This is a genomic window from Pontibacter coccineus (assembly GCF_030546575.1).
Lineage (GTDB): Bacteria > Bacteroidota > Bacteroidia > Cytophagales > Hymenobacteraceae > Pontibacter > Pontibacter coccineus.
On the sequence record NZ_JAUOTN010000002.1, the window covers coordinates 114,807 to 227,953 of the forward strand.

General features: G+C 50.1%; 115 protein-coding genes, 4 tRNA genes and 1 riboswitch (2 of these 120 cut by a window edge). Of the genes, 93 read left to right on the forward strand and 26 right to left on the reverse strand.

Annotation, left to right across the window (positions count from 1 at the left end; all coding sequences use genetic code 11):
• On the forward strand, positions 1–811 hold the 3' portion of the coding sequence (gene metK, locus Q4E40_RS04340) for a methionine adenosyltransferase (protein ID WP_303410287.1). It extends 494 nt beyond the left edge of the window; 811 of the gene's 1,305 nt are visible here — the last part of the coding sequence; its start codon lies off the left edge, out of view; its stop codon occupies positions 809–811.
• Positions 812–907: 96 nt separating this feature from the next.
• Here metK and hpf read toward each other — a convergent pair whose 3' ends face one another.
• From hpf to Q4E40_RS04360, 4 genes are all read right to left on the reverse strand, one after another.
• Positions 908–1,207 (reverse strand): ribosome hibernation-promoting factor, HPF/YfiA family, encoded by a 300-nt coding sequence (gene hpf, locus Q4E40_RS04345; RefSeq protein WP_188501498.1) that lies wholly within the window; start codon positions 1,205–1,207, stop codon positions 908–910.
• 24 nt (positions 1,208–1,231) lie between these two features.
• Positions 1,232–2,110, reverse strand: a complete 879-nt coding sequence (locus Q4E40_RS04350) for a tyrosine-type recombinase/integrase (protein ID WP_303410289.1) — start codon at positions 2,108–2,110, stop codon at positions 1,232–1,234.
• Between the two features lie 74 nt (positions 2,111–2,184).
• Positions 2,185–2,379 (reverse strand): 30S ribosomal protein S21, encoded by a 195-nt coding sequence (rpsU, locus tag Q4E40_RS04355; RefSeq protein ID WP_007653500.1) that lies wholly within the window; start codon positions 2,377–2,379, stop codon positions 2,185–2,187.
• 161 nt (positions 2,380–2,540) lie between these two features.
• Entirely contained in the window at positions 2,541–3,680 is a 1,140-nt protein-coding gene (locus tag Q4E40_RS04360; protein WP_303410293.1) for an acyl-CoA dehydrogenase, read from the reverse strand.
• A gap of 326 nt (positions 3,681–4,006) precedes the next feature.
• Here Q4E40_RS04360 and Q4E40_RS04365 point away from each other — a divergent pair, with 326 nt between their 5' ends.
• The 15 genes from Q4E40_RS04365 (at position 4,007) to Q4E40_RS04435 (ending at position 19,940) form a co-directional block, all read left to right on the forward strand.
• The gene (locus tag Q4E40_RS04365) at positions 4,007–4,753 is read left to right on the forward strand and encodes a tyrosine-protein phosphatase (RefSeq protein WP_303410294.1); all 747 of its coding nucleotides are present in this window, start codon (positions 4,007–4,009) and stop codon (positions 4,751–4,753) included.
• Positions 4,754–4,775: 22 nt separating this feature from the next.
• Positions 4,776–5,786, forward strand: coding sequence for an NAD-dependent epimerase/dehydratase family protein (locus Q4E40_RS04370; RefSeq protein ID WP_303410296.1), 1,011 nt, complete (start codon positions 4,776–4,778; stop codon positions 5,784–5,786).
• Between the two features lie 68 nt (positions 5,787–5,854).
• On the forward strand, positions 5,855–7,252 hold the full coding sequence (locus Q4E40_RS04375) for a tetratricopeptide repeat protein (RefSeq protein ID WP_303410297.1): 1,398 nt from the start codon (positions 5,855–5,857) through the stop codon (positions 7,250–7,252).
• Positions 7,252–8,040: a phosphosulfolactate synthase gene (locus tag Q4E40_RS04380; RefSeq protein ID WP_303410298.1), complete on the forward strand. Its 789-nt coding sequence runs from the start codon at positions 7,252–7,254 to the stop codon at positions 8,038–8,040. Before Q4E40_RS04375 ends, Q4E40_RS04380 begins: the two co-directional genes overlap by 1 nt.
• Positions 8,041–8,128: 88 nt before the next feature.
• On the forward strand, positions 8,129–9,073 hold the full coding sequence (locus Q4E40_RS04385; RefSeq protein ID WP_303410299.1) for a polyprenyl-phosphate transporter: 945 nt from the start codon (positions 8,129–8,131) through the stop codon (positions 9,071–9,073).
• 22 nt (positions 9,074–9,095) lie between these two features.
• Positions 9,096–9,833, forward strand: a complete 738-nt coding sequence (locus tag Q4E40_RS04390) for a shikimate dehydrogenase family protein (protein ID WP_303410300.1) — start codon at positions 9,096–9,098, stop codon at positions 9,831–9,833.
• A gap of 97 nt (positions 9,834–9,930) precedes the next feature.
• Positions 9,931–10,332, forward strand: coding sequence for a YkvA family protein (locus Q4E40_RS04395; RefSeq protein WP_303410301.1), 402 nt, complete (start codon positions 9,931–9,933; stop codon positions 10,330–10,332).
• Positions 10,333–10,560: 228 nt separating this feature from the next.
• Positions 10,561–11,139, forward strand: coding sequence for an RNA polymerase sigma factor (locus Q4E40_RS04400; RefSeq protein WP_303410302.1), 579 nt, complete (start codon positions 10,561–10,563; stop codon positions 11,137–11,139).
• Positions 11,123–12,826, forward strand: coding sequence for an outer membrane beta-barrel protein (locus Q4E40_RS04405; protein ID WP_303410303.1), 1,704 nt, complete (start codon positions 11,123–11,125; stop codon positions 12,824–12,826). Before Q4E40_RS04400 ends, Q4E40_RS04405 begins: the two co-directional genes overlap by 17 nt.
• A gap of 96 nt (positions 12,827–12,922) precedes the next feature.
• Positions 12,923–13,090 carry a hypothetical protein gene (locus tag Q4E40_RS04410; RefSeq protein WP_303410304.1) on the forward strand — a complete coding sequence of 56 codons (168 nt, stop codon included), beginning with the start codon at positions 12,923–12,925 and terminating at the stop codon, positions 13,088–13,090.
• Positions 13,091–13,107: 17 nt separating this feature from the next.
• Entirely contained in the window at positions 13,108–13,566 is a 459-nt protein-coding gene (locus Q4E40_RS04415) for a hypothetical protein (RefSeq protein ID WP_303410305.1), read from the forward strand.
• A 123-nt stretch (positions 13,567–13,689) separates the two neighbouring features.
• On the forward strand, positions 13,690–14,058 hold the full coding sequence (locus Q4E40_RS04420) for a hypothetical protein (RefSeq protein WP_303410306.1): 369 nt from the start codon (positions 13,690–13,692) through the stop codon (positions 14,056–14,058).
• 191 nt (positions 14,059–14,249) lie between these two features.
• The gene (gene uvrB / locus Q4E40_RS04425) at positions 14,250–16,277 is read left to right on the forward strand and encodes an excinuclease ABC subunit UvrB (RefSeq protein WP_303410307.1); all 2,028 of its coding nucleotides are present in this window, start codon (positions 14,250–14,252) and stop codon (positions 16,275–16,277) included.
• 1,009 nt (positions 16,278–17,286) lie between these two features.
• Complete coding sequence (locus Q4E40_RS04430) at positions 17,287–18,960, forward strand: M28 family metallopeptidase (RefSeq protein WP_303410308.1); 1,674 nt, start codon at positions 17,287–17,289, stop codon at positions 18,958–18,960.
• An 83-nt stretch (positions 18,961–19,043) separates the two neighbouring features.
• On the forward strand, positions 19,044–19,940 hold the full coding sequence (locus Q4E40_RS04435; RefSeq protein WP_303410309.1) for a hypothetical protein: 897 nt from the start codon (positions 19,044–19,046) through the stop codon (positions 19,938–19,940).
• 21 nt (positions 19,941–19,961) lie between these two features.
• Here Q4E40_RS04435 and Q4E40_RS04440 read toward each other — a convergent pair whose 3' ends face one another.
• The 3 genes from Q4E40_RS04440 to Q4E40_RS04450 all read right to left on the reverse strand — a co-directional run bounded on the left by Q4E40_RS04440 (position 19,962) and on the right by Q4E40_RS04450 (position 23,037).
• Positions 19,962–22,166, reverse strand: coding sequence for a B12-binding domain-containing radical SAM protein (locus tag Q4E40_RS04440; RefSeq protein WP_303410310.1), 2,205 nt, complete (start codon positions 22,164–22,166; stop codon positions 19,962–19,964).
• Positions 22,167–22,575: 409 nt separating this feature from the next.
• A complete protein-coding gene (locus Q4E40_RS04445) occupies positions 22,576–22,809 on the reverse strand; it encodes a DUF2798 domain-containing protein (RefSeq protein ID WP_303410311.1) in 234 nt (77 codons plus the stop codon).
• A 51-nt stretch (positions 22,810–22,860) separates the two neighbouring features.
• A complete protein-coding gene (locus tag Q4E40_RS04450) occupies positions 22,861–23,037 on the reverse strand; it encodes a hypothetical protein (RefSeq protein WP_303410312.1) in 177 nt (58 codons plus the stop codon).
• A 144-nt stretch (positions 23,038–23,181) separates the two neighbouring features.
• On the opposite strand from Q4E40_RS04450, the gene Q4E40_RS04455 reads away from it, so the two are divergent.
• Entirely contained in the window at positions 23,182–23,466 is a 285-nt protein-coding gene (locus Q4E40_RS04455; RefSeq protein WP_303410313.1) for a hypothetical protein, read from the forward strand.
• A gap of 79 nt (positions 23,467–23,545) precedes the next feature.
• On the opposite strand, the gene Q4E40_RS04460 is transcribed toward Q4E40_RS04455, so the two are convergent.
• Complete coding sequence (locus tag Q4E40_RS04460) at positions 23,546–24,676, reverse strand: DUF5074 domain-containing protein (protein ID WP_303410315.1); 1,131 nt, start codon at positions 24,674–24,676, stop codon at positions 23,546–23,548.
• Positions 24,677–24,701: 25 nt separating this feature from the next.
• On the reverse strand, positions 24,702–26,618 hold the full coding sequence (locus tag Q4E40_RS04465; protein ID WP_303410316.1) for a TonB-dependent receptor plug domain-containing protein: 1,917 nt from the start codon (positions 26,616–26,618) through the stop codon (positions 24,702–24,704).
• A gap of 102 nt (positions 26,619–26,720) precedes the next feature.
• Positions 26,721–26,923: riboswitch (cobalamin riboswitch) on the reverse strand.
• A gap of 234 nt (positions 26,924–27,157) precedes the next feature.
• On the opposite strand from Q4E40_RS04465, the gene Q4E40_RS04470 reads away from it, so the two are divergent.
• Positions 27,158–27,757, forward strand: a complete 600-nt coding sequence (locus Q4E40_RS04470; protein WP_303410318.1) for a DNA-3-methyladenine glycosylase — start codon at positions 27,158–27,160, stop codon at positions 27,755–27,757.
• Between the two features lies 1 nt (position 27,758).
• On the opposite strand, the gene Q4E40_RS04475 is transcribed toward Q4E40_RS04470, so the two are convergent.
• The 4 genes from Q4E40_RS04475 to Q4E40_RS04490 form a co-directional block, all read right to left on the reverse strand.
• Positions 27,759–30,521 carry a TonB-dependent receptor plug domain-containing protein gene (locus Q4E40_RS04475; protein ID WP_303410319.1) on the reverse strand — a complete coding sequence of 921 codons (2,763 nt, stop codon included), beginning with the start codon at positions 30,519–30,521 and terminating at the stop codon, positions 27,759–27,761.
• Positions 30,522–30,735: 214 nt separating this feature from the next.
• Complete coding sequence (locus tag Q4E40_RS04480) at positions 30,736–30,912, reverse strand: hypothetical protein (RefSeq protein ID WP_303410321.1); 177 nt, start codon at positions 30,910–30,912, stop codon at positions 30,736–30,738.
• A gap of 136 nt (positions 30,913–31,048) precedes the next feature.
• The gene (locus Q4E40_RS04485) at positions 31,049–31,564 is read right to left on the reverse strand and encodes a hypothetical protein (RefSeq protein WP_303410323.1); all 516 of its coding nucleotides are present in this window, start codon (positions 31,562–31,564) and stop codon (positions 31,049–31,051) included.
• Positions 31,565–31,857: 293 nt separating this feature from the next.
• Positions 31,858–33,054, reverse strand: coding sequence for a THUMP-like domain-containing protein (locus tag Q4E40_RS04490; RefSeq protein WP_303410324.1), 1,197 nt, complete (start codon positions 33,052–33,054; stop codon positions 31,858–31,860).
• A gap of 135 nt (positions 33,055–33,189) precedes the next feature.
• Here Q4E40_RS04490 and Q4E40_RS04495 point away from each other — a divergent pair, with 135 nt between their 5' ends.
• Positions 33,190–33,879, forward strand: coding sequence for a DUF4397 domain-containing protein (locus tag Q4E40_RS04495; protein ID WP_303410325.1), 690 nt, complete (start codon positions 33,190–33,192; stop codon positions 33,877–33,879).
• A gap of 163 nt (positions 33,880–34,042) precedes the next feature.
• Positions 34,043–35,350: an adenosylhomocysteinase gene (ahcY, locus tag Q4E40_RS04500; protein ID WP_303410327.1), complete on the forward strand. Its 1,308-nt coding sequence runs from the start codon at positions 34,043–34,045 to the stop codon at positions 35,348–35,350.
• 54 nt (positions 35,351–35,404) lie between these two features.
• Here ahcY and Q4E40_RS04505 read toward each other — a convergent pair whose 3' ends face one another.
• The 4 genes from Q4E40_RS04505 to Q4E40_RS04520 all read right to left on the reverse strand — a co-directional run bounded on the left by Q4E40_RS04505 (position 35,405) and on the right by Q4E40_RS04520 (position 41,768).
• Positions 35,405–36,139 (reverse strand): glycosyltransferase, encoded by a 735-nt coding sequence (locus Q4E40_RS04505; protein ID WP_303410328.1) that lies wholly within the window; start codon positions 36,137–36,139, stop codon positions 35,405–35,407.
• 116 nt (positions 36,140–36,255) lie between these two features.
• Positions 36,256–36,996 carry a LytR/AlgR family response regulator transcription factor gene (locus Q4E40_RS04510; RefSeq protein WP_303410329.1) on the reverse strand — a complete coding sequence of 247 codons (741 nt, stop codon included), beginning with the start codon at positions 36,994–36,996 and terminating at the stop codon, positions 36,256–36,258.
• Positions 36,997–37,026: 30 nt separating this feature from the next.
• Positions 37,027–39,999 (reverse strand): two-component regulator propeller domain-containing protein, encoded by a 2,973-nt coding sequence (locus Q4E40_RS04515; RefSeq protein ID WP_303410331.1) that lies wholly within the window; start codon positions 39,997–39,999, stop codon positions 37,027–37,029.
• Positions 40,000–40,229: 230 nt separating this feature from the next.
• Complete coding sequence (locus Q4E40_RS04520) at positions 40,230–41,768, reverse strand: glycosyltransferase family 2 protein (RefSeq protein ID WP_303410333.1); 1,539 nt, start codon at positions 41,766–41,768, stop codon at positions 40,230–40,232.
• Positions 41,769–42,035: 267 nt separating this feature from the next.
• On the opposite strand from Q4E40_RS04520, the gene Q4E40_RS04525 reads away from it, so the two are divergent.
• The 4 genes from Q4E40_RS04525 to nadD are packed head-to-tail and all read left to right on the forward strand — an operon-like array spanning position 42,036 to position 44,096.
• On the forward strand, positions 42,036–42,629 hold the full coding sequence (locus Q4E40_RS04525; RefSeq protein ID WP_007653448.1) for a sigma-70 family RNA polymerase sigma factor: 594 nt from the start codon (positions 42,036–42,038) through the stop codon (positions 42,627–42,629).
• 25 nt (positions 42,630–42,654) lie between these two features.
• Positions 42,655–42,936: a zf-HC2 domain-containing protein gene (locus tag Q4E40_RS04530; RefSeq protein ID WP_253400908.1), complete on the forward strand. Its 282-nt coding sequence runs from the start codon at positions 42,655–42,657 to the stop codon at positions 42,934–42,936.
• Positions 42,937–42,942: 6 nt separating this feature from the next.
• Positions 42,943–43,527: a guanylate kinase gene (gmk, locus tag Q4E40_RS04535; protein ID WP_303410336.1), complete on the forward strand. Its 585-nt coding sequence runs from the start codon at positions 42,943–42,945 to the stop codon at positions 43,525–43,527.
• Positions 43,524–44,096 carry a nicotinate (nicotinamide) nucleotide adenylyltransferase gene (gene nadD, locus Q4E40_RS04540; protein ID WP_303410337.1) on the forward strand — a complete coding sequence of 191 codons (573 nt, stop codon included), beginning with the start codon at positions 43,524–43,526 and terminating at the stop codon, positions 44,094–44,096. The genes gmk and nadD overlap by 4 nt, the downstream gene beginning before the upstream one ends.
• An 80-nt stretch (positions 44,097–44,176) precedes the next feature.
• Here nadD and frr read toward each other — a convergent pair whose 3' ends face one another.
• The 3 genes from frr to Q4E40_RS04555 form a co-directional block, all read right to left on the reverse strand.
• Complete coding sequence (frr, locus tag Q4E40_RS04545) at positions 44,177–44,740, reverse strand: ribosome recycling factor (protein ID WP_303410339.1); 564 nt, start codon at positions 44,738–44,740, stop codon at positions 44,177–44,179.
• Between the two features lie 52 nt (positions 44,741–44,792).
• A complete protein-coding gene (gene pyrH, locus Q4E40_RS04550; RefSeq protein ID WP_303410341.1) occupies positions 44,793–45,575 on the reverse strand; it encodes a UMP kinase in 783 nt (260 codons plus the stop codon).
• 84 nt (positions 45,576–45,659) lie between these two features.
• The gene (locus Q4E40_RS04555) at positions 45,660–46,157 is read right to left on the reverse strand and encodes an acyl-CoA carboxylase biotin carboxyl carrier protein subunit (protein ID WP_303410342.1); all 498 of its coding nucleotides are present in this window, start codon (positions 46,155–46,157) and stop codon (positions 45,660–45,662) included.
• Between the two features lie 87 nt (positions 46,158–46,244).
• Between Q4E40_RS04555 and Q4E40_RS04560 the strand changes: the two genes are divergently transcribed.
• The 53 genes from Q4E40_RS04560 to hscA all read left to right on the forward strand — a co-directional run bounded on the left by Q4E40_RS04560 (position 46,245) and on the right by hscA (position 85,997).
• Positions 46,245–48,800, forward strand: coding sequence for a M1 family aminopeptidase (locus Q4E40_RS04560; RefSeq protein WP_303410343.1), 2,556 nt, complete (start codon positions 46,245–46,247; stop codon positions 48,798–48,800).
• Positions 48,801–48,955: 155 nt separating this feature from the next.
• Positions 48,956–49,038, forward strand: a tRNA-Tyr gene (locus Q4E40_RS04565).
• 40 nt (positions 49,039–49,078) lie between these two features.
• A tRNA-Gly gene (locus tag Q4E40_RS04570) sits at positions 49,079–49,151 on the forward strand.
• A 111-nt stretch (positions 49,152–49,262) separates the two neighbouring features.
• Positions 49,263–49,334: transfer RNA gene (locus Q4E40_RS04575), tRNA-Thr, on the forward strand.
• Between the two features lie 69 nt (positions 49,335–49,403).
• Entirely contained in the window at positions 49,404–50,591 is a 1,188-nt protein-coding gene (gene tuf / locus Q4E40_RS04580) for an elongation factor Tu (protein WP_303410344.1), read from the forward strand.
• Between the two features lie 107 nt (positions 50,592–50,698).
• A tRNA-Trp gene (locus tag Q4E40_RS04585) sits at positions 50,699–50,771 on the forward strand.
• A gap of 28 nt (positions 50,772–50,799) precedes the next feature.
• Positions 50,800–50,991 (forward strand): preprotein translocase subunit SecE, encoded by a 192-nt coding sequence (secE, locus tag Q4E40_RS04590; protein WP_303410345.1) that lies wholly within the window; start codon positions 50,800–50,802, stop codon positions 50,989–50,991.
• Between the two features lie 9 nt (positions 50,992–51,000).
• Positions 51,001–51,558, forward strand: a complete 558-nt coding sequence (gene nusG, locus Q4E40_RS04595; RefSeq protein WP_253400900.1) for a transcription termination/antitermination protein NusG — start codon at positions 51,001–51,003, stop codon at positions 51,556–51,558.
• A 12-nt stretch (positions 51,559–51,570) separates the two neighbouring features.
• Entirely contained in the window at positions 51,571–52,014 is a 444-nt protein-coding gene (gene rplK / locus Q4E40_RS04600) for a 50S ribosomal protein L11 (RefSeq protein ID WP_007654322.1), read from the forward strand.
• Between the two features lie 16 nt (positions 52,015–52,030).
• On the forward strand, positions 52,031–52,723 hold the full coding sequence (gene rplA, locus Q4E40_RS04605) for a 50S ribosomal protein L1 (protein WP_007654321.1): 693 nt from the start codon (positions 52,031–52,033) through the stop codon (positions 52,721–52,723).
• 4 nt (positions 52,724–52,727) lie between these two features.
• Complete coding sequence (rplJ, locus tag Q4E40_RS04610) at positions 52,728–53,252, forward strand: 50S ribosomal protein L10 (RefSeq protein WP_188501541.1); 525 nt, start codon at positions 52,728–52,730, stop codon at positions 53,250–53,252.
• 41 nt (positions 53,253–53,293) lie between these two features.
• Entirely contained in the window at positions 53,294–53,674 is a 381-nt protein-coding gene (gene rplL / locus Q4E40_RS04615) for a 50S ribosomal protein L7/L12 (protein WP_007654319.1), read from the forward strand.
• Positions 53,675–53,825: 151 nt separating this feature from the next.
• Complete coding sequence (gene rpoB, locus Q4E40_RS04620; RefSeq protein ID WP_303410349.1) at positions 53,826–57,704, forward strand: DNA-directed RNA polymerase subunit beta; 3,879 nt, start codon at positions 53,826–53,828, stop codon at positions 57,702–57,704.
• Positions 57,705–57,806: 102 nt separating this feature from the next.
• Positions 57,807–62,132, forward strand: a complete 4,326-nt coding sequence (gene rpoC / locus Q4E40_RS04625) for a DNA-directed RNA polymerase subunit beta' (protein ID WP_303410351.1) — start codon at positions 57,807–57,809, stop codon at positions 62,130–62,132.
• 6 nt (positions 62,133–62,138) lie between these two features.
• The gene (locus tag Q4E40_RS04630; protein ID WP_303410352.1) at positions 62,139–62,456 is read left to right on the forward strand and encodes a DUF3467 domain-containing protein; all 318 of its coding nucleotides are present in this window, start codon (positions 62,139–62,141) and stop codon (positions 62,454–62,456) included.
• Between the two features lie 106 nt (positions 62,457–62,562).
• Entirely contained in the window at positions 62,563–62,979 is a 417-nt protein-coding gene (rpsL, locus tag Q4E40_RS04635) for a 30S ribosomal protein S12 (RefSeq protein ID WP_250427896.1), read from the forward strand.
• Positions 62,980–62,998: 19 nt separating this feature from the next.
• A complete protein-coding gene (gene rpsG, locus Q4E40_RS04640) occupies positions 62,999–63,466 on the forward strand; it encodes a 30S ribosomal protein S7 (protein ID WP_076669252.1) in 468 nt (155 codons plus the stop codon).
• A gap of 3 nt (positions 63,467–63,469) precedes the next feature.
• Positions 63,470–65,572, forward strand: a complete 2,103-nt coding sequence (gene fusA / locus Q4E40_RS04645; protein ID WP_303410354.1) for an elongation factor G — start codon at positions 63,470–63,472, stop codon at positions 65,570–65,572.
• A 12-nt stretch (positions 65,573–65,584) separates the two neighbouring features.
• Entirely contained in the window at positions 65,585–65,890 is a 306-nt protein-coding gene (rpsJ, locus tag Q4E40_RS04650) for a 30S ribosomal protein S10 (protein WP_007654312.1), read from the forward strand.
• Between the two features lie 174 nt (positions 65,891–66,064).
• Complete coding sequence (gene rplC, locus Q4E40_RS04655; RefSeq protein ID WP_116541568.1) at positions 66,065–66,682, forward strand: 50S ribosomal protein L3; 618 nt, start codon at positions 66,065–66,067, stop codon at positions 66,680–66,682.
• 1 nt (position 66,683) lies between these two features.
• Positions 66,684–67,310, forward strand: coding sequence for a 50S ribosomal protein L4 (gene rplD / locus Q4E40_RS04660; protein WP_303410359.1), 627 nt, complete (start codon positions 66,684–66,686; stop codon positions 67,308–67,310).
• Between the two features lies 1 nt (position 67,311).
• Positions 67,312–67,599: a 50S ribosomal protein L23 gene (gene rplW / locus Q4E40_RS04665; RefSeq protein WP_040573765.1), complete on the forward strand. Its 288-nt coding sequence runs from the start codon at positions 67,312–67,314 to the stop codon at positions 67,597–67,599.
• A 10-nt stretch (positions 67,600–67,609) separates the two neighbouring features.
• Complete coding sequence (gene rplB / locus Q4E40_RS04670; protein ID WP_303410360.1) at positions 67,610–68,434, forward strand: 50S ribosomal protein L2; 825 nt, start codon at positions 67,610–67,612, stop codon at positions 68,432–68,434.
• Between the two features lie 3 nt (positions 68,435–68,437).
• Positions 68,438–68,716, forward strand: a complete 279-nt coding sequence (gene rpsS, locus Q4E40_RS04675; protein ID WP_303410361.1) for a 30S ribosomal protein S19 — start codon at positions 68,438–68,440, stop codon at positions 68,714–68,716.
• Positions 68,716–69,111: a 50S ribosomal protein L22 gene (gene rplV, locus Q4E40_RS04680; RefSeq protein WP_299705041.1), complete on the forward strand. Its 396-nt coding sequence runs from the start codon at positions 68,716–68,718 to the stop codon at positions 69,109–69,111. The genes rpsS and rplV overlap by 1 nt, the downstream gene beginning before the upstream one ends.
• 4 nt (positions 69,112–69,115) lie before the next feature.
• A complete protein-coding gene (gene rpsC / locus Q4E40_RS04685; protein ID WP_076669267.1) occupies positions 69,116–69,889 on the forward strand; it encodes a 30S ribosomal protein S3 in 774 nt (257 codons plus the stop codon).
• 30 nt (positions 69,890–69,919) lie between these two features.
• Positions 69,920–70,342: a 50S ribosomal protein L16 gene (gene rplP / locus Q4E40_RS04690; protein WP_116541563.1), complete on the forward strand. Its 423-nt coding sequence runs from the start codon at positions 69,920–69,922 to the stop codon at positions 70,340–70,342.
• A gap of 3 nt (positions 70,343–70,345) precedes the next feature.
• Positions 70,346–70,546, forward strand: coding sequence for a 50S ribosomal protein L29 (gene rpmC, locus Q4E40_RS04695; RefSeq protein WP_076669271.1), 201 nt, complete (start codon positions 70,346–70,348; stop codon positions 70,544–70,546).
• A gap of 15 nt (positions 70,547–70,561) precedes the next feature.
• Entirely contained in the window at positions 70,562–70,819 is a 258-nt protein-coding gene (gene rpsQ / locus Q4E40_RS04700) for a 30S ribosomal protein S17 (RefSeq protein WP_007654288.1), read from the forward strand.
• 1 nt (position 70,820) lies between these two features.
• Positions 70,821–71,189 (forward strand): 50S ribosomal protein L14, encoded by a 369-nt coding sequence (gene rplN / locus Q4E40_RS04705; RefSeq protein WP_076420876.1) that lies wholly within the window; start codon positions 70,821–70,823, stop codon positions 71,187–71,189.
• 20 nt (positions 71,190–71,209) lie between these two features.
• On the forward strand, positions 71,210–71,533 hold the full coding sequence (gene rplX, locus Q4E40_RS04710; RefSeq protein WP_303410364.1) for a 50S ribosomal protein L24: 324 nt from the start codon (positions 71,210–71,212) through the stop codon (positions 71,531–71,533).
• Position 71,534: 1 nt separating this feature from the next.
• The gene (gene rplE / locus Q4E40_RS04715) at positions 71,535–72,089 is read left to right on the forward strand and encodes a 50S ribosomal protein L5 (RefSeq protein WP_116541561.1); all 555 of its coding nucleotides are present in this window, start codon (positions 71,535–71,537) and stop codon (positions 72,087–72,089) included.
• A 5-nt stretch (positions 72,090–72,094) separates the two neighbouring features.
• A complete protein-coding gene (gene rpsN, locus Q4E40_RS04720; protein ID WP_188501552.1) occupies positions 72,095–72,364 on the forward strand; it encodes a 30S ribosomal protein S14 in 270 nt (89 codons plus the stop codon).
• A gap of 90 nt (positions 72,365–72,454) precedes the next feature.
• Positions 72,455–72,853, forward strand: coding sequence for a 30S ribosomal protein S8 (gene rpsH / locus Q4E40_RS04725; RefSeq protein ID WP_188501553.1), 399 nt, complete (start codon positions 72,455–72,457; stop codon positions 72,851–72,853).
• A gap of 14 nt (positions 72,854–72,867) precedes the next feature.
• Positions 72,868–73,422, forward strand: coding sequence for a 50S ribosomal protein L6 (gene rplF, locus Q4E40_RS04730; protein WP_303410369.1), 555 nt, complete (start codon positions 72,868–72,870; stop codon positions 73,420–73,422).
• 8 nt (positions 73,423–73,430) lie between these two features.
• Entirely contained in the window at positions 73,431–73,781 is a 351-nt protein-coding gene (gene rplR / locus Q4E40_RS04735) for a 50S ribosomal protein L18 (protein ID WP_188501555.1), read from the forward strand.
• Between the two features lie 5 nt (positions 73,782–73,786).
• Entirely contained in the window at positions 73,787–74,305 is a 519-nt protein-coding gene (gene rpsE, locus Q4E40_RS04740) for a 30S ribosomal protein S5 (protein WP_188501556.1), read from the forward strand.
• Between the two features lie 5 nt (positions 74,306–74,310).
• Entirely contained in the window at positions 74,311–74,490 is a 180-nt protein-coding gene (rpmD, locus tag Q4E40_RS04745; protein ID WP_191184373.1) for a 50S ribosomal protein L30, read from the forward strand.
• A gap of 1 nt (position 74,491) precedes the next feature.
• Positions 74,492–74,938: a 50S ribosomal protein L15 gene (gene rplO / locus Q4E40_RS04750; protein ID WP_116541558.1), complete on the forward strand. Its 447-nt coding sequence runs from the start codon at positions 74,492–74,494 to the stop codon at positions 74,936–74,938.
• Between the two features lie 5 nt (positions 74,939–74,943).
• Positions 74,944–76,260, forward strand: a complete 1,317-nt coding sequence (gene secY, locus Q4E40_RS04755) for a preprotein translocase subunit SecY (protein ID WP_303410373.1) — start codon at positions 74,944–74,946, stop codon at positions 76,258–76,260.
• 3 nt (positions 76,261–76,263) lie between these two features.
• Entirely contained in the window at positions 76,264–77,037 is a 774-nt protein-coding gene (gene map, locus Q4E40_RS04760; protein ID WP_303410374.1) for a type I methionyl aminopeptidase, read from the forward strand.
• Positions 77,038–77,256 carry a translation initiation factor IF-1 gene (infA, locus tag Q4E40_RS04765; protein WP_018476861.1) on the forward strand — a complete coding sequence of 73 codons (219 nt, stop codon included), beginning with the start codon at positions 77,038–77,040 and terminating at the stop codon, positions 77,254–77,256. It abuts the gene before it with no gap.
• A 5-nt stretch (positions 77,257–77,261) separates the two neighbouring features.
• A complete protein-coding gene (rpmJ, locus tag Q4E40_RS04770) occupies positions 77,262–77,378 on the forward strand; it encodes a 50S ribosomal protein L36 (RefSeq protein ID WP_045688470.1) in 117 nt (38 codons plus the stop codon).
• A 9-nt stretch (positions 77,379–77,387) separates the two neighbouring features.
• Positions 77,388–77,765 carry a 30S ribosomal protein S13 gene (gene rpsM / locus Q4E40_RS04775; RefSeq protein ID WP_076669293.1) on the forward strand — a complete coding sequence of 126 codons (378 nt, stop codon included), beginning with the start codon at positions 77,388–77,390 and terminating at the stop codon, positions 77,763–77,765.
• 9 nt (positions 77,766–77,774) lie between these two features.
• Entirely contained in the window at positions 77,775–78,167 is a 393-nt protein-coding gene (gene rpsK, locus Q4E40_RS04780) for a 30S ribosomal protein S11 (protein WP_116541555.1), read from the forward strand.
• Between the two features lie 22 nt (positions 78,168–78,189).
• A complete protein-coding gene (gene rpsD, locus Q4E40_RS04785; RefSeq protein WP_076669294.1) occupies positions 78,190–78,795 on the forward strand; it encodes a 30S ribosomal protein S4 in 606 nt (201 codons plus the stop codon).
• Positions 78,796–78,832: 37 nt separating this feature from the next.
• A complete protein-coding gene (locus Q4E40_RS04790; RefSeq protein ID WP_253400890.1) occupies positions 78,833–79,822 on the forward strand; it encodes a DNA-directed RNA polymerase subunit alpha in 990 nt (329 codons plus the stop codon).
• 70 nt (positions 79,823–79,892) lie between these two features.
• Positions 79,893–80,405 (forward strand): 50S ribosomal protein L17, encoded by a 513-nt coding sequence (rplQ, locus tag Q4E40_RS04795; protein WP_303410378.1) that lies wholly within the window; start codon positions 79,893–79,895, stop codon positions 80,403–80,405.
• 76 nt (positions 80,406–80,481) lie between these two features.
• A complete protein-coding gene (carA, locus tag Q4E40_RS04800; RefSeq protein WP_303410380.1) occupies positions 80,482–81,588 on the forward strand; it encodes a glutamine-hydrolyzing carbamoyl-phosphate synthase small subunit in 1,107 nt (368 codons plus the stop codon).
• Positions 81,589–81,608: 20 nt separating this feature from the next.
• Positions 81,609–82,886 carry a phosphopyruvate hydratase gene (eno, locus tag Q4E40_RS04805; RefSeq protein WP_303410381.1) on the forward strand — a complete coding sequence of 426 codons (1,278 nt, stop codon included), beginning with the start codon at positions 81,609–81,611 and terminating at the stop codon, positions 82,884–82,886.
• A 101-nt stretch (positions 82,887–82,987) separates the two neighbouring features.
• On the forward strand, positions 82,988–83,287 hold the full coding sequence (locus Q4E40_RS04810) for an FtsB family cell division protein (protein WP_303410382.1): 300 nt from the start codon (positions 82,988–82,990) through the stop codon (positions 83,285–83,287).
• A gap of 169 nt (positions 83,288–83,456) precedes the next feature.
• Complete coding sequence (locus tag Q4E40_RS04815; RefSeq protein ID WP_303410384.1) at positions 83,457–84,023, forward strand: helix-turn-helix domain-containing protein; 567 nt, start codon at positions 83,457–83,459, stop codon at positions 84,021–84,023.
• 111 nt (positions 84,024–84,134) lie between these two features.
• The gene (gene hscA / locus Q4E40_RS04820) at positions 84,135–85,997 is read left to right on the forward strand and encodes a Fe-S protein assembly chaperone HscA (RefSeq protein WP_303410385.1); all 1,863 of its coding nucleotides are present in this window, start codon (positions 84,135–84,137) and stop codon (positions 85,995–85,997) included.
• Positions 85,998–86,062: 65 nt separating this feature from the next.
• Here hscA and Q4E40_RS04825 read toward each other — a convergent pair whose 3' ends face one another.
• Positions 86,063–86,401, reverse strand: coding sequence for a hypothetical protein (locus tag Q4E40_RS04825; protein ID WP_303410386.1), 339 nt, complete (start codon positions 86,399–86,401; stop codon positions 86,063–86,065).
• 3 nt (positions 86,402–86,404) lie between these two features.
• Entirely contained in the window at positions 86,405–87,472 is a 1,068-nt protein-coding gene (locus Q4E40_RS04830) for an Ldh family oxidoreductase (RefSeq protein ID WP_303410387.1), read from the reverse strand.
• A 189-nt stretch (positions 87,473–87,661) separates the two neighbouring features.
• Here Q4E40_RS04830 and Q4E40_RS04835 point away from each other — a divergent pair, with 189 nt between their 5' ends.
• Positions 87,662–90,049, forward strand: a complete 2,388-nt coding sequence (locus Q4E40_RS04835) for a hypothetical protein (protein ID WP_303410388.1) — start codon at positions 87,662–87,664, stop codon at positions 90,047–90,049.
• Positions 90,050–90,160: 111 nt separating this feature from the next.
• On the opposite strand, the gene Q4E40_RS04840 is transcribed toward Q4E40_RS04835, so the two are convergent.
• From Q4E40_RS04840 to Q4E40_RS04855, 4 genes are all read right to left on the reverse strand, one after another.
• Positions 90,161–91,099: a Ppx/GppA phosphatase family protein gene (locus Q4E40_RS04840; RefSeq protein ID WP_303410389.1), complete on the reverse strand. Its 939-nt coding sequence runs from the start codon at positions 91,097–91,099 to the stop codon at positions 90,161–90,163.
• Between the two features lie 486 nt (positions 91,100–91,585).
• Complete coding sequence (locus tag Q4E40_RS04845) at positions 91,586–92,593, reverse strand: energy transducer TonB (protein ID WP_303410390.1); 1,008 nt, start codon at positions 92,591–92,593, stop codon at positions 91,586–91,588.
• A gap of 255 nt (positions 92,594–92,848) precedes the next feature.
• Positions 92,849–93,925, reverse strand: coding sequence for a calcium:cation antiporter (locus Q4E40_RS04850; RefSeq protein ID WP_303410391.1), 1,077 nt, complete (start codon positions 93,923–93,925; stop codon positions 92,849–92,851).
• Positions 93,926–94,067: 142 nt separating this feature from the next.
• Positions 94,068–94,961 carry a class I SAM-dependent methyltransferase gene (locus tag Q4E40_RS04855; protein WP_303410392.1) on the reverse strand — a complete coding sequence of 298 codons (894 nt, stop codon included), beginning with the start codon at positions 94,959–94,961 and terminating at the stop codon, positions 94,068–94,070.
• Between the two features lie 102 nt (positions 94,962–95,063).
• Between Q4E40_RS04855 and dapF the strand changes: the two genes are divergently transcribed.
• From dapF to Q4E40_RS04930, 15 genes are all read left to right on the forward strand, one after another.
• The gene (gene dapF / locus Q4E40_RS04860) at positions 95,064–95,849 is read left to right on the forward strand and encodes a diaminopimelate epimerase (RefSeq protein ID WP_303410393.1); all 786 of its coding nucleotides are present in this window, start codon (positions 95,064–95,066) and stop codon (positions 95,847–95,849) included.
• 3 nt (positions 95,850–95,852) lie between these two features.
• Entirely contained in the window at positions 95,853–96,374 is a 522-nt protein-coding gene (locus tag Q4E40_RS04865) for a GNAT family N-acetyltransferase (protein WP_303410394.1), read from the forward strand.
• Positions 96,375–97,331: 957 nt separating this feature from the next.
• Positions 97,332–100,697, forward strand: coding sequence for a preprotein translocase subunit SecA (gene secA / locus Q4E40_RS04870; protein ID WP_303410395.1), 3,366 nt, complete (start codon positions 97,332–97,334; stop codon positions 100,695–100,697).
• A 138-nt stretch (positions 100,698–100,835) separates the two neighbouring features.
• Complete coding sequence (deoC, locus tag Q4E40_RS04875; protein ID WP_303410396.1) at positions 100,836–101,507, forward strand: deoxyribose-phosphate aldolase; 672 nt, start codon at positions 100,836–100,838, stop codon at positions 101,505–101,507.
• Positions 101,491–101,997, forward strand: coding sequence for a sporulation protein (locus Q4E40_RS04880; protein ID WP_303410397.1), 507 nt, complete (start codon positions 101,491–101,493; stop codon positions 101,995–101,997). Before deoC ends, Q4E40_RS04880 begins: the two co-directional genes overlap by 17 nt.
• 121 nt (positions 101,998–102,118) lie before the next feature.
• Positions 102,119–103,321, forward strand: a complete 1,203-nt coding sequence (locus Q4E40_RS04885) for a M20 metallopeptidase family protein (protein WP_303410398.1) — start codon at positions 102,119–102,121, stop codon at positions 103,319–103,321.
• 6 nt (positions 103,322–103,327) lie between these two features.
• Positions 103,328–104,104: a DUF2490 domain-containing protein gene (locus Q4E40_RS04890; RefSeq protein ID WP_303410399.1), complete on the forward strand. Its 777-nt coding sequence runs from the start codon at positions 103,328–103,330 to the stop codon at positions 104,102–104,104.
• A gap of 145 nt (positions 104,105–104,249) precedes the next feature.
• Positions 104,250–104,744: an Hsp20/alpha crystallin family protein gene (locus Q4E40_RS04895; RefSeq protein WP_303410400.1), complete on the forward strand. Its 495-nt coding sequence runs from the start codon at positions 104,250–104,252 to the stop codon at positions 104,742–104,744.
• 184 nt (positions 104,745–104,928) lie between these two features.
• On the forward strand, positions 104,929–106,422 hold the full coding sequence (locus Q4E40_RS04900; protein ID WP_303410401.1) for a Do family serine endopeptidase: 1,494 nt from the start codon (positions 104,929–104,931) through the stop codon (positions 106,420–106,422).
• A gap of 166 nt (positions 106,423–106,588) precedes the next feature.
• Positions 106,589–108,163 carry an L-piperidine-6-carboxylate dehydrogenase gene (amaB, locus tag Q4E40_RS04905; RefSeq protein ID WP_303410402.1) on the forward strand — a complete coding sequence of 525 codons (1,575 nt, stop codon included), beginning with the start codon at positions 106,589–106,591 and terminating at the stop codon, positions 108,161–108,163.
• A 352-nt stretch (positions 108,164–108,515) separates the two neighbouring features.
• A complete protein-coding gene (locus Q4E40_RS04910) occupies positions 108,516–109,073 on the forward strand; it encodes an RNA polymerase sigma factor (RefSeq protein WP_303410403.1) in 558 nt (185 codons plus the stop codon).
• A 27-nt stretch (positions 109,074–109,100) separates the two neighbouring features.
• Positions 109,101–109,766 (forward strand): hypothetical protein, encoded by a 666-nt coding sequence (locus tag Q4E40_RS04915; protein WP_303410405.1) that lies wholly within the window; start codon positions 109,101–109,103, stop codon positions 109,764–109,766.
• Entirely contained in the window at positions 109,747–110,862 is a 1,116-nt protein-coding gene (locus Q4E40_RS04920) for a hypothetical protein (protein ID WP_303410407.1), read from the forward strand. Before Q4E40_RS04915 ends, Q4E40_RS04920 begins: the two co-directional genes overlap by 20 nt.
• A gap of 158 nt (positions 110,863–111,020) precedes the next feature.
• Positions 111,021–111,446 (forward strand): RidA family protein, encoded by a 426-nt coding sequence (locus Q4E40_RS04925; protein ID WP_076669329.1) that lies wholly within the window; start codon positions 111,021–111,023, stop codon positions 111,444–111,446.
• A 28-nt stretch (positions 111,447–111,474) separates the two neighbouring features.
• A protein-coding gene (locus Q4E40_RS04930) for a MutS-related protein (protein ID WP_303410408.1) crosses the window boundary here: on the forward strand, positions 111,475–113,147 show its 5' portion. Its footprint extends 148 nt past the window's final position; 1,673 of the gene's 1,821 nt are visible here — the first part of the coding sequence; the start codon lies at positions 111,475–111,477; the stop codon falls past the right edge of the window.

A 113,147-nucleotide genomic window follows, 5' to 3' on the forward strand; every position in this document is an offset into this window, starting at 1 on the left:
CAAGTCGCAGGTGACCATCCGCTACAGCGATAACCACGTACCGGAGGAGATCGATACGATCGTGATCTCGACCCAGCACGATGAGTTTGTGTTACCGGAAAACGACAGCAATGACGCGAAGCTAGCGGCAGAGAAGCAGATGGTGGCCAGGATCAAAGCTGATGTGGACAGCATCCTGATCCCACGCGTGCTCAAGCTATTGTCGGAGCGCATCCAGAAGCTGTTCAATAACAAGATTACCTACCACATCAACCCAACAGGCAAATTCGTGATCGGTGGCCCGCACGGCGATACTGGTCTGACCGGCCGCAAGATCATCGTAGATACGTACGGTGGCAAGGGTGCCCATGGTGGTGGCGCCTTCTCGGGTAAGGACTCCTCTAAGGTAGACCGCTCCGCAGCGTATGCCACGCGTCATATCGCCAAGAACCTGGTGGCTGCCGGCGTAGCCGATCAGGTACTGGTACAGGTGGCTTATGCTATTGGTGTGGCCAAGCCGGTTGGCCTGTATGTAACCACCTATGGCTCTACCAAAGTAAAGGATGCAAACGGCAACCTGATGAGTGACGGTGAGATTGCCGAGAAGGTAAACAAGCTGTTCGACATGCGCCCGTACGCGATCGTGCAACGCTTCGGACTGCAGAACCCGATCTTCTCTGAAACAGCGGCTTACGGCCACATGGGCAGAACGCCGGGCAAGAAGCAGGTAGAAGTTTCTGTAAACGGCACCAAAGAAGTAAAAGAGTTCGAGACCTTCACCTGGGAGAAACTCGACTACGTAGACAAGATCAAGGCAGAGTTCGGCTTGTAACCGGCTTTATACCTTGCGCCATAAAAAAGGCCTGCTGAGCAATCAGCAGGCCTTTTGTTTTATACCTGAGTCAGGTATGGCAATGTTCAAACGGGCTTAGTGCGCCATTTGCTTTTGCTTGAATCGTTTGAGCTGACGGCGCATGGCCTCTACTGCCGCGTCGGCGGCGGCTTCGAAAGAGGCTGCGTCTTCTTTGGAGAATAGGGTGGAGCCTGGCACGTATAGCTTTATCTCTACAGTCTTGTTATCTGTTCCGTCGTTGTTGTTATGTTTAAGAAACACCTCGCCCTCTACCACGCGGTCGTAGAATGTTTCCAGTTTGTCTACTTTCTGCTGGATGAAATCGGTCAGCTGTCTGTCAGCCTCGAAGTGGATTGAATGCATCTGTAGCTTCATAATCGTAACATTTTATGGTTAAACTTATGCTTTTGGATGAGCCTTCTCGAAAATCGATTTCAGCTTCTCTATTGAATTGTGCGTGTATACCTGTGTGGCAGCCAGGCTGGCGTGCCCCAGGAGGTCTTTGATAGCATTGAGATCAGCGCCGTTGTTCAGCAGGTGAGTAGCGAAGGAGTGTCGCAGCACATGTGGGCTGTTATGTTCAGAAGTGGTAACCAAGCTGATGTACTTTTTAGCGACACGGTAAACGAACTTCGGATAGAGAGGTCGTTCTTTATTAGTAACGAGCAGCCTTTCCGAATTGTTATTGCCAAACAGGCTTTTCTTGTGCTCCTGATAATGCTTGATAGATTGGACGAGCGTATCGTTCAGGGGGATGATGCGCACCTTGTTTCCCTTGCCCAGCACCCGCACGGTTTTGGCATGCAGGTCCACGTCTTCGTGCGCTATACCGATGAGTTCGGCCAGTCGCATACCGGTGCCATACAGGAACTCCAGGATCAGGCGGTCGCGCTGTCCCTCAAAGTTATCTTCGAAGGTAAAGGTATCCAGAAAGCTATTAAAAGGCTCTTCCGGCACAAAGGCAGGCAGCTTCTTCGACACTTTGGGTGCCTTGATGCGCAGCATGGGGTTGGCGCTGATGCGCTGCTGGCCCAACAGGAATTTATAGTAGGAGCGGAGGCAGGCGATCTTGCGGTTAACAGAGCGGGCCTCCAGGTTTTTGTGCACAAGGGTCAGGATCCACGACCGGATGATGGTATGGTCTGCCTCGACGGGATCGGTGATCTGATAGGTGTCCTGCAGGTACTGCGCGAACTGGCCCAGATCGGTGTGGTAAGAGGTAAGCGTATGCGGGCTATACCGCTTCTCGTATTCGAGATACTTAAAAAATAATTCCATACCTTGATGTAAAAGACAGGGGTGCCTGCCATTTATACCAAGATATGGAAAAATAAAATATCTTTAAAGAAAGACTAGTAGTTTTCGTTCGCGAAAAGCTGCTGCTTGTACTTCGCTCTTTCTTTTTGCTTTCTCTTAGAAACAGATGGTTTCTCGAAGAACGTTCTCGCTCTCAGCTCTTTCAGAACACCAGTTCTCTCAAATTTCTTCTTGAATCTCTTCAGGGCACGGTCTACAGACTCGTTATCTTTTACGTTTACAATAATCATGTTTTTCCTCGCTTCTTCTGATATTTAGGGATGCAAATTTAATTAATGTTTTACTTAAAAATCAATAGTTTGGCGAAAATAATTCCGCGGACCATGCAAAAGTGCTGCAGGCACAGCCAAAACCGGCTTGCGTGCAAGTTAAAACACTTTTGATTGACAACCTATTTCAGGATGGCTCTGGAGATAACCAGTTTCTGGATCTCGCTTGTCCCCTCGCCGATAGTGCACAGCTTGGCATCGCGGTAATACTTCTCGGCCGGGTAGTCTTTCGTGAAGCCGTAGCCGCCGAAAATCTGCACACCCTCGTTCGCCACTCTTACTGATACCTCGGAGGCATACAGTTTCGCCATGGCCGATTCCTTGTTCACGTTCAGGCCGCGGTTCTTCATGTCGGCTGCCTGGTAGGTGAGGAGAGAAGCTGCTTCGATCTCAGTTGCCATATCGGCCAGTTTGAAGGAAATGCCCTGGAAGCTGGAGATCGGCTTGTTGAACTGGCTGCGCTCCTGCGAGTAAGCCAGTGCCGCCTCGAAAGCGCCCTGTGCTATTCCTAGCGAAAGCGCCGCGATGGAGATACGTCCGCCGTCCAGTACTTTCATGGCCTGAATAAAGCCCTCGCCTACCTTGCCGAGCATCTGGTCCTTGTGCACACGGCAGTCTTCGAAGATCAATTCCGTCGTCTCAGAGGCACGCATGCCCAGTTTGTCTTCCTTGCGGCCCGCGCTGAAGCCCGGTGTGCCTTTTTCGATGATGAAAGCGGTCATGCCATGGGAGTCACCCACGTCGCCGGTACGCACGATGACCACGGCCACATTGCCGCTCTTGCCGTGCGTGATGAAGTTCTTGGCGCCGTTGATCACCCAGTAGTCGCCGTCCTGCACGGCCACAGTGCGCATGTTGCCCGCGTCAGAACCCGTGTTAGGCTCTGTCAGGCCCCAGGCACCGATCCACTCGGCCGTGGCCAGTTTAGGCAGGTATTGTTTTTTCTGCGCCTCGTTGCCGAATTGCAGGATATGGCCGGTGCAAAGGGAGTTGTGCGCCGCCATGGAAAGGCCGATAGAGCCGTCGATTTTGGAGAGTTCGGCGATAGCCGTTACGTATTCCAGGTAGCCGAAGCCAGAGCCGCCGTACTCAGTCGGTACCAGCACGCCCATCAGGCCCAGTTCGCCCAGCTTCTTGAACACTTCCACCGGAAACTCCTGACTCTCGTCCCACTCCATCATTTTCGGTTTGATGTGTTTGACTCCGAAGTCACGGATCATATCGGCAATCATGCGCTGGTTTTCTGTGTAGTTAAATTCCATTTAAGTTTAGATGTTATAAAGTCGCGTGTATTAAACTGATAAACGAATAAAGGGTTTACAAAGCTAACTAAATTAGCCTGATTGCCAAATTCGGAGTTTTAGTTTCATTTAGTTGATGTTTTAACGCCGGCCATGATTTTCCTTTCGCCTAATGGAGTATCGTATAAATTCAGTAAATTGATGGTTTCGCTCCCGGGTCTTATATTAAATCCAAACGGGCTGCGTTTATTTTGATAGCGTATAATATTTGCGTTATTTTGATGTTGCGTTGCCTTGTTTGGCAACGTTTGTGTTTTGTGCCGTGTACATACGGTTGAATAGAGCAAATGATAAAGTTTTTCCAGAATCTGTTTGGCAAGGAGGAGGTGCAGGTGGAGACGCTGGGTGTGCTCGGCGTGGACATGCACTCGCACATACTGCCAGGTATAGACGACGGCGCCGCCACCCTGGAGCAGTCGCTGGAACTCGTGCGCGGCATGAAGGAGATGGGTTATCGCAAGCTGATCATGACGCCGCACATCATGAGCGATTTCTACCGCAACACGCCCGAGATCATTCGCATGCAGTTGAAAGTGCTGCAGGATGCCGTGACGGCAGAAGGTATAGAAATGGAGCTGGCTTGCGCCGCTGAGCACTACCTGGACGAGGCGCTGCTGCAGAAGCTGGAGGACAACGAGGAACTGCTCACCTTTGGCGACAACTACCTGCTGTTCGAGACTTCTTTCCTGAACGAGCCGCTCAACCTGCGCGAAGCCATTTTCCGGATGCAGTCGCTGGGCTACAAGCCGGTGCTGGCGCACCCCGAGCGCTATACCTATTTCTATGGCAAGTTCGACGACCTGGTAAAGCTGCGCGAACAGGGCGTGCTGCTGCAGCCGAACCTGAACTCGCTTACGGGCTATTACTCGCCGGGTGCCAAAATGATTATCGAGAAACTTATTGACGCCGGCCTGGTTGATTTTCTGGGCTCCGATACACACAGCCTGAAGCACATTGCCAACCTGCAGAAAGTGCTTTGCTCGAAGTATCTGGTAAAGGCCCTACAACTTCCGCTACTCAACAGTAAACTATAATCCCTTAACTCATCCTATACCCATGTCGATGGTTTTCGTGACAGGCGGCAGCGGCCTGATTGGCAGCTATCTTATACCGGCACTCGTCGCGCAGGGTCACCGGGTGCGTGCGCTATACCGTGAGCAGGTGCCAGCGGTCGCGCAGGCTGACCAGGTAGACTGGGTGGAGGGCGATATACTGGATGTTGCCTTGCTGCGAAAAGCGCTGCAGGGCGTGGAGTACGTATTTCATAGTGCCGGTCTGGTGTCCTATGCGCCGCAGGATGCCGAGCTGCTGCAACAGGTGAATGTGGATGGCACCGCCAATATTGTGGATGCCTGCCTGGATGCGGAGGAGGAGGTTAAGCTGTGCCACGTCAGCTCGATTGCCGCCATTGGCCGCAACAAGGAAGCGACGCTGCTGAATGAAACCAGCAAGTGGGACGCCGGCGATAAGCAGTCAGTCTACGCCGAGTCGAAGCACTACGGTGAGCTGGAGGTATGGCGCGGTATAGCCGAAGGGCTGCAGGCCGTGATCGTGAATCCTTCTGTGGTGCTCGGGCCCGCCGACTGGAACCGCAGCAGCACCCGCCTGTTCAAGTATGTGTACCAGCAACGCCCTTTTTACACACCGGGCAGCGCCAATTTTGTGGATGTGCGCGATGTGGTGGAGGCCATGTTGCGTCTGACGTTCTCGGATGTTTCCGGCGAAAGGTTTATTCTGAATGCCGGGCAGCTTACCTATAAGAAGTTCTTTGCGGAAATTGCCCAGGGCTTCGGCAAAAAGGCACCTTCTTTCAGAGTTTCTCCGGCGCTGGCCGAGGTGGTGTGGCGACTGGAGCATGCCCGCGCCTGGCTCACGGGAGGGCGCCCGCTCATCACAAAAGACACCGCCCGCGTGACCGCCAAAAGTCATGTGTTTGACAATCAGAAAGTTCGTAAAACAACAGGTATGGAGTTCCGGCCGCTGAGCGAATCCATTGCCTGGACGTGCCGGGGTTTGCTGCAAATAGCACAGAATCAGAGAGGTCCGGAACTGACCCGCGCAAACTAAACTATTTGCAGTTTATAAATGTAGTTAAAAGACAAGAACTGCCTTTTGCAGTTTGTGGGATATAGGAGATGAAAGAGAATTTTGACGAGCACAGCGAGGATTCTGAACTGATCATCCGGTTCGAACAGATGCTGGGGACAAACGAGACCGTTTTTTTTGACCTGACTGATTTTGAATATATTATAGACCACTATACCGCCAGCTTTGATTATAAGAAGGCGCTGCTGGCCTGTGAGTCCGCTATAGCACAGTATCCTTTCTCGACAGGGCTCCAGATAGACAAGGCGCAGCTGCTGGCCATGTCCGGCAACTTTGAAGACGCCATGGTGCTCATCGACCAAGTAGCCGAGGTGGAGCCGCAGAACCCGGATGTGCTCCTGACCCGGGGCATCATCTTCACGCAGCGCGGCGAGTACCGCAATGCCGTAGACCACTTCAAGAAAGCGCTGGCCTTTGCCGAGGACCGCGACGATATCTATTTCAACATTGGCCTGACCTATCAGAGTTGGGGCAAGTTCAGCTCCGCTATCAAGTACTACAAAAAGTGCATCGAACTGAATGTGGAAAACGAGGCAGCCATGCAGGAGATCATCTACTGTATGGAGATCACGGGCTCTATGCGCGAGGAATTGCCTTTCTTTCAGGCCTTCATCGACAAGGATCCTTACTCGTATGTGGCCTGGTTTAACCTGGGCAACGTGTACAACAAGCTGGGCTCCTACGACAAGGCCATTGCCGCTTACGACTACTCCACCATCATCAAGCCTGATTTTATCACGGCCTACAACAACATGGCCAACGCCTATGTGTTTATCGGGGAGTATACCAAAGCCATCGAAGCCTTTAACGGCATGCTGGAGCACGGCTCGCCTTCGGCAGAAGTGTTCTGCAACATAGGCGAGTGCTACGAAAAGATGCAGCAGTGGGACCTGTCACGCCGCTATTACCAAAAGGCCATTGACCTGGACCCGGAGATGGACGAGGCCTGGTTTGGCATCGGCGTGGTGCTGGATGCGCAGGGCAAGTGGTATGAGTCGGTACACTTCTTTAAAAAGGCCGTCACGCTCTACGACGACAGCGTGGATTACTGGGTGGCGCTGGCTTCGGCCGAGTACCACGTGGGCCATGTGGTGTCGGCGCTGGAGAGCTACGCGCGGGCCGCTGAGATACAACCGGAAGACAAAGACATCTACCTCAACTGGTCGATCATCCTCTACGAGCAGGGCAATTTTGAGGAAGCGACTGAAATAATTCTGAATGCGATAGAACTGCAGCCTGACGAGGCAGAGCTGTATTACAGGGCGTGCGCCTATATGCTTTCGGCAGGAAAATACCGCGAAGCATACAATTATCTGGAAAATGCGTTAATTTTGGACTTCGAAAAACATAAGCTGTTGTTCGAGTTCTTCCCTGAGCTTGAGTCTCAGCGCGCATTATCCCGATTAATTGACCAATATCGCAAATAATGAACAGTAATTATATTCTAAATGGCCTGCCAGAGCGCGAGGCAAAGCCGCGTGAGCGTGGTTTTACCATGGCCATGGACAAAGGCCTGAGCATCCGTGAAGTAGAAGACTTTCTGGACGTGGCCGGTGAGTACGTAGACATCGTGAAACTGGGTTGGGGTACCTCGTATGTGGTGCCAAACCTGCAGCGCAAGCTGGATGCCTACCGCGCAGCCGGTATACCTGTCTATTTCGGAGGCACTTTGTTTGAGGCCTTTATCGCCCGCAACCAGTTCGAAGACTACCGCCGTGTGCTCGACAAGTATAATATGACGTTCGCAGAAGTATCGGACGGCTCTATCGAAATGAATCACGAGAAAAAGTGCGGTTACATCCAGACGCTGGCTGAGCAGGTGACGGTACTGTCCGAAGTTGGCTCAAAAGACGCTGAGAAGATCATCCCGCCCTACATGTGGATCAGGCTGATGCAGGCGGAGCTGGACGCAGGTGCCTGGAAAGTGATCGGGGAAGCCCGTGAGGGAGGTAACGTAGGTTTGTTCCGCTCTACCGGTGAGGTGCGTAGCGGTCTGGTAGAAGAGATCCTGACCAAAATTCCGTTTGAGAAGATCCTGTGGGAAGCCCCTCAGAAAGCGCAGCAGGTATGGTTTATCAAACTGCTGGGTGCCAATGTGAATTTGGGTAACATCGCGCCAAGTGAGGTGATTCCGCTCGAGACGATCCGGCTGGGCTTGCGTGGCGACACGTTCACGCACTTCATCAACAACGGGCAGCCTATCATAGACGCTTAATTGAAAAACAAATAATGAAAATTGCCCATCGGGTATCCGACGGGCAATTTTTTTATGTACAGCAGTCATCATTATCGGTTAAACAAGCATGAAACGACGCTCATTAAAAGAACACTTGCTCCTCTATTTCAAAGGTATGAGTATGGGAGCTGCAGACGTAGTGCCTGGCGTGTCAGGCGGGACCATCGCCTTTATATCAGGTATTTACGAAGAGCTGCTGGACGCCATCCGTTCCGTTAACGGCGAGGCTTTGCGGATGCTCGCAAAGTTCGATATCAAAGGCTTCTGGAAGCACATCAACGGGAATTTCCTGGTTGTGCTGCTGGCCGGTATTTTCACCTCCATCCTGTCGCTCTCCAACCTGGTGCTATACCTGCTGGCCAATTACCCCATCATGGTATGGGGCTTTTTCTTTGGTTTGATAGTGGCCTCGGTTGTGGTGGTGGCTAAAAAGATAACCCACTGGCGACCCGCTACGGTCCTGTTCGGACTTATCGGTGTATTTACAGCCTATTATATTACCGTGGCCGTGCCAATGCAGACGCCCGAGGCCCTTTGGTTTATTTTCGTGGCAGGTGCCATCGCCATCTGCGCCATGATCCTGCCGGGTATTTCTGGAAGTTTCCTTCTGCTGCTGATGGCTAAGTATGAGTTCATCATGAATGCGCTCAAAGAGCTCAAGTTTGACATCATTTTGGTGTTCGGTGTGGGCTGCGTGACCGGCCTGCTGGCTTTCTCGCATGTGCTGAACTGGATGCTGAAGAAATACCACAATGTAACCGTGGCGCTCCTGACAGGCTTTATGCTGGGTTCGCTGAACAAGGTATGGCCCTGGAAAAAAACGCTTGAAACATACACCGACCGTCATGGCGAAGTGAAGCCGCTCCTTCAGGAAAACATACTGCCGGGCCATTATACCCAACTGACAGGCGAGAGCTCATTTTTGCTTTACACGGTGCTGCTGGCCATTTTCGGTTTTTTGGTGGTGTACCTGCTCGACCGCATCGCCGAGCGCCCTGCCGGCAAGGTATAGCCATCCCTGAATCGAAAAAGACATGCGCAAATTCGGACTTATCGGCAAAAAACTCGGGCACTCCTTCTCGAAGCGCTACTTCTCAGAGAAGTTTGCCCGCGAAGGTATAGCCGATGCTGTTTACGAGCTTTACGAACTGCCCGAAATTACCGGATTCCCTGACCTGCTGGCGCACGAGCCTGAGTTGGTGGGGCTGAACGTGACGGTGCCTTACAAAGAAGCCGTGATCCCATACCTGCACGAGTTAGACGTAAGTGCCGCCCGTATAGGCGCTGTGAATACCGTTAGAATAGCGGATGGCAGAACTAAAGGCTACAACACCGACTATATTGGTTTCAGGGATACGCTGCAGCAGTTTTATCCGGCGGGTGAGGATGCCAAAGCGCTTGTGCTCGGAACGGGCGGCGCGGCCAAAGCCGTCTGGGCCGCCCTCGACGAACTGGCTATACCTTATACCTCCATCTCCCGAAACCCCGCTCAAAATCAGCTGCATTACGAGGCCGTAACACCGGAAGTACTGCAGGCTTATACCCTGATTATCAATACGACACCGCTAGGGATGGCTCCTGACACAGGAAGTGCTCCGGCTATACCTTACGATGCCCTCACACCGGGACATTATCTCTACGACTTAGTCTACAACCCCGAGGAAACCCTGTTCCTGCAAAAAGGCCGCCTGGCCGGGGCACATACCCTCAACGGCCTGCCGATGCTCCATGGACAGGCCGAAGCTGCCTGGAAAATCTGGACAAACGAATAGCCTGAATAAAATATTGCGTATATTTTATGTTATCATGAAACTTTCTGGTAGTGCTGCTGCGTAAGGAGAAATAAACCACCCTCTTACCCTTACACCCATGATGCAGCTGACCCACCTTCGCCAAAAAGCCCATGAGATGAATGCGGAGATTTACGCCCTATACCTGTCTGCCCGTCACCCGGAGGTAAGATGGTATGTGCCGCTTCTGCTGGCTGTGGTCATCGGTTACGCTATTTCCCCCATCGATCTGATTCCTGACCTGGTGCCGGTCTTCGGTTTCCTAGATGATGTGGTATTGGTGGTACTGGGAATACATACTGCTTATCAACTGGTATCTAAAAATATTTTGGGGCAAGCCCGGCTGCACGCCTACGAGGTGCTGAGCCATGATGGCGAGGGGGCCTCCGGCGCTTACCAGATCATCGGCTATACCTGGATTTTGATCGCTGCCCTTTTCTCGATCATGTTCTACAAACTTTTGTTCCTAACAGTCCTCTAGAACCTCTCACCTTAAATAAACCCGGCGAAGGCCTTTCCATTTTGGAGAGGCCTTTGCTGTTTATGCACAACTTTATCTTGTGGGAATATTTAATATTAATATATTTACTGTGCAATTGTTCTTGGTGCGCTTTTATGCCATCCACCAGAGGTGAAGAAATATTTTTTTGTGCTTGCAACCATTGCCTCGCTATGGGAATCATAGGAGTGGAGCTAAAAGGAAAGGCGTTTGAAGCTTTTTACAAAACCTAAGTCAGACGAGGAGAAACTCATAGAGGGGTGCATTGCCGGCAAGCGGGACATGCAGCGACTGCTCTATGACCTTTATTCGCGCAAGATGATGGCGGTTTGTATGCGCTACGCCCCCACCAGCTTCGAGGCAGAGGATATGATGCAGGAAGGGTTTGTGAAAGTGTTTGCCAACATTCAGAAATTCAAGCGGGATTGTCCGCTCGAGTTTTGGGTGCGCCGCATCATGATCAACACAGCCCTGAAGCAGCTGCGGCAGAAGTCGCTCATGACCGTTTCACATGAAACGGAGGAAGTGGGCAACATCGCGTCGGAGGGCGTCAACCTGACGGGCTACTCCATGGATGAGCTGCTCGGCATGATCCAAAGCCTGGCCCCACGCTACCGCATGGTGTTCAACCTGTACGCCATCGAGGGTTACAATCACAAAGAGATAGGGGAGATGCTCGGCATTTCCGAAGGTACATCAAAGTCACAGTATTCACGCGCCCGGGCCATCCTGCAAGGTATGCTCGAGCGCCAGGAGAAAATATATCAAGAGCATGTCATCAGCCAATAACCATAAGCGAAACTCACTGGAAGACGAATTCCAGCGCCGCCTGTTCGATGCTGAGGCCAGGCCTGCCCCGGACCTATGGGCCCGCATCGACCACGACCTGACCGTACAGGAAAACAAGGATTACAAGAAGCGGGCAGTGTTTTACCGGCAACTTGCCGCCGCCTGCTTTGTGCTGTTTGCCGTAACCGGCGCCCTGCTGGCCTACTACTACAGCGGCAGCCTGAACCAGCCCGGAACTCAGCCAGGTATAGCCGCCGTGCCGGCAACCAAACCCGCTACTACTCCGACTACCGTGGAGGAGGCCATGCAAGTCTACGCCACCCAGCAAGAGGAAGCTGCAGCCAAGGCCTATACCTATACTGAACAAACAGCCACTACCAAGCAAGCGGCAAAAGCTGTAGGTATACATCAAGGCGAGCAGCCTGTACCTGCTGAAGTGACCATACCTAACGACGGCCCACAGGCAGGCGATTACTTCAACGTGGCGCCGGGCTACAGTCCATACCTGGGCTACACGCCAATGCCGGGCCGTAGCAGAGGCTATGTGTCGGGCGGCTTCCCGGGCAATGCTGCTGGCGCTACGCAAGGCAATCTTTTTGCTCCCGGCAATCGCTATACCCAGATCATCACCTGGGAGAGCATAACCATCACTTTCGGCAACAACGCGCCAGCTACAGGACAGCAAATCCCATTAGAAGGCCAGTCGCTGGCAGCCAGGCCTAAGTCGTTTGTTGAGATGAATGAGGCACACCAGGCTAGCAGCCAGCAGGCAGCGGAAGTAGCGCAGAGTAAACTTGCTGCCCAACAACCGAAAAGCGTGGAAGCGGCAACCAGTGCAAACAGCCGCTGGAGCCTGAATCTGGCATACGTGCCATCTGTGTTCGAGCAGAACATCGGTTTGCCAGACCCACTTTCCATGCCACCACAGAACAGTGCAGATAGGTTCAGCCTGGCGGCGGCAGGGCCAAGCGTCAATGCCTCGAAAGAGTCTTTCCAGAATATATCGGCCGCCCGTGATGAGTATAAAGAAAGCACACAGCCGGCCTACTCCTATGCAGTAGAGGCGAAAGCCGGGTTTAAATTAAAGAAGAAGTTGAAGCTGCTGACAGGTATAGGCTACAGCGAGAGCAAGTCACGCTCCAGGTCTAACTTTATCGTGCGCCAGTTCTGGACGAAACCGCGCTCCAACGAGCGCTACGAACTCAGCCCGACCACCTACTTCACGTCGGCACTAAATGATGGCTTCTCGTCTGACTCGGTGAGTGTGGCCCGCACGGGCGACTCGTTTGATACCGAATACAAGTACCGCCACCTGACCATGCCCGTAGGCTTGCAGTACGAGCACGACATCAACAAAGACTGGTTTGTGTATGCCGCCGCGGGTGTGGCTGCCAACTTCCTGCTGGAATCCAGCGTTTCGGCGTCTAACCAGGAGGTGCAGTCAGTAAATTACACCGCCGATGACTACGACTCGCCTTTCCGCAACGTGCAGTTCTCCGGCAATGGCTCTGTGGGCGTTGGCAAACGCATTTCGCCTAACCTGACCCTGGCACTTGGCCCGGAGGTGCGCCATTACTTCAATACCCTGGTGGCAGACCCCGACAAAGCCGCCGCACCACAGGGAAAACCCTACGCCATCGGCATGAACATGAGCCTGAACTACCAGCTGGGCAACTCCCGAAAATAATTTTGCGATTTTTTTAAAGGCCTTGCAACCCTTCTGCGCCAATTGGAATCATAAGAGTATAGAGTGAGTGATTGGTTGATTTTAGATAAAAGCGCTATGCAAATGATGCTGTTCATGAGATCCGTTCTGCAGACCCTGGTTGCCCTGGTGGCTGCCGGCCGTGAAAATATATCAGGGTGGTATGTATTGCTGGCGCTTTTACTCTTCTCTGTGCTGCTCTCGGGCTGCGCGGTACAAGACAATTCCCTTTTAGGCGCTTTCTAAACGTCGCCTTCTGTACTATGAAAAAGATGTTGTGGTGTGCGGCTATGGCTATTGTGCTGTCGGGTATGGCGACAGGCTGCGCAAAATCAGATGAAGACATGCAACCGGTAGTAAATGAGAAAGGGCTGCGCGAGTCCGTTCAGGGCAAGTGGCGCATCGAGCGCGTGAACAACAAACTGTGCCGCAGTGGCAACTGCACCTCGGTGATGTACACCGGCACTGCAAGCGACTACTTCGAGTTTAAGGCAGACAGCGCCTTCCTGCAACGTGCAAGCCAGCAGAACGCCAAGAGTGTGTACCGCGACAGTTTTAAAGCCGACTACTCGCAGCCAAACGCGTTTGTGCTGAGCAATTTCGGATGGTCAGCTCGGTTCCATGTCCTGCACCACGACCAACGCATGCTGGTGCTGGAGGGAACCTATTACGGATCTGACCCAAGCGCCATCTTTACAGATACTTATTATTTATACAGATAAAAGGGCTCCTGACGCAACGCAAAGGTGCCGGCGGATGAAGAAGACTACACCTCAAACAGCCTGGCCACCAATGCCCGTGTTGGGTAGCCCTCCTCACCAGAGCCATTAGTACAACATAAAACTATGAAAAGTGTCCTGTCCCTTGTTGTGCTATACCTGCTGCTGGCGCTGCTGCTCGTGAGTTGCGCTGAACAGGAAGAGGCGGTTCCGGCCTGTCTGCAGGTAGAGGTGGTGGGGCCTGATTGCGCAGCCGGCTGGTACGTGCTTCAGATCATGGATGCCGATGGCACAGGCGAGCAGCGCAGCAATCAGTACATCGGGCAATTGCATAGCGGATTTGTTACCACCGACAACCTACCTGAGGACCTAAGGCACTCCGGTACGATAGCTTCCCTGTCGCTGGAGCGCAACTCCGAGTACGGGCCACTTTGTACCGCCATCTACATGAAATTTCCGCCGGTGCGGGTAAAGCAGGTTTGCTCAGATGAATAGAACAGTTTTTACAGAGTGCCTAATTTATTTTAATTGTTAGGAATAGTTAAACATGCAAAAGCCTGCTCATTAGAGCAGGTTTTTTGTTTCCGGGGGAATTCATGTCATGACTACTATTATGTTGACAAAAGCTAAACTAACAGCCCCTTTTTCATGTTATAGTATATCTTTACAAGTTGTAAAACCAACGAATGGATTTTAAGCTAACATCAGAATTTCAACCAACCGGCGACCAGCCAAAAGCAATAGCCCAACTGACCGATGGCGTGAACAAAGGCGAGCCTGTACAGGTGTTGCTGGGTGCCACAGGTACGGGTAAGACCTTTACAATGGCCAATGTGATCAAGAACACTGGCAAACCCACGCTGGTGCTCTGTCACAACAAGACCCTGGCCGCGCAGCTGTACGGTGAGTTCAAACAGTTTTTCCCTGACAATGCGGTCGAGTACTTCATTTCGTACTACGACTACTACCAGCCGGAAGCCTATATCGCCTCTTCGGATGTGTTCATCGAGAAGGACCTGCAAATCAATGAGGAGATTGAGAAGCTTCGTTTGCACACTACTTCGGCTTTGCTTTCGGGGCGCCGCGATGTGATCGTGGTGGCGTCGGTGTCGTGTATTTACGGTATCGGTAACCCGGAGGAGTTCGGCAAGAATGTAATCTACCTGGCGCCAGGCCAGAAATATAGCCGCAACAACCTGCTCTATACCTTTGTGCAGATCCTCTACAGCCGTACCGAGGCCGAGTTCACACGTGGAACATTCCGCGTGAAGGGTGATACCGTGGACATCTTCCCGGCTTATGCTGACTTTGCTTACCGACTCTACTTCTTTGGCGACGAGTTGGAGCAGATCCACCGCATCGACCCGGTGTCGGGCAAGAAGATAGCCGACGAAAAAGCGGTGACGCTATACCCGGCCAACCTCTTCGTGACGGGCAAGGACACGCTGCAACAGGCCATCCACGAGATACAGTACGACATGGTGGCGCAGCACGACTACTTCCTGAAAGAGGATAGACCGGTGGAGGCCAAGCGCATCAAGGAGCGGACCGAGTTTGACCTGGAGATGATTCGGGAACTGGGCTACTGCTCCGGTATAGAAAACTACTCCCGCTACTTCGACCGACGTGCCCCGGGTGCCCGTCCCTTCTGTCTGCTTGATTACTTCCCGGATGATTTCCTGATGGTAATCGACGAGAGCCACGTGACCGTGCCGCAGGTGCGCGCCATGTGGGGTGGTGACCGTTCCCGCAAGGTGGCGCTCGTGGAGTATGGCTTCCGTTTGCCGGCCGCCATGGACAACCGCCCGCTTACTTTCAATGAGTTTGAGAGCATGATGCACCAGGTGGTGTTTGTAAGCGCCACGCCAGGCGATTACGAGATTCAGAAATCCGAAGGCGTGATCGTCGAGCAGATCATCCGTCCGACCGGTCTGCTGGATCCGGAGATCGAAATCAGGCCGAGCGCCAACCAGGTCGATGACTTGCTGGATGAGGTGGATGAGCGCATCAAACGTAATGAGCGCGTGCTGGTAACAACCCTGACCAAGCGAATGTCCGAGGAGCTGACCAAGTACATGGACCGCCTCAATATCAAAGTAAAATACCTGCACTCCGAAGTGAAGACGCTGGACCGCGTGGAAATCCTGCGCGAGCTTCGTCTGGGTGAGATCGACGTGCTGGTGGGTGTAAACCTCCTGCGCGAGGGCCTTGACTTGCCGGAAGTAAGCCTGGTGGCCATCCTAGACGCTGACAAGGAAGGCTTCCTGCGCGACCAGCGCTCCCTGATCCAGACGATGGGCCGTGCCGCTCGTAACGAGCGCGGCCGTGTGATCATGTATGCCGACCGGATAACCGGATCCATGCAGCGGGCCATCGACGAAACCACTCGTCGCCGTGCGACGCAGATGGCGTATAACGAAGAGCATGGCATCACACCGCGCACGATTCTCAAAACGAAGGATGAGATCTTTGAGCAGACATCCGTAGCTGATTCAAAGAAAAAAGAAGTGAAGATGTACGCTGGTCCGGAGGAAGTATCGCTTGCGGCAGAACCGGTGATCCAAATGATGAAGCGCGACGAGCTCGAGAAGCTGATCAAGAAAACCGAGAAGCAGATGGAAGCCGCTGCCAAAGACCTCGACTTCCTGCAAGCCGCCAAGTACCGCGACGAACTAACTGAACTGCGGCAGTTGCTTAAGACGAAGCGAGACTGATAAGTTAGAAAGTTAGAGATTTAGAAAGTTAAAAAGTAAAGTATAGAAGCACTCACAGCGCTACGCTGTGGGTGCTTTCTGCTTTAAGGCCTGTACTCCAAGACCTCACGGGACCTGCGGAAATCACGAGTGTCTGTGCCCAAAGCAATTGCTATACCTGATCTGTGTCTCAGCAAGTACAGTAACAGCTGGCTACTCAGTAATAAGGTATAAGGAATAAGGTATAAGGTATAAGGTATAGCTTTTTGCCTTGTTCGCGTCCCGCGAGTCTGAGTCATTTAGTGGCGTCCCGCCACTTGTGCACGATTTACATCCCCCGCCCCCTTCAATGGGGGACTTTCATGTACGACTTGGTTAGGTGTGCTGGTTGGGGACTTGCATAGGTATACCATGGCGATATTGAGACAGGTAAATGGGTGCAGGCTCGCCGGTGCGCGATTCGGATATGTATACCGGTTCATGATTCGGACAGGTCGCGACCTGTCACTACAAACGAATATTTCTGTAAGGCTCTGCCACACGGCTCTTCGGGATTTATCAATCCCGAAGCAAACGGTCGGGGATTTCCTAATCCCCGTGTATAGGTTTTGCAGGTATATCGCGCCCTTTCGGACATCCGTGTCCGAAAGTAGTTCTGCTGGGGACATCCTTGTCCCCTATACCTAAGAACAAGAGCAGCATACGGGGATGTGGACATCCCCAACAGATGGCTTTCGGACACGGATGTCCAAAAGAGCATTTAGAAGAAATTGGAGAAGCGGCCAGAGTCCGCCGGATAGCTCACACCCGCGGGACGCGAGCGAGGGCATTACTGAGAATTGAGAGCAAAGAAGTCCTGCCCTCAAAGCGATAACTCTACAAATGAACCTGATCTTCCGAAAAGACCCGGAACAGGTATAAGGTATAGCCCTAGCCGAGCCGCTTTTTTTCTTGCACAGCTTTTTGTACTTTAACACCTCTGTCGCCACTATACCTTAGCCCCGACTATTTCCATCTACCTTATTGCACCATGATAAAAAGAATCAAACCACTTTTCCTGCCAATGCTACTGGCCGGAACGTTCACGGCCTGCCAGTCCCCCAACCACGAAACAGGCGAGGCCGGCGCTGAAACCGTAGCCGCCTTATCAACCGAAAGCTATGGCAACTACCTGAGCGCGCTGGCCGCCGACGGTATGGAGGGACGCAAGCCTTTTACTTCGGGTGAGCAGAAGACACTGGATTACCTGGAGCGGGAGTTCAAGGCGCTGGGCGTGGAGCCGGGCAATGGCGATAGCTATTTCCAGGAAGTGCCCATGGTGGAAGTGAACACCACCGCCAGCCCGACCATGACCATTAAAGGCAAGCAGCAGGAACTCAAACTCGAGGGCCGCAACGATTACGTGATTTGGACCCGCCGTACAGACGAGACCATCACCATCGATCCAACTGAGATGGTGTTCGCCGGTTTCGGTATTGTGGCACCCGAGTACAATTGGAACGACTATGCCGGTCTGGATGTGAAAGACAAGATCGTGGTGATCTTGGTAAATGACCCGGGCTTCTACGCCCAGGACAAAGCAGTGTTCAATGGCAAGGCTATGACCTACTACGGGCGCTGGACCTACAAATTTGAAGAGGCAGCCCGACAGGGAGCAAAAGGCGCGCTGATCATCCACGATACAGAGCCGGCCGGGTATGGCTTTCAAGTGGTGCAGAACAACTGGAACACTTCCAAAATGTACCTCGACAGCCGGGGCAAAGAAACCTACCGCTGCGCCATGGAAGGCTGGATCACCACACCAATTGCCGAGAAACTGTTTGCGGCCGCCGGTATGGACTATAAGTCCGTGCTGAGCAAAGCGCATCAGCCAGGAAATAAACCTTTCCCACTGAACCTGCAGGCCAGCACCTCGATGAAGGTCAAGACCCGCTATGACAAGACCTCCAACTTCATTGCCAAGATCACCGGCAGCAAACGTCCTGACGAAACCATCATCTACACAGGTCACTGGGACCACCTGGGCATCGGCAAACCCGACGCGACGGGCGACAGCATCTACAACGGCGCGGTAGACAATGCCAGCGGGGTAGCCGGTCTATTAGAGATCGCCAAAGCATTCAAAGCGCAGACTGCTCAGCCGGAGCGCACGGTGGTGTTCCTGGCGGTAACGGCGGAGGAGCAGGGCCTTTGGGGCTCGGCTTATTATGCCGAGAATCCGGTGTTCCCGAAAGAGAAGACGGTTGCCAACATCAACATGGACATGATGAACCCTTACGGCAAGACCAAAGATGTGGTGCTGTACGGTATAGGGCAGTCTGAACTGGAGGACTACATCAAAGCGGAGGCCGAGGCAGCAGGACGCTACATTGCGCCGGAAGCGAATCCGGAGGCAGGCCTGTATTACCGTTCTGACCACTTCAACTTCGCCAAAATAGGTATACCGGCTCTCTTTATTGGACCGGGCGTGGATCTGGTGGAAGGCGGCAAAGAAGCCGGCAAGCAGAAACTCGACGAGTACTACGCCAACTACTACCACAAAGCAGCCGACCAAATGCACCCTGGTTACAAAGTGGATGGCACGGTGGAGGACCTGAAGCTGCTTTACCAGGTGGGCAAGCGTTTGGCCGGCTCAACGGAGTGGCCGCAGTGGAAGGCTGGATCTGAGTTTAAGGCGGTTCGGGATGGCTATATGAAGAAATAAGTATAGTTTTGCCCCCATCTATCTTCTGCAGTATCTGCAAGAGATAGATGGGTAAACACCTTCCTCAATTATTAAGCTTTTACATGAAATTTAATTTGCTGCTCTTCGCGGCTCTCCTTCCGCTTTACTGCTTCGGGCAACATGCGTTGGTAGGCGATCCAACTTATAATAAAACGGTGCCTCGCCTGATCTTTATGAAACACAATGAGAGCAGCAGCCCTCTGTTGAATACAAAGATCAGCCCTGCCGAATTCGAAGGAAGGTTGTCAATCAAAGAGACAAATATTTCTGTGACCTACAAGCGAAACGAGAAGGTAGGATCTACTGTAGGGAATTACGCTCAACTCACAGTACCTCCCAGTAGACTAATGGACTTTCACTTGATATATGGCTATAACTATAAAGTATTCATTGATGAAGCTACAGCTGCCAAGGGACTACGCTTCAGTATTGTACTTACGCCAAACGATAAAGTAGAGAGCAAGAACCTTGGAAGCCATGTGTTGCAAAATGGCAAAGTTGTTACAAAAAAGATAAATCCGAAATCATTCGAAATAAGTCAGAATGATACCATCCTGACAATAGATATTGCCGCATCCAATCTGACCGCAGGCTCATACCTGACGTTCAATGCTCAGGTTAGTTCGGGCAATTTCGGAGAGATTGGGCCTTTCTGGATTGAGAATCCAGCCTACATCGATTATGTCAGTTTTAATATGCCGGAGATCTTTCTTTATGACCTCGTCGCTCAAGATGTAGCACTAGAGTTGGTTTCGCAGGAAAAGAGACCATATGAGCTGCTCCATTTTAAGAGGGACAAAGAAGGAACGATCGATAAATTTAAAATTGACAGCTACAATTACAAGTGGATGATAAACCCCAAAAGTAATGAGGGTGGCTTTAAATTTAAGTTAACAGAAGTGCTCTTCCCCGAGAAGAGAGACATAGGTATAACACCTCCTGAACTGCTGATGCTATAATCGCCATCTTTCTTTCAGATATTACAGCAACAGCAGTCCCTTTTCCCTTAGCTCAAACCAAACCGGCGAGGCCAGGAATTCTGTGAAGCTCAGGTGCGCGTCCAGCGGGTACGTTTCTTCCAGTTGCTTCAGCGTCATAGCCGGAGCATCTTCCGCGGTAAGCAGTGTGAGTTGTTCCAGTAGCCACTGCCCGATGTTGGCGGTGGTCTTGATCTGGAAATCCTCGGCCTTTTCGTAGAAGGTGAGCACGCAGCGCTCAATGGTCTGGCCTTTTTTGGCGTACATCATAAAGTCGATCTCGGGTACGTTGCCTAGCCAGAACACGCGGGCCAATTTGCGCTCGCTGTCCGGTTTGGCGAGTTCCTGTATAGCCTTGGCGATCAGGTTGCGGTCGGTGGTGACACGTGGTACTTTGAAATCGAACCAGAAAGAAAGCGGCTCCTCCAGCCCCACGCCGTGCATGAAGTTGTAGAGCGCCTTGGCCAATCCCGGACCGAACAGCTCATGATCGGTGCCTTGCGGGTCGTCGTGCCAGAGGTCGTTGTTGGCAAAGTCGCCTTCCGGCGGACCTATCTTCACCACACCAAACTTCTCCGGATGCTTGCCTACGGGGCTGTGCGCTGTCATGCTGAAGCGGTGCCAATACCCAGACTGGATCACACCGTTGAGGAAGAGTTGTCGCACCACCTCCAGCGAATCAATCGTTTCTTGTGCCGTTTGCGTCGGGAAACCATACATGAGGTAAGCGTGCACCATAATGCCGGCCTGTGTGAAGCCGTCGGTCACGCGAGCCACTTGCGCGATACTCACACCCTTCTTCATCAGGTCCAGCAGGCGGTCCGAGGCCACTTCCAGGCCACCTGACACCGCAATACAGCCCGAGGCGGCCAACAGGCGACACAGGTCAGGCGAAAAGGTCTTCTCGAAGCGGATGTTGCCCCACCAGGTAATTTTCACGCCGCGGCGGATCAGCTCAATGGCCAGGTCGCGCAGGGCGGCGGGCGGCGCAGCTTCGTCTACAAAGTGAAAGCCGGTTTGGCCGGTTTGGGCGATAAGCTGCTCGATGCGGTCGACCAGCAAAGTGGCAGGTGCTGTTTCGTAGCGGGAAATATAGTCGAGGGTGATGTCGCAGAAGGAGCAGCGCTTCCAGTAGCAGCCGTGGGCCACGGTGAGTTTGTTCCAGCGGCCATCGCTCCAAAGACGGTGCATCGGGTTGATCACGTCAATTACCGAGAGGTACTCCTGCAGCGGCAGGTCACTGTAATCCGGCGTGCCGACTTCGGTATGTGGAATATCCTTATCGAGGCAGCCGTTGATATAGTCGACCTGGCCATTTTGCAACATAAAGGTGCGCTGCAGCAAATCGACTTGACGTTCGCCCTGCAGGTATTCCAGCAGTTTCAACCAGGGACCTTCACCATCATCCAGCGTCACAAAATCAATGTATTTGAACAGGCGCGGCTCGCGGAGTGTACGCAGCTCGGTGTTCGGGTAGCCGCCGCCCATCAGGGTATGGATGTGCGGGTATTTCTGTTTGATGTACTGAGCCAGTCGCAGGCCGCCGTATAGGTTGCCCGGGAAAGGGATGGAGAAACCTACCACATCGGGCTGTACCTCCTGCAGGCGCTCTTCGAGCAATTCCAGCAGTAGCTGGTCCACCAGGTTTGGCTCCGACTGCAGTGACTCTTCTAACGGGTCAAACGACGTAGCCGACAGGGCCAATTTCTCGGCGTAGCGGCTGAAGGCGAAGTAAGGGCAGATCGTCTCCTTGATCAGATCACCCAAATCTTCCAGGTATAGCGTGGCCAGGTAGCGGGCGCGGTCCGTGATGCCCATGCTGCCAAAAGCCCAGTCGATGTCCTCTACCTGGTCGAAGCGGGAGGCCTCGGGCAGGTAGCGGCTGTAGCTGATCTGCTGTGCCAGGGTAGTGTCCTTGTTCTGCAAAAAGCGGATAACCGGCTCGATGGTGTTCAGGTACTCGCGCTTCAGACGTACGATGCGCCGGCTGTTGTCCGACAGCTCGAAATCACCTGCTTCCACAGCCGCGAAGATCCTTGCCAAACCGTTTCGGGTGAACATGCGCAACACCAACTCAATGCCAAAGTCAGCCTGCGTCACGGTATAGCCCTGGCCTGTCAGGAAGCCTTTGATGTAAGCGGTGGCAGGGTAGGGCGTGTTGAGCTGCGTGAGCGGCGGTGTGATGAGCAGTATGGTTGGCTTCTTCAAGTCTCGGGAATCTTAAAATAACAAACGCCCCACAGGGCGGCGGATTGCAAAACTACTGATAATGTAGCGCTTTCTAAACAGATGCTGTCAGGTTAACAGTTCTGCTGCAGCCAGGGTTCAGTACAGAGCCATTGGAAATGAGGAGGTTAGGGCGGAGCTAAAATAAAGCTGAAATATTTATGCACTAAGGCAGTATTAAATTATATAAATCTATCTTTATATGACTATATTTGCATTATTATCATCTATAGTTGAATGCTTCTGGGCGTTAAAGCCAGGGTTTTAAGCTGTGAAAACATAAAAACCTGGAGCAATGGCTTGTGATGGTGTAAGTGTTTCAATTGTTCCCTAAAACAAAAGGCCCGCGGTACTATCGCGGGCTTTTCGTTTTTAAGAGGTATAGCAGCGCTTAGCTGAGCAGCTGCGATGTTTTATTGACAAGGTAGTTCGCCCCGGGTACAATGGCCAGCACCGTGCCTGCCACCAGCACAAACAGCACCACGAACATGCGCAGCCAGTTTATAAAAAAGTTATCGGCAAAGCCAAAGGTATAGAGCTGCAGGGCAGAGGCTATGAGCAGGCACAGCAGGGAGATGACCAGCAGCTTACGCTTGAGCGTCGGGTTCAGAAAATTCTTTTTCATGGCAAACCAGGTATAGCCGCAAAGTTAAGGGTTAGGCCGATAGATGCGTTATCAGGCGTGCCCTTTTTGCGCTTCGGCATCCGAGCTGTCATCCTTGGTGTGGCCCGGATCATTTACGCCCTTGTTCTGAGGCGGCGGCGTCTGCTTTTCTCCCGCTACTTTTTTTGTGTCCGACGACATTTCCTTCGTGCTTTTTTCCTGATCGGCTTTGTTTTTCCCGTTCATCATACCTGAATGTTTTTAGTACTCTCTATCATACGGCAAACCCGCGGGGTATGTAGCTATTTTTAACTCTAATTGTGGAGCGGTCGTACATTAGAGGGCTATACCGTGATGCGGTATGGCGCTTTGAAAATCTAAAACGGAAGAACTATGAAATCGATAAAGACAACGGCTGCCGTGCTGGGCATACTGCTAGGTATAGGTATGGCCTCCTGCAACACAGGCACCGACCCCGGCGAGACCAACACTGAGCGTAGCGACTATGAGCGCACCGAAGAAGCGGACCGCAGCAGCATGGACAACGACACCACCGAAAACTATGAGAAGATCTACGAAGGCCGTGAAGGCACCGCCATCGGCGACAGCGCCTACAACCAGGAGGGTGACCGTAAGAAGCGCTACGATAAAGACCTGAAACCAAACCCAAACCAGTAAGCTGGCTCAGGTATAAAAGCACAACGCCCGGCACTCTGTTCGTGAGTGCCGGGCGTTGTGCTTTCAGCATGTTTGATCTCTAGCGGAATACAAAGCCATTGGGGGCGATGCCTACCCTAAAGGAATCGACAGCAGCGCCACTTTGCGGATTGTAGCGGACTACCCAACCATTGGAGGCATAGTCGGTTGCTTTGCCAGCGTAGATGGTGCCGCTGGCAGGCTCCACACCCAAGCCATTGAAACCATACGCAACGTAAGTACCCCGGTCGATGAGCGGCTTTGTGGCAAGGGTGCTAGCGTTCACGTCCTGCATCCATACCTTGTTGTTGAACACATAGTAGAGCTTGTCTCCATTCGGGTTTGGCGTGAGCTTGCCCGGAGCCGGAGCATTCTGGCTGAAGGTAAGTGTGCTTGCCACAGTATTACTGCCCGTGTTTATTTTGGCAAGGGAGCCGGGTGTGCTGTTTTCCTCGCTCACCGACCAGTCAACTGGATCGTAGGCTTTTACACCCTGGCTGCTTACCCACAGCACATTGTTGCGATCCAATGCCAGACTATTCGGTCCGTCGTTTACTGTAATAGAGGTTTCGATGGCATCTGTCGCGGTGTTGATGACCGTCACGGTTTTGCCGCCGCTGTTGGCGACATACAGCTTGCCACCAGCTATCACCAATTGCTCCGGCTGCACACCCACCGTAATGGTTTTGGTCACAGTATTGGTTTTTAGATCTACTACGGCCACTCGGCCGTTGCTGTAGGCATAGGTAGCCGGGTCGTAGCCGAGCCACTCGGTTACGTATGCCTTGTCATCGTTCAAGACAGTGAAGTAACGAGGCGCCTCCAGTCCTGCGATCTCGCCTTCGGCTTTCAGGGTATTCGCATTGGTCACCACCACCTTGCCGCTGTTGTTCATCACCAGGTATAGCCGCTCGCCCTGCTGGGCCATGTGCTGCAGCACGTCGCCGAGCACCAGTGGCGCATTTACTTTCTTAAACGACTCGTTCTCTACCGTTTTGCTGTCGTGGCTGTAGAAACTCACCGAAGCATTTGATTTCGTAAAAGCGCCCTCATTCGAGATAAGCACACCATTGCGGGCATATTCTCCGGTGGGGCCATTATTGTTATCATCACTGCAGCTGTTAAGGGCAACGGCACCAAACACAAAAACGGCGGACAGAAAATAGCTACGGAATCGGGTAATTTTTTTCATGTTGTTATGGGGTATGGATATGAAATTAAGGTATTACAAAACGTAAGCTCACAGCCAGGCTGCGGGGCGGCATCGGCACATTTTCGAGCACAGTGTAGGCGCGATTCGTCACATTGCCGCTGCGCACCGACGCGACAAACTGGTTTTGAGCGAGGCTGAATTTTTTGTGCAGGGCAAGGCTGAGCAAGGTATAGCCGGGCAGGCTGCTGGCGTTACTGTTGTCGGTGTAGCGGAGGCCAGTATGCGTCAGGTTGCCGAGCAGCGTCCAGGTACGGAAGGAGATATCTGTTCCCAACTGTGCTTTGTGCAACGGTACGTGGGCGAGCTGTTGGTTCAGTTCCTGGCTTCCTTCGTAGGCTTTCACCTGCTCCGATGCGGTGTAGGTATAGGCGCCCGTGGCGGCCAGTTGCCAGTCGCCGCGTGTGGTGGTGGCGCGGCTGCTGAGTTCTATACCTTGCGCGCGTACTTTCTGCAGGTTGCGGGGGGACCAGTAGCTGGACGTGACAGGCATCCACTGTATCCAGTTATCCACCAGCATACGGTAAACTGACAGTTCGGACTCCAACTGCACAGTGCCCAAGGTATAGTGGTGACGCAGCCCGGTTTCGAAGCTCCAGCCCTGTTCCGGCTTGATGTCCGGGTTGCCGCCCGGTTGCCAGAAGCGCTCATTCAGCGTCGGTACCCGGTAGCTGCCCGAGACGTTGCCCTTCAGGTATAGCTGGTGCTGGTCGTGCTCCAGTAGCAGCCAGTTGGCGCCCAGGGTAGGAGCAGGAGCGGGATTATAGCCTTTCACAAAAGCCTGACGCAGGTTCAGGCTCAGGTCGAGTCGCTTGCTGGGGTCGTAGCGGAAGAGCAAAAAAGCGGAGGCGCGGTCTTCGGTCACCTGTTTGCCGTAACCCTGCACATCGGCTTCGAAGTGCTGCAGGTTGAGGCCACCCCGCAAACTCCAGCGGCGGGCGTAGGTATAGGTTTGCTCGGCCTGCAGTTGGTAAGTGTTGATATCGGTGGTGGAGTGGTTGCTGTTGTCCGTGAAGAGGAGGTAATCATTGAAAACAGCCGCTTTCAGGGAGGTTTCGCCCCAGTTGCTGCCGTGGTTGAGTTCGGTCATCAGACGCAGGTTCCGGTCAACTTGCCCGGCGTTGGTATTGGCTGCTCCCAGAGCAGGCGGCACTTCGCGGTTGGCGTAGGTATACCAGCCATGCAGCGCTAGTCGGGTGTTTTGGGAAAGTTGCCAGCGCACATCCTGCGTGAAACCGTGTTGGGCAACTTGTGCCTGGTCCTGCCGGCGGGTGGGCCCCCCGATGCGACCATAGTCCCGGAAGGAAAAGTCGTTCTCTGCTGCCAGATAGTAGCCACCTAAAGCAACAGACATCTTCCGGCCACTGTATCGGGCGTTGGCACTGGAAAAATAGCGTCCAAAGCTGCCCACTTCCTGCAGCGCTTCCGCGCCGAAGCCTGGCTCCAGCTGTGTCGGGGAATTCAGCAAAACCGCTCCACCAATCGCCCCGCTGCCATAGGTTGCACCTGCCGCACCATGCTGCACGGCAATGCTTCCGATGCTGCTCAATGGCAACAAGGACATGTCGCTTTGCCCCAGGGCAGGCTGACTGATGTTGAGGCCGTTCCAGAGCACGGCGGTGTGCGTAGCGCTGGTGCCCCGGAAGGAGGGAGTGGAAATGCCGCTCGGGCCGTTCGTTTTCAGGAATACCGGCGTGCGGGCCTGCAGAGCATCGGCCAGGGAACCGGAGGTATAGGTGCGGAGGAAAGTGCTGTCGAGTGTGGTGACACGGCTGCCGGAGGCAAAGACCTCGGCGGGCTTGCCGAAAACCTCTACGGTGCGCAGGTGGTACAGTGTCGTATCCTGCTGCTGCGCCACGGCAGTTGGTGCTATACCCAGCGATAAGGCCAGGCACGATAAAAAATGGAAATGAAACTTTGCCACGTTTACGCTTGCTTAGATCCCGAAGCATGCAGGCAGGTATGGGCAGGAACGGCGCGCAGGTATAGATAGCGAGCAGTGCAGCTTTTTACCCGAAAGCATACGACTAATTTGGTCAAACTGGCAGGTCTCCTGGCTCTCTTCAGGTCAGCCAGCCTTCCCATGCATTGTGCGGCACAGTGGCGGTGGTTTTGGCTTACCCTTTTTAAGAAGATTACAGTTGCGGGAACAGCATAGGTTTTACACCTATTTCCCTTTTAAGGCTTTGTTATAGTTAAAACAAGGCCACCAATCTGAAGGCAAAGGTAATTGTTTTAATGAGTAATGGTTAATGAGGAATGATGAATGAGTAATTAAATTTAGTGAGTAGCCTATAATGATCAACAATGATGCGGGGATAAGGGTATGAGATTGGCTGATGGGCTTGTTTCACGTATACCTGTTCATCATTTGCCCACAGGCAGGTGTAAGTGCACGGTGTATAGCCAATTAACTATTCATTCGTTACTAATCATTAGTCATTCATCATTATTCATTACAAATTGAAGCTAGGAAAAGACTTTTATACCCGAGCGGATGTAGCGCAGGTGGCGCAGGACCTGCTGGGGAAATACCTCTACACAAAGCATGATGGCATTCTCACCGGTGGCAAGATCGTGGAAACGGAGGCTTACTCTGGCACAAACGACAAAGCCTGCCATGCGCACCTGAACCGCCGGACGCAGCGCACCGAGATCATGTACCATGAGGGCGGGGTGGCGTACGTATACCTGGTGTATGGCATCTACAACCTGTTCAACATCATCACCAATGTAGAAGGAAGCGCCGATGCTGTGCTGGTCCGGGCCATCGAACCGACAGAAGGGATAGCCGAAATGCTGCTGCGCCGCAACATGGCTACGCCCAAACCCAACCTGACCGCCGGACCGGGCGTGCTCAGCATCGCCTTGGGTATAAACCGCCGCCACTACGGCACCTCCCTTACCGGCGACACCATTTGGATAGAAGATCAAGGTATAGCCGTGCCTGCCGAAGGTATAGCCATTGGCCTCCGAATCGGGATAGACTATGCCGGCGAAGATGCCCTGCTGCCGTGGCGCTTCTGGCTAAAGGACAACAAGTGGGTCAGCCGGAAGAAGTAGGCTAAGGCTGTACCCGCGTGTCGCTGCTGAAGCGGTAGGTGGTCGCGCCTACTTTACCTTGTCTGGCTATACCTTCGCACACGGCCACAAACTCCGTAATGACATCAGAGGTGAAGAAGCTAATGGTCGCTTTGCCGTTTGCGTCCGTCTTCACGTTCGGCTGCCAGTGCAGCGTGCTGCGGTAGTCCGGCAGGTTGTGACGCTCTTTTGCTACGTCGTAACGCGGTGAGTAAAACTCCGATGGCTTGTTATAGCCCGCCAATTTGAAGTTGAGAGTACCGGGTGCCTTCTGGTTGGCATAGTTGTAGTTGGGGTTGCCTCTTTTCGTGAAAAGCGCAATGACGCCGTCGGCCGAACCTGTCCCGAAAATAGCAGCGCTGGTTCCCTTCAGTACCTCGATCGCTTCGATGTCCTCGGGGTTAAGCGTATTTACTGTTTCCAACTCAACGCGCATGCCGTCCAGTATAAATATTGGAACTCCGCCTCCACGTATCGATACTTTCATTATGGGTCTATTCATCGAGTCTACGTCGTTGTAGACCTGCACTCCCGCTACACGACTGGCCAGATACTGCAGTATATTGGGGTATGTGACTGTAAGTTGTGCCACTTCAATGCGCGCGTCTGCCGATCCCTGGCCGTAAATGCGATGGCTGTCGCTGACCTCCTGCTTTTTAGCAGTAATCTCTACCTGCTTCAGTTGAATGGCACCCGTCGTCAGGCGGTGTTGGCGGTTGGCTTTTGCCCAGTCGCTTATGCGCCTGCGATAGGCGGCGATCTGCTCGGGTGAAAGGGTAGCGCCTTCCAATGCCCGGAAGTTGGGTGTGGGCGCCGCTGTCCGGTTCAGGTGAATCAGCTGATTGTTGCTTCCCTTGGGGGTGCGTGCCTGTACGAACACCTTGAGTGTGTCTTCAAAGTTGAGTCCTACAAAGCGGAAGCTGCCATCGGGGTTTGTCTCTGCCATCACCAGATTAGGCAGCGCAGGCACAGAGTCTTTTGGAGTTGTATTTGGCGTGAAAATGAGCGTCAGGTTGCTTTTCTGCGGGGTCTTCTTGCCAAGCTCTTTTTCAACCCGCCCCGAAAATGAAATGCTTTGCTCCGGCACATGCGTAGCGGTCGGCAGCTTGTCCTGCAGCAGGTCGCCCCAGTCGAAGCGGCGCCAGCCTTGGGTGAGCAACAGCAGATCCAGGTGCCGGCGTGCCTGCGGCTGCTTCCTGTCAAAGTAATAGGCTGGCTGCTCAATGTTGCCTTTCAACTCGCCCTGCAGGTATAGCTGCGTGTAAATGTTGGTTTCGTAAGGCTGCTGGTTCAGGTCACTCAGGGCATCGCGCACGGCGAGCGAGAAATTGCCGACTACCGGTTTGCCGTTCGCATCGCGGGCTTCCAGTTGCATGGTCACTTTCTGCCGTTTGCCATAGGTTGTCTTGTCGGTCGTGAGGTTGAGCTGGAGCTGCGGCGGATGGTTCACGAAAGCCAGGCGTTCGCTGAGGGCTTTGCCATCGGCGCTGAACAGGGTGAAGTGGATCAGACCTGCCGGGAACCGGGAGGCAGGTATAGCCGACTCCAGTACTTTCTTATCTGCATTGGCCCTCACGGCAAGAATGAGGCTGTCGGCCGCATGCGCTATCAGGTACATGGGACCGAGGGTCGCCGGGTTGGTAAAATTCTGCTCTATCCGGAAATTAACGGAGTGCTCGCTGAGTTGCATTACCTGCAGCACCACACCCTCCGGTTTCGCTTCCGGCAGCTTATACCCGGCCGTGCGGCCATTCGGGAGCTGCAGCTGTGCGGTATAGGTTTTGCCGGGCTCAGGGGTAAAGGTAAAGGCGCCCATTCCCAGGTGCTCGCTCTTAAAGTCCATCACCGTATTGTCTTGCTGATCGCGAATGGTGCCTGCCACCTGCTGTCCTTTGCCGCTCATATCCACCGCCTTAAAACCTACCCGCGAAGGTATACCGGCCACCAGGTGCCCACCTTCCGGGAAAAACTGCAGATCCAGAGCTGGCTGCCCTACCGGCAGGCGGTAGCTGCGCTGAAACGGATTGCTTTTGTCATCGGACTGCACCATTAAAAGGGCCTCTTTGACAGTGCCACTTTGGGCATTGCTGAAGAAGAGCGGGAGCCTGGCTATACCTTGCGCATCGGTCTCAAGGCTGCTCGATTTTCCTTTTTTGCCATCCAGCACCAGCTGCGTTCTAAGTTTCAGGTTTTTGATTGGTTCAAAAGGATGCTTGTAGAACTGCAGACTGGCTACCAACGAGTCGCCGGCAGGAGCGGTATGCGTTTTGAAAGAGATGCTGGCCCTGGCCTCGGTGAGGGAGGGGCTGGAAATGTTGAGCTCTCTGGTGAAATAGTACTCCGGATCGAAATTGCGCATCCAGTTGGTATAGGCCCGGAGCTGGTATAGTCCCTCTGAGAGAGTGTCGGGCAGGTAAAAATCGCCGTGTGCCATGCCGTCGCGTAGCTTGAGTTTTCGGCTCAGGCGCACTTTGTTATCAGGCCCTACCAGGTCGGCATACAGTACAGTGCTCAGACTGTCGGCTGCGTTTTGAGGAGCATAGGCCTTGAACCAGATCGTTTCGCCGAGGCTATAGAGCGTTTTGTCCTGCTGCAGGTAGATGCTCTCTTGTGGGTACAGGGCGTAGAACTTCTGGAGCTGAAGCGCGATGCGTGTAACGAGGTCGTCGCTACTGGCCTTTTTGAAGCTGAAGGCAAGGAGCACTAAAACAACAGGCAGCGAGAAGAAAAGTAGAGGTTTGCGCATAGCTTGGCTTATATTGGATGATATTGAATCAGAACAAATATTAAGCCAATAATATATAAAAAATAATCTATTTTTACTAATTAACCTTTCTCAGAGCTTATTCCGGCTGTAGGTACATCGGCACAAGTTCAGTCCTTTACACGCAAAAGCCCCGGCTATGCTGATCGCGATCAACAAAGCCGGGGCTTTTGTAGGTATGGGTATACCGGGTGTCTTATTTATTCTTCTGCTGCTCGTTATCGGTACGGGCTTGTGGCGTTGGGTTGTTGGAGCCCATTTTTCCCACCGCGTCTTTGTGCAGGTCGTTGCCTATGTCCTTCTTGGAGCCAGACTTGCCCGTGTTGGACTGCTGGTTTTTCGGCATGTTTTTGTTTTCCTTTTCGTTTTTCATAGCATTCAAATTTTAGTTCGGTTATAACTTGTGTTCTATACCTGTTTTACGAAGCCTGGTAGCACTGGTTTAAGCCAACAGAGAAGCCCGCAGCATGTGCCACGGGCTTCTCTGACTTATATTCAGCTAAACTATCTTAAGAATTATCGTCGCTGGAGCCTGAGTTGTTGTTGTTCTTGTTGCTCTGGCGTCCTGCCTCTGCATGTCCCTCGGAGTCACCGTGCCAGCCCTTGCCCTGGTTCTGGCTGCTACCCTGCGACTGACTGCCGCTCCTGGCCTGCGATTGATTGCCTGTTCTGCCTTGCGTCTGATCGCTCATTCTGCCTTGGGACTGATTGCCACTTCTGGCCTGTGACTGGCCACTTTGTGATGAACTGTCGTTCTTATGGCTCTGTCGACCGGCCTGTGCGTGACCTTGTGAGTCGCCGTGCCAGCCCTGGCCTTGGTTGCTGCTGCTTGCCCGTGAGCCCTGGCCGCTCTGGCCCGAAGGGTTGTTCTGGGAGCGGGAAGTGCTCTCAAACTCACCGGATTGGTTTCTTGGTTGGTTCTGATTACTGTTGCGATTCTGGTTTTGACCCTGGTTTTGATTCAGGTTGTCCTCATTATCGCGTTTCATATTCTGATTCTGATTTTCCTCATTATTGCGTTTCATAGCTTTCGTGTATTTAAATTGAACATAGTGTCTCCGTCTCAGACGGGACTCTCTTTTTTACGGCTTAAGTTTCTAACAGTTAATAAATTAAGTGTATTGGTGTTGTGACAGGTATAGCAATAAAACCGACTGTAATTAGTATGTGTATATAGCGGTATGCAAGTATAACAGCAGGTGTATGTGCTTGTGTATGAATTGGTTGGTTGTCCGAAATGGAGGAGCTGACCAAAAGATGGATTGGACTATAGAAGGAGAGGGGAAAACTAAAGCGCTCTAAATAAATATGAAAAAAATTAGCTGGAGGGAGCTGTCACTTTGCGGCAGTAGATCACAATGGGTTTTTGGTGCATATCTGTTGTGAAGAAGAGATAGTCAGCGCCGCCTTCTTTTATACCTGTCTTCTTTCGAATGTCAGCCACTGACTCCGGAAAGTTGCGCACCGTGATGTTGGCCTTGCGCTGCGGCAGCCTGGCTAGCAACTCCTTCTTATGGTAGCGGCCCACGCCCTGGCAGGCAAACGCGCGGCCCGGAAAATCAGGTATGAGTTGGTCGGAGGTATAGAGGTGGCTGTTGGGGTGCAGCTTGTAAAGATCAAACTGGCTGGCCACGCTGCGGTAAGCTCCTGATTTGAGTATGGCTGCGTTGGGCTCGTAAAGGTAGGCCTTTGGGTCGGCAAAGCTGACGAATGCCCGCTCTTCCTGCTCTTTGGTGAAAGTGAGTGCCTGTGAGCTGCCGCTTGGTAGCAGGTTGACCGCATGACGCTCGGGGTTAGCAGCCGCCTGGGGCTGTAGCAGGTATAGCACCTCCTTGCACTCGTTGTGCAGCGCGATCACCCATACCTGCGCGACGGAGCCCAGCTGTTCCAGCGCCAGTTCTATGTCGAGCATGGGGGAGGTTTTGAGCAGCACCGCATCCGCCTTTTCAAACAGCACCGGAAGGAGTCGCAGCACATCCGGCTCACAGTCCTGCAGCAGGTGTACTTTCTCTTGTCTGTCGCCGCGCCGCGCCGGGTCCAGGTATAGCACATCGGCACGGCCGGTAAAGCTCTGCAGAAAATCCTCAGCAGTGGCGTTAACAGCGGCGATATTGGCAGCCCCCAGCACTTTAAAATTATAGGCGGCTATCTCTGAAAGCGCGCTGTTCTGCTCCACATGCACCACCCGCTCAAACTGCTTTGCAAAAAAGAAGCTGTCCACCCCAAACCCGCCGGTCAGGTCGACGAGCAGCTTGCCCTTTACCAGCGAGGCTTTGTAAGCTGCAGTCGCCTCTGAGGAGGTCTGCTCTACAGACACCGCCGCCGGGAAAACCACCTCCGGATGCGCTGCCCAGGTCGGCAGCTTGTCGGCGGCTTTCTGCCGCGCCTGGATCTGCTTGACCAGCTCAGAAACAGGCAACTGAGGGTAACGGCCTGCCTGCAGCATCAGCTCGGCGGGGTTGCGGTGCTGGTGCTGCTGTATAAAATCTTTCTCTTCCGGTGTATAGTGCTTCATGGTGCGCTGCAAAGGTACAAATTTAATCAGCCCCGATTTTTTTCATAAAAGCTGACCAGCCGCAAACAATCCTTATACCTGCTGGTTCTATTCACAGCTAAAAGAAATTTTTAATTAATTATTTATCAGACTACTATGAAGAAATGGATGAAAATCATGCTGCTGGCGGTGCTGCCGGCTATGGTGCTGACAAGCTGCGATGACGACGACGATGATAACGCTATGATCGAAACCGCCAACGTGATGGTAGTACACGCCTCTCCTGACGCGCCTGACGTAGACCTGCTGATCGATAACGCGAAAGTAAACACGGCTCCCCTGGCCTACCCGAACAACACAGGCTACCTGGATGTGCAGGCAGGCCGACGCAATGTGAAGGTGAATGCCGCCGGCACCAGCACAACGGTGATTGACGCCAACGTGGATTTTGATAGTAACGATAGCTATTCTGTATTTGCGATCAACACGCTGAGCGCCATTGAGCCGCTGGTGCTGGAAGACGACCTGGACACGCCTGCCGCCGGCAAAGCGCACGTACGTTTTGTGCACCTCTCGCCTGATGCGCCGGCCGTAGATGTGGCCGTGACCAACGGGCCCGTGCTTTTCGGCAACCGGGCCTTTAAGAGCGCATCCGACTTCACGCCTGTTGATGCCGCATCTTATAACCTGGAAGTGCGCCTGGCTGGTACTCAAACCGTGGTGCTGACCGTGCCGAACGTGCAGCTGGCCGCTGGCCGCATCTATACTATTTTTGCCAGAGGCTTCGTGGCGCCGCCGGCCAGCAACATGAATGCCCTTGGTGCCGAGATCATTACGAACCGATAACCGCGAAGAAGACGACACCTAGAAGAGGCCTGTGCCATTGGCACGGGCTTCTGTATTTAAAAAGCCCTGTAAAACTGTTTGATATTCAGACGTATACTAATCTGGTGTTGAAGATGACAGAGAAATTTTATAATTTTGTGCTTCCTTAAGAAAATATTACAACATGATTGATACGCAACTAAAGTACAAGGTAAAAGATATTTCGCTGGCCGAGTGGGGCCGCAAAGAGATCAGACTGGCTGAGGCGGAGATGCCGGGCCTGATGGCAATTCGTCAGGAGTATGGCCCAAGCAAGCCGCTGGCAGGTGCCCGCATCGCCGGCTGTCTGCACATGACCATTCAGACGGCCGTGCTGATTGAGACACTGGTGGAACTGGGCGCTGAGGTGACCTGGTCTTCGTGCAACATTTTCTCTACACAGGACCACGCTGCCGCTGCTATTGCCGCTGCCGGTATTTCGGTTTACGCCTGGAAAGGAATGAATGCTGAGGAGTTCGACTGGTGCATCGAGCAGACGCTCTTCTTTGGTGAAGACCGCAAGCCGCTCAACATGATCCTGGACGACGGCGGTGACCTGACCAACATGGTGCTGGACAAGTACACGGAGTTGGCGGATGGCATTAAAGGCCTTTCCGAAGAAACGACAACCGGTGTTCACCGCCTGTATGAGCGTGTGAAGAACGGCACACTAACGATGCCTGCCATCAACGTTAACGACTCGGTTACCAAGTCGAAGTTTGATAACAAGTATGGTTGCAAGGAGTCATTGGTAGATGCGATCCGTCGTGCCACTGATGTGATGATGGCTGGTAAAGTAGCCGTTGTAGCCGGCTACGGTGACGTTGGCAAGGGCTCTGCCGCTTCCCTTCGTGGTGCCGGTGCCCGCGTGATCGTGACCGAGATTGACCCGATCTGCGCCCTGCAGGCTGCCATGGACGGCTTTGCAGTGAAGAAAATGGCCGATGTCGTGAAAGAAGCTGATATCGTGGTAACCGCTACTGGTAACAAAGACATCATCTCTGAGCAGCATTTCCGCAGCATGAAAGACAAGGCGATCGTTTGTAACATCGGTCACTTTGACAACGAGATCGATATGGCCTGGCTGAACGGCGCGTACGGTCATACCAAAGACACCATCAAGCCGCAGGTTGACCTCTACAACATCGAAGGCAAAGACATCATCGTGCTGGCCGAAGGCCGTTTGGTGAACCTGGGTTGCGCGACTGGTCACCCGTCGTTTGTGATGTCGAACTCCTTCTCTAACCAGACACTGGCCCAGATCGAGCTTTGGACAAACGCTGAGGCTTACGAGAACCAGGTATACACCCTGCCGAAGCACCTCGACGAGAAAGTAGCGCGCCTGCACCTGAGCAAGATTGGTGTAGAGCTGGACGAGCTTCGTCCGGACCAGGCTGCTTACATTGGCGTGGAGGTAGAAGGCCCATACAAGCCGGAGTACTACAGATACTAATTCCAGAAACAAGGTATAAATAAGAAAGCCGGGGCATCAGCTCCGGCTTTTCTGTTATTGCGATTTGAATCTGCCTAGTTTGAAGAATTTGTAGACCGAGGCCTTCACCTGTTTAAACTTATTGTCAAGCTTGAGGTACTTGTTGGCTCTGTCACGGTAGTGGACCCGACGATGCAGACCCAGGTGCGTGGTATAGGGTCTGTCCAGAATCACGGCCGTGTAACCCAGTTCACTAAAGAAGTCTGATATCTCCCGCTCAAACTGCCCAAGGCTAAACTGCGTGAAACCACCCATCAGCTTGTAGTCGCTCATACGCTTCAGGCTTGGGTTCAGGATAAAGATCTCCTTCTTCACTTCTCTATACCTGATGCCCTGGTATTCCTGCTCTTCTTCCGCGAAAAAATCAGCCGGAAGCTCTTTTGCTATTCTTCCCCAAACAGTAATGAGTTTTGGGAAGGCCTCCATCAACGTAAGTGAGTCCTCTATAAAACCTTCACGCAGGAACACCCAGTCGTCCTCGCAGTGGAAGATGTACTCTGTGTCCACGTGGCTGTAGGCAATCTCAATGCTTCTGCGCTGGCCCAGCTGCTCCGGGTTCACGATTGTCTCAAATTTGTCGTAGCTGAACTTCTGCAGCACTTTCTCCAGGCCTTTCCGGTTGCCGCTGTCTTCAATCACAAGGATCTTTTCAACGGGGTAAGTGTTGAACTTAAAAAAGGTTTTCAAGGTGGCCTCAAGCAAGTCGAAGCGATTGCAACTGGTAAAAACGACGGTGATTTTCTTAGACATAGAAATGCTGTGACGAAGCACAAAGATAGCGGGACGCCAAAAATAATTGCCCTGACCATTCAATTATTTAAAGGTCAGGGCAATTAATGGCTTTTGCCGGTCTAGTAAAGTTTCTGTCAAATAATGTTAAAGCGCGACATGAGCGACTTCTTGTAAGATTTGCCGATCGGGATATCGCCTTTGGAGAACACGACTGCGTTTTCTTCCAGGGCTTCCACTTTATCGAGGTTGGCGATGTAGGAGCGGTGCACCCGCACAAAATTGCTGGAAGGCAGCTTGTGCTCCATGTCTTTCAGGGTGGAGCTCACCAGGTACTTCTGATCTGCGGTGACGATGAAGGAATAGTTGTCATAGGCCTCTACCCACAAAATGTCGCTGTACTGCACCTTGATGATGCGATGCTTTACCTTTACAAAAATGTAATCGGTTTGCGGTTCCACTTCCTTCGGTGCTTTGGCTGCGCCATTATCAACTGTTTTGTGCCCGGAGTCGTGCTTGTAGAGGGCCAGTTCAATGGCGGAGCGCAGGTTTTTTTCATCGAACGGTTTGGCCAGGAAACCATCAGGCTCGGTTTTCTTCGCCCGGTCCAAGGTGTCCTTATCGGCATAGGCGGTCAGGTAGATAAAAGGAATGTCGAATTCCTCCCTGATCTTAGAGCCTATTTCAATGCCATCAATATCGCCTTTCAGGTTCACATCGAGCAATATAAGGTCTGGTTGCATGGTTCGGATCAAATCAAGAGTGTTCTCACCGGAGTCGATGGCACACGTCTGGTAACCTAACTCCTCCAAGCAGGCAGCCAGGTCTTCTGCGATTATAATTTCATCTTCTGAAATAAGAATCTTCGGTTTTGTCATAGCATTAATCTCATACGTAAAATTATTCATTTACGATGTCAAAACAAAATATAATATTGATTTTGTACCATTGTTGTTTTGGTACGCGATATTACCCCCCAGTTTTTTGGCAAGCGATGAAACCAGTTGCAGCCCAAACGACTTTTTGCGCCGCTCTTCAAAGTCTACTGGCAAGCCCACCCCGTCATCCTCCACGGTGAGGGTATAGTCATTCTGCTGCTCCGGCCTTAAGTAAATAGCAACCTGCCCGTACCGGTCAGGGAAGGCGTATTTGATGGAATTAGACACAAGCTCATTGACGATCAGGCCCAGTGAAAGCGCTGTGTCGGCTTCCACCATGATGGTCGGGATATCAAGCTTGATTTTAATGTGACGCTCCCTTATACCATATGTAGCGCCTAAGCCCTCACAGATAGCCTCCATGTAGGCACTCAGGTCAATCGATGCCAGGTCTTCGTGCTGGTAAAGGCGCTCATGCAAAATGGCCATCGACCTGACCCGTCCCCGTACCGACTGCATGACTTCAAGGGCTTTGGGGTCCTGCACACGCCGGGTCTGCAGGTTGAGCATGCTCATGATGATCTGCAGGTTATTCTTGACGCGATGGTGGATCTCTTTCAGCAGGATTTCCTTCTCACGGTTCTTTTCTTCCAGCAGTTGTGTCCGGTGCAGTACCTTTTGCTCCAGCAAAGTATTGAGCTTAACCAGGCTTCTCTCCCGCAGCCTCACCACACTGATGGTAGCGCCGGTGGCTACTAGTACCATCAGCACAATAAACCATTCCCGGCGCCAGACCGGAGGCACTATAGTGAAGGTATAGGTGAGCGGGCTCGGGGTCCAGTAGCCGTCGCTGTTGGCGGCCAGCAGCTGGAAGGTATAGCTACCCGGATCGAGGCTGGCATAGGTGGCAAAGGAATGATCTGTAACGGCCGACCATTGCTCATCGTGCCCCTTGAGGCGGTAGCGGTAACGCACGCGGTCGGGGGCAGTGAGCGAGATGCCATGAAAGTCAAACGTGAGGTGGTTCCGGTTGTACGGAAGCCGCAGGTTTACCGGGAGTTCGGTAGATGAGTCGATGGTATAGCCCATGCCCGCCCAGTCGGTTGGTTTCTGGAAAAGCATGATGTTGGTAATGATTATATGGGGGTATACCTGGTTGCGGCGGTCCATTTCCGGCAGGTACATGGTAAGTCCTTTGGCCGTGGCAAACCACACGGTACCGTCAGGCGTCTGCGTAATCCCTTTGCTACTCACTTCGAGGCCCCTGAACCCTTCCTGGTTCGCGTAGGATCGGATGGTGAGGCGGCCCCGGTCATGGAGCTGGTCGAGCTGCACTTTCAGCACACCCCGACTGGTGCCAACCCAGAGGTGGTTTGTGTTATCAACGAACAGGCTTTTTATACCTTCGTTTGGCAGACCGTTGCGGGAGTTGTATACCTTGGGAGCCTTCCATTTGTCGTGCCAGGCCAAAATGCCGTAGTTGAAGCCGCCAAAGTATAGTGTGCCCGTCGCATCTTCTGTAATAGTGAGTACCTCCCGGAAGCCCGTCTCTCCCAGACCTTTGACAGCAGCAACACGGTTGTTTTCATACCGGAACACACCCTTCTCGGCGCCAATCCAGATCCTGCCGCTTCTATCGCGGTGCAGGGCGTATACCTTGCCAGTGAGGTGTGGCTGAGGCAGGGGCCGGATGTGTTGCTGATCAGCAGGCAAAATGGCTAATCCAGCGCCTGTGGCCAGTAGCAGGTCGCCATTTGGCATGGGCATGGCCTGGTGTATCTCCGCAGAGGGCAATCCCTGCGCTGTGCCATAATGGGCTACTTTACCGGGTCCCAGTCGGTACAGGCCGTTGCTGGAGCATACCCAAACGTCGTTTTCGTTTGCCACCCACATGCTGTGCAGGGTAGTGCCTTTTGGCCAGATGTCGGTTTGCAGCCAGTTGAGGATACCACTTTCCATAAAGGCTGCATGGCCGTCATCGGTCCCGAGCCAAACCCTGCCTTTGGTGTCCTGCGCCAGAGCCGATATGACAGGCTCCTTGACCTGCCCCATATCAAAGAAGTGAACGAACCAGGGGTTGCGGTACTGCATCAGGCCATGGCCGGTTGTCCCGATCCAGATGTTGCCCTCACGGTCTGTTGTAATGCAATTGACTCTGTCTGTGCGCAAACCACTGTAGCGTGTGAGGTGCTGAAACTCCTTGCCGTCGTATTTGAGCACGCCGTTGAGGCGAAGGCTCAGCCATTGGTGGCCATAATTGTCGGTGGTGAAGTCGCGTATGTTCGGGCTTTCTATACCTGCCGGGAGCTCAAAGTTTTCCAGCTTGTTGAGCCTGAAAGTCGCCGCGCCGTTTGCCGTACCGATCCAGATGGTGCCGTCGGGTGACTGGCTCAGTGCGTTGATGCTGTTGTAAGGCAGGGTGCTGTTGGCAGTGGTATAGTTGGTGGGCCCTTTTGCGTTTATCCGGTATACACCCTGTGAATCGCTTCCGGCCCAAAGCTCGTTTGTGGCGCTGAAAAGCACAGCGTTGTAGCGGACGTGAGGCAGGTCAGCGTACCGCACAAATCCGCTTTTAGCCAGAGAGTATACGCCGCTGTCTGTCGCAGCCCAGATAATACCCTCGTTGTCCTCTGCGATGCTGTAAACGCCACCAGGTGGCAGGCCGGCTCCCTGGTCAAACACCTCAAAGCTGTCACCGGTGAGCAGCATCAGTCCCCTGTCAGTGGTACCAATCCAGATGCGTTCTCGGCTGTCCAACAGCAGACAGCTGATGCTGTTGCTGCTCATACCTTCCCGCTTGGTATAGGTATGGAAAGTAGACCCGTCAAAGCGGCTGAGGCCTCCAAGTGTTGCCACCCAGAGCTGCCCTTTGCCATCCTGCAAAATGTCGTTTACCTGCGACTGCGGCAAGCCCTGCTCAAGCGACCAGTTTCGGAAGTTGAACTGCTGCGCCTTTGAGGGAAGCGAAACTAACAGCAAGAGTATAAGAGCAAGAAGGCGCATCCGGATGCAAGAGCGTTAGAGAGAATAATATATGCAGCTAATATATTTTGTAATAAAAAATAGCTTAATATTTATACTACTGTAAAGCCAAACTTTTGTTGCCTACACGCTATACCTGATGTTATGCCATTGTTTTGAATACCGACTTTATTACAAAAAAGCGATGCCTATACCTGCTGCAGGCTCAACCAAACAGCAGGTATAGGCATTAACAAATTGGCGGTCTCTTATTAGTTTATGAGGTGCTTGTCGATGCCATTGGGGCAGAAGGTGCTTTTCTCAGAAATGGCCTGCTCCAGTATAGTGTCGTTGGCAGCCAGGCTTTGGCGCGAGTTTTCCTGATGGTGCAGGTGATAGGCCACGCCCCCGAAGGCCAGGTTCTGTCGTCTGGTACCACTGTTGAGCAACCGGATGGCAAATTCGCTGTCTTCCCGGCCCCAGCCCACAAAGTCTTCATTAAAACCATTCACCCGGATGATGTCCTCCATCCAGAAGCCCATGTTGCAACTTTTGATAGAAGCTATACCTGTTTTCTCTTTACTGAAAAGCTTAGACAAGAAAGGGGAGTTAGTCGCGTTGAACCTATTCTTTATACCTGATGAAAAAGGAGAAATGGGAGCAGGGCCGCGATTGATCAGTTCCTGGCTCAACTCAGGGCTCAGGAGCACGCGCTTCCCCTGTATGAAATAGCCTTTGCGGGCTGCCCGGCGGTGGCCCGCCAGAAAATCGGGGTGCAGCACCATGTCGCCGTCAATAATCACCACATACTCGCCCGTCGCCATGGCGATGGCCTTGTTGCGACTCTCGGCTGCCCTAAACCCCAGGTCTTCCTGCCAGCTGTGCAGCAATGGCACCGGCGACTCCCTGGCCAGGCACTCTACCAAGGCTCGCGTGTCGTCACGGGAGCCGTCGTCGGCCACAATGATCTCGCGCGGCAGCTCGCTTTGCTGAAAGGCGCTACGCAATACAGTGCCCAGGGCCTCCTTCCAGTTGTAGGTGGTGATGACCAGGCTGATGCCGAGGCGCTGGTTCTCTTCGTGCAGTTTCATGTATTTGTAAAAAGTGCCGTTGGCGTTCGAGAAGGAGATGGCCATACCTTCGTACCCATACAGAAACCCGCGCTGCAGCACATAGTTCCTGAAAAGCGAGAAAGCCCACTTGAGATAGCTCTTGGCAGGGGAGGAGCTTTTGCGGAAACGTTTTTCTCTTGCAAAGAGGGTCGTATATTGGTCCATCTTGGCGATCAGCTGTGAGATGCTGTTGAAAGAGAAGTGATCCATGGTGCCTCGCAAAGGCTGTACCTGCAATCCGTCTGTCAGGATGTACTCGTGCACGGGCAGGTCAGCGAAGCGGGTGGTGCCTGTGTGGTAGAGGCGCAGCACATAGTCGTTGTCCCAGCCACAGGCTTTGATATGCTTCTTGCCGTAGAAGTTGTGTCGCAGGAAGCTGTATACCTTTCGTGTGTCGCGGAGGTCGAGCTGCAGTATTTCGTCCGGCAGCTCCGGGGAGAGCACCTCGTCGCTGTCAATTGAAAGGACCCACGGGTGGGTGGCGTGCTGCGCGGCCAGGTTCTTCATCGGTCCAAATCCGAGAAAGGGATGCTCCACGATGCGCACATTCGGAAAACGGGCCGCTATGGTCAGTGTTTCGTCCGTAGAGCCATTATCCAGTACAATTATCTCGGCAAACCGGCGCAGCGAATGCAGGCAGGCAGCGAGGTGTTGCTGGCTGTTTTTAGTGAGGATGGTAACGGATATGGCGTGGCTCATGCTTGGGAATCCCCTAGGTGGTTTGAACTGCAAAATTAAGTTTTAACACTTAAATCAATTAAAAAAAGCTCCGGAACTGCTGAAAGTTCTGAAATTCCGTATGTTTCTAATAAAGATAAGGATAAGAGCGGCTAATTGCGCCCTATCCTACACATGCCGATGCACATCCGTGCAACCCAAACGCGGCAAGAAAGGTATGTAGTTAAAATTTCTATATTTGCGTATAATTACGCGATTACGACTTTATCAATTACAAAATCAAGTCAAATGAGCGAGCAAACAGGTAAACAGCTGAGTAAAGAGGAAAAAGATGCCCGGTTCGAGGCCGAACTGCTGCCGGTGCTGGACCCTCTGTACAATTTTGCCTACAGGCTCACCCTCGATGAAGATGATGCCAATGACCTGGTGCAGGAGACATACCTGAAGGCTTATCGCTTTTTCGATTACTTTGAGCAAGGAACTAATGCAAAAGCCTGGCTGTTCCGAATCCTGAAGAACTCTTTCATCAACGAGTTCCGGAAAAAGAGCAAACAACCCGCCAAGGTAGACTACAGTGAGGTCGAGGGGTACTACAATTCGGACGACGTAGAAGGCGAGGGCGGTGTAGCCTCCACCACTGACATGCGCACCGAAAGTGTACAGGACCTGATTGGCGACGAGGTGGCCAGCGCCCTGAACGCATTGCCGGTAGACTTCAGGACCGTGATCATCCTTTGCGACCTGGAGGGCTTCACCTACGAGGAAATGGCTAAAATTCTGGATATACCGATCGGTACTGTGCGTTCCAGGTTGCACCGTGCCCGTAACTCTTTGAAAGAGAAGTTGGAAAAGTATGCGAAGAGCATGGGATATAACAGTTAGAATAACCTAAAGACTTTGAGTTAAGATGGAATCAAGATTTACAGAAACGCACCAGAAACTTTCCGATGACGGGCATGAGTCGGAATGCGACAAGATTGTCAAGTTATTGGATTTGATGATTGATGGAGAAGCCTCCACTGAAGAACAGTCTTATTTTAATACCCATATCGAGGAGTGCGTTCCTTGCTTCGAAAGCCATCAAAAGCAAAAACTCCTCAAAGGGCTTGTATGTGGTCATCTTAAGCGCGTAATTGTGCCGGAAAGCTTAGCTTTGTCCATTAAAGCCAGAATTCAAGAAACTGTATAACCCCTGATGCAAGGAAAGATCATCATTTTTTCGGCCCCCTCCGGCGCCGGCAAAACTACTATTGTAAAGCACCTCTTACAGGTAAACCCGTCACTTGCCTTCTCTATTTCGGCCTGCACACGCGATAAGCGCGGCCGCACCGAGGAAAACGGAAAAGACTACTACTTCATAACACCGGAAGAATTCAAGCAGAAGATCGCCAAAGATGAATTCGTGGAGTGGGAAGAGGTATACGAAGGCGCCTTCTACGGCACTTTGAAATCTGAAATAGAGCGCATCTGGAAGAGTGGCAAACACGTGATATTGGACGTGGATGTAAAAGGAGGACTCAGCATAAAGCATTTTTACAAAGAGAGAGCACTGGCGGTATTTGTGAAGCCGCCTTCTATAGAGGAACTGGCCAAGCGCCTGCAGGCCCGCAACACCGACTCGGCGTCCAGCATTTCAAGCCGCGTTTTCAAAGCCGAGTTCGAAATGAAGTTTGAAGACCAGTTTGACAAGGTGATCGTGAATGATAATCTTGGAGACGCCTGCGTGAAAGCAGAAAAACTGGTGAATGAGTTTCTGAACGCTGAACCAGCTATCGTATGAAAGTAGGGCTGCTGTTCGGCTCCTTTAACCCCATCCATATCGGGCACCTGATACTGGCCAATTACATGGCCACCAACACAGACCTGGATACGGTATGGCTGGTGGTGTCGCCACAGAATCCCTTTAAACCTAGCAACACGCTGCTGCACGAATTCGACCGGTTGCACATGGTGTCGCTGGCTGTGGCCGACAATCCGGATCTCGGGGTGTCGAACATCGAGTTTAACATGCCCAAGCCGAGCTATACCATCGATACGCTCACGTACCTGCAGGAGAAGTATCCGAGCTACGAGTTTGTGCTGATCATGGGGGAGGACAACCTGCCGCTCTTCCCGAAGTGGAAAAACTCAGAGAAGATATTGGAATACCACCGGGTATACGTATACCCGCGCTCCGGCTCCACAACTACCGAGCTGCCCTCTATGCCAAACGTGACTTTTGTTAAAGCCCCTGTGCTGGATATCTCGGCCACGTTTATCAGGCAGTGCATCAAAGAAGAGAAGTCTATCAAATACATGGTGCCCGACGAAGTGGCGGAATACATTAAGGTACACAAGCTATACCTGTAGGTATAGGATAAGCCTTAAAAAAGGAGAAGCCCGCTGAACGAACAGCGGGCTTCTCCTTTTTTAAGGTATGGCGATGAAGCCTATACCGTCATGATCTCTGCTTCTTTCTTGGTCAACAGCTCGTCAATTTTTACGATGTAGCTGTCGGTAATTTTCTGCACTTTGGCCTCCGCGTCACGCACGGCATCCTCAGAAGTCCCTTCTTTCTGCAGCTTGCGCAGCGAGTCATTCACATCTTTGCGAATGTTACGGATAGCGATCTTGCCACCTTCAGTCTCATTTTTTGCCTGCTTCACCAGGTCACGGCGACGCTCTTCCGTCAGCGGAGGGATGTTCAGGCGAACGCCGTCGGCCTCTACAAGCGGATTCAGGTTAAGGTCACTGTTCTTGATAGCTTTGCCGATTTCTGCCACCATCTGCTTTTCCCATGGCTTGATCATCAGGGTGCGGGCGTCCGGAACTGTCACGTTGGCCACCTGGGAGATAGGCGTTGGAGTGCCGTAGTAATCTACGCGCAGGTCTTCTACCATGGCAGGGGATGCTTTGCCAGCTCTGATTTTGAGCAACTCCGAATTGGTGTGCTGTAATGCTTTCTGCATAGACTCCTCGGCTTCGCTGAGGTAAAACTGAATTTCTTCCGTCATATCAATTTTAGCTTAATAAGGTTCTTCGTGTTATCTTATGTACTGTGATTTGCTAATTTCTGTCAGTTGGTCTGGCGCTCTCAGAAGTCTGGATATTTTCTGCGCCTTCTATTGATTCAACCAGGTCGTCCATGGTTACAAGCGTGCCTATTTTCTCGCCCTGCACCAGTCGCTTCAGGTTACCTGCCGTGTTCATGTCGAACACAATGATCGGCAGATCGTTTTCCTTACAAAGCGTAAAGGCGGTCATATCCATTACGTTCAGCCCTTTTTCAAACACATCCTTAAAGGAGATGCTCGAATAGAAAATGGCGTTCGGGTCTTTCTCCGGATCGGCTGAGTAAATGCCGTCTACGCGGGTTCCCTTCAGCACGACATCCGCCTCAATCTCAATCGCACGGAGACTGGCAGCTGAGTCGGTTGTGAAGTAGGGGTTGCCGGTGCCGGCACCGAAAATGACAACACGTCCTTTTTCGAGGTGGCGTACGGCACGGCGACGGATATAAGGTTCGCATACCTGCTGAATGTTGAGGCCAGAGAGCAAACGGGTATATACACCCAGCTTTTCGAGCGCACTCTGCAAGGCCATGCTGTTGATGACAGTAGCCAGCATGCCCATGTAGTCGCCCTGCACGCGGTCAAGACCCACCTGCTCAGCCTGAACACCTCTAAAGATGTTGCCTCCACCGATCACAACTGCTACCTCCACGCCAAGTGCGGCTACTTCCTTAATCTCCTGCGAGTACTGCATCAGTCTGTCTGAATCAATGCCGTACTGTTGTTCTCCCATCAGCGCTTCGCCGCTTAACTTCAGCAATATTCTTTTATACTTCACGGTCGTTTTATAGTAATGTTAACGTTTATGGTGCTCATGTTGCGGCAAGGCAGTACGTGCTGCCCATCTGGCAACACAAAAAAATTAAAATAGAATCAATATCTGGTTTTTCTCCACGTTCTGCTTCACGGCTACCTTGATCTCTTTTACTATGCCGTCTCCGGGCGATTTGAGAATGTTTTCCATCTTCATGGCCTCCAGGATCATGATCGGATCTCCCTTCTTCACTTCCTGGCCCGGCTGCACTTTTATTTCAAGTATCAAACCTGGCATGGGCGCCTTCACATCGTTCACTTTCTGGGCATTGGTATTGCTCATGCCCAGCTTGTCGAGCAGCAGGTCGAAGCGGTCCTTTGCGCTCACGGTCTGCTTCACGCCGTTTATCTTGAAAGTGAATGTTTTGGCCTGATAGTCAGCCTCTACCAGCTCTGCGGTATACGACTTATCGTCTTTTATGATGTGGTATCTGTTAGGGCCAAGGGGGGAAATGTCCCAATTGAAAGGTGATCCATTAAGGAGAATAGCGTCTTTCTGAATATCAACCTGCCATGTCTTGTCGTTAGCGGTTTTTATCTGGAGCATCTTTATAAATCAGGTTTTAGAGGCTTAAAGATAATTGATTTATCAGAGTAATTTTAGAAATTGAGCTCAAAATTAAAACATTCCATCATGAATCATAGGTTTCTGAGCATAGTTGGCCTTGCCGCCGCTATGGCTTTTACAGGCGGTTGCAGTGTAAATAAACAAACCAAGGCGACATCTGCCGTTGAGCCAGTTACAGGCAAACCGGCCCCGGTGGTTGCCGAGCCTCCTGTGTGGGCACCTCAGAACCATGCCTTCAACCCTTCCAAAACCAGGTTGCACGACCTGCTGCACACCAAACTGCGGGTTAGCTTCGATTGGGACAAGCAGTACATGCACGGCCTCGCGGAGCTTACCCTCAAACCCTATTTCTATCCGCAGCGCCAGCTCGTGCTCGATGCCAAGGGCTTCGATATACACAGCGTGAATCTGATGCAGGATGATGCTGAAGCGAAAGAGCTCCAGTATACCTACGATGGGATGAAGCTGACGATTGACCTGGGCAAGTCCTATACCCGCGACGACAAGTATACCCTGGAGATAGATTATACAGCCAAGCCGAACGAATTGGCTGTGGGTGGAAGTGATGCCATCACCCAGGACAAAGGACTGTACTTCATCAACCCGAAAGGGGAGGAGCCGAACAAACCACGTCAGATCTGGACACAGGGCGAGACAGAGGCCAATTCAGCCTGGTTCCCGACGATTGACTCTCCCAACGAGCGCATGACGCAGGAAATTTACATCACGGTAGATCAGAAATACACCACGCTCTCCAACGGCACTTTTATCTACTCGCGCAAAAACGCGAATGGCACCAAAACCGATTACTGGAAAATGGAGCAGCCGCATGCGCCTTACCTGGCCATGATGGCAATAGGGGAGTATGCTGTGGTGAAAGACAAGTGGCGCGACCTGGAAGTCGATTACTATGTGGAACCGGCCTATGAGAAAAACGCCAGGAAAATATTCGGCAACACGCCCGAAATGCTTGAGTTCTTCTCCAAGAGGTTAGGGATGGATTACCCATGGTCGAAATACTCGCAGGTGGTCGTGCGCGACTTCGTGTCGGGGGCCATGGAAAACACGTCCGCCTCTACCTTTATGGAGGATCTGCAGCTGAACGAGCGGGAGTTGCTGGACAAGAATTGGGATGGCATCATTGCGCATGAGCTGTTCCACCATTGGTTTGGCAACTATGTCACCACCGAGTCATGGGCCAACCTGCCGCTCAACGAGGCCTTTGCCAACTATTCGGAGTTCCTGTGGACAGAGCACAAGTATGGCGCTGACGAAGCCGCCCTTCATCACCTCGATGAATTGGGACAGTACCTTGAGGAAGCCAACACGAAACGAGAGCCCCTGATCCGCTACCGCTATGCCGACCGCGAAGACATGTTCGACAGCCACTCCTACGCCAAAGGGGGGCGGGTGCTGCACATGCTGCGCAAATACGTGGGTGACGAAGCCTTCTTCGCCTCGCTCAACCGCTACCTCACGAAAAATAAATTCTCGGATGTGGAGGTGGCCGAATTGCGCATGGCCTTCGAGGACACGACCGGGGAAGACCTGATGTGGTTCTTTGACCAGTGGTTTATGCGGGCTGGCCATCCGGAGCTGAAAGTAAGCCATACCTATCAGAATGGCGCGCTTAAGCTGCAGGTATGGCAGCAACAAGACACCCTTTACCAACCGGTATACAGGTTGCCCCTGAAAGTAGCGATTTGGGAGAACGGGAAAAAAACCGAGCATGCTATCGAGATCACGAAAGCCAACCAGGTTTTCACCTTGCCAGCCAGCACAGAGCCTCAGCTAGTGCTGTTCGATAGCGAGCAGCAGTTACTCGGTACGGTGGAGCACACGAAGACGACAGGGGAGCTGGTGTTCCAATTTAAAAACGCAAAGGCTTTGGCTCTCCGATTAGGAGCATTAGAGGAACTGGGGCAGGAGTTGGGCCAGCAGGAGATGGCAACGCTGCTGCAGGGCGCTCTGAAGGACAACTTCTGGGCAATTCGAAATCTGGCCCTGGACGTAGCAGGGCGTTTGCCGGCTAAGCATACCGAATCCCTGGAGCCGATCGTGCAGCGCATGGCAGAAAGCGATAAGAAAGGGGAGGTGAGAGCGGGCGCGATCATGCTGCTGTCCGAGTGGGGTGAAGATGAATACACTGACCTGTACAAAGCAGCGATGCGGGATAGTTCATACAAGGTAGCGGCGGCAGGTATACTGAGTTACGCCATGACCGAGGCGCCGGACATCAACCAACGCCTGGCTGCTTTTGAAAAAGAGACAAACGAAGAGATTGTGCTGGCACTGGCTTCTTACTATGCCGTGAAAGGAGGCCCGGGAAAGTACGATTGGTTCATGAAACAGATGAAAGGAGCCAAAGGATCAGGGCTGTACTATTTGCTGCAAAGCTACGGGGCCTTTATGGCAGTGAACCCGGAAGCCTATAAGCCAGAAGCGATCAGCATGCTTTCAGAAATGGCACAGAATCATCCAATGTATTTCGTGCGCATGGCTGCCTTTCAGACACTTATGGTGCATTCAGAGCGTCCCGAGATAATAGACTTGCTCAAAGAAATAAGAGCGAACGAAAAGGATAAAAGGCTTCTGGAACTGTATAATCAGGTATCGTTGTAAGGCAACAATAAAAAAAAGTGAATTATTTTACAGAGAATATTTGACTGGAAAGAAAAAGCGCTTAATTTTGCATCTCCTTAGAACAAGCAGGCAGCTGAAAAGCAGTTTTGATGCGCTAAGGGGAGACTGAAAAAGTCAGTCTGGTTAGATATTTCGGGGAGATTCCAGAGCGGCCAAATGGAACGGACTGTAACTCCGTTAGTGTAAACTTTCGCAGGTTCGAATCCTGCTCTCCCCACATTTAAGACCACGCTTTTTAATGGTTTGCTGCATTAGAAGCGGGAGTAGCTCAGTTGGTAGAGCGATAGCCTTCCAAGCTATAGGCCGCGAGTTCGACCCTCGTCTCCCGCTCATAAGCAATCCGCGTGCTGCTTATCAATTATGGGTTGATTTTGAAGGAATTTCATGCAGATGGATTTCCTTTTTAGTATAAACTCATTTTTAAGATAAGTGATGGAAAAAGCCGACGTAGCTCAGGGGTAGAGTACTTCCTTGGTAAGGAAGGGGTCGTGGGTTCAATTCCCATCGTTGGCTCAAAGTCCGTTACGTGTATAATTAACGCAACATACTTAAACGTTTTAACCTTAATTTAATTATTATACAATGGCTAAAGAAACATTTGACCGTTCCAAACCGCACGTAAACATCGGTACTATCGGTCACGTTGACCACGGCAAAACAACTTTGACTGCTGCCATTACAACAGTTTTGGCTAAGAAAGGTCTTGCTACACTTCGCGACTTCTCTTCTATTGATAACGCTCCAGAAGAAAAAGAAAGAGGTATTACAATCAATACTTCTCACGTAGAATACGCAACTGAGAACCGTCACTATGCTCACGTTGACTGCCCAGGTCACGCTGACTACGTGAAGAACATGGTTACAGGTGCTGCCCAGATGGACGGCGCTATCCTTGTGGTTGCTGCAACTGACGGCCCAATGCCACAGACGCGTGAGCACATCCTTCTTGCTCGTCAGGTAGGTGTTCCTCAGCTGGTAGTATTCATGAACAAAGTGGACATGGTGGACGATCCGGAGCTTCTTGAGCTTGTTGAGATGGAAATCCGTGAACTGCTTTCTTTCTATGACTTCGACGGTGACAACATCCCGGTTATTCAGGGTTCAGCTCTTGGTGGCTTGAACGGTGATGACAAGTGGGTGAAGACTATCGAGGAGTTGATGGCTGCAGTTGATAGCTGGATTCCAATCCCTGCTCGTCTGACTGACCTTCCATTCTTGATGCCAGTAGAGGACGTGTTCTCAATCACTGGTCGTGGTACTGTAGCTACAGGCCGTATCGAGCGTGGTGTGATCAACTCAGGTGAAGCAGTAGAAATCCTTGGTATGGGTGCTGAGAACCTTAAGTCAGTAGTTACTGGTGTTGAGATGTTCCGCAAAATCCTTGACAGAGGTGAAGCTGGTGACAACGTAGGTCTTCTGCTCCGTGGTATAGAGAAAACTGATATCCGTCGTGGTATGGTTATCTGTAAGCCAGGTTCTGTGAAGCCTCACACGAAATTCAAAGCTGAGGTTTACGTTCTTTCTAAAGAAGAAGGTGGCCGTCACACGCCATTCTTCAACAAGTACCGTCCACAGTTCTACTTCAGAACGACAGACGTTACTGGTGAGATCATGCTGCCAGAAGGCGTAGAAATGGTTATGCCTGGTGATAACATCACTATCGATGTAACTTTGATCAACGCTGTGGCGATGGAAAAAGGCCTTCGTTTCGCTATCCGTGAGGGTGGTAGAACAGTAGGTGCCGGTCAGGTAACTGAAATCATTGCCTAAATAATATTAAACAAGCCCGTTTCTGGAATCTTTTTCGGGAACGGGTTTGTTTTTAATATTCTTTTAAATAAATTTGCACTCCAATTAAAATTGGTGTGCATTTTTTTACGGGTGTAGCTCAATTGGTAGAGTAGTGGTCTCCAAAACCATTGGCTGGGAGTTCGAGTCTCTCCACCCGTGCAATATTTAATTTATTAAAGCGAAGGCAATGAGCAAAGTAAAAGGCTACATAGACGAGACAGTGGAGGAAATGAAAAACAAAGTTTCATGGCCTGCATATTCTGAACTACAGAATAGTTCGATATTGGTGCTGATCGGGTCTTTGATATTTGCGCTGGTTGTCGGAGCTATGGATTTTGTTTTTGACTCTACGCTGTCTTGGTTTTACAACCAGTTTTAATCGAAGTCTATGGCTGATTTAAAATGGTATGTGGTTCGCGCAGTTAGCGGGCAGGAGAAAAAAGCAAAAGCGTACCTTGAGAACGAAGTTGTAAGGCAAAATCTGGGAGAGTATGTTCCCCAAGTACTTATACCGGCCGAAAAGGTGTATGAGATGCGGGGCGGGAAGAAAAAGATCAGAGAAAGAAACTTTTTCCCGGGTTATGTACTTGTACAGGCTGACCTTTCGCATGGTGAAGCTGAGCACATCATCATTAGCACACCAGGCGTTATTGGTTTCCTTGGATCAAACGAGGGAGGCCAGAATAAAAAGCCGGTTCCACTGCGCCAGACAGAAGTAAACAGAATACTGGGTACTGTTGACGAGGCAGAGGAGCAAGCAGAAGTATTGGATACTCCATTCTTAGTTGGAGAAATGGTGAAAGTGATGGACGGTCCTTTCAGTGGATTCTCAGGTACTGTGGAGGAAGTGTTCGAAGAACGTAAGAAACTCAACGTTATGGTAAAAATATTCGGCCGTAACACACCAGTTGAGTTGAATTATATGCAGGTAGAAAAAGAATCGTAGTAAATACAAATAATGGCAAAGGAAATAAAAGGTTACCTGAAACTTCAGGTAAAGGGAGGTGCCGCGAACCCATCGCCACCGATTGGACCTGCACTTGGTTCTAAAGGTCTTAACATCATGGAGTTCTGTAAGCAGTTTAATGCTAGAACACAGGATAAGCCGGGACAAGTGTTACCAGTGTTGATTACAATATACGCAGATAAGTCTTTTGACTTCGTTATTAAGACGCCGCCTGCTCCAGTATTGTTAATGGATGCTGCTAAGATTAAGGGAGGTTCTAAAGAGCCTAACCGTAACAAAGTGGGTTCAGTTACATGGGATCAGGTAAGAGAGATTGCAGAGCTGAAAATGCCAGACTTGAATGCATTCAAACTGGAGGCCGCTATGAAAATGGTAGCCGGTACAGCGAGAAGCATGGGCATAACAGTGTCTGGAAACGCTCCGTGGAACGAATAATAAGAGTTAAAGGATAATGGCGAAGATTTCAAAGAACAGGAAAGCAGCTTTAGAAAAGGCTGACCTGACAAAAGAGTATTCTTTAACAGATGCGGCTTCAGTAGTAAAAGATATCACTTTTACCAAGTTTGATGCCTCTGTTGATATTGATGTACGCTTAGGCGTTGACCCTCGCAAAGCCGACCAGATGGTTCGTGGTATCGTTACCCTTCCACATGGCACCGGTAAAGACGTAAAAGTACTGGCATTGGTAACACCTGACAAAGAGCAGGAAGCCAAAGATGCAGGAGCTGACTTCGTAGGTCTGGATGACTATATCCAAAAGATTGAAAAAGGCTGGACAGATGTAGACGTGATCATCACGATGCCTGCCGTAATGGCTAAAGTAGGCCGTTTAGGTAGAATTCTGGGTCCTCGTAACCTGATGCCAAACCCTAAGTCTGGTACAGTTACACAAGACGTTGCTAAAGCAGTAAAAGAAGTAAAAGCTGGTAAGATCGACTTTAAAGTTGACAAGTATGGTATCATCCATACAAGTGTTGGAAAAGTTTCCTTCTCTCCAGAGCAGCTAGCTGCTAACGCTGCTGAAGTAATTGCTACACTGAACCGCCTGAAGCCATCTTCAGCAAAGGGTACTTACATTAAGAGCATAACATTGTCTAGCACAATGAGCCCGGCCGTAATCGTTGACAAGAACGCAACTATCTAAGAACATGACCAGGGAAGAAAAAGAGATAATTGTTAAAGACCTGAGCGAGAAGTTAGCGAACACTAACTATTTCTATATCACAGATGCGTCTACCATGAGTGTGGCCGGCATCAACCAGTTCAGGAGAATGGCCTTTGAAAGAGGCCTGGAGTATAAGGTTTACAAAAACACTTTCATTAAGAAAGCATTAGATACCCTAGAGGCGGACACTACTTCTCTGGAAGAAGTTCTGAAAGGTTCATCTGGCATCGTGTTTTCTGCTGAATCAGGAAATGCTCCTGGTAAGCTGCTGAAAGACTTCAGAAAGAAAGGTAATGCACTTCCATTGTTGAAGGGTGCCTATATTGATGGCGGTATTTACGTTGGTGAGAACCAGCTTGACACACTGGCCAGCATCAAGTCTAAGAACGAGCTTATCGGTGATATCATTGGCTTGCTTCAGTCTCCAGCTAAGAATGTTGTTTCTGCTCTTCAGAGCAGCGGTGGCAAACTTGCCGGCATCCTGAAAACCCTATCTGAAAAAGAATAATTTAAAAACGTAATCAATAAGTAACTTTTAATTTCAATAAAATGGCAGATTTGAAAGCATTCGCTGAGCAGTTAGTAAACTTAACTGTGAAAGAGGTTAATGAACTAGCTACAATTCTTAAGGATGAGTATGGTATCGAGCCAGCTGCTGCTGCTCCAGTTATGATGGCTGGTGGTGGTGCTGCTGAAGGAGGAGCTGCTGCAGAAGAAAAAACTTCTTTTGACGTAATCCTTAAGTCAGCTGGTGCATCTAAGCTTGCAGTTGTTAAGCTTGTAAAAGAATTGACTGGTCTTGGCCTGAAAGAAGCTAAAGAATTGGTAGACGGCGCTCCTAAGCCTTTGAAAGAAGGCGTAGACAAGAACGAAGCTGAATCACTGAAGAAATCTTTGGAAGAAGCTGGTGCTGAAGTAGAGGTTAAATAATCTCACTTACCAACATACCGACAACAGGTAGACCTGGCAGATTCGTCAGGTCTTTTCCTGTTTGTATACGGATTCAAATTTGAATCCTTTTTTTGCCCGTAGCCATTTCGAAGGCTATGTGCTGGAATCATATTGTAAACGTTAAAATTCCATGGCTTTGGCTAAGAATAAAACGACAGAGCGAATCAATTTTGCCTCGATCAATCCGGTTATCGACTACCCTGACTTCCTAGATGTTCAGCTGCAGTCATTCCAGGATTTCTTTCAGCTGGAAACTCCGGCAGAAAATAGGGCACAGGAAGGATTGTTCAAGGTGTTTGCCGAGAACTTCCCCATTTCTGATTCTCGAGAAAACTTTGTTCTCGAATTTATCGACTATCATATAGACCCGCCAAAATACTCAGTTGACGAGTGTATTGACAGGGGCCTTACTTATTCGGTTCCACTTAAGGCAAAGCTTCGTCTGATTTGTAACGATGAGGACAATGAGGACTTTGAAACAATTGAGCAGGAAGTGTTCTTGGGTAATATCCCATACATGACCGAAAAAGGCTCATTTGTGATCAATGGCGCTGAACGTGTTATTGTGTCCCAATTACACAGATCTCCGGGTGTATTCTTTGCGCAGAGCAAGCATACAAACGGCACCAAACTTTATTCTGCCAGAATTATTCCTTTCAAAGGTTCTTGGGTTGAGTTTGCAACGGACGTGAATAACGTGATGTATGCTTACATTGACCGTAAGAAGAAGTTCCCGGTAACTACATTGCTTCGTGCAATCGGTTACGGTACTGATAAGGACATCCTTGATTTGTTTGGTCTTTCAGAAGAACTGCCTGCAACGAAGGCGAATCTGAAGAATGCCATCGGCAGAAAGTTGGCTGCACGTGTACTGCGCACATGGACAGAAGACTTTGTGGATGAAGATACTGGTGAAGTAGTTTCTATAGATAGAAACGAGGTTCTTTTGGAGCGTGACTCTGAAATCACAGCGGAAGACATCAACATCATTGTTGATTCAGGTGTGAAATCAGTCGTACTTCACCGAGAGAATGTAAACATCGCTGATTACGCTATTATCTATAACACACTTCAGAAAGATAACTCTAACTCTGAGCAAGAAGCCGTAGAGCAAATCTACCGCCAGCTGAGAAATACAGAGGCGCCTGATGTGGAAACTGCACGCGATATCATCCAGAAGCTGTTCTTCTCTGATAAGCGTTATGATCTAGGGGAAGTTGGTCGTTACAGAATCAACAAGAAGCTGGGTCTTGACACGAACTGGGATGCCAAGGTTCTCACGAACGAGGATATCGTACTGATCGTGAAATACCTGATCGGTTTGATAAACTCCAGAGCTGTAGTGGATGATATTGACCACTTGAGCAACCGTCGTGTAAGAACGGTAGGCGAGCAGCTTTACGCGCAGTTTGGTGTAGGCCTTGCCCGTATGGCAAGAACCATCAAGGAGCGTATGAACGTGCGTGACAACGAAGATTTCAAGCCGGTTGACCTGATCAATGCGCGTACGCTTTCTTCTGTGATCAACTCGTTCTTCGGAACAAACCAGCTGTCTCAGTTCATGGACCAGACCAACCCGCTGGCAGAAGTGACGCACAAGCGTCGTGTTTCTGCACTGGGGCCAGGCGGTCTGTCAAGAGAGCGTGCCGGTTTCGAGGTTCGTGACGTTCACTATACACACTACGGCCGTCTGTGCACGATTGAAACGCCAGAGGGTCCGAACATTGGTCTGATATCATCTCTTTGCGTGCATGCCCGTGTGAATCATATGGGCTTCATCGAAACACCATACCGAAAAGTAAATGAAGGTATAGTGGAGATGGATGGAACAGTTGAATACCTGACTGCAGAAGAAGAAGATACCCACCACATCGCACAGGCAAATGCCATTATCGATGACAAGGGTAACTTTATTAATGATAGAGTAAAGGGTAGATTTGAGGGTGACTTCCCGGTGGAAGAACCTAATACCTATACCTATATGGACGTTGCACCGAACCAGATCGTATCGGTTGCGGCTTCGTTGATTCCATTCCTGGAGCACGATGACGCCAACCGTGCCCTGATGGGTTCAAACATGCAACGCCAGGCCGTTCCACTCTTGAAAGCGGAAGCTCCAATTGTTGGTACTGGTCTGGAAAGAAGAGCGGCTATTGACTCAAGAGCGCTTGTTATCGCTGAAGGTGACGGTGTGATTGACTTTGTAGACGCAAACAAGATTGTTGTAAAATACGATCTGACAGATGATGAGAAGTTGGTTGCCTTTGATGCGGAGTATGTAACATACAACCTGATCAAGTTCAGAAGAACGAACCAGGATACCTGCATTAACCTGACACCAATCGTTTATACTGGTCAGCGTGTTACAAAAGGACAACCACTTTGTGAGGGTTATGCCACTAACAATGGCGAACTGGCAATCGGTCGTAACATGCAGGTGGCGTTCATGCCATGGCAGGGTTACAACTTCGAGGATGCTATTGTTATCTCTGAGAAAGTAGTAAGAGACGATATCTTCACTTCTATCCACATCGAGGAATTCGAGCTTGAGGTTCGTGAGACGAAGCGTGGGGAAGAAGAACTTACCTCGGAGATTCCGAACGTGAGCGAGGAAGCCGTGAAGAACCTGGACGAGAACGGTATTATCCGCATTGGTGCTGAGGTTCGTGAAGGTGATATCCTGATCGGTAAGATCACACCAAAAGGTGAAACTGACCCGACTCCGGAAGAGAAGCTTCTGCGTGCCATCTTCGGTGACAAAGCCGGTGATGTGAAGGATGCCTCACTTAAGGCGCCGCCATCACTTAACGGTGTGGTAATTGAGACCAAACTTTTCTCCAGACCTAAGAAAGACAAAAACCTGCGGGCTAAGTCTAAGAAAGAGGTTGAAGAGCTGAAAGTGAAATACTCAAAGGATCTGAACGCTATCAAGAGCGTGATGGTTGATAAACTGGTGGCTTTGCTGGAAGGCAAAACGTCTCAGGGCATCAAGCATAAGTTCGGCGACGAGATCCTGACAAAAGGCGTGAAGTTCTCCAGAAAGAACATCATTGAAGCTCTGTTCCCTGAGAAGAACCCATACAAGGACGAAAGTAACTATGCGGTTCCGGAAGAAGTGAACATGTTCAAGGATCTGATCCTGGAAAACTGGACTGCTGATGAGAAGACCAATAGCATGCTGCTGGAGCTTGTGAAGAATTACAACAAGCGCCGCAACATCACTTCAGCACACTTCAAGCGTGAGCGTTTCACATTGGAGGTAGGAGATGAGTTGCCAGCAGGTATCGTGCAGCTAGCCAAGGTATACATCGCGAAGAAGCGCAAGCTGAAAGTAGGTGATAAGATGGCCGGTCGTCACGGTAACAAAGGTGTGGTTGCCCGTATCGTGCGTGAGGAAGATATGCCATTCCTGGAAACAGGTGAACCAATGGATATCGTTCTGAACCCGCTGGGTGTACCTTCCAGGATGAACATCGGTCAGATCTATGAAACGGTACTTGGATGGGCTGGTAAGAAACTGGGTAGAACATATGCTACTCCAATCTTCGATGGCGCGACTGAAGACCAGGTACAGGCCGAACTGAAAGAGGCAGGTTTGCCGAGCTTTGGCCGTACATACCTGTACGATGGCCTTTCTGGCGATCGCTTCGACCAGCCGGTAACAGTAGGTGTGATTTACATGCTGAAACTGGGTCACTTGGTTGACGATAAGATGCACGCCCGTTCTATCGGTCCATACTCTCTGATTACACAGCAGCCACTGGGTGGTAAAGCCCAGTTCGGTGGTCAGCGTTTTGGTGAAATGGAAGTGTGGGCGCTTGAGGCATTCGGTGCTTCGAACGTACTGCAGGAAATACTTACAGTGAAATCTGACGACGTGATCGGCCGTGCGAAAGCTTACGAGGCGATCGTGAAAGGCGATGTGTTGCCAAAACCAAATATCCCGGAATCATTCAACGTACTGATTCACGAGTTAAGAGGCCTGGCGCTCGAGATCACCTTAGAGTAGTAAAGTATAAGCTGAGCGCCCTGGCAAGAGTCGGGGCGCTTAGCGCACTTTATACAGACTAGCTGTAAGGCATATTCATTGTATCGACATTATTGTAATAATATGGCATTTGCAAAAAACAAAAAGCTAACTCAGGACTTCTCCAAAGTAACGATAAGCCTGGCCTCTCCAGAGTCGATTCTAGAGAGATCAAATGGCGAGGTTACAAAGCCTGAGACAATCAACTATAGAACCTATAAGCCTGAAATGGGTGGTCTGTTCTGCGAAAGAATATTCGGACCCGTAAAGGACTGGGAATGCCACTGCGGAAAGTATAAAAGAATCAGGTATAAAGGTATCATCTGCGACCGTTGCGGTGTGGAGGTTACTGAGAAAAAAGTGCGTCGTGAGCGTATGGGCCATATTGAGCTTGTAGTTCCGGTAGCACACATCTGGTACTTCAAATCCCTTCCGAATAAGATAGGTTATCTGCTGGGCTTACCGACCAAGAAGCTTGACCAGATTATCTATTATGAAAGATATGTAGTTATCCAACCGGGTATTTTGGCAGAAGACGGTGTTAACACACTGGACTTCTTGACCGAAGACGAGTACCTGGACATGATAGACAAGCTCCCACGCGAGAACCAGATGTTGGATAACAACGATCCAAACAAGTTCATCGCGAAGATGGGTGCTGAGTCACTGCAAATGCTGTTGGAGCGCACGAACCTGGACGATCTGTCCTACGAGCTTCGTCACGCAGCCGCGCACGAAACGTCGCAGCAGCGTAAAGCTGAAGCGTTGAAGCGCCTTCGTGTAGTAGAGGCATTCCGTGATGCGACTACCAGAATCGAAAACAGACCAGAGTGGATGATCATCCGCATGGTGCCTGTTATTCCGCCCGAGCTTCGTCCGCTTGTTCCGTTGGATGGTGGCCGTTTCGCTACCTCGGATTTGAACGACCTATACCGTCGTGTTATCATCCGTAACAACCGTCTGAAGCGCCTGATCGAGATTAAAGCGCCTGAGGTAATTCTTCGTAACGAGAAGCGTATGCTGCAGGAAGCGGTAGACTCGCTGTTCGACAACTCACGTAAAGTGAACGCTGTTCGTGCAGAAGGTAACCGTGCGTTGAAGTCACTTTCTGACATGCTGAAAGGTAAGCAGGGACGTTTCCGTCAGAACTTGCTCGGTAAGCGTGTTGACTACTCTGGCCGTTCGGTTATTGTGGTTGGTCCTGAACTGAAGCTGCATGAATGCGGTCTGCCTAAGAACATGGCAGCTGAGCTCTTCAAGCCGTTCATTATCCGCAAGCTGATCGAAAGAGGAATTGTAAAAACTGTAAAGTCAGCCAAGAAGATTGTAGACCGTAAGGACCCTGTGGTTTGGGATATCCTGGAGAACGTGCTGAAAGGCCACCCAGTGCTCCTTAACCGTGCCCCTACACTGCACAGATTAGGTATACAGGCATTCCAGCCGAAACTAATCGAAGGTAAGGCGATCCAGCTGCACCCACTGGTGTGTACGGCATTCAACGCCGACTTTGACGGTGACCAGATGGCAGTGCACGTTCCACTTGGACCTGCTGCTGTACTGGAAGCCTCTATGCTGATGCTTGCTTCGCATAACATCCTGAACCCTGCAAACGGTGCTCCAATCGCAGTACCTTCTCAGGACATGGTACTTGGTCTTTACTATGTATCAAAAGGAAAGCGTAGCACAGAAAACGAAAATATACCTGGTGAAGGCATGAGTTTCTACTCTGCGGAGGAAGTGATCATCGCCATCAACGAAGGACGCCTGTCTAAGCAGGCATATATTAAAGTAAGAGCGAAGGTAAAAGACGAAAAAGGCGAACTAGTTACTAAACTCATAGAGACGGTTGCCGGTCGCGTAATCTTCAACCAGTTTGTTCCAGAAGAAGTAGGATACATTGATGAACTGTTGACAAAGAAGAAACTTCAGCAGATCATCTCCAGAGTATTCAAAGAGACGGGTATGGCCCGCACGGCCCACTTCCTGGACGATATTAAAACGCTAGGATTCCAGTCTGCCTACAAAGGTGGTTTGTCAATGGGTCTGGGTGATATCCAGATTCCAGCTGAAAAAGACATTCTGGTAGCTCAGGCCAAGAAAGATGTAGATGCTGTATGGCAGAACTACTCGATGGGTCTGATCACAGACAATGAGCGTTACAACCAGGTGATCGACATCTGGACCCGTATCAACAACCAGATCACTGAAACGTTGATGCGCCGTCTGGAGAATGATGACCAGGGCTTCAACTCGATCTTCATGATGATGCACTCCGGAGCCCGTGGTTCAAGAGAGCAGATTCGTCAGTTGGGTGGTATGCGTGGTCTGATGGCGAAGCCTCAGAAATCATTGCAAGGCTCAGTAGGTGAGATCATCGAGAACCCGATCCTTTCTAACTTTAAAGAAGGTCTGGATGTAATCGAGTACTTTATCTCAACACACGGTGCCCGTAAAGGTCTTGCCGATACGGCACTTAAAACTGCGGATGCTGGTTACCTGACCCGTCGTCTGGTGGACGTGTCGCAGGACGTGATCGTGAACGAAGAAGACTGCGGTACACTGAGAGGTCTGGAAGTGAGTGCATTGAAAGACAACGAAGATATCGTGGAGTCGCTTTCTGAGCGTATCCTGGGCCGTGTGACGGTACACGATGTATACGATCCGATCACCAATGAACTAATCGTAGAGTCTGGTTCAGAAGTGACAGAGGAAGTAGCGCGTGCCATTGAGAACACAGCTATTGAGACCGTAGAGATCCGTTCCGTGTTGACTTGTGAGTCGAAACGTGGTATCTGTGCCAAGTGCTACGGCCGTAACCTGGCAACAGGCTTTATGGTGCAGAAGGGCGAGGCTGTAGGTGTAATCGCAGCCCAGTCCATTGGTGAGCCAGGTACACAGCTGACCCTCCGTACATTCCACGTGGGTGGTACTGCTTCCAACATCGCGGTAGATGCTATGATCCGTGCGAAATTCGCTGGTAGAGTAGAGTTCGAAGATGTTCGTACGATCGATACGATCAACAACGAAGGTGAGCCTGTGAAAGTAGTAATGGGACGCTCAGGTGAGATTAAGATCATTGATCCGACTACCGGCAAGTTACTTATTAGCAACCACGTACCGTACGGTTCATTCATAACAGTAAACGAAGGTCAGGAAGTTGAGAAAAATGACCAGCTGTGTATGTGGGATCCATACAACGCGGTTATCCTCTCTGAGTTTGACGGTGAGATTGCTTACGAGGCGATTATTGAAGGTATAACTTACCGTGAGGAATCTGATGAGCAGACAGGCTACCGTGAGAAGGTAATTATCGATACAAAAGATAAGACACAGAACCCTGCTATCCTCGTGAATCCGAAGAGTGGAGAGTCTAAAGGCTACAACATTCCGGTGGGAGCTCACTTAACAGTTGAGAACGGCGAGAAAATCAAGGCCGGTCAGATTTTGGTTAAAATTCCTCGCGCGATCGGTAAAACAAGGGACATCACAGGTGGTCTTCCACGGGTGACGGAATTGTTCGAAGCCCGTAACCCGTCTAACCCAGCCGTAGTGTCTGAGATTGACGGTGTGGTAACCTATGGTAGCGTGAAGCGTGGTAACCGTGAGATCTTCATTGAGTCTAAGGACGGCGTGAAGAAGAAGTACATGGTGCCGCTTTCTAAGCACATCCTAGTGCAGGACAACGACTTCGTGCGCGCAGGTATGCCGTTGTCAGATGGAGCTATCACACCAACAGACATACTCAATATCCAGGGACCTGGTGCCGTACAGGAGTACCTGGTAAATGAGATTCAGGAAGTATACCGTCTGCAGGGTGTGAAGATCAATGACAAGCACATTGAGGTGGTCGTACGCCAGATGATGCAAAAAGTGGTGATCATCGACGCAGGTGATACAAGCTTCCTGGAGCATCAGGTAGTGGACAAGATTAACTTCATGGAAGAGAACGACCGCATCATTGACATGAAAGTGGTAGAAGATGCAGGGGAGTCATCGAGCATGAAGCCAGGTCAGATCGTGACTGCAAGAAGATTGCGTGACGAAAACTCCAGCTTGAAGCGAAGAGACTTGAAACTGGTTACAGTGCGTGATGCATCGCCAGCGGTGTCTCGTCCAACGTTGCAAGGTATAACGCAGGCTTCTTTGGGTACGCAGAGCTTTATCTCGGCGGCATCGTTCCAGGAAACTACTAAGGTACTGAGCGAAGCAGCAATCAAAGGTAAAGCGGATGAACTACTCGGTCTGAAGGAGAACGTGATCGTAGGTCACCTGATCCCGGCTGGTACAGGTCTGCGCGAATACCAGAACCTGATTGTTGGAAGCCAGGAAGAGTACGATTCGTTAGTAGAATCAAAGAAAACTGGAGTAGGAAGCCGCGCCAAGCAGCAAGAACTACAGAACAATAGATAAGCAGGTATGGCAGAGGAAATAAAAAATCAGAATCAAATCAACATCGAGCTTTCGGAGGAGATAGCGGAAGGAGAGTATGCCAACCTGGCTATGATCGCCCATTCGAGTGGAGAATTTGTGATTGATTTTATAAGACTGATGCCAGGATTGCCTAAAGCAAAAGTAAAATCAAGAATCGTTATCACGCCGGAGCACGCCAAAAGATTATTGGCGGCTCTGGCCGATAACATTCAAAAGTTTGAAAGCAGCTTTGGGGAAATTAAGCCGGCAAAAGACGCACCTTCCTTCCCGATGAACTTCGGAGGAACAGTGGGCGAAGCCTAAGGTGCTAATAATTAGTGAATTAAAATTTTGAATTTGCAAGGCGAATTTCATACCTTTGCAGACCAAATTTTAGAGTGAAAAATATCTTATAATTAACAAATTATAAATGCCTACTATACAGCAATTAGTAAGAAAAGGTAGAGAGAAACTGACTTATAATTCTAAGTCTCCTGCCTTAGATTCATGCCCACAACGTCGTGGCGTATGTACAAGAGTGTACACAACCACTCCTAAGAAGCCGAACTCAGCTATGCGTAAAGTAGCTAGGGTAAGACTTACAAACGGTAAGGAAGTGAACGCCTATATCCCTGGTGAAGGTCACAACCTTCAGGAGCACTCTATTGTGCTGATCAGAGGTGGTAGAGTGAAAGACCTTCCAGGTGTTCGTTATCACATCGTACGTGGTGCGTTGGATACTGCCGGTGTAAGCGGCCGTTTGCAATCACGCTCAAAGTATGGTGCTAAAAGACCTAAGCCAGGACAGCCAGCTGCTGCAGCAGGTAAGGGTGGTAAGAAAAAATAATTGATAGAGTTATAATATAATGAGAAAAGCAAAGCCTAAAAGTAGAGTTCTCCTTCCAGATCCAAAGTTCAAAGAGACCCTAGTAACACGTTTCGTAAACTATCTGATGGAAGATGGTAAGAAAAGTATTGCTTACGGTATCTTCTATGATGCTGTAGAATTAGTAGAGCAAAGAACGAAGGAGAACGGCCTTGAAACTTGGAAGAAAGCATTGAACAATGTGATGCCAAGCGTAGAGGTAAAGAGCCGCCGTGTAGGTGGTGCTACTTTCCAAGTGCCGACTGAGGTTCGTCCGGACCGCAGAGTATCTCTTGGTATCAAGTGGATGATTTCTTACGCTCGTAGAAGAGGTGAGAAGACAATGAAAGACAAATTGGCTGGCGAAATCATCGCAGCTGCAAAAGGTGAAGGTGCTGCCGTGAAGAAGAAAGACGACACGCACAGAATGGCCGAGGCAAACAAAGCATTCTCACACTTTAGATTTTAATTAATGGCAAGAGACTTAAAATACACACGCAATATTGGTATTGCCGCTCACATCGATGCCGGCAAAACCACTACAACAGAGCGTATACTTTACTATACAGGTAAATCTCACAAATTAGGTGAGACGCACGAAGGTTCAGCTACGACTGACTGGATGGAGCAGGAGCAGGAGCGTGGTATTACCATTACGTCTGCAGCTGTAACAGTAAACTGGCCATACAGAGGTAATGATTATCATATTAACATTATCGATACACCTGGTCACGTGGACTTTACCGTAGAAGTAAACCGCTCACTACGTGTACTAGATGGTCTGGTATTCCTTTTTAGTGCTGTTGACGGTGTGGAGCCTCAGTCTGAGACAAACTGGAGACTAGCTGACAACTACAAAGTAGCTCGTCTTGGTTTCGTAAACAAAATGGACCGCTCTGGCGCAGATTTCCTTGCTGTATGTAAGCAGGTGAAAGAAATGCTGGGTAGCAATGCCGTAGCACTGCAGTTGCCAATCGGTGCGGAAGATGACTTCAAAGGTGTAGTAGACCTGGTGAACTTCAAAGCGATCGTATGGAACACGGAAGATAAAGGTATGACCTTTACTGAAGTGCCAATTCCGGATGATATGATGGAAGAGGCTGAGGAGTACAGAGAGAAGCTGTTGGAAGCAGTAGCAGAGTACGATGAGTCTTTGATGGAGAAATACTTCGAAGATCCGAACTCTATTACAGAAGCTGAGATTCTTAACGCTCTACGTGCTGCTACAATTGACATGGCTATCGTGCCAATGCTGTGCGGTTCGTCTTTCAAGAACAAAGGTGTACAGACAATGCTTGACTACGTGATGGCATTGCTTCCATCACCAATGGACAAAGAAAGCATCATCGGTACAAACCCTGACACTGGCGAAGAAGTAGCAAGAAAGCCATCAGCAACTGAACCATTTGCAGGTCTGGCATTTAAAATCGCTACCGACCCTTATGTAGGTCGTCTATGCTTTGTGCGTGCCTATTCAGGTGTACTTGAAGCAGGGTCTTATATATTTAACACCCGTTCAAATAACAAAGAGCGTATTTCACGTATCTTCCAGATGCATGCTAACAAGCAGAACCAGATCGAAAAACTGGAAGCTGGTGATATCGCTGCGGTGGTTGGATTCAAAGACATCAAAACAGGTGATACGCTTTGCGAGCAAAGCTCGAAAATCGTGCTTGAGTCAATGGACTTCCCAGAGCCAGTTATCGGATACGCGATTGAGCCTAAAACGCAGGCTGACTCTGATAAGATGGGTATGGCAATTGCCAAGCTTGTGGAAGAGGATCCAACGCTTCAGGTTAATACAGATGAGGAAACTGGTCAGACCATCCTCAGAGGTATGGGTGAACTTCACCTGGAGATCATCATCGACCGTATGAAGCGTGAGTTCAAGGTTGAGCTGAACCAAGGTGCTCCACAGGTAGCTTACAAAGAAACCATCACTAAGTCTGTTGAACATAGAGAGGTATTCAAGAAGCAGTCTGGTGGTCGTGGTAAGTTCGCCGATATCGTGTTCACGATGGGACCACGTGAGGATGGCAAACAAGGACTTGAGTTCGAAAACGCAATTGTAGGTGGTGTTATTCCAAGAGAATTCATCCCGGCAATTCAGAAAGGTTTCGAGGAGTCAATGAAGAATGGTATTCTGGCAGGCTTCCCGATCGACTCGATGAAAGTACGTCTGTTCCACGGTTCATTCCACGATGTTGACTCTGACTCACTTTCTTTTGAACTTGCTGCACGTCAGGGCTTCAAAGAAGCGGGTAAGCAGTGTGCTCCTAAGTTGCTCGAGCCTATCATGGCTGTAGACGTAGTGACACCAGATGAGTATACAGGTCCTGTGACTGGTGACTTGAACAGAAGGAGAGGTATCATGAAAGGTATGGATACAAAAGGAACCTCATCGGTAGTGAAAGCAAACGTTCCGCTTTCAGAACTGTTTGGTTATGTAACAGACCTTCGTACTATCACTTCAGGTAGAGCTACGGCTTCACTTACTTTCTCACACTACGAGCAAGTACCACAAAACCTGGCCGATGGCATCATTGCTAAATTAAAAGGAACTGCAGCTAAATAGTAGTAAAAGATAATGAATCAGAAAATTAGAATTAAGCTTAAGTCTTACGACCATAACCTGGTAGACAAGTCTTCAGAGAAGATTGTTAAGGCTGTAAAGGCTACCGGAGCAATCGTAAGCGGTCCTATTCCTCTTCCAACAGAAAAGGATAAGTTCACTGTGCTACGTTCACCACACGTTAACAAGAAGTCTAGAGAGCAGTTCCAGCTTTGCACGTACAAGCGACTGGTTGATATCTACTCTACTAGCTCTAAAACAGTTGACGCCCTGATGAAGCTAGAGCTTCCAAGTGGTGTAGATGTTGAGATCAAAGTTTGATAAGATCACACATGATAAGGAAAAGAGAACCTTCGGGTTCTCTTTTTTTATGTGCTGATTAATAATATTTTAGACAAATGTTGTTAAAGAATTTTAAAATTCATTAACTTTGCACTCCCTTAGCAAAAGCTGAGGGGTGAAATTATTATATCCATCTTTTAAAAAACAAGTTGAATGCCTGGAATTATCGGTAAAAAAATCGGAATGACAAGCCTCTTCACAGCAGATGGTAAATACACGCCAGTTACGCTTATTCAAGCAGGCCCATGTGTAGTTACTCAGGTGAAGACGGTTGAGACTGATGGCTACGCAGCTGTGCAGCTTGGCTACGGCGACAAAAAGCTTAAGAGAGTAACGAAAGCAGAAGCTGGTCATTACAAAAAAGCTAATACGTCAGCTAAGAAAAAAGTTGCTGAATTCGATACAGAAGGAGTATCACTGAATCTGGGAGATACAGTAGATGTGAATCTGTTCGAAGAAGGAGAGTTTATTGACGTGGTTGGCACATCAAAAGGTAAAGGTTTCCAAGGTGTAGTAAAGCGCCATAACTTTGCCGGTGTTGGTGGACAGACCCACGGTCAGCACAACAGAGCAAGACACCCTGGTTCAATCGGTGCATGCTCTTGGCCATCAAGAGTATTTAAGGGTATGCGCATGGCCGGCCGTATGGGCGGAAACCGTGTGAAAATTCAGAACCTGACGGTAGTGCGTGTTATCGCAGACAAAAATCTGTTAGTAGTTAGTGGCTCTGTTCCAGGTGCCAAAAATTCTTACGTGTTAATTGAGAAATAAAATGGAGCTTTCTGTATTGAATATTAAAGGTGAGGATACAGGTAGAAAGGTAACACTTTCTGATGCTGTGTTTGGTGCTACACCAAACGAGCATGCAATGTATCTTGACGTGAAGCAGTACCTGGCTAATCAGAGACAGGGAACGCACAAGTCCAAAGAAAGAAACGAAGTTGCTGGATCTACCAAGAAGATCAAAAAGCAAAAAGGTACTGGTGGTGCTCGTGCAGGTAGCTTGAAAGCTCCTCTTTTTGTTGGTGGCGGTAGAGTATTTGGTCCTAGACCAAGAAACTACAGCTTTAAACTGAACAAGAAGCTGAAGGAAGTTGCACGCGTTTCAGCGCTTTCATTATTAGCGAAAGACAACAAAGTTTCTCTTTTAGAAGCCTTCACTTTTGAAGCTCCTAAGACCAAAGAATTCAAGAACATACTAAGCAACCTGAAGGTAGAGGGCAAAACATTGATCGTGCTACCTGCAGTTGATAAGAATGTTGTTCTTTCTGGCCGTAACCTGAACAAGGTGAAGATTGCTACAGCTAGCGACTTAAATACATACGATCTGTTGAATACAGACCGTGTATTGCTGGTTGAAGATTCAGTTAACATTATTGAAAACCTCCTAAGCGCATAATATTATGATACTGAAGAAACCGCTTCTGACGGAAAAATTCGCTGCCATGAATGAGGTTGGAAAGTATGCTTTCGAGGTGAATATCAAAGCCAACAAAGTAGAAATCAAAAAGGCAGTTGAGAAACTTTATGGAGTTACCGTTGAGAAAGTAGCTACCATGAAAACGCAAGGCAAAGTTAAAAGCAAATACACCAAGTCTGGTGCTGTGACTGGCCGCACGTCTTCCAAGAAAAAAGCAATCGTTACCTTGAAAGAGGGCGAAGTGATAGACTTTTACAGCAGCATTTAATTAAATAACAATGGCTTTAAAGAAGTTAAGACCAACAACACCAGGTCAAAGATTCCGCGTAGCGCCGGCGTTCGATGAGATCACGACAGCTACTCCAGAGAAATCTTTGTTGGCACCGAGTAAAAAATCTGGTGGACGCAATAACTCAGGTAAAATGACTATGCGCTATTTGGGCGGTGGTCATAAGCAGAAGTACCGAGTAATAGACTTCAAGCGTACGAAGCACGGTGTGCCGGCTACAGTGAAGACTATTGAGTACGATCCAAACAGAACAGCCCGAATCGCTCTGCTACACTACGCAGATGGTGAGAAGAGCTATATCATTGCTCCATCTGGCATACAGGTTGGAACAGTGATTGTTTCTGGTCCTGGAGTAGCGCCTGAAGTAGGCAACTGCCTTCCTTTATCTGATATTCCGCTAGGTACTATCGTTCATAACATCGAGTTGCAGCCTAGCCAAGGCGCAACACTTGCCAGAAGCGCGGGTTCCTATGCCCAGCTGGTAGCAAGAGAGGCACGTTATGCAACTATTAAATTGCCATCAGGTGAACTCAGAATGGTATTAGTAAACTGCTACGCAACAGTAGGTACAGTTTCTAATTCAGACCACATGAATGTGAAAATCGGTAAGGCCGGTCGTAACAGATGGTTGGGTAAGCGTCCAAGAGTACGTGGTGTAGCGATGAACCCAGTCGATCACCCTATGGGTGGTGGTGAAGGTAAGTCTTCAGGTGGTCACCCACGCTCACGCAAAGGCTTACTGGCTAAAGGTCTGAAAACCCGCAGCAAGAAGAAGAATTCTGAGAAACTGATAGTTAATAGAGGAAAGAAATAGTAAATGGCTAGATCATTAAAAAAAGGGCCTTATATTGACTATAGGCTCGAGAAGAAAGTAGACGTGATGAACGAGGCTGGTAAGAAGACTGTTATCAAGACCTGGTCACGCAGATCCATGATTTCCCCGGATTTCGTTGGACATACATTTGCAGTTCACAACGGTAATAAATTCATACCAGTTTATGTGACTGAGAACATGGTGGGACACAAACTAGGTGAGTTTGCTCCAACCAGAAACTTTAGAGGTCACGTAGCTAAAAAAGATAAAGGCAAGCGATAATGGAAGCAGTAGCAAGACTTAAGAACGTGCCTACTTCTCCTCGCAAAATGCGATTAGTAGCAGGTTTGGTACGCGGTAAGAGCGTAAATAAAGCCCTCGGCTTATTAAAATTCGAAGCAAACTCAGGTGCTGCCAGAATCGAAAAACTTCTTTTATCTGCCCTGGCAAACTGGCAACAGAAGAACGAAGATTCACGCATCGAGGATGCTAATCTCTTCATCAAAGAGATTTTTGTAGATGAAGGCAAAATGCTAAAGCGTCTTCGTCCGGCTCCACAGGGACGTGGATACCGCATCAGAAAGAGATCTAACCACGTGACACTCGTGATAGACAGCATGACTGAAGAGCAACTCGAGCAACAGCAATCTAAGAAATCTAAAAAAGCCAATAAGTAAGAATATGGGACAGAAAGTAAATCCGATCGGTTTTCGCCTAGGAGTTATCAAAGGTTGGGATTCTAACTGGTATGGTGGCAAAGATTTCGCTGAGAAGCTGGTTGAAGACGAGAAAATCAGAAAATATATTTTAGCGCGTATCCCTAAAGGTGGTATTTCTAAAATCATTATTGAGAGAACCCTTAAGCGTATCACGATTACCGTTAACACAGCCCGCCCAGGCGTTGTTATTGGTAAAGGTGGACAGGAAGTAGATAAGATCAAGGAAGAGCTTAAGAAGCTTACTAACAAGGATGTTCAGATCAACATCTTTGAAATTAAGCGTCCGGAGCTTGATGCCAAGCTGGTAGGCGAGTCAATCGCTCAGCAGCTGCAGGCGCGTATCTCTTTCCGTCGTGCTATGAAGCAGGCAATTGCTTCTGCGCTGCGTGTTGGTGCTGAAGGTATCAAGGTACAGGTTTCAGGTCGTCTAGGCGGTGCTGAAATGGCCCGTACAGAGCACTACAAGGAGGGAAGAACTCCTCTGCACACACTTCGTGCTGATATTGACTATGCATTGTCTGAAGCTCAGACAGTATATGGTAAGCTTGGTATCAAAGTTTGGATCTTCAAAGGCGAGGTTTATGGTAAGAAAGATCTTACTCCAAACGCTGGCCTCGAGACTAAAGGTGGACCAGGTGCTCAAAGCGGAAGTGGTGACAGAAGAAGCCGTGGTGGCGAGCGTGGCGACCGTAAGAAAACAGACGGAGCAGCTAAGCCGCGTAAGCGTCGTCAATAATTGATTGATAACATTATTAAGTTTTAGAAAATGTTACAGCCTAAAAGGACTAAATATAGAAAAATGCAAAAAGGCCGCGTGAAAGGTCTGGCTCATAGAGGCAGTACTATTTCATTTGGTTCTTTTGCCATCAAATCTCTTGAAGCATCTTGGATTACCAGCCGTCAGATTGAGGCCGCTCGTATCGCTATGACAAGAGCAATGAAACGTGAGGGTCAGGTTTGGATCCGTATTTTCCCTGACAAACCTATTACGAAGAAGCCTGCAGAGGTGCGTATGGGTAAGGGTAAAGGTTCGCCTGAGTATTGGGTAGCCGTTGTTAAGCCAGGTACAATTATGTTCGAATCCGACGGAGTACCTCTGGAAGTAGCTCAGGAGTCATTGAGACTAGCTGCTCAAAAGCTGCCAGTTAAAACAAAGTTTGTAGTACGTAGAGATTACGTTGAGAAATAGTATATGAAAAATTCAGAGATTAAAGCTTTGTCTTTAGAAGAGCTGAAAGAGAAGCTTAATACGGAGCAAACAACCATGCAGAACCTACGTTTCGCACATGCTATTTCTCCGTTGGAAAATCCGATGAAAATCCGTGAGACGAAGAAATCTATCGCTCGTCTGAATACTGAGATTCGTCGCCGTGAAATTGAAGCTAACTCTTAATACTTAATAGAAATCATGGAAGAGAGAAATCTTAGAAAAGAAAGAAGTGGTAAGGTTGTTAGCAACAAGATGGACAAGTCTATCACTGTGTTAGTGGAAAGCAGAATGAAACACCCGATCTACGGTAAGTTCGTTAGCAAGTCCACCAAATTCATGGCTCATGACGAGAAAAACGAGTGCAACATCGGTGATACCGTTCGCATTCAGGAAACACGTCCTCTTAGCAAGAACAAGAACTGGCGTTTAGTAGAAATTATAGAAAGGGCGAAATAAAATGATACAGCAGGAATCAAGATTGAACGTAGCCGACAACAGTGGCGCTAAAGAAGTTCTTTGCATCCGTGTTCTAGGTGGTACAGGCAAGAAATACGCTTCTATCGGTGATAGAATCGTTGTAACTGTAAAGTCAGCCCTTTCTTCAGGTAACGTTAAAAAGGGAACTGTTTCGAAGGCAGTTATTGTAAGAACAAAGAAGGAGATCAGAAGAAAAGACGGTTCTTATATCCGTTTCGACGACAATGCCGCTGTTCTTCTGAACGCTAACAACGAGCCGCGTGGTACACGTATTTTCGGACCGGTAGCGCGTGAGCTTCGTGAAAAGCAATTCATGAAAATTGTTTCGTTGGCACCTGAAGTTCTTTAATCATTAATTCAGACATCAAGATGAATAAGAAAAAACTTCATGTAAAGACTGGCGATACAGTAAAAGTGATTGCCGGTGACGACCGCGGAAAAACAGGCCGCATTACAGCTGTTAATATAGAGAAGCAGAGAGTAACTGTTGAGGGTATCAACATGGTGACAAAGCATGCAAAGCCAAGCGCCAAAAACCCACAGGGTGGAATCTCTAAAATGGAAGCTCCTATTCATGCCAGCAATGTAGCTTTAGTAGATCCTAAGTCAGGAGAGACTACTACAGTGGGCAGAAGAAAGAACAGCGAAGGTAAAACAGAGCGTTATTCTAAAAAATCAGGAGAAGTAATCTAATATGGCAACTGCAAGATTTAAAGAAAAATATCAGAAGGAGGTTGTACCTGCTCTGCTAGAGAAGTTCCAGTACAAGAATGTAATGCAGGTGCCTAAGATCACTAAGATCTCCATTAACAAAGGTATCGGTGCTGCTGTAGCTGATAAAAAATTGGTTGACATCGGGGTAGAAGAGCTTACAACCATTTCTGGTCAGAAGGCTGTTGCTACTATCGCTAAGAAATCAGTTTCAAACTTCAAGCTTCGTGAAGGTATGCCGATCGGCGCTCGCGTGACGCTTAGAGGTCAGCGTATGTACGAATTCATGGATCGCCTTTTAACAATCGCCCTTCCACGTGTACGTGACTTCAGAGGCGTAAACGATAAAGGTTTTGATGGTCGTGGTAACTATACACTAGGTGTAAAGGAGCAGATCATTTTCCCAGAGATCAGCATCGATAAAATTAAAGCCATTAGTGGTATGGATATTACCTTCGTAACTACTGCTCAGACAGATGAGGAGAGCTACGAGTTGCTTAAAGCGTTTGGTATGCCTTTCACTAATATTAAGAAATAAGAAAAATGGCTAAAGAAGCAGTAAAAGCGAGAGAGCTTAAAAGACAGAAATTAGTAGCTAAGTATGCTGCGAAGCGTGCAGAACTCAAAGCTAAAGGAGATTACGAAGGACTCGACAAACTTCCTAAGAACTCTTCTCCTGTAAGACTACACAATCGTTGCAAGTTAACCGGAAGGCCACGTGGCTACATGAGAAAGTTTGGTATTTCTCGTGTTACTTTCAGAGAGCTTGCTTCTGCTGGTAAAATCCCTGGAGTAACAAAGTCCAGCTGGTAATTTTTTCTTAAGAAACTAAGAAAGAAGAAAAGATATTCTTATCTTTGCCGCTCGCTTAGAAAAAAGCAATCAAGATTTAAGTGATTCATAATGAACTCAGATCCAATAGCAGATTATTTAACTAGAGTGCGTAACGCCATCAAGGCAAACCACAGAGTAGTTGAAATACCATCTAGCAATATCAAGAAAGAGATAACAAAAGTATTGTACGACAAAGGATACATTCAAAGCTATAAGTTTGAAGATTCTTCTGTACAAGGTACTATTAAGATCGCTCTGAAATACAATCCTACCACTAAGCAATCTGCTATTGTGAAACTTGAGAGGATTAGTAAGCCAGGGCTTCGTAAGTACACCGGAAATGACAACTTACCACGTGTTTTGAACGGGTTGGGTGTAGCTATCCTGTCAACTTCCAAAGGTGTAATGACTGAAAAAGAAGCCAAGTCACTGAATGTAGGTGGTGAGGTATTGTGTTACGTTTACTAATAGGAGGATAGACAATGTCACGTATAGGAAAATTGCCAATCACCCTGCCAAATAACGTTGAATTTGCAATTGCAAAAGACAACGTTGTTACTGTAAAAGGTCCAAAAGGTTCACTTACTACTCCGGTAGACAAAGACATTATTGTAAAGCAGGAAGAAAACCAGATTGTGGTGGAGCGTCCTACTGAGCAAAAGCGTCACAAGGCTATGCACGGTCTTTACCGCTCACTGATCAACAACATGGTGGTTGGTGTAAGTGAAGGTTACAAAGAGCAGCTTGAGCTAGTGGGTGTAGGTTATAAGGCGACCGTTCAGGGTAACATCCTGGAACTTGCCCTGGGATACTCACACAATATCTTTATGGCCATGCCTGCAGAAGTTACCGCTACGGCTGTAACAGAAAAAGGTAAGGCACCAGTTATTACGCTTGAAAGCAATGACAAGCAACTGATCGGTCAAGTAGCTGCTAAAATCAGATCACTGCGCAAAGTAGAGCCTTACAAAGGTAAAGGTATCCGTTTTGTAGGTGAAGTTGTACGAAGAAAAGCTGGTAAGACAGCGTCTAAATAATCATCATCATGTCTGTTAATAAAGTATCAAGAAGACTTAGAATTAAAAGAAGTATCAGAAACAAGATTTCTGGTACTTCTGCCAGACCGAGATTATCTGTTTTTAGAAGCAACAAAGCTATCTATGCGCAGTTGATCGATGACACTACAGGAAAAACTTTGGCGGCTGCCTCTTCTGCGAAGCTTGACGGTGTAACCAATGCTAATATTTCGGTGTCCAATCAGGTTGGAAAAGAAATAGGAGCTAAAGCTCTCGAGATGGGTATCTCTCAGGTGGTGTTTGACCGTTCTGGATACCTTTACCATGGTAACGTAAAATCATTGGCTGAAGGCGCTCGCGAGGCAGGCCTAAAATTCTAAGAATTATGTTGAAAAATAATGTTCGTAGTGTAAAGGCTAGCGAGATCGAACTCAAAGAAAGAGTTGTAGCGATCAATCGTGTAGCTAAAGTTGTAAAAGGCGGTAGAAGATTTAGCTTCGCTGCCATCGTCGTAGTAGGTGATGGTAATGGAGTAGTTGGATACGGCCTTGGTAAAGCAAATGAAGTAACTGACGCTATTGCGAAAGGTATCGATGATGCTAAGAAGAATCTGGTTAAGGTTCCTCTTTACCATCACACTGTACCCCATGCAATGGAAGGAAAGTACTCAGGCGGATTCGTACTTGTGAAGCCTGCTGCTCCCGGTACAGGTGTAATTGCCGGTGGTGCAATGCGTGCAGTACTTGAAAGTGCTGGTATTAAAGACGTACTTTGTAAGTCTAAAGGTTCTTCTAACCCACACAACGTGGTAAAGGCAACATTTGATGCTTTGGCCAAAATGCGTGATCCTTTGGCAGTAGCCCAGCAGCGTGGTGTTAATTTGCAGAAAGTATTTAACGGTTAATGGAGATGGCTAAAGTAACAATCACACAAGTTAAAAGCATTATTGACAGACCAAAGAGCCAGAAGCTTACAATTCAAGCTTTAGGTCTTGGAAAGATCAATAAATCAGTAACTGTTGAAAAAACGCCTCAGATTGCTGGTATGATTAACAAGGTTCACAATTTAGTAGAAGTAAAGGACATTTAATATGTATTTGAATTCATTAAAACCTGCAGAAGGGTCTGTTAAGACTAGAAAGAGAATAGGCAGAGGAACTGGCTCAGGTAGAGGTGGAACTTCTACAAGAGGCCACAAAGGTGCCAAGTCTCGTTCAGGCTACTCGCAGAAGTCTGGTTTTGAAGGTGGTCAGATGCCACTTCAGAGACGTGTTCCTAAGTTTGGTTTCAAAAACTTCAACAGAGTAGAGTATAAAGGAATTAATTTAGATGTTCTGGAGTCATTGGCTGCAGATACTAATGAAAAAGTTTTTAACTTTGATTTCTTCAAGGCACACGGTTTGGTGTCTAAGAATGACAAAGTTAAAATCTTAGGTAGAGGAGAGATCTCTAAAGCTGTAGAAGTACACGCTCACGCTTTTTCTCAGACTGCCATTTCATCCATCGAAAAAGCAGGCGGTAAAACAGTAGCCCTTTAATTTTTATGAAGAAGTTTATAACAACAATTAAGAACATTTTTGCTATTGATGATCTAAGGGTACGCATACTCAATACCTTAGGTTTTATAGCTATTTTTAGATTAGGTTCTTATGTTGTTCTTCCTGGTATAGATCCTAACCAGCTCAAGGCCAACACGGAGGGTATATTCGGCCTGTTGGATACGTTCTTAGGTGGAGCATTTAGCAATGCTTCCATCTTTGCGTTGGGTATCATGCCATACATTTCAGCTTCTATCGTATTACAGCTACTAACAATAGCCGTCCCTTATTTCCAAAAAATGCAGAAGGAGGGTGAGTCTGGAAGAAAAAAAATCAACCAAATCACCCGCGTTCTTACGATTATCATTACGCTTGCACAGGCAGTAGGCTTTGTCGCCACCATCAACAGCGAGGCAATTATAGTCAACACGACACTGTTTACAATCAGTTCTATGATTGTATTGACATCAGGCACCATATTCTGTATGTGGCTTGGTGAAAAGATAACAGATAAAGGCATAGGCAATGGTATATCAATGCTTATCATGATAGGCATTATCTCTCGTTTTCCGGGGGCCATCGTAGCTGAGGCGTTATCAAAAGAATTGAATGGCGCTTTGCTGTTTATATTTGAATTGATTGTTCTCTTCTTTGTTGTGATGTCTGTTGTCATGCTCACGCAAGCTATCAGAAGAATCCCTGTGCAGTATGCTAAGCAAGTAGGTGGTAGTTCTCTTTACAGCGGTCAGCGTCAGTTCATTCCATTGAAAGTTAACGCTGCTGGTGTGATGCCGATTATTTTCGCGCAATCGCTTATGTTCCTGCCTTCGATGATTGCTTCAATCTGGGCTGATTCGAATGAGACAGCAAGCTACATTGGAGCTACATTTTCTGACTTTACTTCTTGGCAGTATAATGTAGTGTTTGGTTTGATGATCCTGATCTTCACTTACTTTTATACAGCGATCACCGTTAATCCAAATCAGATTGCTGACGATCTGAAACGGAGCGGAGGCTTTGTGCCAGGAGTAAAACCGGGTCGTGCCACCTCTGAGTATATTGATAATATTCTTACTAAGATCACGCTTCCTGGTGCTATTTATCTGGCCCTTGTTGCAATCTTTCCTGCTATCGCCATGCTGTTTGGAGTAACAAGAGAGTTTGCTCAGTTCTATGGTGGTACATCACTTATCATCATGGTGGGTGTAGTACTTGACACGCTGCAGCAGATTGAAAGTTATTTACTAATGCGTCATTATGATGGCATGATGAAATCTGGAAAGCTAAGAGGCAGAACAGAGAATATTGCCATGGTATCTTAATAAATGGTTTTTTACAAGACTGAAGAAGAAATAGAGCTAATTCGCCAGAGTGCTTTAATATTAAGTAAAGCACATGGCGAAATAGCTCTTCTTATAAAAGAAGGGGTTTCCACCCTTACACTGGATAAAAGAGCTGAAGAGTTCATTAAAGATCATGGTGCTGTCCCATCTTTTAAAAACTATAATGGGTTTCCTTTTAGCCTTTGTATCTCGGTAAACTCTACTGTAGTACATGGAATGCCAGGGAACTACGTTTTGAACGATGGGGATGTGATTTCTGTTGACTGTGGAGTCTATCACAACGGCTTCCATAGTGACTCAGCTTACACTCATGCGGTTGGGAATGTTTCAGAGGAGGTAGCCCGGCTATTGGAAGTTACCAAAGAGTCTTTGAACAAGGGCATTGAAATGGCAGTTGTTGGGAACAGGCTTGGTGATATAAGCCATGCTATTCAGACACATGCTGAAGCTTCTAAATATGGAGTTGTTCGTGAGTTGGTGGGACATGGTATTGGTCGTAACCTGCATGAATCGCCCGAAGTGCCTAATTACGGAAAGCGTGGTCAGGGAATGAAACTTCAAAACGGTTTGGTACTTGCGATTGAGCCTATGGTCAATCTTGGTACCAGGTATATTATTCAGGAAGAGGATGGATGGACCATCCGCACCCGTGATAATAAGCCTTCTGCTCATTTTGAGCATACAGTGGTCATAAGAAATAACAAAGCAGAAGTATTAACAACTTTTGATTACATAGATAAAGCTAAACAACAATAAATGGCGAAGCAGTCCTCTATCGAGCAAGACGGTACTATCATCGAAGCATTATCAAATGCAATGTTCCGGGTAGAGTTAGAAAATGGACATCAGGTGGTTGCACATATCTCAGGTAAAATGCGAATGAATTATATCAAGATACTACCAGGTGACCGCGTTAAGTTAGAGATGTCACCCTATGATTTAACTAAAGGAAGAATTGTTTATCGTTATAAATAACTACAATGAAAGTCAAAGCATCAGTAAAAAAGAGAAGTGTTGACTGTAAGATTATCCGACGCAAGGGTAAGCTCTACGTTATCAACAAAAAGAATCCAAGATATAAACAAAGACAAGGATAATTATTAATTATGGCAAGAATAGCAGGAGTTGATATTCCGGACAACAAAAGAGGAGAGATCTCTTTGACTTACATTTTTGGTATAGGTCGTAATCTCTCTGTGCAAATCCTAAACAAAGCCGGGGTGGATCTTGACAAAAAGGTGAAAGACTGGACCGAAGATGAAGCTAATGAGATCAGAAATATCATTGCAGCTGAGATCAAAACAGAAGGTGTTCTGAGATCAGAAGTGCAATTGCATATTAAGCGTCTTCTTGATATTGGCTGCTACCGTGGTTTGAGACACCGTAAAGGTCTACCTGTACGAGGTCAGCGCACGAAGAATAACTCGCGCACAAGAAAAGGTAAGCGCAAGACAGTAGCAAACAAGAAGAAAGCTTCTAAATAATTTTTGATCATGGCTCAGAAAAGAAAAGACAAAGCTAAGAAGCGTGTTGTAATTGTTGAATCAACAGGCCAGGTACACATCAAAGCTTCTTTCAACAATATCATTATCTCAGTAACCAATAACGCAGGACAAGTTATCTCTTGGGCTTCTGCTGGTAAAATGGGTTTTAAAGGTTCTAAAAAGAACACTCCTTACGCTGCACAAATGGCAGCTTCAGATTGCGCCAAGGTCGCTTATGACCTGGGAATGCGTAAAGCTGAGGTTTTCGTTAAAGGTCCTGGTGCAGGTAGAGAGTCCGCCATCCGTACTGTACAGAACACTGGCATCGAAGTAACAACTATCAAAGATGTTACGCCACTTCCTCACAACGGATGTCGTCCTCCTAAACGCAGAAGAGTTTAATTAGTAATTCAGATTAAATACAATGGCAAGATATACTGGTCCTAAAAGCAAAATCTCCAGAAAGTTCAACGAGGAGATTTTCGGCCCAAGCAAAGCATTAAAAAAGAAAAGCTATCCTCCGGGACAGCACGGACGTGGTCGTCGTAAGAAGCAGTCAGAATACGCGCTTCAGCTTACAGAAAAGCAGAAAGCCAAGTTTATTTACGGCATGCTGGAGAAGCAGTTCGCCAACCTGTTTGAGAAAGCTGCCAGAAAAGGCGGTGTAACTGGTGAGCAATTCCTGACTCTGTTGGAGTCTAGATTGGATAACACAGTTTACAGACTTGGTATTGCTCCGACAAGAAGAGCTGCTCGTCAGCTTGTATTGCACAAGCACATCACTGTTAACGGTGAGATTGTTAACATACCTTCATATAGCTTAAAAGTTGGTGATACGGTAGCTGTTAGAGAGAAATCAAAATCTCTAGAAGCAATTACTACTAGCCTGAGCGTTCGCAATGCGCGTGCTTTCAGCTGGTTAGAGTGGGATGGAGCTGAGATGGTTGGTAAATTTGTGTCTGCGCCACAGCGTGACCAGATCCCTGAGAAAATTCAGGAGCAGCTGATCGTCGAGTTCTATTCTAAGTAAGCCGCGTAATCAAATTTTAACCTTTAACACTGCAAGTATGTCAATATTAGCATTTCAAATGCCAGAGAAAGTTGTGATGGAAAAAGCCGACGACTTTCATGGTTTATTTGAATTCAAGCCGCTTGAAAAAGGTTACGGAGTAACCATCGGTAATGCTCTGCGAAGAATTTTGCTTTCTTCTCTTGAAGGATTCGCAATTACTAGCGTTCGCATACCTGGTGTACTGCATGAGTTCTCGTCTGTTGAAGGCGTAGTGGAGGATGTATCTGATATTATCCTCAACCTGAAAATGGTTCGCTTCAAAAAAATTAGCGAAGTTATCGATGACAAGGTTACCGTTACCATCTCAGGTCAGGATAAGTTTGTAGCTGGCGATATTAGCAAGTTTTCTACAAGTTTTGAAGTATTAAACCCTGAGCTGGTAATCTGCAACCTGGATAAGAACATGACCCTGGAAGTTGAATTGACTATTCAGAAAGGACGTGGTTACGTTCCTGCTGAAGAGAACAAGCCAGTAGATCAGGTGTTCGGACTTATCCCAATCGATGCCATCTTCACGCCCATCAAGAATGTAAAGTTCAGTGTTGAAAATACACGCGTTGAGCAGAAGACTGACTATGAAAAGCTAGTGCTTGACATACAGACTGATGGTTCTATTCATCCGGAAGATGCCCTGAAAGGTGCTGCCAATATTTTGATCCAGCACTTCATGCTCTTCTCTGACAACACAATGACTTTCGAAACGGCCAAGCCTGAAGAAGAAGAAGCTGTGGATGAGGAATTGCTGCACATGCGCAAAGTACTGAAGACTTCACTTCAGGATATGGATCTTTCAGTTAGAGCTTACAACTGCCTCAAGGCTGCCGACATCAAAACACTTGGCGACCTTGTACAGCTTGACATCTCTGACATGATGAAGTTCCGTAACTTCGGTAAGAAGTCTTTGACTGAGCTTGAGAACCTGGTACAAGAGAAAGGCCTGACTTTTGGCATGGACCTTTCTAAGTATAAACTAGAAGAAGATTAATAATCCTGCGGCATAATTCCCGATCCCCGGGTGGGTCGATCGACGGTATGCACGTGCACAATTCAAAATAATGAGACACGGTAAAAAATTTAATCACTTAGGAAGAACTGCTTCGCATCGTAAAGCAATGCTGTCAAACATGGCTGCTTCGCTTATCCTGCACAAGCGTCTTTCTACAACAGTAGCCAAAGCAAAAGCACTACGTAAGTATGTGGAGCCTCTACTGACTAAAGCTAAAAACGACACAACTCACTCCAGAAGAACTGTTTTCGCTTACCTGCAAGACAAAGAATCTGTGAAAGAGCTGTTCGACGAAGTATCTGTGAAGATCGCCAACAGACCTGGTGGTTACACCCGTATCCTGAAGACTGGTTACAGACTTGGTGACAACGCTGAAATGTGCGTTATTGAGCTTGTTGACTACAACGAGGATATGCTGACTACAACTGGTACTGCCGGTGGTGCTAAGAAAACTCGTCGTCGTTCTACTTCTAAGAAAAAAGGCGCAGAGCCTACTGAGGCTTCAACTCCTGCAACTCCGGATGCAGAGGGTACTAAAGAAGAAACAAAAGATGCTGAATAAGCTTCATTTGTGAAATATTGTAAAAGGGACATGACATTAGTCGTGTCCCTTTTTATTTTTGTATCAAATTATCAAGATGAAGAAACACACAACTTCCGAAGCTATTCTTTTATTGCAAGATGGTACCGTATTCACGGGCAAAAGTCTGGGGCGTATTGGTACGACAGGTGGTGAGCTCTGCTTTAACACAGGTATGACGGGCTACCAGGAAATCTTCACCGATCCGTCTTACTATGGTCAGTTAGTTGTCACTACATTTTCCCACATAGGCAATTATGGTGTACAGCCTGACGAAGTGGAATCGGATAAAGTACAGATCAATGGCCTTGTCTGTAAAGAATTTTCACATTTCTTTTCCCGCAAGCAAGCCGAAGGTTCGCTGCAGGATTATTTTGAAAAAGCAGGTATAGTCGGTATCTGTGAGATCGATACCCGTGCACTGGTACGTCATATTCGCGATAAAGGCGCCATGAATGGCATCATCTCTTCCGAGACTGCTGATGTGACCGTGTTGAAGCAGAGGCTGGCTGAGGTACCTTCTATGGCGGGGCTTGAGCTTTCGTCGCATGTGAGTACGCAACAGATTTACCACATGAAACCTGAAGAGGTAAAGTATAAGGTGGCTGTGCTGGACCTTGGGGTGAAGCGCAACAGCCTGAACAACCTGGTAGCCCGCGGCTGCGAAGTGAAGGTATTCCCTTACGATACGCCATTTGAAGAAATGGAGAAGTGGAACCCGGATGGCTACTTTATTTCCAATGGACCTGGCGACCCGGCTGCAACCACAGTAGCCATCAACAGCGTGAAGCAGATACTGGACAAGAGCAGGCCGATGTTCGGCATATGCATGGGACACCAGATGCTGGCGCAGGCCAATGGCATTTCAACCTACAAAATGCACAACGGACACAGAGGGCTGAATCATCCTGTTAAGAACCTGATCACCGGTCTGAGTGAGATTACTTCGCAGAACCACGGTTTTGTGGTGGATTCAGAACAACTGAAGAACCATCCGGACGTAGAAGTGACGCATATCAACCTGAACGATAACACAGTGGAAGGTATACGCATGAAGTCGAAGCCGGCGTTTTCGGTGCAGTATCACCCGGAGTCTTCTCCGGGCCCGCACGATTCCGTTTACCTGTTCGATGATTTTATCGCCCTGTTAGAGCAAAACAAGTAAAACTATATAAAAACAAACCGATGAGCTTAATTACAGATATTAAAGCCCGCCAGATCTTCGATTCGAGAGGCAACCCGACAGTAGAAGTTGATGTGTTTACAGAGAACGGCGTACTTGGCCGTGCTGCTGTGCCTTCCGGTGCTTCTACGGGTGTGCACGAGGCGGTTGAATTACGCGACGGCGACAAAGGCAGATACATGGGCAAAGGTGTGCTGCAGGCCGTACAAAATGTAAACGAGAAAATAGCTGAAGAGCTTGTCGGATTCCCGGTGTTTGAGCAGAATCTGCTTGACAAGATCATGATCGAGCTGGACGGTACGGAGAACAAAGGCAACCTGGGCGCTAATGCTATTCTGGGTGTGTCTCTGGCTATTGCCCGTGCTGCTGCGCAGGAGCTGGGTATGCCGCTATACCGCTACGTAGGTGGTGTAAATGCCAACACGCTGCCTGTCCCGATGATGAACATCCTGAATGGTGGCAGCCACGCGGATAATGCCATCGACTTCCAGGAATTCATGATCATGCCGGTGGGTGCGCCTTCTTTCTCTGAAGCGCTGCGTATGGGATCTGAAGTGTTCCATCACCTGAAGAACGTTCTGAAAAAGAAAGGTCTTTCTACGAACGTAGGTGACGAGGGCGGCTTTGCTCCGAACATTGCGTCTAACGTAGAGGCGATTGAAGTGGTACTGCAGGCCATCGAAGCGGCTGGCTACAAGCCGGGCGATGACATGATGATCGCCATGGACGCGGCCAGCTCTGAGTTCTACGACAAATCTACCGGTCTCTATACCTTCAAGAAGTCAACTGGCGACAAGCTGACCTCTTCTGAAATGGTGAGCTACTGGAAAGAGTGGACAGAGAAATATCCAATCGCTTCGATAGAAGACGGTATGGACGAAGATGACTGGAAAGGCTGGAAAGAGCTGACAGAAACCATTGGTAACAAGGTACAGTTGGTAGGTGACGACCTGTTCGTGACGAACGTAAAACGTCTGCAGCAAGGTATAGACCAGGGAGTGGCCAACTCTATCCTGATCAAGGTGAACCAGATCGGTACACTCACCGAGACGATTAACGCGATCAACCTGGGCCTGCGCCACGGATATAAGAGTGTGATGTCGCACCGCTCTGGTGAAACCGAAGACAACACCATCGCCGACCTGGCAGTAGCCCTTAACACAGGCCAGATCAAGACCGGTTCGGCTTCCCGCTCAGACCGTATGGCCAAGTACAACCAGCTGCTCCGTATTGAGGAGGAGCTCGGAGAAGTGGCTTATTATCCTGGAAAGAAGTTCTAACGAGCATCCCGAAAATATTTTAGGCATAAGGCTGTGGGTTTACGACTCACAGCCTTATTTTTGTGTAAAGCCCTCAGGATAATATCTATAGTTTTCTATATATGCTTCATCGTATACCTAAGTTTGTTCGCAGTTTCTATTTCATAACAGGTATGCTGTTTTTGGTGTGGATGTTGTTTTTCGATTCCAACGACTTTATTACGCAGTACCGCATGAGCAGGGAGCTGAGCAATAAAGAGAAAGACAAGGAGTACTACCTCGAGAAAATGGCCGAAGTGCAGCAGGACCGCGAGGAACTGATGGGCAACCCGGAACTGCTCGAAAAGTTCGCCAGAGAGAAATACCTGATGAAGCGTCCGGGGGAGGATGTGTTCATCGTGGTGCCGAAGAAAGAGCAGTAAGGTATAGATCCCACCAATAGAGGTGCTGAAAGCTGTTTTGACGAACAGCTTTCTGTGTTTATGGCCCTTTGGAGCCCGGAAGTCATAAATGTCATAGGAATGACATAGAAATACCGCAAGCGTGAATGACACTTTCACTGTAGTATTGAGAAACAAACCTAAAAACACCATGAAGCAGTTAGGAAACAGGATTCTCGAAATACGAAAGCGACAGGGCCTGAGCCAGGAGGAGCTATCAGAAAAGGCAGGTATCAGCCTGCGGACTTTGCAGCGTATAGAGAAGGGGGAGACCGAACCGCGGGGCTATACCTTGAAATCCATTTGCCAGGCACTGGGAGTAGACGTAGAGGAAGTGTACGACTATGGCAAGGAGCCCGACAAGAGCGTGTTGCTGTTGATGCACCTCTCCGTGCTTTCATATTTGCTGATGCCACTCGGCAATCTTGTTTTTCCACTGATCATCTGGATAACTCAAAAGAAGAAAGTGCTTTATGTGCACGAACAGGGCATCAGCCTCCTGAACTTTCAGATCACCTGGTCTCTGGTCACCTATCCGCTGGTCATGCTTTTTGCCTGGATGAAGATCATGCACTACCCGGGTTCTTGGTATGTCTTCGTCGTCTACCTCATCTTGTATTTCCTCAATGCGCTCTACGTCATTGGCGTGTGCTGGCGGGTGAGCAAAGACGCAACCCACGATCCATACCCTGTCTCGCTCAATATATTGAGGGCATAAGCCCGGGTATCAGGTATAAAGCAACGACATCCCGACACCTCCCCTGTTTTTTTCGTAACTTTGCGTATAGCGCTGCCCATGTATAGGGCGGCCTCACTAACGTATACAAACATGGCAAAAGTTGCGATAAACCTTTCTACAGGAGCCCTTCAGCAGGAAGAGGTGATTGTAGGTATAGACCTCGGGACTACCAACAGCCTGGTAGCCTACATACATCCCGAAACCAAAAAGCCGGTAGCCATCAACGACCTGGGTCGTGGTACCATTGTGCCGTCCATTGTGCATTTCACGCCGCATGGCGAAACAATTGTCGGCACGGAGGCCAGGGACTACCTGACCACAGACCCCGCCAACACCATTTACTCTGTCAAGCGCCTGCTGGGCAAATCTTACAAAGACCTCGGCGAGCACAAAGACTACTTCGGCTATAAGATCATCGATGACGACAGCGAAGGCCTGGTGAAAATCAGGGTAGGGGACAGGTTCTACTCCCCGATCGAGCTGTCGGCGGAGATTCTGAAGGAGCTGCGCGAGCGTGCCGAGCATGCCCTGAAAACGCCGGTGAACAGGGCCGTGATCACAGTGCCCGCTTACTTCAACGACTCCCAGCGCCAGGCCACCCGCGACGCCGGCAAACTGGCCGGGCTGGAAGTGCTGCGCATCGTAAATGAGCCAACGGCGGCCTCGCTCGCCTACGGTATAGGTATAGATCCTTCCGAAGAGAAAACCATTGCGGTATACGACCTGGGCGGCGGTACATTTGATATCTCTATCCTGAGCCTACACCAAGGGATATTTGAAGTGCTCTCCACGCACGGCGACACCTACCTGGGCGGCGACGACATGGACCGCGCCATTATCAATTACTGGATTCAGGAAAACCAACTGGTGGCCGATACCCTCAACGAGGACAAAAAATTGCAGCAGGCCCTGCGCCTGAAAGCAGAGGAGGCCAAGAAGGCGCTCAGTCAGCAGCAGATCTACACCAGCACGGTGAACGGTGCCATAGAATGCGGAATCACGCGGCACAAGTTCGAGGAGCTGATCGCCCCGATCGTGGCCAAAACCATCGAGAGTTGCCGACAGGCGATGGGCGATGCCAAACTGAAGCCGGAACAGATTGATGCAGTGATCATGGTAGGGGGCTCTACCCGCGTGCCGCTGGTATACGAGGCGGTATCGGAGTTTTTTGGTAAGCCGGCGAACATCTCCCTCAACCCCGATGAAGTAGTTTCCCTGGGCGCGGCCATACAAGCCGATATCCTGTCGGGCAACCGCAAAGACATCCTCCTGCTGGACGTGACGCCCCTTACGCTAGGTATTGAAACCATGGGCGGACTGATGGACTCGATCATCCCGCGCAACTCCAAGATCCCCACCAAAGCCGGTCGCCAGTACACAACCTCCATCGACGGGCAGGTGAACATGAAAATATCCGTTTACCAGGGCGAACGCGACCTGGTGCAGGAAAACCGAAAACTGGCCGAGTTCGACCTGAAAGGTATACCGGCCATGCCCGCCGGTTTCCCGAAAGTGGACGTGAACTTCATTCTGAACGCCGACGGCATCCTGAAAGTAGAGGCGATTGAACTGCGCTCCGGCGTGCGCCAGGAGGTGGAAGTGAAGCCACAGTACGGCCTGACCGACCAGCAGGTAGAGCAGATGCTGATGGACTCCATTACCCACGCCCGTGAAGATGTGTCGGCACGTATGGTGATTGAGGCCCGCACCACGGCTGAGCAGATGCTCTACCAGGTGGAGCGCTTCCTGGAGAAGAACGGCCAACACCTGACAGAAACCGAAGTGAACCTGACGCGTGAGAATTTGCAGAAGCTGCGCGATGCGCTGCCGAGCGGCGACAAAGACCAGATTCTGAAAGCGGTGGATAATCTGGAAGAACAGACCAGCCCGTTCGCGGAGCGTGTGATGCAGATTTCGATCAAGCAGGCGATGGCCGGCAAGAAAATAGAGTAGGCTATACCAGTTGCCTATACCTGTAAACAAGAAGAGCTGACCGCCATGGCCAGCTCTTCTTGTTTTTATCGGCTGATGGAAATCAGGGCGTCGAGTAAGGTATAGTTCAGGTATAGCAACGTTATGGCCACGATCACCCCGACCAGCACGCTGGCATACGGCTCCTCTTGTTCGCGCACGCCTTTGATGCCCCAATATACGTAGGCAGCCAGTGCCAGCAGGCCGTAAAGCAGCAGGAGCACAGGTATAGCAATCAGCACGGACACAGGGACGAGGCGCCAGGAATAATTGAAACCGATCCAGGCCACATTCAAGGTCCAGGACACTACCAGCATCAGGATGCTGCGCTGCGTCGAGTGCAGTCCCAGCGCCCGTAACAGGGCTATACCTTTGTCGGTCGCCATGGCTTAGAATTTTACGCCGAACTTCCTGCCCACTTCCGCCAGGTCTTTCTCAACGGGGGACAACAGCGGTATACCTTTTTGCAGGCGTATGGCCGTCATGATGCGCTCCGGATCGCCAGGTATAAGAACAGCTTCCTCACCGCGTTTCACATCCGCCTTCCGGAATGAAGTGATCCAGTTGTCCATATGCTGCTTAAACTCGTCGGCCGGGCGGAAGGCATCGATGCGCATGGCACCCAGAAAGTGGCCTATACCTCGTCCCACCGGGTCGGCGGGCGGAGCCAGGAAGCTCACGAAAGGCGGCACCCACGGGCCATAGTTGGCACCCGACAGCACTGCAGAGAAGATATCGACAATAGCGCCTAGGGCATAGCCCTTGTGACTGCCGTGCGTCAGGTCGCTGCCTAGTGGCAGGAGCGAACCACCCTGTTTTAGTTCGTCAGCATTGTCCGTGTCCTCGCCTTGAGCCGTTTGTATCCAGCCTAGCGGCGCTTTTTCATGTTTGCGCTGCAGGATTTCCAGCTTGCCGTTCGCTGCAGATGCAGTGGCAAAGTCTGCCACGAAAGGCGGCTGCTCGTTGGCTGGCACGGCCACCGCAATCGGGTTGGTGCCCAGCATGCGCTGCGTCGAGTGGGTAGGCGCCACCAGCGGACTGGCGTTGGTCATGGCCATTCCGATCATGTCGTGCTGCAGGGCCTGCATGGCGTGGTAGCCCGCTATACCGAAGTGGTTCGAGTTCCGCACCGACACCCAGCCTGTACCTACATTCTCTGCTTTCTTTATGGCAATTTCCATAGCGCGCGGCGCCACCACCAGGCCAAGTCCGCCGTCGCCGTCCACTGTCGCGGTGCTGGGCGTTTCGTGCACAATGGAAATGGAGGGTTTCGCATTGATGCGGCCGGCTTCCCAAAGGCGAACGTAGCCGCTCAGTCGGGCCACGCCGTGTGAGTCTATACCACGCAGGTCGGCCTCCAGCAGTACCTGGGTAGCCAGTTGGGCATCATCCAGCGGGCAGCCGATGTTCAGAAAAATCTCACGGGTGAAGTCAAAGAGGTGTCGGTATGGGTACATAGCAATCTTGTTAGGGCAGCAAATTAAAAAAATATCAGGCCAATGCCTCGCAATTCCTAAAGCGATTATCCTTCACGTAAATTATGGGGCTGATTACCATTTATATACCCTTTTTTCTATACTTTCGGAGTTTGGTAGAAAAGTGGAATAGATTTTGACTTGGCCAAAGCAGGCTAGAACGATACGATTATGAAAAGAGCACTACTTCTGATTTGGATACTCACAGCGGCCGTGGCGGTACAGGCACAGAGCCAGCTTGTGTTTAACGAAGCCATCCCTGTTTCTTTCCTGATCAAACAGGAAGCGGCTGCCAACAGCAGTCAGGTGAACAGCAACAAGCTGATACAGTTGCTAACCGAGGGCGGCACAACCGCGAGCAAAACCGGCGGACGCCCCAGTCGCAAGCCTGAGTTTGTGGTGCGCCTAGAGCAGCAGTCCCGCATTGCCAGGGCCGGTGACCAATTGCAGCTCAAGGTGCAGTTGCAGCAAATAGGTGTGAATGGTGATGTGCACTACCGCGGTTTCGATATGGGCAATGTACTACTGCCGGAGCAGGCCAAAATGACCGTACGTTTGCTCAACGGCCAGCAGAAAGAGGTGAAGCGATACAGCCTGCCTATCCTGAATTTAAAGCAAAATGGCATCGTAGCGCTGGAAACTTCTGTGCCCGACACGGCCAACAGCCAGGGCTATACCTTAAAGGTTGAAGGTTTGGAGCTCGTGTATACCCAGGCTGATGTGCAGGAACTGGAAGGGCAGATCAGCCTAATCAAAGACTATTATGCAGCCGATGCCACGCTGAACAAGATGCTGCAGGATGTGGTGCTGATCAAGCACTACGATGTGGACCGCATCAAGCAACAGGACGAACGCTTGCACGATATGGAAGAAATGCTGGACAAACTGCAGGGCAAGCGCTTCTCTGATAAGCTGAGCCTGAACCAGTACGACCCGCAGCGTTATACCGCCAAGGCGAACCAGCTGAACCAGTTGCTGAAAGAGCGCCGCAAGGCTGTGAACCATACCCTGGCCACGCTCGACCAGCAGTTTTATAACCGGGGCATCAGCCTGATGGCCCGCAACAACCTAGCAGCTGCCAGCACTTACTTTGTGAAATCCCTGGAAGTGAACCCACGCTTTGCTCCGGCCCACCTGCAACTGGCCCGCCTAGACTTTATGAGCGGTAACCTGCAAGAAGCAGCCGGCCGCACCCGCGATATCCTCACCCAAATGCGGGTAGATCCTGAAACACAGCAGATGGCCCTGGGTCTGGCGCACGATATCTACAGCTCGTTCATGGCAGAAGGCCACGCGCACAACGGCGGCGGCGACTACCGTAGTGCCGTCGCCGCCTACGCCGATGCCCGCGCCCTGTGCAGCACCCTGGGCGGACTACGCTGCAACATGCCCGCCCTGAACGACGGCGAAGGCCGTGCCGTGTATGGCTATTACCGCAGCATGGTGGAAGAGGGCAAGCACTTTTTGAGTCGGGGCGACCTGGCGCAGGCTGAGCAGCTGGCCGCCGAGGCCTATACCTTCCAGCGCCAGTACGATTACCTGCTCCACGACGCACCCGAAGCGGCCGAGCTGCAGGGGCAGGTGAAATACCAGTACTACGTGCAGCACATCGACAAAGGTCGCCAGGCCATGAAGTCTAGAGACTACCGTAATGCGCTGGAGCAGTTTGAGTCGGCATTGGCTTTGGAGCAGGGTAATACCTTTCAGCCTGTGCGTGAGCTTGGTGGTTTGCTGCAGCAGGCGGCCAAACCGGTGTTGCTGAGTCAGCTGGCGGAAGGCTATACCCTGGCCATGAACAACCGGTTAAGCGATGCCAGAGCAGTGGCCAGTTCCGCTGAGAACATGCGCGCACGTTACGCCCTGGAGCGCGACAAGGAGGTGCAGGGCAAGTACATTGAGCTCCGGGACCGCATCTTCACGCAGGAGTGTCTGAATGTGCAGGCCGACTATGACCGCCACTACCAGAATGCGCAGGCGCTGGTGCGTGAGAAGAAATTCATTGCCGCCGACCAGGCCTACCAGGCTGCTATCAACGCAGCGGGTACAAAAGCGACCTGCACCATCGCTACCTTCACGGCAGAGGACGGAATTGCCACCATTGCCGAGGCTGCCGCCTACCAGCGCATACTCGAAGAGGCAAACCGTATGGTGGCGACTGGCCGCTATACCGATGCGATACAACGTTACAACGCTGCCGAGCAGCACTACCTGAACAAGTCGATCGCCCGCTTTGGATTGAATCACATTTCGCTCTACAACTTTGCCCAGGCGCAAAGCAAGCTGGCCTTTACAGCAACGGTGGTAGATCACTTTACGAGCATCCACCAGGAGAAAGCAGCCCTGCAACTCCTGACCAACCTGCTCAATAATGGCTATGCAAAGGGTAAAACCAAGAAGGTGCAGCAGCAGCTAGGTATACAGTTGGCCATACTGGACGTAAACGCCGGCCGGACCGAGACGGCCAACGTACTGGCAGCCAGCTATACCCAAGGCGACAAGAAACTGAAACACCTGGGCAAGGCCTACGAGAAAGAGCGGAAGAAATTGGCGAAAGGCTGAGTACAGGTATAGCCCAATAAAACAGAACGAGCCTACTGGAGAGTAGGCTCGTTCTGTTTTAAGGTATAGGTATAGGTATAGGTATAGGTATAGGTATAGGTATAGCGCCGACTACATCGACTCGAGTGCCTGTGCCAGCACACCCTCTTTCAGTGCATAAGCCGACACCCGGATCTCTTTCAGGTTATAAGTTTCGAGCACGAAGTCCACCAGTATACTGGCCAATACGATCATATCGACGCGCATCTCCAACATGCCTGGTATAGCCAGTCGCTCATCGTGGGTTTTGTGCAGCAGCTCCTGGTATATCTTGTAGAAGTCAGCGATCTGCAATGAAAAAGCGGCAGGCTGCGAAAGCTGTCGGGTATTATCTCCGTGGCTCAGGGCATCAATGTCGCAAAGGGTGTCGAAAGTGCCGGAGGCGCCTATCAGTCGGACAGGCTTATACCTTTCCACGGAATCGGTGAGCGGCTGCAGTTGCTCTGCCAAGAATCGTTTTTCGGCTGCGACCTCGGCATCCGGTATAGGGTCGGCGCTGAAGAACCTATCCATCAGGCGCTGGGCTCCTACTTCGAAGCTTTGCTTCCAGAAAATCTCCTGGTTGTTGCAAATAATAAACTCCACACTGCCTCCGCCAATATCCATGATCAGCGAGGTCTGCTCATCCAACACACCGGCCGAGCGAACGCCGTAGTAGATTAACTCTGCTTCGCGCTCGCCCTCAATGATCTCTACCTGTATATCGGTTTGCTTGAACACATCTTTCACAAAGTCATCGCCATTGCTGGCGTTGCGCACCATGCTCGTCGCCATCGCCCGCACCGTCTCTACATCGTATTCGTCGATCTGCTTTCGAAAATCTCTCAGCGTTTTCAAGGCGCGCTCATAGGCTTCCGGCGCAATAGCCCCCTTGCTGATGCCGCCCTGCCCAAGCCGTACCGGCAACTTGGTTTTCACGAAGTCCGTGCGATTACCGCCTTCATCGACCTCTGTGATGAGGAGGTGAAAGGTGTTGGTGCCCATGTCGATGAGTGCGAGGCGTTTGGTCATAGGGGAGGGGGTTAAAAAGAATTACATACTTTCAAAAGTGGCGAAGATCGCCCCGATCAGAAACAAGAGAATATAAAAAGCTACTACAGAAGATATCAGGACGAATAGCATAAAAAACAGGTATACGAATACTTTCTGTATTGCCGGGTAATTCGTATAACTTAAGTTATAAAAAGGAGTTCTGGTAGCGTAAATATGTGACCAGATAAAAACTGCCACTGCACCTGCGGATGCCCCAAGAAGGCTGGTAAGCATACCTATTGATAATCCTCCATTTACCAGAATCATATTAATTTGCTCTATTTCGATGTTCAGTTCAAGCTGTTAAATAGGTGTGGTAGTGTACAGGCAGCTCGTATCTTGTTAGCAGTTGCCATTTTTATTCTTGATTGGGCTTTCTGCTTAGGCTCTTTAAACTGCGGGCTTCGTACGCTTTGTGTACCTGCAAACAGGTAAGACTAAGGGCTCGCATATCTGGTAAAAATATTATCCGATCCTGAAACTAACCGGTATGCTCAGTATGGATTCATAAGGTTTGCCATCGAGTAGAGCAGGGACCAGTTTAGGCGCCACTAACTCGATCACCCTTACCGCCTCAGCATCTAGGGTCGGGCTCAACGATTTTAATACTTTCAGGTCTTTTAGCTGGCCCTTCTCATCGATTGCAAAACTGACAATAACCTGCCCCTGAATTTTGGCCCGCTGGTCCTGTGCCGGGTATCTGATATTACTGCCAACGTCCTGCATAAACGCGGCCATACCGCCAGGGTACGCTATATCGCGCTGCACTTGCTCAATTCCTTTTATCGGGTAATGCTCAAAAAACTGTTGCAACTGCTTAATTGAAGTGGTGTCCAGTTCAAGGTTTTCTATGGCTATGTAGTCAAAGGCAGGGCGGGCATCAAATCTATAGCTCATCTCATAGCTCCGGTTCTGGCTGTGAATAAAGCCTTTTCGCTTTAAGAATGCGCCCGCTTTATAATCTTCTTCATACAAGACAATTTTCTGCTCACTGTCAAATACCCATTTCCCGTCCCGCTTCCCATCTTTCATCTGGCCATGCATCAGCCCGGTTTTCCAGGTTTGCCCTACAACACCCCGATCTAAGTAGGTATAGGGCATGGTAAAGGTGCCTGCCCCGTTTGTCACTTGCCTTTGGCCGGTAGCATCTATCCACTCACGAATAACGAATTCGTTGTCATTAAACTCGATTTCCGATTCCAACTGGCCATTGCGGTACGTTTTAAACAACCCACCCTTACTTCCGTTGACATAAGTGCCTTCGGCTACCAGATTTCCCTTGCTGTCATAGTCCTTGAACGGTCCGTTAAATTGCAGCTGGCTCATGTCCATCGCAACTTCTCTTTTGATAGCGGCCTTATCCTCGGTAGTGAGCTGGTTAAGCTCATTAAAATAGAGGGTAGCGTTTACTTGGCCAAAGGCGCCGGAATAAGCCAGAAGTATGGCAAAAAAGCTGAGGTAAAGGTGTTTCATAACTAAGTTATTCTGGACGTGCTAATTATCAGTTGGACGAATTCAACTTATGCTTTTTCGATTAGTTTGACAAATAACCGTAACTATTCAGGCATCATGCTTCTGTAGCACCTTTCTCTACCAAACCGGAGAAGTCTTGCCGCTGGCAGCTTCTACACCCCTCAACCATACAGGTATAGCCGACCCGTTTTTTCAACGATCACTCCTCACCACTCCGATCACAGCCTCAGGTAACCGCAACCAGCAAGATTCAAATCAAGGGTAGATCATCAAGAACACGAAAGCGAACAGGTTGACGAGCAGCACGACCCCATACACAATATTGGTCTTGCCGCCGCTCAACGACAGCATCACCGTGAATACGGACAGCCCCAACAGGATAATGGATTTGATGTCGAGCCCCAGGATAATGGGTATATCATAGTAAATGCAGACTGCGGCCACGCTTGGTATGGTTAGGCCGATACTTGCCAGGGCCGAGCCAAGCGACAGGTTGATACTGGTCTGTAGTCTGTTTTTTCTGGCGGCGTTGATGGCGGCTATAGCTTCTGGCAACAGAATAATGCCTGCAATCACAATGCCCACCAGTGTTTTGGGAAGGCTATAGCTCGTAATAATGCTCTCGATGGTGGGAGAGAGTGTTTTTGCCAGCAGCACGACAATGCCCAGGCAGACAATCAGAAACAGCAGACTGATTATGAATATCCGGTTGCTGATGAGGATAGGCACCGCCTTTTCTTCATCTTCGTCCTTACCAACCGTCAGAAAATACTGGCGGTATTTTCTGGTTTGCGCAAACAGAAAGCATCCGTAAATAACCAGACAAGCAATAGAGGCAAAAACGAGCTGGGGAGTGGAGTAATAGGCCCCCGAAACGCTTTCCGTGAATGTGGGGAATACGAGCGTGAAAACGACGATGGAGATCAGCGAAACCAGGGCGATGGTAACAGAGGGTTTGGAAAAGTCCTGTTCGTAATGCTTCAGACTCCCGATCAGCAGGCAAAGCCCGACTATGCCGTTCAGTATCAGCATGGTGGCAGCATACACCGTGTCTCTGGCCAGCGAAACAGCCGCCTGTCCCTCTGTCATCATCAGCGAGACAATGATCGAAACTTCAATGACTGTAATGGATATGGCCAGAATAATAGTACCATAGGGTTCCCCGACCCTTTCCGCGATCACTTCAGAATGATGCACTGCCGCCATCACACTAAAAATAAGCAGTAAACTTGCTATAATCTGAAATAAACCGCTATTGTCCACCAGCCCGGAAAAGAAAAGCACCCAGGCCAGCACCGGAATGACAGTCGTCCACTGTATCAATGATCTCATCGTATATAATTAAGGTATAGGTGTGATATAATAGTTTTTCAACTTGTTTGGTAGCGCCACCCTGGTGCCAGCACTACTGATTGTTTCTAGTAGGCTTGTCAGAAAACAAAAGTGCCAGGAAGCGTCTATCTCGGCAGTATTCCTACTTCCCTGCTGAGCTAAACCGGAAGAAGGTGCCCAGCGGCAGCTTGCGCGCTCCTCTGTCGTGCAGGTATATTTCGCCTAGTTCTTCATTTCGAATCTGCTCCCCAAACGTCAAACGCATCAGGTTGTCCAGGATCAGGGCCGAGAAGCCGAGGGAGTAGAGGTTGATGACCAGGAAATAGTCGGTCTTGTCGAGCATCTGGTGGCAGAGTTTGATGAGTTCGTTCAGTTCGTTTTCCAGTTGCCACTTCTCCCCGTTCGGACCACGGCCGTAGGCAGGTGGGTCCAGGATGATGCCGTTGTAGGTATTGCCGCGCTTCACCTCCCGACGGGCGTACTTCATGGCATCCTCCACAATCCAGCGCACGTTGTCCAGGCCACTGGCCTCCATGTTATCGCGGGCCCAGAAGTTCACCTGCTTCACCGAGTCGAGGTGCGTTACGTCGGCGCCGGCGGCTTTGGCGGCCAGGGTGGCGGCACCGGTATAGGCGAACATGTTGAGCACCTTGGGCGTTTTGGTTTTGAGTGAGCGGGTCTTGTTGTAGATGAACTTCCAGTTACTGTCCTGCTCCGGGAACAGGCCCACGTGCTTGAACGAGGACAAACCCAGCCGGAAGCGCAACTTCAAATCCTGGTACTGGTAATTGATGAACCACTGCTCGGGCATTCCTTTTTTGAGTTTCCACTGGCCTTTGTCCTGGCTGCCTTTGTCGCGTGTAAACTCGGCATTGGCCATGCGCTGCCACTCCGACTCGGGGAGGTGCTTGTCCCAGATAGCCTGCGGCTCGGGGCGTGCCACGTAATACTGTCCGAAGCGCTCCAGCTTTTCGAAATTTCCGGAGTCAACCAGTTCGTAGTCAGCCCAGTTTTCTGTTGTTAAAAAGGAATACATATATTTGCTGTTTATAATCGGCGCACGCCGGGGGACGGCAATTTACGAATTTAATGCCGCGTCTGAAAGTGCACGTATCAGCTGTTTTAAATGTTTTAAAGTATGCCACTAAGCTTTTATAAATACCAGGGTACGGGCAACGACTTCGTTATGGTTGATAACCGGAAGATGAACTTCCCGGCAGAGGACGAACAGATGATAAAACATTTGTGCGACCGCCGGACCGGCATCGGTGCCGATGGGCTGATCCTGCTGCAGGACCACGACGAATACGACTTCGAGATGGTGTACTTCAATGCAGACGGCCGTTTGGGCTCTATGTGCGGAAACGGGGCCCGCTGCACCGTTCGTTTCGCCAAGCAACTCGGCGTGATCGAGGATGTGGCCTATTTCCTGGCAGCTGACGGTGAGCACCAGGCCACCATTGAGCGCGAGGAAATACAACTGAAAATGGGTGATGTGACCGCTGTGGAGCGGATCGGACAGGATTTTTACCTGAATACCGGCTCGCCTCATTTTGTGCGCTTTGTAGACAATGTGCGCGACCTCGATGTATACGACGAGGGCCGCGCTGTACGCTACAACGACCGATTCGAGGCCCAGGGGACCAACGTGAATTTTGTGGAGCGCCTTTCTGAGGATACCATTTACGTGCGCACCTACGAGCGCGGCGTGGAAGATGAAACACTGTCGTGCGGAACCGGCGTGACGGCCTGTGCCCTGGTGGCAGGTATGCGCGGCATGGAAAGCCCGGTGCGCGTAAAAACCCCTGGAGGCAACCTGCAGGTGAGTTTCGAACAGCATGGTGACGGCTTCCGGTACGTATACCTGACGGGGCCTGCTAAAATGGTGTTTACAGGCACAGTGCCGCTTCCGGAGAAGGTATAGATTATGTTCCTGAAAGGCGACCATACTTACCTGCGGGCGCTCGAGCCTACCGACCTCGATTTTCTGTATACCTTAGAGAACGATACCTCTACCTGGCATGTCAGCAACACGTTCACGCCCTATGCTAAGTTTGTGCTGGAGCAATACCTCGAAAACGCCGCCCTCGACATCTACACCGTCAAGCAGCTCCGGCTCGTCATCTGCAACCACGAGCAGAAAGCCATCGGCGCCATCGACCTCTTCGACTTCGACCCGCTGCACCGCCGCGCAGGTATAGGTGTAGTGGTCTCGGCCCCGTACCGCGGTAAAGGGCATGCCGCCGAAGCCTTGCATCTTTTGCTTAATTACTGTGAGCACACCTTGCAGCTGCACCAGGTATACTGCAGCATCACAGCCACCAACCACACCAGCATCAGGCTTTTTAAAAGCGCCGGCTTTGAGGAAGCAGGTATAAGAAGGGAATGGCTGCGCAAGTCTGACGGTAGTTGGGACGACGTGGTAGAAATGCAGCGGCTATTTGTCTGAATCAGGATTTGCAGGACTGACTGAATTTCTGTGCACGATTAACATCCCCCTGCCCCCTTCGAAGGGGGACTTTTCGGCTGCTGCTTTCCCATCTGTCATCCTAGAAGGATCTTGGTTGAAGGGAGGTCAAGCAGCTGCTATAACACCCCCCTTCCCCTCTCGGGAGGGGAATTTTCAGCAGCTAGTTAGTTGTCAGGTATAAGTTTCGTGGTTATAGCAGTTCTTTTGCCGTACCGGGTCCAACCACCCCTGCCCCTACTTGTCCAAGGAGGGGAGTTTCACCCCATCCCAGCCTTCCCCTAAAAACAGGGGAAGGAGCCTGAAACTACCATTTCAAGGTATAAGCGCTGTGGGATTTGACACACACCACTGGCAGGTATAGCAAAAGTAACTTGCACTGAACCTACGAAGCAAATAGCACTAGCCCAGTGCACTAACGACGATTTTGTGTTTGAGCGGTCAGCGAGTTTAAAAGCGTCTTGATTTTTTTGCTTACTGGGGGTAGGGGCCCTCTTTCATTTCATCAAGGAAAAAAGTGAGGCCCGCCCGGCCAGGGCAAGCTATAAAACCAATTAGCTTAAGGTATAGGTAGGTTGAAACTACGCCAGTCATAGGTATAGGTATAGGTATAGGTATAGGTATAACTCACACGGAGCCAGAGAACCCTCTATGGCAGACATAAGCAAGGACGCTCGCGCTATACCTGCACCAGCTTCGCAAAGACAAACAACTCACTCTGTCACAATGCCACAACTCTTTCCTCTGTCTGACACAGGAATTTACACGGCCTGGGCTTTGTTGAGAAGATAAGCATAGCCGATCGGCAAATATGGCAGATGGGCTATACCTGTGTTATTCTGGTATTGTTTTAGAGCATTGCCTTAGATATGTCAGAAAAACACTTTATTTTTGACGATATTGCGAACGCAGAATTTCATTTAAGAACAACCAATACAGATGTTTGATTTTTTCGGTAAAACCGTTGCGAAACTATTCGGAACCAAGTCCGACAGAGATATAAAGGAGGTAGTGCCTTACGTATCCAAGATTAACGCGGAGTACGCGAAGCTTACCAACCTGACCGACGACCAGCTTCGTCAGAAAACGATAGAGATAAAGGGTGTCATTGATGAGCGCCTGAAGCCTACCGACGATAAAATAGCTGCCCTGCACAAGCGTGTGGTTGATGAGACGGAACTGAACATCGTGCAGAAAGAGAGTATCTTCTCTGAAATAGATGAACTGGAGAAGGAGCGCAACAAAGAACTGGAGGTCGTGCTGATGGAAGTGCTGCCTGTCGGTTTTGCCATTGTGAAAGAAACAGCCCGCCGCTGGAAAGAGAACGGTCAGCTGGTAGTAACCGCCAACGACATGGACCGCCAACTGGCTGCCCGCAAGCCGAACGTTCAACTAGACGGTGACAAAGCTGTTTGGGCCAACAAGTGGATGGCTGCCGGCAACGAAATCACCTGGGACATGCTGCACTACGATGTGCAGTTGATCGGTGGTATTGTGCTGCACCAGGGCAAGATCGCGGAGATGGCCACAGGTGAGGGTAAAACCCTGGTGGCAACGCTGCCTGCTTTCCTGAACGCGCTGTCTAAGCGCGGCGTGCACGTTGTAACAGTAAACGACTACCTGGCACGTCGTGACTCCGAGTGGATGGCGCCGTTGTTCGAGTTCCACGGCCTGACCATCGACTGCATCGACAAACACCAGCCTAACTCCGAAGGCCGCCGCAACGCCTACCGCGCCGACATTACCTATGGTACCAACAACGAGTTCGGCTTTGACTACCTGCGCGACAATATGTCACGCGAAACCAAAGACCTGGTACAGCGCAAGCACCATTACGCCATGGTCGATGAGGTGGACTCGGTACTGATTGACGACGCCCGTACGCCATTGATTATCTCTGGTCCGGTACCGCGCGGCGACGAGCACGAATTCTACCAACTGAAGCCACGCATCGCGATGCTGGTGGAGGCGCAGCGTAAAATCGTGAATAACTACCTGACCGAGGCCAAGCGCCTGATCAAGGAAGGAAATACACAGGAGGGCGGTCTTTCGCTTTTCAGGGCCTACCGTGGTCTGCCGAAGAGCAAGCCGCTGATTAAGTTCCTGAGTGAGACGGGTAACCGCGCCATCATGCAGAAGGTGGAAAACCACTACCTGCAGGACAACTCCCGCATGATGCCGGAGGCTGATGAGCCGCTTTACTTCACTATCGACGAGAAGCACAACCAGATCGAGCTGACCGAAAAAGGCATTGACCTGATCACGGGCCAGGGCGAAGATCCGCAGCTGTTCATCTTGCCAGATATCGGCACCGAGATCGCCAACATCGAAAACAACAAATCGCTTAACGAGGAAGAGGCACTGCACGCTAAAGAGAAGCTGATCGCTGACTTCCAGGAGAAGACCAAGCGTGTGCATACCATCAACCAGTTGCTGAAGGCCTATACCTTGTTCGAGAAAGACACGGAGTATATCGTGACGCCGGACAATAAGGTGAAGATCGTAGACGAGCAAACCGGTCGTGTGATGGAAGGCCGCCGCTACTCGGATGGTCTGCACCAGGCCATTGAGGCGAAAGAAAACGTGAAAGTAGAGGATGCGACGCAGACCTACGCCACAGTTACGCTGCAGAACTACTTCCGTATGTACCACAAGCTGTCAGGTATGACAGGTACAGCTGAGACAGAAGCGGGCGAATTCTGGGACATCTATAAACTGGATGTGGTGGTCATCCCAACCAACCGCCCAATCTCCAGACAAGACGAGCACGACAAGGTATACAAAACCACGCGTGAGAAATATAATGCCGTAGCCGACGAGATCGTAGAATTGACAGGGAAAGGCAGACCGGTGCTGGTGGGTACTACTTCGGTAGAGATCTCGGAGCTCCTGAGCCGTATGCTGACGCTGCGCAAGATCAAGCACCAGGTACTCAACGCCAAAATGCACCAGAAAGAGGCCGAGATTGTGGCCGAAGCTGGTAAGCCGGGCACGGTAACCATTGCCACCAACATGGCCGGTCGTGGTACGGACATTAAGCTGACACCAGAGTCGAAGGGTTCAGGTGGTCTGGCCATCATTGGTACGGAGCGCCACGAGTCCCGCCGCGTTGACCGCCAGCTGCGTGGTCGTGCCGGCCGCCAGGGTGACCCAGGTTCTTCGCAGTTCTTCGTATCGCTGGAGGATAACCTGATGCGTCTGTTCGGTTCTGACCGTATCGCCCGTCTGATGGACCGCATGGGGCTGGAAGAAGGTGAGGTGATTCAGCACTCGATGATCACCAACTCGATTGAGCGTGCGCAGAAGAAAGTAGAGGAAAACAACTTCGGACAGCGTAAGCGCCTGCTCGAGTACGACGACGTGATGAACGCACAGCGTGAGGTGGTGTACAAGCGCCGCCGCAATGCCCTGTACGGCGAGCGTCTGGAGCTCGATATCTGGAACATGATCTATGATATCAGCGAGGACATGGTGGTGAACTACAAAAACACAGTTGACTACGACAACTTCCAGCTGAACATCATCCGTGTATTCGGTATCAATACCTCGATCACGGAAGACGAGTTTAAGTCCGGTCAGGCCAACGCCCTGGTAGAGCGTCTGTATAACGAGGCCCTGAACCACTACCTGACCAAGAACAAGCAAATGGCGGAGCAGGCATACCCGATTATCGAGAACATCCACCTGAACCGTGGGCCGATGATCGAGAACGTGGCCGTGCCGTTCACGGATGGCAAGCGCCAGCTAGCTGCCGTGGCTAACCTGACCAAGACGTATGAGTCGCATGGTATGGAGCTGATGCGTGCGATGGAGAAAATCATTACGCTGGGTACCATTGACCAGGCCTGGACCGACCACCTGCGCCAGATGGACGACCTGAAGCAAGTAGTGCAGAACGCGGTGTACGAACAGAAAGATCCGCTGTTGATCTACAAGTTCGAGTCGTTTGAGCTGTTCAAGCGCATGATCGGCAAAGTGAACGAGGAAACAGTTTCGTTCCTGTTCCATGCCTTTATACCTGTACAGGCACCGGAGCAGGTGCAGGAGCCGCGTGTGCCGCAAATGCCAAAGGCGCCGGTGTTGCATGAGCAGAAAGAGGAAGTGCACTCGTCGCTGGATCATAACAGTGGCCCGATGCACGCTCCGGAGCCCGAGAAGATCCTGCCTGCTCACTCGCAGAAAGTGGCCGGACGCAATGACCGCGTGAGTGTGCAGTACAGCGATGGCCGCGTGCTGAAAGACGTGAAATTCAAAACGGTTGAGCAGGATTTGCTCCAGAACCGCTGCGTACTGATTGAAGAATAAGACAAGATAGCCGCCTGCTGAAAAGCCTGGCGGCTATACTTTTTATATGATCATCTAAAAGCAAAGGATATAAAAGCGGGCGCAAAACCCAGTCTTTATATCCTTTACTTTTGTCAAACACATCTTTTGTCAAAAATTATGTCAGGAGAAGAACTTGCTACCTATATAGACCACACCATCCTGCGCCCTGATGCAACAGTAGAGCAGGTGTTGCAGCTGTGTGACGAGGCCCGTGACTTCGGTTTTGCGGCGGTATGCGTGCCACCGTGCCACGTGCAGGCTGCCACTGAGCGCCTGGGACCGGGCGCTCGGGTAAAAGTGGCCACAGTGATCGGCTTTCCATTAGGTTATCAGCACCCGAAAGTAAAGATTCTGGAAATTCACCAGGCCATAGCCGACGGTGCCAACGAGATTGATGTCGTGATGAACGTGTCGTTTTTCAAGTCTGGCAGGTATAGCGACATACAGAGCGAATTGAGCGACCTGGCCAACTTCTGCCATCTGGAAGAGGCGGAACTGAAGGTGATCATCGAGACGGCCTTGCTTTCGCAGGACGAGATTGCCAAGGCATGCGAGATATGTGCTGCGGCCGGGGTGGACTTTGTAAAGACATCGACAGGCTTTGCGTCGGGTGGTGCCCGGGTAGAGGATGTGCAACTGATGCGCCGCGTACTGCCAAACCACATCAAAATAAAAGCATCGGGCGGCATTAAAACATACGCCGATGCTGTCGCGTTAATTGAGGCTGGAGCCGACCGCCTAGGTTGCTCTGCCAGTATCCAAATTGTAAAACATGAACAGAGCGCTTAGTTTTCTTTTTATCATTGCCCTGATAGTGTCGTCGGCCTGCAAGCCCTCGGCAGAGGCCCGCACTAGCTCACCGGACAAAATCAGTGCCCGTGTAGTGGACGACATCAGCGTATACCGTCCTACCTACCCAGCCGATGATGCCAATGCTCCGGCAGCTGCCAGGATAGAACCCACGAACCATGCGAATGCCAAGTTAGCTGTACTGATGGATTCAGTGGCCAGCGTCAACAAGAACATACGCTATGCACAGGGCTACCGTATTCTGGCTTACAACGGCTCGGAACGCCATATCGTGATGGACCTGCGCAAAGCGATCATTGCACGCGTGCCGGAACAGAAGGACTACCTGACTTACCAGCAACCGAACTTCAGGCTCAAGATAGGCGACTACTTCAGCCGTATAGAGGCACAGCAGGTGCTCAACCAGATCAGCGACCTGATACCCAACGCGCACATTGTGCAGGACCAGATCAACATACCGAAGAACTAAGGTATAGCGGTCCGCTACAAGGTATACAGCGTTGCAGTTGCTTAGGCGGCTGCAACGTTTTTCTTTTTATATTTGACAGATTGGAATAAGGACAGTAGTGCCTTATCGCTGAAATACTTACATGATTCAACTCGCACAGAAAATAAAAGAGCTGGCCACGACCTATACTCAGGATACAGTAGGTATACGCCGGCACATCCACGCCAATCCGGAGCTTTCCTTTGAAGAGCATAACACAGCCGCTTATGTAGAGCAGGTGCTGCAAAGCTATGGCCTGGAAACAGCGCGTATGGCTAATACGGGTGTGGTAGCTTTGATTAAAGGAAGAAACCCGGAAAGCAAAACCATTGCCCTGCGTGCCGACTTGGATGCGCTGCCAATCACAGAGCAAAACGCCGTGGATTACAGATCGAAGAACGAAGGCGTAATGCATGCCTGCGGACACGATGTGCACACGGCCTCTTTGCTGGGCGCGGCCCGCATTCTGCAGGAACTGCGCGGAGAGTTTGAAGGCACCGTGAAGCTGGTGTTCCAGCCAGGGGAGGAGAAATTTCCGGGTGGAGCCTCCGTTATGATTAAAGAGGGGGTACTGCAGCAGCCTGCCCCATCAGGTATAATCGGCCAGCACGTGTTTCCAATGCTGCCGGCAGGTAAGGTCGGTTTCCGGTCAGGTATGTACATGGCCAGCGCCGACGAGATCTACATCACTGTGAAAGGCAAAGGCGGTCATGCGGCCCTGCCAGAGCTTAATGTGGATCCGGTCCTGATCACATCGCATCTGATCGTAGCCCTGCAGCAGATCGTGAGCCGCCATGCCAGCCCTAAAGTGCCGACGGTGCTCTCCTTTGGAAAAGTGGAAGCCCTGGGTGCCACCAACGTGATTCCGAACGAGGTGAAGGTAGAAGGCACTTTCAGGACCATGGATGAGGTATGGCGCAAAGAGGCGCACCGCCGTATACGCAAACTGGCCGAAGGGCTCTGCGAAAGCATGGGCGGCAGCTGCGACATCGACATCAAGTTTGGCTACCCTTTCCTGAAGAATGACCCTGACCTGACCGGCCGTGCCCGCGAGGCGGCAGCGCTATACCTTGGGGAGGAAAACGTGGTGGACCTTGACCTGTGGATGGGAGCCGAGGATTTTGCCTATTACTCGCAGGAAGTGGCTGCCTGCTTCTACCGGCTGGGTACCCGCAATGAGGCGCGCGGCATCACCTCTGGCGTGCATACCCCAACGTTCGACATTGACGAAGCCGCGCTGGAAACCGGCAGCGGGCTGATGGCCTGGATTGCCGTACAGGAATTGGAAGCTCAAACAGTAGGATAACCGAAAATGAAAAAACTATACCTGATTCTCTTACTGGCTGTGTTGCCGCTTTTGAGCCATGCTCAGAGCAAAGTAAGTGCGCCTACCGCCCTCTGGCCCGAGCTGCAACTGAGCTACGGCTTGGGCGAAAGTGGCCTGTTGTTTCTGCAGAATCAGTACCGCATCAACACCGACGGCCGCTACAATGGGGTGGGTAGCTTCGAGCGCATCGAGTTCACGCTGGGCTACGAGCACACCTTTACGGAGCACTGGCTGGCGGGTGCTATGTTCCGCTACGCCAAGGAAGACATGCCCTCGAGCAATTTCACGTCGGCTTTCCTCCGCCATGCCGGCACCATCAAAGGCTTATACTTCAACAAACAGCTGACGCTCGATTACGTGAACCAGGAGCGCCGCGATCCATTCGCACGGTTCAGGCTGGGTGCGGAGCTGGGCAAACGGCTTCCATTGGGCGAGCGCTTTATCACACCATCCCTGTCGTATGAGTTGTTGGTGGTAAAGGATTTTGGGGAAGAAACGAACGAGCTGCTGGTACGCACCATCGACCGGACCCGCCTCAGATTAGACGCCACCTACGAGATCAGCGACAAGATCCGCGTTACGCCTTACTTCCTGCGCCAGACCGACTACTATTTTGTGGAAGTGAGTCCGAAATATGATGAAGACGGGGTGCTGGTCGAGCAGGGCTATACCACGAAGCGAAACCGCATCTCGCCTGTGTTTGGGCTGGAGCTGAAGTATACCTTCAACAGATCCATCTCTACAGCCAGCTATACCTACTAGTTCCTGAAAAATTGACAGGAAAGGCTGGTTTATACCTTTAATATAAATGACATTATTTCATGATTTGATAAAATAATCCGGCTGGCAGGCTATTCGCTATACCCTTCTTGTATTGAAAACAACAACTTAAAAAAAGGAGGTAGCTATGGTACTCAGAAAATATAATGGCATGCAGAATGACGTGCCGCAGACTTTCAGCTCCATGCTGGACAGATTCTTCAACGAGTCTGTAAACTCAAGAGGCTTTTCCGGCTTTACGCCACATGTGGATGCCTGCGAAACCGAGAATGGTTACGAGATCGAGGTAGCCCTGCCCGGCATTCGCAAAGAGGACGTTGCCATCGATTTTCAGGAAGGCAAGCTGACCATTTCAGGTGAGCGCCGTTTCGAGAAGAAAGAGGAAGGGCGCCGCTACCAGATGCTGGAAACCCAGTACGGTACATTCTCCCGCTCTTTCTACCTGCCTGACAACGTGAACCCGGACAAGATCTCGGCCCAGTTGCAGGACGGCGTGCTGCTGGTAAACGTGCCAAAAGACGAGCACAAAACCATGAAGCGTCAGATCACGATTGCAGGTGGCGAGGAAGCCAAACAGAACGCCAAGCAAAAACGCGTGACTGCTTCTGAGGATGGTAAATAACAATTAGGAATATAAATTGATAAAAAGGAGGCTACCAAAACTGGCCTCCTTTTTGTTATAAAAATGTTAAAGAGTGCAAATTGCCTTGACTAGGTATACTGCCGTATAGTATATTAGCGTTAAAGGTTTGTTATATATATAATTCTTAATATTTAAAACCCATCAATCAGAAGGAGTTCAATACATGAAGACGAAACAGTTTATTGTTGGCCTCACACTTTCGGCGCTAATGGGCGGCGGTGTGGCAGTAGGCAGCTATAAGTTGCTGGAGAATGATAGTCCGCAGGGGGTAGAGACTCAACAGCAGTACCCAACCGTACGTTACACAAGCGACATGCGCAGCAGCGACGTCATTGTGCCGGAAGGGCTTAACTTTATTAAAGCAGCGCAGGTAACCACGCCTGCCGTCGTGCACGTTATGACCGAGTATAGCGTGCGTTCAGCGCAGCGCAGCAACACGCCCATGGATCCGTTCCTGCGTGAGTTCTTTGGCGACGGTTTTGGCGAGCAGGTGCCGCGTGGTCCGCAAATGGGCTCAGGCTCGGGTGTGATCATTGCCTCTAACGGCTACATCGTTACCAACAACCACGTAATCGACCGTGCCGATAAAATAGAAGTGACGCTGGACGACAAGCGCAAGTTTGAAGCCACGCTGGTAGGCACCGACCCAACAACAGACCTGGCCCTGCTGAAGATCAACGCCGACAAACTGCCTGTGATCCGCTACGGTAACTCCGACGAACTGCAGGTAGGTGAGTGGGTGCTGGCCGTGGGTAACCCCATGAACCTGACCTCTACGGTAACAGCAGGTATCGTGAGCGCCAAAGGCCGTAATATTAACATATTGCGCACCAGCCAGAACCGCGACCTGAGCATTGAATCGTTCATCCAGACGGATGCAGCCGTGAACCCGGGAAACAGTGGTGGCGCCTTGGTGAACCTGAACGGTGACCTGGTAGGCATCAACACAGCCATCGCTTCGCAGACAGGCTCTTTTGCCGGTTACTCTTTTGCCGTGCCATCTGCGCTTGTAAGCAAGGTAGTGGATGATCTGCTGAAGTATGGTGAGGTGCAGCGTGCCCTGCTGGGCGCCGAAATCCGCGAAATTGATGCCGCCTTTGCAAAAGAAAAGAACCTGAACACTCTCAATGGGGTGTACCTGAATCTTGTGGAAGAAGGCGGTGCGAAAGAAGCCGGGCTCCGTGCCGGCGATGTGATCACGGCGATCAACGATGTGAAAGTAGCCCGATCTTCGCAGTTGCTGGAGCAGGTAGCCCGCTACCGCCCTGGTGATAAAGTGAAGGTGGAGTACCTGCGAGACGGTAAGACCCGCACAGCTAATGTGACGCTCAAAAACGTTAACAACAGTACTGAAATATCCAAGCGCAGCACAGCCAACTCCGTAACGTTTGACGGCGCTACCTTTGAAGCGTTGAGCAAACAGGAAATGAACAAACTGGGCATAGACGGCGGTGCCAAGATTTCCAATGTGGACAAGAGCAAGTTCCGCGATACCGGTATGAAGGACGGATTCATCATCACCCGCATCGACAAGTATGCCGTGAATGTGCCAACCGATGTGGAGCGCCACCTGAAGAACTTCGAAACCGGCGTCGTTTACATCGAAGGTGTGTACCCTGACGGTCTCAAAGCTTACTACCCGATCGGGAAACGCTAAGATTTAACCATTCAACAAAAAAGCTTCTGCCAGGCAAGGCGGGAGCTTTTTTGTTTTATTAGAACAGAAAAAAAGGCTATCTTCATGCTGCAGAGCTTCCTGCATACAGGAAATACTGCTTAGAAGATGTTTAAACACCTATAACCCGAAAATAACAGGTAGAATTATGAAACAAGCCATAGATGAAATGCCGATGACAAAGGCCATTGCCGATGTTCTGCAGGAGCTGGGTATAAAAGAACTGAACCCGGCCTACAGCACCGGTTTGAACTGGGGCGGCGAAAACAACAAAACAACCCGCGACATCCTGTCTCCTGCCGACGGCAACCTGATCGCGAGCGTGAACATGGCCACTGCCGACGACTACGAGCAAGTAGTGAAGACCGCGCAGGAAGCCTTTAAGGTATGGCGCACCGTGCCAGCTCCGAAGCGCGGCGATGTCGTGCGGCAGATCAGCAACAAGCTGCGTGAGCACAAAGAGGCGCTAGGCAAACTGGTGAGCTACGAGATGGGCAAGATCCTGCAGGAAGGCCTTGGCGAAGTGCAGGAGATGATCGACATCTGCGACTTCGCCGTTGGCCTGTCGCGCCAGTTGCACGGGTATACGATGCACTCCGAGCGTCCGCAGCACCGCATGTACGAGCAGTATCATCCGCTGGGCATCGTGGGTGTGATCTCAGCCTTCAACTTCCCGGTGGCGGTTTGGAGCTGGAACGCCATGCTGGCAGCCGTTTGCGGTGACGTGACCATCTGGAAACCATCTGAAAAAACACCACTTACAGCCATTGCCTGTCAGCACATTATCCGCGACGTGTTGGCCGAAAATGAGTTGCCGGAGGGAATCTTCAACGTGATCATCGGGGATGCGGAGATCGGCAGCCTGATGGCGCATGACACGCGTGTACCGCTTGTGTCGGCTACAGGCTCTACCCGCATGGGTAAGAAAGTAGGGGAGGCAGTTGGTGCCCGTCTGGGCAAATCTTTGCTGGAACTGGGCGGTAACAATGCCATCATCATCACTGAAAATGCCGACATCGAAATGGCGCTTCGTGCTGTGGTGTTCGGTGCCGTGGGTACCTGCGGGCAGCGCTGTACTTCTACCCGCCGCTTGATCGTGCACGAGAATGTGTTTGATCAGGTACGCGACCGATTGCTCAAGATTTACCCGAACCTGCCGATCGGTCACCCGCTGAGCGACACGACCCTGGTTGGTCCGCTGATCGACAAGGATGCCGTGAAGGCTTTCCTGAACGCGCTGGAAGAAGTGCAGGGCGAAGGCGGCAAGCTGCTGATCGGTGGCGAGGTGCTGGAAGGCGAGCAGTACGCAACCGGTACCTACGTGACGCCGGCCATTGTGGAGGCCGAGAACCATTACCACATGGTGCAGGAAGAGACCTTTGCCCCGATCCTATACCTGATCAGGTATAGCGGTGACGTGGAGAATGCCATCGACATTCAAAACGGGGTGAAGCAAGGTTTGTCTTCGTCCATCTTCTCAACCAACCTACTGGAAACAGAAGCCTTCCTGACCCATTGGGGTTCAGACTGCGGTATAGCCAACGTGAACATCGGCACGTCCGGTGCCGAGATCGGTGGTGCCTTCGGGGGTGAGAAAGACACAGGCGGCGGGCGCGAGTCCGGTTCTGATGCCTGGAGAATCTACATGCGTCGTCAGACCAACACCATCAACTACAGCCGCGAGCTGCCACTGGCACAGGGCATCAAGTTTGATATTGGGTAGTGCGTCTGAATCCGGATTTTCAGGATTTCTTATCGGATGAACTTCAAAATCCTCAAATTCTGAACTATCGGATGCTAACTTTTGGGAATCCCTAAATTTTGCAAATTCTGAACATTACAGGCCAGCTCCATTTGGAGCTGGCTTTTTTTGTGGCTATACCTGACAAATAAGTAAAGCGCCGTAATGCAGCCGTGAGCAACGGATAATTTTTAAAAATATTTTGCAACTTGATGCAACCCAACGCAATTACCTGTGTCTTTAGTGCAGATAGAATGAAGGGAGGGGCAAAATTAAGATGAAGTAAGAGAATAGGTCGACTAACAAGGTAAATAGAACGATAAACGAGGCGATTTTGGAAAAAGGCATTTTTCAGGATGTAAATGCACAGGTTGTGCAGCGCTGCAGGGCAGGGGATAACCGTGCCCAGTATGAGCTTTACAAACTGTATTCCAAGGCCATGTTTAACGTGAGCATGCGCATCACCAACGACTATGCCGAGTCCGAAGATGTGTTGCAGGAAGCCTTCATCAGTGCCTTTAAAAACTTACATTCTTACAAAGCAGAAGCTTCATTCGGGAGCTGGCTCAAGCGGATCGTGATCAATGCATCGGTCAACGCCGTGCGCAAACGGCGCTCGGAGCTGGTGCCGCTCGAAGACCGGCTGGCTGAGGACGTACCTGAGGAAGAGTACGACGATGACACAGAGTGGCAGGTAGAGCAGGTGCGTCGCGCCATACAGCGCTTGCCTGACGGCTACAGAGTGGTGCTCAGCCTATACCTGCTGGAAGGCCTCGACCATGCTGAAATAGGAGAGGTGCTGGGTATAAGCGAGTCTACTTCGAAGTCGCAGTACAGCAGGGCCCGCAAGAAGCTCCTGGAGATTATGAAAGACACACATTCCATGGCCTAGCCGTGGTCAATGATAAAGAAGAGAAAGATGAAAGACAGATTAAAGGATTTTGTGAGTGAAAACCGGGAGGAGTTCGACGTGTTCGAGCCCAGACCGGAGCTGTGGCAGGAGATCTGTACCGAACTGAAGATACAGAAGGCACAGGAAGAGAAGCCCCGCAAAGAAGCCAAGGTGATCAGCATCAATTTCGGGGAGCGCCTCAACTTCACTGCCGACTTCATGTTCATGCGGGTGGCCGCCACCGTTGTGCTCTTGCTGGCCTGTGGCATCACGCTCTGGACAGTGAAGGAGAACAGTCCCGCAACTACCAACACCCTTGCTGCTACTACCGAGACAGGTGAACAGGCATCGGTCTACCAGGTGGCGCCCGAACTTGCCGAGGTGGAGGTATACTATACCAGCCAGATCAACAGCAAGCGCGAAGAGCTGAGTGAGTACGACCTGAAAGTGCTCGGTCTGGACGAAACGCGCGAGATCGATAGCGAACTGGCCCGGCTCGACAGCAGCTATACCCGACTCAAGAATCAGTTATACACTACCCCGAATACCGACCAGGTGATGGCGGCTATGATCAGGAACCTGCAGATCCGGATCGACGTGCTGAACCGTCAGTTGGAAGTGCTTAAGAAAATAGAAACTATAAAAGAACAGGATACTACTGAACCACAGAACAATGAAACTACTACTATTTAAATCGTTGCGCTACCACATAGCCACGCTTTTGGTTATTCTGCCCGCCCTGGCCCTTGCACAGCCCTATGCGCCGGAGCCTTGCCCAAGCCAAACGCCACCTGCACCACCCACCCCAGTCGTGCAGCAGACACTACCGCCCGCCCCTCCAATGCCTCCCGTGGTAGTGCCACATCAGGCGGGCTGCAAGGAAGCCGAAGTTTATACCTACAGTTCAGAAAAGCGCAAGACTTTCGACAAGACCTATAAGGTAAGTAAGTCGGATGTGCTGAACATCAATAACGAGTTCGGTAACGTGCACGTGAATACCTGGAACCGCAGTGAGATACAGGTAAAGGTCGACATCATCAGCCGTGCCAACTCAGAGCAACAGGCGCAGGAAATGTTGAATAAAATTAATGTAGCCGACAGCCGAAGCGGCAACACCATCTCTGTCAAAACCCAAATGGGCTCAATACACTCCAACGGCCGTAACCAGAACTTCGAGATCAACTATACCATCAACATGCCAACTGATAATGCACTGACTGTGAAAAATAAGTTTGGTAGCGTATACCTGCCTGATATGAAAGGGAAAGTAGATTTAAACGTGCAGTACGGTTCATTTAAGGTGGGTAACTTGTCAAATGTGACAAATAACATCAAAGCCTCTTTTTGCACGAATACACAAAACACAATTGGTTTTTTGAATAAGGGAAGTTTGGATTTGGATTACTCTAATGTAAATCTAAATGCCACAAATGGGGTGAATGGTTCATCCAATTTTACAGACCTAATGATCGGGAACCTAGCTGAAGTGCTAAATATGGAGGTAAAATATGGCACTTTCAGGGTAAATAAGGTACAGAAGGACTTTAAAAACATTTCTCTAGATGGCGGCTTCACACCTATCCAGATATACTTTGAAGATGACGCTGCTTTTAATTTTGATGTTAATGTGCAATTCGCCGACTTTAAAGTAGACAGAAATTTAGTGAAGTTCACAAACCTGGAGCAAGGCCATACCTCATCCGCTTATAAAGGCAAATATGGAAGTGCTACACCTAAAGGAACCATAAACATCACCTCAAAGTATAAAGATGTGAAGTTCACAAAATAAATCCCTGATTTGAAACATATTAGCCTCGATTGGGTTGAATAATAGAGTTTGTTTAAGGTAAGAAAAGCCGGCTTGGTTAAGGCCGGCTTTTTCTATGGATGCGGTATAGGAGCAACACCCTAAAGCTGAATGCTGACCAGAATGTTTTATATTTGAATATGACAAACGACAAAGAGCTTCTCAACTCCTCGAAAGCCCCGGAGCCGGTGGGGTTATACCCGCATGCCCGCCGCGTGGGCAATCTTTTGTTCCTGTCTGGCGTTGGACCAAGGGAGCGGGGCACTAAAAAGATCCCCGGTGTGGAATTGGATGAGGCAGGCAACATTACTTCGTACGACATTGAGACGCAGTGCCGCTCCGTGTTCCAGAATGTGCGTTACATACTGGAAGACGCCGGATCGAGCTGGGCAAACCTGGTGGACGTGACTGTATACCTGACCAACATGAAAGATGACTTTGCGACTTACAACCGCATCTACGCTGAGTATTTCAAGGACAACCAGCCTTGCCGCACCACTGTGGAGATCAACAAATTGCCAACGCCCATTGCCATTGAGTTGAAGTGCATCGCCACAATCGACTAGGCTATACCTGCAAACAGAACAGCGATACGTGAACAGCAGAGAAAACGAATTTAAGCAGCGGGCCGCGGCCTACGCGGAACAAGAACAGAAAGCGGCCGGCAAATCAAAGTCGGTGTCGTGGTTGAGGGTGGTGGTGTTCGTAGCGGGCGCTATTGCGGCCTGGCTCTTTTTCAGGGACGGCAACACCAGCGCAGGCATTATCAGCATCGTGGGGTTCTACATCCTTTTTATACTGGTGATGCGCTGGCACAGCCGGCTAGACTACAGGTATAGGCAATTGCAGTTGCTCAGCAAACTCAACCTGCAGGAGATCGACCGGCTACAGGGCAAGCTCCATACCTTCGACGGGGGTAACGCCTTCAAAGACGACCAGCATCCCTATACCTCCGACCTGGATATCTTCGGTCCGGATTCGCTTTTCCAGCTGATGAACCGCTCCGTGACCAGCATCGGGAAGCTGCGGTTGGCTCAGTGGTTTCAGCAAGGGGCACCTATACCTGTGATACAGCGCAGACAGGAAGCAGTGGCAGAACTGGCCCAACCTGACCAGCAAGAATGGCTGCAGCAGGCCATCGTGAAGCCCATGCACTACCAGCATACCGAGACAAACACACAAGAGTTCTTTGACTGGCTACGTGCACAGGACTTGTACAAAGCGCATCCCTGGCTGAAGCTCCTGGTGTTTGTGCTGCCTATATTGACTCTAGCTTCGATTGCGGCCTGGTTCTACGGCTATTCCGGCTACATTGCGGTCGGCTTTCTGGCTATCCAGTATCTGTTGGGTCTCAAGTTCCAGAAGGCGCGCGACGATTACTACGACAAAAGCATCGGCATGTACGAGGCCATGCAAAGCTATACCGACCAACTACGGCACCTGGAGGCACATACTTTTCAGGCGCCGCTTCTGGAAGAAATCAGGACACGTCTCTACAAAGGTAGCACGCCTGCTTCTGTGGCGATTGGCAAGGTAGCCACCATCATCGATTATTTCTCGTGGCGACTCAGCACCCTGATGAGCTTTTTCCTGAATACCATTCTGATGTGGGATTTTGTGTGGATCTACCGGATTGAGTCCTGGAAAGCAGCACATCTGGACCAGGTAGAGAATAGCCTTGATCTGTTGGCAGAGTTCGAAGCGTTGTCCAGCATGGCAGCTTATCAGTACGCACAGCCGCATTTCGCTATACCTGAGTTGAGCGCTATACCTTTCGAGTTTGATGCTGAGCGACTGGCGCACCCGCTTATTTTTTCGGTGGAGCGTATCGCCAATGATTTCCGGATGCAGGGAGCGGGCAAAACCATTGTGGTCACGGGCTCGAATATGTCCGGGAAGACGACTTTCCTGCGCACGGTAGGTATCAACATGGTGCTGGCCTTTATGGGAGCAGCCGTTTGCGCCCGCCGCCTGGCAGTGGCCCCCGCACAGGTATACACGGCCATGCGTACCGCCGATAACCTGGCAGAGAATACCTCTTCTTTCTACGCCGAGCTCAAGCGCCTTCGTATTTTGCTGAACATGACCGAAGGAGAGGAGCCGGTCTTTTACCTTTTAGATGAGATACTCAAAGGTACCAATTCCCGCGACCGCCACGCCGGCGCGATGGCCCTTATCCGCCAGCTGCACCGCCGCACCGCCTCCGGCCTTATCTCGACACACGACCTGGAGCTGGGCGCCATGGAGCAGGAGTTGCCGGGCAGTGT

Excerpts from the sequence above, each read along its gene's own strand:
- rplR (WP_188501555.1), top strand. The coding sequence starts at position 73,431 with ATGTCTGTTAATAAAGTATCAAGAAGACTTAGAATTAAAAGAAGTATC.
- Q4E40_RS04415 (WP_303410305.1), top strand. The coding sequence starts at position 13,108 with ATGAAAAAGATGTTGTGGTGTGCGGCTATGGCTATTGTGCTGTCGGGT.
- rpsH (WP_188501553.1), top strand. The coding sequence starts at position 72,455 with ATGAACTCAGATCCAATAGCAGATTATTTAACTAGAGTGCGTAACGCC.
- Q4E40_RS04515 (WP_303410331.1), bottom strand. The coding sequence starts at position 39,999 with ATGCGCCTTCTTGCTCTTATACTCTTGCTGTTAGTTTCGCTTCCCTCA.
- Q4E40_RS04915 (WP_303410405.1), top strand. The coding sequence starts at position 109,101 with ATGAAAGACAGATTAAAGGATTTTGTGAGTGAAAACCGGGAGGAGTTC.
- Q4E40_RS04475 (WP_303410319.1), bottom strand. The coding sequence starts at position 30,521 with ATGCGCAAACCTCTACTTTTCTTCTCGCTGCCTGTTGTTTTAGTGCTC.
- dapF (WP_303410393.1), top strand. The coding sequence starts at position 95,064 with ATGCCACTAAGCTTTTATAAATACCAGGGTACGGGCAACGACTTCGTT.
- amaB (WP_303410402.1), top strand. The coding sequence starts at position 106,589 with ATGAAACAAGCCATAGATGAAATGCCGATGACAAAGGCCATTGCCGAT.
- rplV (WP_299705041.1), top strand. The coding sequence starts at position 68,716 with ATGGAAGCAGTAGCAAGACTTAAGAACGTGCCTACTTCTCCTCGCAAA.
- Q4E40_RS04405 (WP_303410303.1), top strand. The coding sequence starts at position 11,123 with ATGTCATCAGCCAATAACCATAAGCGAAACTCACTGGAAGACGAATTC.
- rplK (WP_007654322.1), top strand. The coding sequence starts at position 51,571 with ATGGCAAAGGAAATAAAAGGTTACCTGAAACTTCAGGTAAAGGGAGGT.
- carA (WP_303410380.1), top strand. The coding sequence starts at position 80,482 with ATGAAGAAACACACAACTTCCGAAGCTATTCTTTTATTGCAAGATGGT.
- Q4E40_RS04890 (WP_303410399.1), top strand. The coding sequence starts at position 103,328 with ATGAAAAAACTATACCTGATTCTCTTACTGGCTGTGTTGCCGCTTTTG.
- rpmJ (WP_045688470.1), top strand. The coding sequence starts at position 77,262 with ATGAAAGTCAAAGCATCAGTAAAAAAGAGAAGTGTTGACTGTAAGATT.
- Q4E40_RS04630 (WP_303410352.1), top strand. The coding sequence starts at position 62,139 with ATGGCAGAGGAAATAAAAAATCAGAATCAAATCAACATCGAGCTTTCG.
- Q4E40_RS04900 (WP_303410401.1), top strand. The coding sequence starts at position 104,929 with ATGAAGACGAAACAGTTTATTGTTGGCCTCACACTTTCGGCGCTAATG.
- rplC (WP_116541568.1), top strand. The coding sequence starts at position 66,065 with ATGCCTGGAATTATCGGTAAAAAAATCGGAATGACAAGCCTCTTCACA.
- rplQ (WP_303410378.1), top strand. The coding sequence starts at position 79,893 with ATGAGACACGGTAAAAAATTTAATCACTTAGGAAGAACTGCTTCGCAT.
- Q4E40_RS04880 (WP_303410397.1), top strand. The coding sequence starts at position 101,491 with ATGAACAGAGCGCTTAGTTTTCTTTTTATCATTGCCCTGATAGTGTCG.
- Q4E40_RS04520 (WP_303410333.1), bottom strand. The coding sequence starts at position 41,768 with ATGAGCCACGCCATATCCGTTACCATCCTCACTAAAAACAGCCAGCAA.
- Q4E40_RS04850 (WP_303410391.1), bottom strand. The coding sequence starts at position 93,925 with ATGAGATCATTGATACAGTGGACGACTGTCATTCCGGTGCTGGCCTGG.
- Q4E40_RS04395 (WP_303410301.1), top strand. The coding sequence starts at position 9,931 with ATGATGCAGCTGACCCACCTTCGCCAAAAAGCCCATGAGATGAATGCG.
- Q4E40_RS04830 (WP_303410387.1), bottom strand. The coding sequence starts at position 87,472 with ATGTACCCATACCGACACCTCTTTGACTTCACCCGTGAGATTTTTCTG.
- rpsD (WP_076669294.1), top strand. The coding sequence starts at position 78,190 with ATGGCAAGATATACTGGTCCTAAAAGCAAAATCTCCAGAAAGTTCAAC.
- rpsN (WP_188501552.1), top strand. The coding sequence starts at position 72,095 with ATGGCTAAAGAAGCAGTAAAAGCGAGAGAGCTTAAAAGACAGAAATTA.
- Q4E40_RS04485 (WP_303410323.1), bottom strand. The coding sequence starts at position 31,564 with ATGAAACGCAATAATGAGGAAAATCAGAATCAGAATATGAAACGCGAT.
- deoC (WP_303410396.1), top strand. The coding sequence starts at position 100,836 with ATGTCAGGAGAAGAACTTGCTACCTATATAGACCACACCATCCTGCGC.
- Q4E40_RS04420 (WP_303410306.1), top strand. The coding sequence starts at position 13,690 with ATGAAAAGTGTCCTGTCCCTTGTTGTGCTATACCTGCTGCTGGCGCTG.
- Q4E40_RS04450 (WP_303410312.1), bottom strand. The coding sequence starts at position 23,037 with ATGATGAACGGGAAAAACAAAGCCGATCAGGAAAAAAGCACGAAGGAA.
- map (WP_303410374.1), top strand. The coding sequence starts at position 76,264 with ATGGTTTTTTACAAGACTGAAGAAGAAATAGAGCTAATTCGCCAGAGT.
- fusA (WP_303410354.1), top strand. The coding sequence starts at position 63,470 with ATGGCAAGAGACTTAAAATACACACGCAATATTGGTATTGCCGCTCAC.
- Q4E40_RS04555 (WP_303410342.1), bottom strand. The coding sequence starts at position 46,157 with ATGCTCCAGATAAAAACCGCTAACGACAAGACATGGCAGGTTGATATT.
- uvrB (WP_303410307.1), top strand. The coding sequence starts at position 14,250 with ATGGATTTTAAGCTAACATCAGAATTTCAACCAACCGGCGACCAGCCA.
- rplX (WP_303410364.1), top strand. The coding sequence starts at position 71,210 with ATGAATAAGAAAAAACTTCATGTAAAGACTGGCGATACAGTAAAAGTG.
- rplP (WP_116541563.1), top strand. The coding sequence starts at position 69,920 with ATGTTACAGCCTAAAAGGACTAAATATAGAAAAATGCAAAAAGGCCGC.
- rpoC (WP_303410351.1), top strand. The coding sequence starts at position 57,807 with ATGGCATTTGCAAAAAACAAAAAGCTAACTCAGGACTTCTCCAAAGTA.
- rplO (WP_116541558.1), top strand. The coding sequence starts at position 74,492 with ATGTATTTGAATTCATTAAAACCTGCAGAAGGGTCTGTTAAGACTAGA.
- rpsS (WP_303410361.1), top strand. The coding sequence starts at position 68,438 with ATGGCTAGATCATTAAAAAAAGGGCCTTATATTGACTATAGGCTCGAG.
- rplA (WP_007654321.1), top strand. The coding sequence starts at position 52,031 with ATGGCGAAGATTTCAAAGAACAGGAAAGCAGCTTTAGAAAAGGCTGAC.
- Q4E40_RS04375 (WP_303410297.1), top strand. The coding sequence starts at position 5,855 with ATGAAAGAGAATTTTGACGAGCACAGCGAGGATTCTGAACTGATCATC.
- Q4E40_RS04510 (WP_303410329.1), bottom strand. The coding sequence starts at position 36,996 with ATGACAAAACCGAAGATTCTTATTTCAGAAGATGAAATTATAATCGCA.
- tuf (WP_303410344.1), top strand. The coding sequence starts at position 49,404 with ATGGCTAAAGAAACATTTGACCGTTCCAAACCGCACGTAAACATCGGT.
- Q4E40_RS04855 (WP_303410392.1), bottom strand. The coding sequence starts at position 94,961 with ATGTATTCCTTTTTAACAACAGAAAACTGGGCTGACTACGAACTGGTT.
- rpsC (WP_076669267.1), top strand. The coding sequence starts at position 69,116 with ATGGGACAGAAAGTAAATCCGATCGGTTTTCGCCTAGGAGTTATCAAA.
- Q4E40_RS04810 (WP_303410382.1), top strand. The coding sequence starts at position 82,988 with ATGCTTCATCGTATACCTAAGTTTGTTCGCAGTTTCTATTTCATAACA.
- rpmD (WP_191184373.1), top strand. The coding sequence starts at position 74,311 with ATGGCTAAAGTAACAATCACACAAGTTAAAAGCATTATTGACAGACCA.
- Q4E40_RS04385 (WP_303410299.1), top strand. The coding sequence starts at position 8,129 with ATGAAACGACGCTCATTAAAAGAACACTTGCTCCTCTATTTCAAAGGT.
- Q4E40_RS04825 (WP_303410386.1), bottom strand. The coding sequence starts at position 86,401 with ATGGCGACCGACAAAGGTATAGCCCTGTTACGGGCGCTGGGACTGCAC.
- secA (WP_303410395.1), top strand. The coding sequence starts at position 97,332 with ATGTTTGATTTTTTCGGTAAAACCGTTGCGAAACTATTCGGAACCAAG.
- frr (WP_303410339.1), bottom strand. The coding sequence starts at position 44,740 with ATGACGGAAGAAATTCAGTTTTACCTCAGCGAAGCCGAGGAGTCTATG.
- secE (WP_303410345.1), top strand. The coding sequence starts at position 50,800 with ATGAGCAAAGTAAAAGGCTACATAGACGAGACAGTGGAGGAAATGAAA.
- ahcY (WP_303410327.1), top strand. The coding sequence starts at position 34,043 with ATGATTGATACGCAACTAAAGTACAAGGTAAAAGATATTTCGCTGGCC.
- rpsL (WP_250427896.1), top strand. The coding sequence starts at position 62,563 with ATGCCTACTATACAGCAATTAGTAAGAAAAGGTAGAGAGAAACTGACT.
- rplL (WP_007654319.1), top strand. The coding sequence starts at position 53,294 with ATGGCAGATTTGAAAGCATTCGCTGAGCAGTTAGTAAACTTAACTGTG.
- rpsJ (WP_007654312.1), top strand. The coding sequence starts at position 65,585 with ATGAATCAGAAAATTAGAATTAAGCTTAAGTCTTACGACCATAACCTG.
- rpsQ (WP_007654288.1), top strand. The coding sequence starts at position 70,562 with ATGGAAGAGAGAAATCTTAGAAAAGAAAGAAGTGGTAAGGTTGTTAGC.
- Q4E40_RS04845 (WP_303410390.1), bottom strand. The coding sequence starts at position 92,593 with ATGAAACACCTTTACCTCAGCTTTTTTGCCATACTTCTGGCTTATTCC.
- gmk (WP_303410336.1), top strand. The coding sequence starts at position 42,943 with ATGCAAGGAAAGATCATCATTTTTTCGGCCCCCTCCGGCGCCGGCAAA.
- Q4E40_RS04505 (WP_303410328.1), bottom strand. The coding sequence starts at position 36,139 with ATGTCTAAGAAAATCACCGTCGTTTTTACCAGTTGCAATCGCTTCGAC.
- Q4E40_RS04460 (WP_303410315.1), bottom strand. The coding sequence starts at position 24,676 with ATGAAAAAAATTACCCGATTCCGTAGCTATTTTCTGTCCGCCGTTTTT.
- rpsE (WP_188501556.1), top strand. The coding sequence starts at position 73,787 with ATGTTGAAAAATAATGTTCGTAGTGTAAAGGCTAGCGAGATCGAACTC.
- Q4E40_RS04390 (WP_303410300.1), top strand. The coding sequence starts at position 9,096 with ATGCGCAAATTCGGACTTATCGGCAAAAAACTCGGGCACTCCTTCTCG.
- Q4E40_RS04480 (WP_303410321.1), bottom strand. The coding sequence starts at position 30,912 with ATGAAAAACGAAAAGGAAAACAAAAACATGCCGAAAAACCAGCAGTCC.
- infA (WP_018476861.1), top strand. The coding sequence starts at position 77,038 with ATGGCGAAGCAGTCCTCTATCGAGCAAGACGGTACTATCATCGAAGCA.
- rpsM (WP_076669293.1), top strand. The coding sequence starts at position 77,388 with ATGGCAAGAATAGCAGGAGTTGATATTCCGGACAACAAAAGAGGAGAG.
- Q4E40_RS04790 (WP_253400890.1), top strand. The coding sequence starts at position 78,833 with ATGTCAATATTAGCATTTCAAATGCCAGAGAAAGTTGTGATGGAAAAA.
- nusG (WP_253400900.1), top strand. The coding sequence starts at position 51,001 with ATGGCTGATTTAAAATGGTATGTGGTTCGCGCAGTTAGCGGGCAGGAG.
- Q4E40_RS04445 (WP_303410311.1), bottom strand. The coding sequence starts at position 22,809 with ATGAAAAAGAATTTTCTGAACCCGACGCTCAAGCGTAAGCTGCTGGTC.
- rplB (WP_303410360.1), top strand. The coding sequence starts at position 67,610 with ATGGCTTTAAAGAAGTTAAGACCAACAACACCAGGTCAAAGATTCCGC.
- Q4E40_RS04435 (WP_303410309.1), top strand. The coding sequence starts at position 19,044 with ATGAAATTTAATTTGCTGCTCTTCGCGGCTCTCCTTCCGCTTTACTGC.
- rpsK (WP_116541555.1), top strand. The coding sequence starts at position 77,775 with ATGGCTCAGAAAAGAAAAGACAAAGCTAAGAAGCGTGTTGTAATTGTT.
- hscA (WP_303410385.1), top strand. The coding sequence starts at position 84,135 with ATGGCAAAAGTTGCGATAAACCTTTCTACAGGAGCCCTTCAGCAGGAA.
- Q4E40_RS04925 (WP_076669329.1), top strand. The coding sequence starts at position 111,021 with ATGACAAACGACAAAGAGCTTCTCAACTCCTCGAAAGCCCCGGAGCCG.
- rpoB (WP_303410349.1), top strand. The coding sequence starts at position 53,826 with ATGGCTTTGGCTAAGAATAAAACGACAGAGCGAATCAATTTTGCCTCG.
- Q4E40_RS04895 (WP_303410400.1), top strand. The coding sequence starts at position 104,250 with ATGGTACTCAGAAAATATAATGGCATGCAGAATGACGTGCCGCAGACT.
- rplF (WP_303410369.1), top strand. The coding sequence starts at position 72,868 with ATGTCACGTATAGGAAAATTGCCAATCACCCTGCCAAATAACGTTGAA.
- Q4E40_RS04885 (WP_303410398.1), top strand. The coding sequence starts at position 102,119 with ATGATTCAACTCGCACAGAAAATAAAAGAGCTGGCCACGACCTATACT.
- Q4E40_RS04530 (WP_253400908.1), top strand. The coding sequence starts at position 42,655 with ATGGAATCAAGATTTACAGAAACGCACCAGAAACTTTCCGATGACGGG.
- rplE (WP_116541561.1), top strand. The coding sequence starts at position 71,535 with ATGGCAACTGCAAGATTTAAAGAAAAATATCAGAAGGAGGTTGTACCT.
- rpmC (WP_076669271.1), top strand. The coding sequence starts at position 70,346 with ATGAAAAATTCAGAGATTAAAGCTTTGTCTTTAGAAGAGCTGAAAGAG.
- Q4E40_RS04525 (WP_007653448.1), top strand. The coding sequence starts at position 42,036 with ATGAGCGAGCAAACAGGTAAACAGCTGAGTAAAGAGGAAAAAGATGCC.
- Q4E40_RS04815 (WP_303410384.1), top strand. The coding sequence starts at position 83,457 with ATGAAGCAGTTAGGAAACAGGATTCTCGAAATACGAAAGCGACAGGGC.
- Q4E40_RS04380 (WP_303410298.1), top strand. The coding sequence starts at position 7,252 with ATGAACAGTAATTATATTCTAAATGGCCTGCCAGAGCGCGAGGCAAAG.
- hpf (WP_188501498.1), bottom strand. The coding sequence starts at position 1,207 with ATGAAGCTACAGATGCATTCAATCCACTTCGAGGCTGACAGACAGCTG.
- rplD (WP_303410359.1), top strand. The coding sequence starts at position 66,684 with ATGGAGCTTTCTGTATTGAATATTAAAGGTGAGGATACAGGTAGAAAG.
- Q4E40_RS04430 (WP_303410308.1), top strand. The coding sequence starts at position 17,287 with ATGATAAAAAGAATCAAACCACTTTTCCTGCCAATGCTACTGGCCGGA.
- Q4E40_RS04365 (WP_303410294.1), top strand. The coding sequence starts at position 4,007 with ATGATAAAGTTTTTCCAGAATCTGTTTGGCAAGGAGGAGGTGCAGGTG.
- secY (WP_303410373.1), top strand. The coding sequence starts at position 74,944 with ATGAAGAAGTTTATAACAACAATTAAGAACATTTTTGCTATTGATGAT.
- eno (WP_303410381.1), top strand. The coding sequence starts at position 81,609 with ATGAGCTTAATTACAGATATTAAAGCCCGCCAGATCTTCGATTCGAGA.
- Q4E40_RS04920 (WP_303410407.1), top strand. The coding sequence starts at position 109,747 with ATGAAACTACTACTATTTAAATCGTTGCGCTACCACATAGCCACGCTT.
- rpsU (WP_007653500.1), bottom strand. The coding sequence starts at position 2,379 with ATGATTATTGTAAACGTAAAAGATAACGAGTCTGTAGACCGTGCCCTG.
- Q4E40_RS04560 (WP_303410343.1), top strand. The coding sequence starts at position 46,245 with ATGAATCATAGGTTTCTGAGCATAGTTGGCCTTGCCGCCGCTATGGCT.
- Q4E40_RS04360 (WP_303410293.1), bottom strand. The coding sequence starts at position 3,680 with ATGGAATTTAACTACACAGAAAACCAGCGCATGATTGCCGATATGATC.
- rplJ (WP_188501541.1), top strand. The coding sequence starts at position 52,728 with ATGACCAGGGAAGAAAAAGAGATAATTGTTAAAGACCTGAGCGAGAAG.
- Q4E40_RS04350 (WP_303410289.1), bottom strand. The coding sequence starts at position 2,110 with ATGGAATTATTTTTTAAGTATCTCGAATACGAGAAGCGGTATAGCCCG.
- Q4E40_RS04495 (WP_303410325.1), top strand. The coding sequence starts at position 33,190 with ATGAAGAAATGGATGAAAATCATGCTGCTGGCGGTGCTGCCGGCTATG.
- rplN (WP_076420876.1), top strand. The coding sequence starts at position 70,821 with ATGATACAGCAGGAATCAAGATTGAACGTAGCCGACAACAGTGGCGCT.
- Q4E40_RS04835 (WP_303410388.1), top strand. The coding sequence starts at position 87,662 with ATGAAAAGAGCACTACTTCTGATTTGGATACTCACAGCGGCCGTGGCG.
- Q4E40_RS04455 (WP_303410313.1), top strand. The coding sequence starts at position 23,182 with ATGAAATCGATAAAGACAACGGCTGCCGTGCTGGGCATACTGCTAGGT.
- Q4E40_RS04865 (WP_303410394.1), top strand. The coding sequence starts at position 95,853 with ATGTTCCTGAAAGGCGACCATACTTACCTGCGGGCGCTCGAGCCTACC.
- Q4E40_RS04370 (WP_303410296.1), top strand. The coding sequence starts at position 4,776 with ATGTCGATGGTTTTCGTGACAGGCGGCAGCGGCCTGATTGGCAGCTAT.
- Q4E40_RS04410 (WP_303410304.1), top strand. The coding sequence starts at position 12,923 with ATGCAAATGATGCTGTTCATGAGATCCGTTCTGCAGACCCTGGTTGCC.
- nadD (WP_303410337.1), top strand. The coding sequence starts at position 43,524 with ATGAAAGTAGGGCTGCTGTTCGGCTCCTTTAACCCCATCCATATCGGG.
- Q4E40_RS04840 (WP_303410389.1), bottom strand. The coding sequence starts at position 91,099 with ATGACCAAACGCCTCGCACTCATCGACATGGGCACCAACACCTTTCAC.
- Q4E40_RS04490 (WP_303410324.1), bottom strand. The coding sequence starts at position 33,054 with ATGAAGCACTATACACCGGAAGAGAAAGATTTTATACAGCAGCACCAG.
- rpsG (WP_076669252.1), top strand. The coding sequence starts at position 62,999 with ATGAGAAAAGCAAAGCCTAAAAGTAGAGTTCTCCTTCCAGATCCAAAG.